General features: G+C 70.8%; 111 protein-coding genes (1 of these 111 cut by a window edge). 30 read left to right on the top strand and 81 right to left on the bottom strand.

Going from position 1 to position 112,801, the window contains the following annotated elements; genetic code table 11:
- The 5 genes from LXN57_RS38115 to rimO form a co-directional block, all read right to left on the bottom strand.
- Nucleotides 1–823, bottom strand: partial view of a PspA/IM30 family protein gene (locus LXN57_RS38115; RefSeq protein ID WP_251803076.1) — the 5' portion only. It extends 38 nt beyond the left edge of the window; only the first 823 of its 861 coding nucleotides appear in the window; the start codon lies at nt 821–823; its stop codon lies off the left edge, out of view.
- A 301-nt stretch (nt 824–1,124) separates the two neighbouring features.
- Nucleotides 1,125–1,520 carry a helix-turn-helix domain-containing protein gene (locus LXN57_RS38110; RefSeq protein ID WP_251803075.1) on the bottom strand — a complete coding sequence of 132 codons (396 nt, stop codon included), beginning with the start codon at nt 1,518–1,520 and terminating at the stop codon, nt 1,125–1,127.
- Between the two features lie 158 nt (nt 1,521–1,678).
- On the bottom strand, nt 1,679–2,170 hold the full coding sequence (locus LXN57_RS38105; RefSeq protein WP_251803074.1) for a CinA family protein: 492 nt from the start codon (nt 2,168–2,170) through the stop codon (nt 1,679–1,681).
- A gap of 10 nt (nt 2,171–2,180) precedes the next feature.
- A complete protein-coding gene (pgsA, locus tag LXN57_RS38100; protein WP_251803073.1) occupies nt 2,181–2,789 on the bottom strand; it encodes a CDP-diacylglycerol--glycerol-3-phosphate 3-phosphatidyltransferase in 609 nt (202 codons plus the stop codon).
- Nucleotides 2,786–4,246, bottom strand: a complete 1,461-nt coding sequence (rimO, locus tag LXN57_RS38095) for a 30S ribosomal protein S12 methylthiotransferase RimO (protein ID WP_251803072.1) — start codon at nt 4,244–4,246, stop codon at nt 2,786–2,788. Before rimO ends, pgsA begins: the two co-directional genes overlap by 4 nt.
- Nucleotides 4,247–4,327: 81 nt before the next feature.
- Between rimO and LXN57_RS38090 the strand changes: the two genes are divergently transcribed.
- On the top strand, nt 4,328–5,548 hold the full coding sequence (locus LXN57_RS38090; protein WP_251803071.1) for a glycosyltransferase 87 family protein: 1,221 nt from the start codon (nt 4,328–4,330) through the stop codon (nt 5,546–5,548).
- Here LXN57_RS38090 and LXN57_RS38085 read toward each other — a convergent pair.
- On the bottom strand, nt 5,496–8,021 hold the full coding sequence (locus LXN57_RS38085; protein ID WP_251803070.1) for a DNA translocase FtsK 4TM domain-containing protein: 2,526 nt from the start codon (nt 8,019–8,021) through the stop codon (nt 5,496–5,498). The genes LXN57_RS38090 and LXN57_RS38085 overlap by 53 nt on opposite strands.
- Nucleotides 8,022–8,083: 62 nt before the next feature.
- Between LXN57_RS38085 and LXN57_RS38080 the strand changes: the two genes are divergently transcribed.
- A complete protein-coding gene (locus LXN57_RS38080; protein ID WP_251803069.1) occupies nt 8,084–8,497 on the top strand; it encodes a YbjN domain-containing protein in 414 nt (137 codons plus the stop codon).
- A 91-nt stretch (nt 8,498–8,588) separates the two neighbouring features.
- Here the strand turns inward: LXN57_RS38080 and LXN57_RS38075 are convergent, their stop codons facing one another.
- From LXN57_RS38075 to LXN57_RS38055, 5 genes are all read right to left on the bottom strand, one after another.
- Nucleotides 8,589–10,121 carry a S1 family peptidase gene (locus LXN57_RS38075; protein ID WP_251803068.1) on the bottom strand — a complete coding sequence of 511 codons (1,533 nt, stop codon included), beginning with the start codon at nt 10,119–10,121 and terminating at the stop codon, nt 8,589–8,591.
- Between the two features lie 100 nt (nt 10,122–10,221).
- Nucleotides 10,222–11,910 (bottom strand): ribonuclease J, encoded by a 1,689-nt coding sequence (locus LXN57_RS38070; RefSeq protein ID WP_221378665.1) that lies wholly within the window; start codon nt 11,908–11,910, stop codon nt 10,222–10,224.
- Between the two features lie 43 nt (nt 11,911–11,953).
- Entirely contained in the window at nt 11,954–12,847 is an 894-nt protein-coding gene (gene dapA, locus LXN57_RS38065; protein WP_251803067.1) for a 4-hydroxy-tetrahydrodipicolinate synthase, read from the bottom strand.
- Between the two features lie 26 nt (nt 12,848–12,873).
- The gene (locus tag LXN57_RS38060; RefSeq protein WP_251803066.1) at nt 12,874–13,440 is read right to left on the bottom strand and encodes a DUF2752 domain-containing protein; all 567 of its coding nucleotides are present in this window, start codon (nt 13,438–13,440) and stop codon (nt 12,874–12,876) included.
- A gap of 200 nt (nt 13,441–13,640) precedes the next feature.
- A complete protein-coding gene (locus LXN57_RS38055) occupies nt 13,641–14,864 on the bottom strand; it encodes a winged helix-turn-helix domain-containing protein (RefSeq protein ID WP_251803065.1) in 1,224 nt (407 codons plus the stop codon).
- 52 nt (nt 14,865–14,916) lie between these two features.
- Here LXN57_RS38055 and LXN57_RS38050 point away from each other — a divergent pair, with 52 nt between their 5' ends.
- Nucleotides 14,917–15,480, top strand: coding sequence for a GNAT family N-acetyltransferase (locus LXN57_RS38050; RefSeq protein WP_251803064.1), 564 nt, complete (start codon nt 14,917–14,919; stop codon nt 15,478–15,480).
- Nucleotides 15,481–15,484: 4 nt separating this feature from the next.
- Nucleotides 15,485–15,892 carry a thiol-disulfide oxidoreductase DCC family protein gene (locus LXN57_RS38045; protein ID WP_251803063.1) on the top strand — a complete coding sequence of 136 codons (408 nt, stop codon included), beginning with the start codon at nt 15,485–15,487 and terminating at the stop codon, nt 15,890–15,892.
- On the opposite strand, the gene LXN57_RS38040 is transcribed toward LXN57_RS38045, so the two are convergent.
- The 19 genes from LXN57_RS38040 to rimP all read right to left on the bottom strand — a co-directional run bounded on the left by LXN57_RS38040 (nt 15,868) and on the right by rimP (nt 35,821).
- Nucleotides 15,868–16,725 carry an HTTM domain-containing protein gene (locus LXN57_RS38040; protein ID WP_251803062.1) on the bottom strand — a complete coding sequence of 286 codons (858 nt, stop codon included), beginning with the start codon at nt 16,723–16,725 and terminating at the stop codon, nt 15,868–15,870. The genes LXN57_RS38045 and LXN57_RS38040 overlap by 25 nt on opposite strands.
- Entirely contained in the window at nt 16,722–17,159 is a 438-nt protein-coding gene (locus tag LXN57_RS38035) for a hypothetical protein (protein ID WP_251803061.1), read from the bottom strand. Before LXN57_RS38035 ends, LXN57_RS38040 begins: the two co-directional genes overlap by 4 nt.
- An 11-nt stretch (nt 17,160–17,170) precedes the next feature.
- Nucleotides 17,171–17,326 carry a hypothetical protein gene (locus tag LXN57_RS38030; RefSeq protein ID WP_251803060.1) on the bottom strand — a complete coding sequence of 52 codons (156 nt, stop codon included), beginning with the start codon at nt 17,324–17,326 and terminating at the stop codon, nt 17,171–17,173.
- 55 nt (nt 17,327–17,381) lie between these two features.
- On the bottom strand, nt 17,382–18,140 hold the full coding sequence (gene dapB / locus LXN57_RS38025; protein ID WP_251803059.1) for a 4-hydroxy-tetrahydrodipicolinate reductase: 759 nt from the start codon (nt 18,138–18,140) through the stop codon (nt 17,382–17,384).
- A 9-nt stretch (nt 18,141–18,149) separates the two neighbouring features.
- The gene (locus tag LXN57_RS38020) at nt 18,150–19,043 is read right to left on the bottom strand and encodes a phosphatase PAP2 family protein (protein WP_251803088.1); all 894 of its coding nucleotides are present in this window, start codon (nt 19,041–19,043) and stop codon (nt 18,150–18,152) included.
- A gap of 86 nt (nt 19,044–19,129) precedes the next feature.
- Entirely contained in the window at nt 19,130–20,422 is a 1,293-nt protein-coding gene (locus LXN57_RS38015) for a M16 family metallopeptidase (RefSeq protein WP_251803087.1), read from the bottom strand.
- Nucleotides 20,423–20,521: 99 nt separating this feature from the next.
- On the bottom strand, nt 20,522–22,849 hold the full coding sequence (locus LXN57_RS38010; protein WP_251803058.1) for a polyribonucleotide nucleotidyltransferase: 2,328 nt from the start codon (nt 22,847–22,849) through the stop codon (nt 20,522–20,524).
- A gap of 191 nt (nt 22,850–23,040) precedes the next feature.
- A complete protein-coding gene (rpsO, locus tag LXN57_RS38005) occupies nt 23,041–23,310 on the bottom strand; it encodes a 30S ribosomal protein S15 (RefSeq protein ID WP_221378653.1) in 270 nt (89 codons plus the stop codon).
- 115 nt (nt 23,311–23,425) lie between these two features.
- Complete coding sequence (locus LXN57_RS38000) at nt 23,426–24,358, bottom strand: bifunctional riboflavin kinase/FAD synthetase (RefSeq protein WP_251803057.1); 933 nt, start codon at nt 24,356–24,358, stop codon at nt 23,426–23,428.
- 225 nt (nt 24,359–24,583) lie between these two features.
- Nucleotides 24,584–25,468: a tRNA pseudouridine(55) synthase TruB gene (truB, locus tag LXN57_RS37995; protein ID WP_285904716.1), complete on the bottom strand. Its 885-nt coding sequence runs from the start codon at nt 25,466–25,468 to the stop codon at nt 24,584–24,586.
- 68 nt (nt 25,469–25,536) lie between these two features.
- On the bottom strand, nt 25,537–26,895 hold the full coding sequence (locus LXN57_RS37990) for an MATE family efflux transporter (RefSeq protein ID WP_251803056.1): 1,359 nt from the start codon (nt 26,893–26,895) through the stop codon (nt 25,537–25,539).
- A gap of 479 nt (nt 26,896–27,374) precedes the next feature.
- Nucleotides 27,375–28,394, bottom strand: coding sequence for a DHH family phosphoesterase (locus LXN57_RS37985; protein ID WP_251803085.1), 1,020 nt, complete (start codon nt 28,392–28,394; stop codon nt 27,375–27,377).
- A gap of 164 nt (nt 28,395–28,558) precedes the next feature.
- On the bottom strand, nt 28,559–29,023 hold the full coding sequence (gene rbfA / locus LXN57_RS37980; RefSeq protein ID WP_251803055.1) for a 30S ribosome-binding factor RbfA: 465 nt from the start codon (nt 29,021–29,023) through the stop codon (nt 28,559–28,561).
- 95 nt (nt 29,024–29,118) lie between these two features.
- Nucleotides 29,119–29,412: a DUF503 domain-containing protein gene (locus tag LXN57_RS37975; protein WP_221378648.1), complete on the bottom strand. Its 294-nt coding sequence runs from the start codon at nt 29,410–29,412 to the stop codon at nt 29,119–29,121.
- A gap of 76 nt (nt 29,413–29,488) precedes the next feature.
- Nucleotides 29,489–30,511, bottom strand: a complete 1,023-nt coding sequence (locus tag LXN57_RS37970) for a TRM11 family SAM-dependent methyltransferase (RefSeq protein WP_251803054.1) — start codon at nt 30,509–30,511, stop codon at nt 29,489–29,491.
- Between the two features lie 124 nt (nt 30,512–30,635).
- Nucleotides 30,636–33,695, bottom strand: coding sequence for a translation initiation factor IF-2 (gene infB / locus LXN57_RS37965; RefSeq protein ID WP_251803053.1), 3,060 nt, complete (start codon nt 33,693–33,695; stop codon nt 30,636–30,638).
- 92 nt (nt 33,696–33,787) lie between these two features.
- Nucleotides 33,788–34,138 carry a YlxR family protein gene (locus tag LXN57_RS37960; protein WP_251803052.1) on the bottom strand — a complete coding sequence of 117 codons (351 nt, stop codon included), beginning with the start codon at nt 34,136–34,138 and terminating at the stop codon, nt 33,788–33,790.
- 40 nt (nt 34,139–34,178) lie between these two features.
- The gene (nusA, locus tag LXN57_RS37955) at nt 34,179–35,207 is read right to left on the bottom strand and encodes a transcription termination factor NusA (RefSeq protein WP_251803051.1); all 1,029 of its coding nucleotides are present in this window, start codon (nt 35,205–35,207) and stop codon (nt 34,179–34,181) included.
- On the bottom strand, nt 35,204–35,821 hold the full coding sequence (rimP, locus tag LXN57_RS37950; RefSeq protein WP_251803050.1) for a ribosome maturation factor RimP: 618 nt from the start codon (nt 35,819–35,821) through the stop codon (nt 35,204–35,206). The genes nusA and rimP overlap by 4 nt, the downstream gene beginning before the upstream one ends.
- A gap of 177 nt (nt 35,822–35,998) precedes the next feature.
- Between rimP and LXN57_RS37945 the strand changes: the two genes are divergently transcribed.
- Genes LXN57_RS37945 through LXN57_RS37935 form a run of 3 tightly spaced genes read left to right on the top strand, consistent with a single transcriptional unit; the run spans nt 35,999 to nt 37,669 of the window.
- Nucleotides 35,999–36,469 (top strand): hypothetical protein, encoded by a 471-nt coding sequence (locus tag LXN57_RS37945; protein ID WP_251803049.1) that lies wholly within the window; start codon nt 35,999–36,001, stop codon nt 36,467–36,469.
- Complete coding sequence (locus LXN57_RS37940; protein ID WP_251803048.1) at nt 36,466–36,891, top strand: ferritin-like domain-containing protein; 426 nt, start codon at nt 36,466–36,468, stop codon at nt 36,889–36,891. The genes LXN57_RS37945 and LXN57_RS37940 overlap by 4 nt, the downstream gene beginning before the upstream one ends.
- Before the next feature lie 52 nt (nt 36,892–36,943).
- Nucleotides 36,944–37,669, top strand: coding sequence for a nucleotidyltransferase domain-containing protein (locus LXN57_RS37935; RefSeq protein WP_251803047.1), 726 nt, complete (start codon nt 36,944–36,946; stop codon nt 37,667–37,669).
- Nucleotides 37,670–37,771: 102 nt separating this feature from the next.
- Here LXN57_RS37935 and map read toward each other — a convergent pair whose 3' ends face one another.
- A complete protein-coding gene (map, locus tag LXN57_RS37930; protein ID WP_251803046.1) occupies nt 37,772–38,629 on the bottom strand; it encodes a type I methionyl aminopeptidase in 858 nt (285 codons plus the stop codon).
- A 132-nt stretch (nt 38,630–38,761) separates the two neighbouring features.
- Here map and LXN57_RS37925 point away from each other — a divergent pair, with 132 nt between their 5' ends.
- Entirely contained in the window at nt 38,762–39,073 is a 312-nt protein-coding gene (locus tag LXN57_RS37925) for an STAS domain-containing protein (RefSeq protein WP_251803045.1), read from the top strand.
- On the opposite strand, the gene LXN57_RS37920 is transcribed toward LXN57_RS37925, so the two are convergent.
- The 7 genes from LXN57_RS37920 to LXN57_RS37890 all read right to left on the bottom strand — a co-directional run bounded on the left by LXN57_RS37920 (nt 39,063) and on the right by LXN57_RS37890 (nt 49,543).
- On the bottom strand, nt 39,063–42,581 hold the full coding sequence (locus tag LXN57_RS37920; RefSeq protein ID WP_251803084.1) for a SpoIIE family protein phosphatase: 3,519 nt from the start codon (nt 42,579–42,581) through the stop codon (nt 39,063–39,065). The two genes, LXN57_RS37925 and LXN57_RS37920, sit on opposite strands and share 11 nt — an antisense overlap.
- Nucleotides 42,582–42,722: 141 nt before the next feature.
- Nucleotides 42,723–43,472 carry a gamma-glutamyl-gamma-aminobutyrate hydrolase family protein gene (locus LXN57_RS37915; RefSeq protein ID WP_251803044.1) on the bottom strand — a complete coding sequence of 250 codons (750 nt, stop codon included), beginning with the start codon at nt 43,470–43,472 and terminating at the stop codon, nt 42,723–42,725.
- A gap of 15 nt (nt 43,473–43,487) precedes the next feature.
- Complete coding sequence (locus LXN57_RS37910; RefSeq protein WP_251803043.1) at nt 43,488–44,180, bottom strand: gamma-glutamyl-gamma-aminobutyrate hydrolase family protein; 693 nt, start codon at nt 44,178–44,180, stop codon at nt 43,488–43,490.
- 295 nt (nt 44,181–44,475) lie between these two features.
- Nucleotides 44,476–45,240 carry a 3-oxoacyl-ACP reductase gene (locus LXN57_RS37905; RefSeq protein WP_251803042.1) on the bottom strand — a complete coding sequence of 255 codons (765 nt, stop codon included), beginning with the start codon at nt 45,238–45,240 and terminating at the stop codon, nt 44,476–44,478.
- A complete protein-coding gene (locus tag LXN57_RS37900) occupies nt 45,241–46,611 on the bottom strand; it encodes an aldehyde dehydrogenase family protein (RefSeq protein ID WP_251803041.1) in 1,371 nt (456 codons plus the stop codon).
- A gap of 2 nt (nt 46,612–46,613) precedes the next feature.
- The gene (locus LXN57_RS37895) at nt 46,614–47,960 is read right to left on the bottom strand and encodes a glutamine synthetase family protein (RefSeq protein ID WP_251803040.1); all 1,347 of its coding nucleotides are present in this window, start codon (nt 47,958–47,960) and stop codon (nt 46,614–46,616) included.
- A 59-nt stretch (nt 47,961–48,019) separates the two neighbouring features.
- Nucleotides 48,020–49,543, bottom strand: a complete 1,524-nt coding sequence (locus LXN57_RS37890) for an amino acid permease (RefSeq protein ID WP_251803039.1) — start codon at nt 49,541–49,543, stop codon at nt 48,020–48,022.
- Nucleotides 49,544–50,195: 652 nt separating this feature from the next.
- On the opposite strand from LXN57_RS37890, the gene LXN57_RS37885 reads away from it, so the two are divergent.
- The 7 genes from LXN57_RS37885 to LXN57_RS37855 all read left to right on the top strand — a co-directional run bounded on the left by LXN57_RS37885 (nt 50,196) and on the right by LXN57_RS37855 (nt 56,699).
- Complete coding sequence (locus LXN57_RS37885; RefSeq protein WP_251803038.1) at nt 50,196–50,597, top strand: MerR family transcriptional regulator; 402 nt, start codon at nt 50,196–50,198, stop codon at nt 50,595–50,597.
- 32 nt (nt 50,598–50,629) lie between these two features.
- Nucleotides 50,630–51,904: a histidine kinase gene (locus LXN57_RS37880; protein ID WP_251803037.1), complete on the top strand. Its 1,275-nt coding sequence runs from the start codon at nt 50,630–50,632 to the stop codon at nt 51,902–51,904.
- Nucleotides 51,901–52,557, top strand: coding sequence for a response regulator (locus tag LXN57_RS37875; RefSeq protein ID WP_251803036.1), 657 nt, complete (start codon nt 51,901–51,903; stop codon nt 52,555–52,557). Before LXN57_RS37880 ends, LXN57_RS37875 begins: the two co-directional genes overlap by 4 nt.
- Nucleotides 52,558–52,633: 76 nt before the next feature.
- On the top strand, nt 52,634–53,518 hold the full coding sequence (locus LXN57_RS37870) for an ABC transporter ATP-binding protein (RefSeq protein ID WP_251803035.1): 885 nt from the start codon (nt 52,634–52,636) through the stop codon (nt 53,516–53,518).
- Entirely contained in the window at nt 53,515–54,582 is a 1,068-nt protein-coding gene (locus LXN57_RS37865; RefSeq protein WP_251803034.1) for an ABC transporter permease, read from the top strand. The genes LXN57_RS37870 and LXN57_RS37865 overlap by 4 nt, the downstream gene beginning before the upstream one ends.
- 150 nt (nt 54,583–54,732) lie before the next feature.
- Nucleotides 54,733–55,695: an LLM class F420-dependent oxidoreductase gene (locus tag LXN57_RS37860; RefSeq protein WP_251803083.1), complete on the top strand. Its 963-nt coding sequence runs from the start codon at nt 54,733–54,735 to the stop codon at nt 55,693–55,695.
- Nucleotides 55,696–56,060: 365 nt separating this feature from the next.
- Entirely contained in the window at nt 56,061–56,699 is a 639-nt protein-coding gene (locus LXN57_RS37855) for a CG0192-related protein (protein ID WP_251803033.1), read from the top strand.
- A 649-nt stretch (nt 56,700–57,348) separates the two neighbouring features.
- On the opposite strand, the gene LXN57_RS37850 is transcribed toward LXN57_RS37855, so the two are convergent.
- Nucleotides 57,349–57,945, bottom strand: a complete 597-nt coding sequence (locus tag LXN57_RS37850) for a PadR family transcriptional regulator (protein WP_251803032.1) — start codon at nt 57,943–57,945, stop codon at nt 57,349–57,351.
- A 124-nt stretch (nt 57,946–58,069) separates the two neighbouring features.
- Between LXN57_RS37850 and LXN57_RS37845 the strand changes: the two genes are divergently transcribed.
- A complete protein-coding gene (locus tag LXN57_RS37845) occupies nt 58,070–58,909 on the top strand; it encodes a GNAT family N-acetyltransferase (protein WP_251803031.1) in 840 nt (279 codons plus the stop codon).
- 45 nt (nt 58,910–58,954) lie between these two features.
- On the opposite strand, the gene ispG is transcribed toward LXN57_RS37845, so the two are convergent.
- From ispG to dxr, 3 genes are read right to left on the bottom strand one after another with little or no spacing between them, the layout of a single operon-like run.
- Entirely contained in the window at nt 58,955–60,127 is a 1,173-nt protein-coding gene (gene ispG, locus LXN57_RS37840; RefSeq protein WP_251803030.1) for a flavodoxin-dependent (E)-4-hydroxy-3-methylbut-2-enyl-diphosphate synthase, read from the bottom strand.
- Nucleotides 60,128–60,134: 7 nt separating this feature from the next.
- Entirely contained in the window at nt 60,135–61,400 is a 1,266-nt protein-coding gene (locus LXN57_RS37835; RefSeq protein ID WP_251803029.1) for a M50 family metallopeptidase, read from the bottom strand.
- Entirely contained in the window at nt 61,400–62,608 is a 1,209-nt protein-coding gene (gene dxr / locus LXN57_RS37830) for a 1-deoxy-D-xylulose-5-phosphate reductoisomerase (RefSeq protein WP_251803028.1), read from the bottom strand. The genes LXN57_RS37835 and dxr overlap by 1 nt, the downstream gene beginning before the upstream one ends.
- Nucleotides 62,609–62,668: 60 nt before the next feature.
- Between dxr and LXN57_RS37825 the strand changes: the two genes are divergently transcribed.
- Together LXN57_RS37825 and LXN57_RS37820 are read left to right on the top strand one after the other, a co-directional pair.
- The gene (locus LXN57_RS37825) at nt 62,669–63,496 is read left to right on the top strand and encodes a YhjD/YihY/BrkB family envelope integrity protein (protein ID WP_251803027.1); all 828 of its coding nucleotides are present in this window, start codon (nt 62,669–62,671) and stop codon (nt 63,494–63,496) included.
- A gap of 65 nt (nt 63,497–63,561) precedes the next feature.
- Complete coding sequence (locus tag LXN57_RS37820; protein WP_251803026.1) at nt 63,562–65,157, top strand: phytoene desaturase family protein; 1,596 nt, start codon at nt 63,562–63,564, stop codon at nt 65,155–65,157.
- 182 nt (nt 65,158–65,339) lie between these two features.
- On the opposite strand, the gene LXN57_RS37815 is transcribed toward LXN57_RS37820, so the two are convergent.
- Complete coding sequence (locus LXN57_RS37815) at nt 65,340–66,896, bottom strand: Rieske 2Fe-2S domain-containing protein (protein WP_251803025.1); 1,557 nt, start codon at nt 66,894–66,896, stop codon at nt 65,340–65,342.
- A gap of 125 nt (nt 66,897–67,021) precedes the next feature.
- Here LXN57_RS37815 and LXN57_RS37810 point away from each other — a divergent pair, with 125 nt between their 5' ends.
- Nucleotides 67,022–67,255 (top strand): DUF2631 domain-containing protein, encoded by a 234-nt coding sequence (locus LXN57_RS37810; RefSeq protein WP_251803024.1) that lies wholly within the window; start codon nt 67,022–67,024, stop codon nt 67,253–67,255.
- A 55-nt stretch (nt 67,256–67,310) separates the two neighbouring features.
- Here the strand turns inward: LXN57_RS37810 and LXN57_RS37805 are convergent, their stop codons facing one another.
- The 8 genes from LXN57_RS37805 to LXN57_RS37770 form a co-directional block, all read right to left on the bottom strand.
- A complete protein-coding gene (locus tag LXN57_RS37805; protein ID WP_251803023.1) occupies nt 67,311–68,423 on the bottom strand; it encodes a DivIVA domain-containing protein in 1,113 nt (370 codons plus the stop codon).
- Between the two features lie 37 nt (nt 68,424–68,460).
- Complete coding sequence (rlmN, locus tag LXN57_RS37800; protein ID WP_221378615.1) at nt 68,461–69,639, bottom strand: dual-specificity RNA methyltransferase RlmN; 1,179 nt, start codon at nt 69,637–69,639, stop codon at nt 68,461–68,463.
- Between the two features lie 40 nt (nt 69,640–69,679).
- Nucleotides 69,680–70,648 carry a phosphatidate cytidylyltransferase gene (locus LXN57_RS37795; RefSeq protein WP_251803022.1) on the bottom strand — a complete coding sequence of 323 codons (969 nt, stop codon included), beginning with the start codon at nt 70,646–70,648 and terminating at the stop codon, nt 69,680–69,682.
- On the bottom strand, nt 70,648–71,205 hold the full coding sequence (gene frr / locus LXN57_RS37790; RefSeq protein ID WP_251803021.1) for a ribosome recycling factor: 558 nt from the start codon (nt 71,203–71,205) through the stop codon (nt 70,648–70,650). Before frr ends, LXN57_RS37795 begins: the two co-directional genes overlap by 1 nt.
- A gap of 84 nt (nt 71,206–71,289) precedes the next feature.
- Nucleotides 71,290–72,051, bottom strand: coding sequence for a UMP kinase (pyrH, locus tag LXN57_RS37785; protein ID WP_251803020.1), 762 nt, complete (start codon nt 72,049–72,051; stop codon nt 71,290–71,292).
- Between the two features lie 100 nt (nt 72,052–72,151).
- The gene (gene tsf, locus LXN57_RS37780; protein WP_251803019.1) at nt 72,152–72,982 is read right to left on the bottom strand and encodes a translation elongation factor Ts; all 831 of its coding nucleotides are present in this window, start codon (nt 72,980–72,982) and stop codon (nt 72,152–72,154) included.
- Between the two features lie 32 nt (nt 72,983–73,014).
- Entirely contained in the window at nt 73,015–73,929 is a 915-nt protein-coding gene (rpsB, locus tag LXN57_RS37775; RefSeq protein WP_251803018.1) for a 30S ribosomal protein S2, read from the bottom strand.
- A gap of 231 nt (nt 73,930–74,160) precedes the next feature.
- The gene (locus tag LXN57_RS37770; RefSeq protein WP_251803017.1) at nt 74,161–74,796 is read right to left on the bottom strand and encodes a hypothetical protein; all 636 of its coding nucleotides are present in this window, start codon (nt 74,794–74,796) and stop codon (nt 74,161–74,163) included.
- A 157-nt stretch (nt 74,797–74,953) separates the two neighbouring features.
- Between LXN57_RS37770 and LXN57_RS37765 the strand changes: the two genes are divergently transcribed.
- From LXN57_RS37765 to LXN57_RS37755, 3 genes are read left to right on the top strand one after another with little or no spacing between them, the layout of a single operon-like run.
- On the top strand, nt 74,954–75,313 hold the full coding sequence (locus LXN57_RS37765; protein ID WP_251803016.1) for a YraN family protein: 360 nt from the start codon (nt 74,954–74,956) through the stop codon (nt 75,311–75,313).
- Nucleotides 75,314–75,324: 11 nt separating this feature from the next.
- The gene (locus LXN57_RS37760; protein ID WP_251803015.1) at nt 75,325–76,851 is read left to right on the top strand and encodes a YifB family Mg chelatase-like AAA ATPase; all 1,527 of its coding nucleotides are present in this window, start codon (nt 75,325–75,327) and stop codon (nt 76,849–76,851) included.
- A complete protein-coding gene (locus LXN57_RS37755; RefSeq protein ID WP_251803014.1) occupies nt 76,841–78,013 on the top strand; it encodes a DNA-processing protein DprA in 1,173 nt (390 codons plus the stop codon). The genes LXN57_RS37760 and LXN57_RS37755 overlap by 11 nt, the downstream gene beginning before the upstream one ends.
- A gap of 74 nt (nt 78,014–78,087) precedes the next feature.
- Here the strand turns inward: LXN57_RS37755 and LXN57_RS37750 are convergent, their stop codons facing one another.
- Nucleotides 78,088–78,273 (bottom strand): DNA-binding protein, encoded by a 186-nt coding sequence (locus LXN57_RS37750; RefSeq protein ID WP_215784742.1) that lies wholly within the window; start codon nt 78,271–78,273, stop codon nt 78,088–78,090.
- A 3,321-nt stretch (nt 78,274–81,594) separates the two neighbouring features.
- Here LXN57_RS37750 and LXN57_RS37745 point away from each other — a divergent pair.
- Together LXN57_RS37745 and LXN57_RS37740 are read left to right on the top strand one after the other, a co-directional pair.
- Nucleotides 81,595–81,882 carry a hypothetical protein gene (locus tag LXN57_RS37745; RefSeq protein WP_251803013.1) on the top strand — a complete coding sequence of 96 codons (288 nt, stop codon included), beginning with the start codon at nt 81,595–81,597 and terminating at the stop codon, nt 81,880–81,882.
- Between the two features lie 273 nt (nt 81,883–82,155).
- Entirely contained in the window at nt 82,156–82,560 is a 405-nt protein-coding gene (locus LXN57_RS37740) for a winged helix-turn-helix domain-containing protein (protein ID WP_251803012.1), read from the top strand.
- Nucleotides 82,561–82,655: 95 nt separating this feature from the next.
- On the opposite strand, the gene LXN57_RS37735 is transcribed toward LXN57_RS37740, so the two are convergent.
- From LXN57_RS37735 to LXN57_RS37725, 3 genes are read right to left on the bottom strand one after another with little or no spacing between them, the layout of a single operon-like run.
- A complete protein-coding gene (locus tag LXN57_RS37735) occupies nt 82,656–83,027 on the bottom strand; it encodes a hypothetical protein (RefSeq protein ID WP_251803011.1) in 372 nt (123 codons plus the stop codon).
- Nucleotides 82,990–83,454, bottom strand: coding sequence for a pyridoxamine 5'-phosphate oxidase family protein (locus LXN57_RS37730; RefSeq protein WP_251803010.1), 465 nt, complete (start codon nt 83,452–83,454; stop codon nt 82,990–82,992). The genes LXN57_RS37735 and LXN57_RS37730 overlap by 38 nt, the downstream gene beginning before the upstream one ends.
- Before the next feature lie 33 nt (nt 83,455–83,487).
- Nucleotides 83,488–83,994 (bottom strand): DUF6636 domain-containing protein, encoded by a 507-nt coding sequence (locus LXN57_RS37725; protein ID WP_251803009.1) that lies wholly within the window; start codon nt 83,992–83,994, stop codon nt 83,488–83,490.
- 82 nt (nt 83,995–84,076) lie between these two features.
- On the opposite strand from LXN57_RS37725, the gene LXN57_RS37720 reads away from it, so the two are divergent.
- Together LXN57_RS37720 and LXN57_RS37715 are read left to right on the top strand one after the other, a co-directional pair.
- Nucleotides 84,077–85,000: a tyrosine recombinase XerC gene (locus tag LXN57_RS37720; RefSeq protein WP_251803008.1), complete on the top strand. Its 924-nt coding sequence runs from the start codon at nt 84,077–84,079 to the stop codon at nt 84,998–85,000.
- Between the two features lie 17 nt (nt 85,001–85,017).
- Entirely contained in the window at nt 85,018–86,205 is a 1,188-nt protein-coding gene (locus LXN57_RS37715; protein ID WP_251803007.1) for an aminotransferase class V-fold PLP-dependent enzyme, read from the top strand.
- On the opposite strand, the gene LXN57_RS37710 is transcribed toward LXN57_RS37715, so the two are convergent.
- From LXN57_RS37710 to proS, 13 genes are all read right to left on the bottom strand, one after another.
- Complete coding sequence (locus tag LXN57_RS37710) at nt 86,193–86,669, bottom strand: murein hydrolase activator EnvC family protein (RefSeq protein WP_438872964.1); 477 nt, start codon at nt 86,667–86,669, stop codon at nt 86,193–86,195. The genes LXN57_RS37715 and LXN57_RS37710 overlap by 13 nt on opposite strands.
- A gap of 48 nt (nt 86,670–86,717) precedes the next feature.
- Entirely contained in the window at nt 86,718–87,041 is a 324-nt protein-coding gene (locus tag LXN57_RS37705; protein WP_221378596.1) for a DUF2469 domain-containing protein, read from the bottom strand.
- The gene (locus LXN57_RS37700) at nt 87,038–87,889 is read right to left on the bottom strand and encodes a ribonuclease HII (protein WP_251803006.1); all 852 of its coding nucleotides are present in this window, start codon (nt 87,887–87,889) and stop codon (nt 87,038–87,040) included. The genes LXN57_RS37705 and LXN57_RS37700 overlap by 4 nt, the downstream gene beginning before the upstream one ends.
- Nucleotides 87,889–88,335, bottom strand: coding sequence for an NUDIX hydrolase (locus LXN57_RS37695; RefSeq protein ID WP_251803005.1), 447 nt, complete (start codon nt 88,333–88,335; stop codon nt 87,889–87,891). Before LXN57_RS37695 ends, LXN57_RS37700 begins: the two co-directional genes overlap by 1 nt.
- Nucleotides 88,336–88,366: 31 nt before the next feature.
- Nucleotides 88,367–89,017 carry a signal peptidase I gene (gene lepB / locus LXN57_RS37690; protein ID WP_251803004.1) on the bottom strand — a complete coding sequence of 217 codons (651 nt, stop codon included), beginning with the start codon at nt 89,015–89,017 and terminating at the stop codon, nt 88,367–88,369.
- Entirely contained in the window at nt 89,014–89,901 is an 888-nt protein-coding gene (gene lepB, locus LXN57_RS37685) for a signal peptidase I (protein WP_251803003.1), read from the bottom strand. Before lepB (LXN57_RS37685) ends, lepB (LXN57_RS37690) begins: the two co-directional genes overlap by 4 nt.
- A 167-nt stretch (nt 89,902–90,068) precedes the next feature.
- Entirely contained in the window at nt 90,069–90,425 is a 357-nt protein-coding gene (gene rplS / locus LXN57_RS37680; RefSeq protein ID WP_221378591.1) for a 50S ribosomal protein L19, read from the bottom strand.
- A 124-nt stretch (nt 90,426–90,549) separates the two neighbouring features.
- Nucleotides 90,550–91,308, bottom strand: a complete 759-nt coding sequence (trmD, locus tag LXN57_RS37675) for a tRNA (guanosine(37)-N1)-methyltransferase TrmD (protein ID WP_251803002.1) — start codon at nt 91,306–91,308, stop codon at nt 90,550–90,552.
- Nucleotides 91,309–91,872 carry a ribosome maturation factor RimM gene (rimM, locus tag LXN57_RS37670; protein ID WP_251803001.1) on the bottom strand — a complete coding sequence of 188 codons (564 nt, stop codon included), beginning with the start codon at nt 91,870–91,872 and terminating at the stop codon, nt 91,309–91,311.
- Between the two features lie 40 nt (nt 91,873–91,912).
- Complete coding sequence (locus LXN57_RS37665) at nt 91,913–92,170, bottom strand: RNA-binding protein (protein ID WP_014447131.1); 258 nt, start codon at nt 92,168–92,170, stop codon at nt 91,913–91,915.
- The gene (rpsP, locus tag LXN57_RS37660; RefSeq protein WP_251803000.1) at nt 92,148–92,678 is read right to left on the bottom strand and encodes a 30S ribosomal protein S16; all 531 of its coding nucleotides are present in this window, start codon (nt 92,676–92,678) and stop codon (nt 92,148–92,150) included. The genes LXN57_RS37665 and rpsP overlap by 23 nt, the downstream gene beginning before the upstream one ends.
- Before the next feature lie 295 nt (nt 92,679–92,973).
- On the bottom strand, nt 92,974–93,630 hold the full coding sequence (locus LXN57_RS37655) for a ribonuclease FAU-1 family protein (protein WP_251802999.1): 657 nt from the start codon (nt 93,628–93,630) through the stop codon (nt 92,974–92,976).
- Complete coding sequence (proS, locus tag LXN57_RS37650; protein WP_251802998.1) at nt 93,630–95,036, bottom strand: proline--tRNA ligase; 1,407 nt, start codon at nt 95,034–95,036, stop codon at nt 93,630–93,632. Before proS ends, LXN57_RS37655 begins: the two co-directional genes overlap by 1 nt.
- 78 nt (nt 95,037–95,114) lie before the next feature.
- On the opposite strand from proS, the gene LXN57_RS37645 reads away from it, so the two are divergent.
- Both LXN57_RS37645 and LXN57_RS37640 read left to right on the top strand, forming a co-directional pair.
- Nucleotides 95,115–95,630, top strand: a complete 516-nt coding sequence (locus tag LXN57_RS37645) for a SigE family RNA polymerase sigma factor (RefSeq protein ID WP_251802997.1) — start codon at nt 95,115–95,117, stop codon at nt 95,628–95,630.
- On the top strand, nt 95,620–97,017 hold the full coding sequence (locus LXN57_RS37640; protein WP_251802996.1) for a PQQ-binding-like beta-propeller repeat protein: 1,398 nt from the start codon (nt 95,620–95,622) through the stop codon (nt 97,015–97,017). The genes LXN57_RS37645 and LXN57_RS37640 overlap by 11 nt, the downstream gene beginning before the upstream one ends.
- 47 nt (nt 97,018–97,064) lie before the next feature.
- Here the strand turns inward: LXN57_RS37640 and LXN57_RS37635 are convergent, their stop codons facing one another.
- From LXN57_RS37635 to LXN57_RS37610, 6 genes are all read right to left on the bottom strand, one after another.
- On the bottom strand, nt 97,065–98,144 hold the full coding sequence (locus LXN57_RS37635; protein WP_251802995.1) for an amidohydrolase family protein: 1,080 nt from the start codon (nt 98,142–98,144) through the stop codon (nt 97,065–97,067).
- Nucleotides 98,145–98,169: 25 nt separating this feature from the next.
- Nucleotides 98,170–98,808, bottom strand: a complete 639-nt coding sequence (locus LXN57_RS37630; RefSeq protein ID WP_251802994.1) for a Uma2 family endonuclease — start codon at nt 98,806–98,808, stop codon at nt 98,170–98,172.
- A gap of 195 nt (nt 98,809–99,003) precedes the next feature.
- Entirely contained in the window at nt 99,004–99,264 is a 261-nt protein-coding gene (locus tag LXN57_RS37625; RefSeq protein WP_251802993.1) for a hypothetical protein, read from the bottom strand.
- Nucleotides 99,261–99,857 carry a Uma2 family endonuclease gene (locus LXN57_RS37620; protein ID WP_251802992.1) on the bottom strand — a complete coding sequence of 199 codons (597 nt, stop codon included), beginning with the start codon at nt 99,855–99,857 and terminating at the stop codon, nt 99,261–99,263. Before LXN57_RS37620 ends, LXN57_RS37625 begins: the two co-directional genes overlap by 4 nt.
- Nucleotides 99,858–99,920: 63 nt before the next feature.
- The gene (ffh, locus tag LXN57_RS37615; protein ID WP_251802991.1) at nt 99,921–101,486 is read right to left on the bottom strand and encodes a signal recognition particle protein; all 1,566 of its coding nucleotides are present in this window, start codon (nt 101,484–101,486) and stop codon (nt 99,921–99,923) included.
- Nucleotides 101,487–101,551: 65 nt separating this feature from the next.
- A complete protein-coding gene (locus LXN57_RS37610) occupies nt 101,552–101,782 on the bottom strand; it encodes a hypothetical protein (RefSeq protein WP_221378581.1) in 231 nt (76 codons plus the stop codon).
- A 208-nt stretch (nt 101,783–101,990) separates the two neighbouring features.
- Here LXN57_RS37610 and LXN57_RS37605 point away from each other — a divergent pair, with 208 nt between their 5' ends.
- Both LXN57_RS37605 and LXN57_RS37600 read left to right on the top strand, forming a co-directional pair.
- On the top strand, nt 101,991–103,706 hold the full coding sequence (locus tag LXN57_RS37605; protein WP_251802990.1) for a stealth family protein: 1,716 nt from the start codon (nt 101,991–101,993) through the stop codon (nt 103,704–103,706).
- Nucleotides 103,703–104,950 (top strand): nucleotide sugar dehydrogenase, encoded by a 1,248-nt coding sequence (locus LXN57_RS37600; protein WP_251802989.1) that lies wholly within the window; start codon nt 103,703–103,705, stop codon nt 104,948–104,950. The genes LXN57_RS37605 and LXN57_RS37600 overlap by 4 nt, the downstream gene beginning before the upstream one ends.
- Before the next feature lie 4 nt (nt 104,951–104,954).
- Here the strand turns inward: LXN57_RS37600 and LXN57_RS37595 are convergent, their stop codons facing one another.
- The 7 genes from LXN57_RS37595 to LXN57_RS37565 all read right to left on the bottom strand — a co-directional run bounded on the left by LXN57_RS37595 (nt 104,955) and on the right by LXN57_RS37565 (nt 112,633).
- Nucleotides 104,955–106,682 carry an FAD-dependent monooxygenase gene (locus tag LXN57_RS37595; protein ID WP_251802988.1) on the bottom strand — a complete coding sequence of 576 codons (1,728 nt, stop codon included), beginning with the start codon at nt 106,680–106,682 and terminating at the stop codon, nt 104,955–104,957.
- The gene (locus LXN57_RS37590) at nt 106,675–108,507 is read right to left on the bottom strand and encodes a maleylacetate reductase and hydroxyquinol 1,2-dioxygenase domain-containing protein (RefSeq protein ID WP_251802987.1); all 1,833 of its coding nucleotides are present in this window, start codon (nt 108,505–108,507) and stop codon (nt 106,675–106,677) included. The genes LXN57_RS37595 and LXN57_RS37590 overlap by 8 nt, the downstream gene beginning before the upstream one ends.
- 55 nt (nt 108,508–108,562) lie before the next feature.
- Entirely contained in the window at nt 108,563–109,441 is an 879-nt protein-coding gene (locus LXN57_RS37585; protein WP_251802986.1) for a helix-turn-helix domain-containing protein, read from the bottom strand.
- A gap of 14 nt (nt 109,442–109,455) precedes the next feature.
- A complete protein-coding gene (locus tag LXN57_RS37580; RefSeq protein WP_251802985.1) occupies nt 109,456–109,791 on the bottom strand; it encodes a GtrA family protein in 336 nt (111 codons plus the stop codon).
- 19 nt (nt 109,792–109,810) lie between these two features.
- A complete protein-coding gene (locus LXN57_RS37575; RefSeq protein ID WP_251802984.1) occupies nt 109,811–110,773 on the bottom strand; it encodes a glycosyltransferase family 2 protein in 963 nt (320 codons plus the stop codon).
- 62 nt (nt 110,774–110,835) lie between these two features.
- Nucleotides 110,836–111,408: a hypothetical protein gene (locus tag LXN57_RS37570; protein WP_251802983.1), complete on the bottom strand. Its 573-nt coding sequence runs from the start codon at nt 111,406–111,408 to the stop codon at nt 110,836–110,838.
- A 1-nt stretch (nt 111,409) separates the two neighbouring features.
- On the bottom strand, nt 111,410–112,633 hold the full coding sequence (locus LXN57_RS37565; RefSeq protein WP_251802982.1) for a hypothetical protein: 1,224 nt from the start codon (nt 112,631–112,633) through the stop codon (nt 111,410–111,412).
- Nucleotides 112,634–112,801: the final 168 nt, after the last annotated feature.

The raw sequence follows: 112,801 nt of genomic DNA, 5'->3' as shown, positions 1-112,801 counted from the left end.
TGCTGGCGCGGATCTCGTCGAGCCGCGCCACGCTGGCCGGGTCGGAGGCCGGAGCCGAGGACTGCTCGACCGCGGGCTGCGTGGGCGCGGCGCCGAGCTTGTCGCCCGCCATGCTGGCGCGGATCTGCTCGAGCCGGGACGAACCGGCGAGATCGAGACTCGACTTCTGCACCTCGAGCATGCGGCCCTCGACCGAGTTGGACGCCAGCTCGGCGCGACCCATCGCGTTCGCGTAGCGCTGTTCGATCTTGTCGCGGACCTCGTCGAGCGACGGCGTGTTGCCGGGCGCGGCGAGCGACGACATCGACTCGAGCGACTTGGCCACGGTCTCCTGCATCTTGGCCTGCTCGAGCTGGCTCAGCAGACGCGACCGCTCGGCGATGCGCTGCTGGAGCACCATGGCGTTGTTCTCGACCGCCTTGCGGGCCTGGCCCGCGGCGGAGAGCGCCTGGTCGTGCAGCGTCTTGAGGTCTTCCATCGACTGCTCGCCGGAGACCAGCTGGGTGGCGAGCGTCGTGGCGGTGCCCTCGTACTTCTGGGCCTCGGCCTCGTCGCCGCCGGCCCGCGCCCGGTCGGCCAGGACGAGCGCCTGCCGGGCCATGCCCTGCAGCTTCTCGACCTCTTCCATCTGGCGGGACAGCTTCATCTCGAGCTGGCGCTGGTTGCCGATGACCGCCGCGGCCTGCTGAACGAGACCTTGGTGCTGACGCTGCGCGTCCTCGATGGCCTGCTGGATCTGAACCTTCGGGTCGGCGTATTCATCGATCTTCGCGCCGAAGAGCGCCATCATGTATCGCCAGCCCTTGACGAACGGGTTCGCCATTTCGCGGTATCCCCTCAATGTCGCTCTATCGGGTCCGCCACCGACGCAGATCGAGGAGCTGTCGCGATGGCGAGTCACCAGGTGTGTTCTGCCATCGTGTCAGCTCGACGCCACCGGCGTCACGTGACCTCGGGGGGATCTCAGGGTGACCCCCACGGTTTGAGGTTACGCGCTCTCCCGGCTCGGGGTCGATCCCGAGGGACCCACCCCGATGAGTCTCAGCAACCCCACAGATATCGAAAACGAAACGGGCCGGACCTGCTCGCGGAGAGCAGGCCCGGCCCGGGCGAAATCATCGCTTTTATGCGGCGTAAACGACATCGCGATGGGGTTTGCGAGTCGCGTGCAGGGTCGCCTTGAGTGGGGACTCACGGCGGACCGAGACGGAAACGTCCCCATCGACCGGCTTGGACTGCGACTTGACCGCATCGGCGTCGACCGGGACTAATACGCCTTCCATGCCCTCGGCGAGCGACAGCGTGCTGCTGACCTCACCCAGGAGTTCGGAAAGGCGGGCGCCGAGAGCGTCACAGATGGCGGCCAGCAATTCGCTGGACGCTTCTTTCTGACCGCGCTCGATCTCCGACAGGTAACCCAGGCTGACATTCGCGGCGGTGGACACCTCGCGCAGCGTGCGGTGCTGCCCCTGCCGGCGCGCCCTCAGTGCGTCGCCGATAACCCGGCGTAGCAGGACCATGGCACCTCCTCCTGCGGCGGGGCCGCCGGCACGCGCCGGAGGCTTCCCGCAACCGTACCCGCTGCCGGCCAGACCGACATACCGCCCCGCCGAATTCCGGGGCAGCCCGACAACGGGGCTCTTCCGTAACGACTCTGGTCACTGGGACATTCCCCAGCTCAGACCGGTGCTGGAGCGCCCTGAAGACAGTCTGCGAGCAGGAATAGCGCCCTCGTCACACTTTCGGTGCGGATGGCCGCACGATTTCCGTCGAGGCGCAGCTCGCGCACCTGGGTGCCGGACGCGCCGGCCACCGCCACGTAGACCAGGCCGACCGGTTTGCCGTCCTGCGGCTCGGGCCCGGCCACGCCGGTCGTCGCCACGCCCCAGTCGGCGCCGCAGCGTTCGCGGGCGCCTTCGGCCAGTGCCCCGGCCACGTCGGGATCGACCGGGCCGCGCTCGTCGAGCAGGGCCTGCGGCACCCCGGCCAGGATGTGCTTGAGCTCGGTGGCATAGACGACCAGCCCGCCCCGGTAGACCGCGCTCACCCCCGGGATCTCGACCACGGTCGCGGCCACCAGGCCCCCGGTCAGCGATTCGGCGGTGGCAAAGGTCTCGTGCCGGTCGATCAGGCGGTGCACGGCCGCGGCGGCGGCGATATCAGGACCCACCCCGAGGAATTTACCCGTCCGTGCGGGCCGCGCGACGGGCGTCCCGCCGTAAACGCAGCGCCTCGATCACATAGTCCACACCGGTCACGACCGTCACGATCGTCGCCGCGCCCATCAGCACCACGCCGACGATGTCGAACGGCTCGGGGACGGGCCACAGGTACCAGGCGATGGCGGCGATCTGGAGCACCGTCTTGAGCTTGCCGCCGCGGCTGGCCGGGATGATGCCGTACCGGATCACCCAGAACCGCAGGGCGGTGATTCCCCACTCGCGTACGAGAATGAGCGCCGTGACCCACCACGGCAACCGGTCGTAGATCGAGAGGAGCACCAGCGCCGTGCCGGTCAGCGCCTTGTCGGCGATCGGGTCGGCCACCTTGCCGAACGAGGTGACCAGCGACCAGCGCCGGGCGATCCAGCCGTCGACGAAGTCGGTCGCCGAGGCCACGCAGAACACCAGGCAGGTCAGGATGCGCGCACCCGTGCCGGTGAGCTGGGACGAGACCACGAGGCCGAGGAACACCGGGACCAGCACGATCCGCACCACGGTCAGGACGTTCGCCGCGTTGTAGGGCGACACCGTCCGGGGCGCGGTCACCGGGACCGGCTCGTCGGTCACCGCGGGGACACCGGCGCCGCTGAGATCATCTCGACCGGCACGGCGACCAGGTCGACACCCTCGGTGGCGGTGACCCGGGCCCGCACGAAGTCGCCGGGGCGCAGGGCGGCGAGGTCGGCGCCCGCCTCGCCCGGCACGAGCATCGTGGAACCGTCGACCTCGGGCGCCTGGTGCTCGGCGCGGCCCTCGACCTCGCCGCCCTCGACCGTGTCGACCAGCACCTCGACGATCGAGCCGAGCCGCTCCTCGGCGCGCTGGGTGCACAGCTCGTCGGCGAGCGTGACGATCCGGTCGTACCGGCGCTTGATGGTGTCTTCCTTGACCTTCTTGTCGAGCCCGGCCGCCTCGGTGCCGTCCTCGTCGCTGTAGTCGAAGACGCCGATCGCGTCGAGCCTGGCCTCGGACAGGAAACGCACCAGCTCGTCGACGTCGTGCCGGGTCTCGCCGGGGAAGCCGACGATGAAGTTGCTGCGGGCGCCGGCCGCGGGGGCCAGCTCGCGGGCCGACGCGAGCAGATCGAGGAACCGGTCGGTGGAGCCGAAACGCCGCATCCGGCGCAGCACCGGCTCGCTCGAGTGCTGGAACGAGAGGTCGAAGTAGGGCGCGACGCCCGGGGTGGTGGCGATCGCCTCGACCAGGCCGGGCCGGGTCTCGGCCGGCTGCAGGTAGCTGGCCCGCACCCGCACGATGCCGTCGACGGCGGCCAGCTGGGGCAGCAGCTTCTCGAGCGCCCTGGGGTCACCCAGATCTTTCCCGTACGAGGTGCTGTTCTCACTCACCAGCACGAGCTCACGGACGCCGGACCGGGCCAGCCATTCCGCCTCGGCCAGCAGTTCCTGCGGGTCGCGCGAGACGAAGGCGCCGCGGAAGGCCGGGATGGCGCAGAACGCGCACTTGCGGTCGCAGCCGCTGGCCAGCTTGAGGCTCGCGACCGGGCCGTTGTCGAGCCGGCGGCGCAGCACCGGGCGCAGGTGGGCCGGGGTGTGCTCGTCGACCGTGGCGTGACCGGGCACGACGACCTTGGCCGACTGGCGCTGCACGGGCGTGATGGGCAGCAGCTCGCGGCGGTCGCGCGGAGTGTGTGCGTCGAAGCGCTCGCCGGCCAGAACGCCGTCGAGCCGGGCCGCGATGTCGGTGTAGTCGTCGAAACCGAGCACGGCCTGGGCCTCGGGCAGGCTCTCGGCGAGCTCGCGGCCGTAGCGCTCGGCCATGCAGCCGGCCGCGACGACCTTGGCCCCGGTGTCGGCCGCGGCGAGCAGCGTCTCGATCGAGTCCTGCTTTGCCTTTTCGACGAAGCCGCACGTGTTCACCAGCACCACGTCGGCCCCGGAGGCGTCGGTGCTCACCTGCCATCCGCCCGCGTCGAGGCGGGCGGCCAGCTCTTCCGAGTCGACCTCGTTGCGGGCGCAGCCGAGGGTGAGAAGGGCGACACGGCGGGGGGAAGGAGTTACCGACACCCGACCAGGTTAGCCGGGTTCCGGACCCCACTGTTCCGCGCACTGATCCGCCGGGCTGTCCGGCCCGTATCCCTGGGCGCCATGCAGACTCTGAAGAAGCCCACGCCGCATGCCGAAGCCCTGCTCATCGCCGCGCTGGTCGTGATCGCGATCCTCGTGCGCTGGGTGGGCTTCCGCGAGAAGACCACCGACATGAGCATCTTCTTCTCGTGGTACCACCAGCTCGGGCGGATCGGCGGTTGGCGCAGCCTCGGCGCCGACGTCGGCAACTACAACGCGCCGTTCCTCTACCTCCTGGCGTTCTCTCACCTGCTGCCCGGGCCGCTCATCCTCAAGATCAAGGCGATCTGGGTCGTCTTCGACGTCGTGCTGGCCTTCTTCGCCTACCGGATCGTCGCGCTGCGGTGGCCGGGCAGCCGCATCGCGACGGCCACGGCGCTGATCGTGGTGCTGTTGCCGACCGTTGTGCTGAACGCCTCGTTCTGGGGCCAGATCGACGCGATGTGGGCCGCGCCGGCCCTGGGCGGGCTCTATTTCCTGCTGCGGGACAAACCCTGGTGGGGTGTCGCGCTGTGCGGCGTCGCGGTCGCCATGAAGCCGCAGGGAATCTTCATCCTGCCGCTTCTGCTGCTCCTCGCCCTGGGCGGCAAGATTCCCTGGCGTACGTTGCTGGCCGCGCCCGCCGCCTATCTGGCGCTCGACATTCCCGCGATCGTGTTCGGCCGCGACCCGATCGAGCTGCTGACGATCTACAGCATGAATCGGCAGGCCGTGAACGTGCCCGAGCTGAGCCTGCGCGCCCCCAACGTGTTCGCCCTGATGCCCGGTGGCCCCCGCGAGGACACACTGCGCACCCTCGGCTACCTGTTCGCGGCGGCGGTCGTGATCGCGGTGATCTACGTGCTGATCGCGCGGGCGGTCGAGCTGACCCGGGAGCGGATCGTGCTGGCGGCCGCGCTGTTCTCGATTCTCATGCCATTCCTGCTGCCCGGCATGCACGAGCGCTACTTCTTCCTGGCCGACGTGCTCACCGTCGTGCTGGTGATGTTCCGCCCGCGCCTCTGGTACGTCCCGCTGCTGGTCCAGGCGGCCTCGCTCCTCAGCTACCAGCCGTACCTGTTCGGCCGCGTCGTCGCCGTGCTACCCACCATCGCCGCCCTGCTGATGCTGGCCGCCCTGATCATCGTCGCCCACCAGTTGCTGCGGGATGCCTTCCGAAAAGACCCGCTGGAGGAAGAGCTGGAGTGGCTCACTCGTCCACTCGGAGAGACGACAGCGCCTCTTCCAGTTCGTCGGGCTTGACCAGCACGTCGCGGGCCTTGCTGCCCTCGGACGGGCCGACGATGCCGCGGGTCTCCATCAGGTCCATCAGGCGGCCCGCCTTGGCGAAGCCCACCCGCAGCTTGCGCTGGAGCATCGACGTCGAGCCGAACTGACTGGTCACGACCAGCTCGATGGCCTGGATCAGCACCTCGAGGTCGTCGCCGACCTCCTCGTCGATCTGCTTCTTCTTGCTCTGCGGGACCTCGGTGACGTCCTCGCGGAACTCCGGCTCGCGCTGGTCCTTGCAGAACTTGACGACCGCCGCGATCTCTTTCTCGTCGACCCAGGCGCCCTGGATGCGCACCGGCTTCGAGGCGCCCATCGGCAGGAACAGCCCGTCACCGCGGCCGAGCAGCTTCTCGGCGCCCGGCTGGTCGAGGATGACCCGGCTGTCGGCCAGCGAGGAGGTCGCGAAGGCGAGCCGGGACGGCACGTTCGCCTTGATCAGGCCGGTCACCACGTCGACCGAGGGGCGCTGGGTGGCCAGCACCAGGTGGATGCCGGCGGCCCGGGCCAGCTGGGTGATGCGGACGACCGAGTCCTCCACGTCGCGCGGCGCCACCATCATCAGGTCGGCCAGCTCGTCGATGATGACCAGCAGGTACGGGTACGGCTTCATGACGCGCTCGCTGCCGGGCGGCGCGGTGATCTCGCCGCTGCGGACCTTGCGGTTGAAGTCGTCGAGGTGGCGCACGCCGTTGGCCGCGAGGTCGTCGTAGCGCATGTCCATCTCGCGGACGACCCACTCGAGCGCGTCGGCGGCCTTCTTCGGATTCGTGATGATCGGCGTGACGAGGTGCGGGATTCCCTCGTACGCGGTCATCTCGACCCGCTTGGGGTCGACCAGCAGCAGGCGGACCTCGTCGGGGGTGGCCCGGGTCAGCAGCGACACCAGCAGCGAGTTCAGGCACGAGCTCTTGCCGGCGCCGGTCGCGCCGGCGATCAGGATGTGCGGCATCTTGGCCAGGTTGGCCACCACGAAGCCGCCCTCGATGTCCTTGCCCAGCGCGACCAGCATCGGGTGGTGGTCGGCGGTGGAGGCCCGCGAGCGCAGCACGTCGCCCAGCGCGACGTTCTCGGGGTCGGTGTTGGGGATCTCGACGCCGACCGCGCTCTTGCCCGGGATCGGGCTCAGGATGCGGACGTCGGGCGACTTCACCGCGTACGCGATGTTGCGCGACAGCTGGGTGATGCGCTCGACCTTGGTGCCGGGACCGATCTCGACCTCGTAGCGGGTGACCGTCGGCCCGCGGGTGAAGCCGGTGACCTCGGCGTCGACGTTGAACTGGTCGAACACCCCGGACAGGGCGGCCATGATCTCGTCGTTGGCCCGGCTGCGCGACTTCGGCGGCGAGCCCTGGCCGAGCAGCGAGGGCGGCGGCAGGCGGTAGTCGCCCGGCACCGAGCTGATCTCGAGCTGCTCGGCCCGGGTGGGCAGCGGCTCCGAGTGGTCGGGCGGGGCCGGCGTCGGCTTCTTGCGGCTGGCCGGCACCTTGGGCACGGCCACCGTGTCGTGCACGAGGAAGTCGTCCTCGTCGGCGGCCGGCTCGTCGGGGGCCAGGCCGATGTCGGCCAGCGAGCCCTGCCGGCGACGCGACGGGCGGCGCTTCTTGACCGGCTCCTCGGCGTCCTCGTCGTCCTCGGGCAGCTCGGGGGTGGGCAGCGGGGCGCGCTCGGTCGACCGGCCGAGCAACACGTCGACCAGCAGCAGCACCCGCTCGGGGATCTTGTTGATCGGCGTGGCCGTGATCACCAGGAAGCCGAAGACGAAGAGGAGCACCAGCAGCGGCACCGCCACCCAGGCTGTCACCGCCCGCTCGAGCAGCGCGCCGAAGGCGTACCCGAGCAGGCCGCCCGCCCTCTCCATCGCGGCGCCGTCGTCGGGGCGCTGCGAGACGTGCAGCAGCGCGGCGGTGGCGATGACGATCGCCGTCCAGCCGACCAGCGTGCGACCGCGGTGCTCCGGGTCGGCCGGCTTGCGCATCAGGCGTACGGCGCCGTAGAGCAGCAGCAGCGGGAGCAGCACGGCGAGGCCGCCGAGGAACAGGTGGGTCGAGTCGGCCAGCCACTTGCCGACCGGCCCGGCGCTGCCGAACCACACCGCCACCCCGACCAGGATGGCCAGGCCGAGCAGCAGCAGACCGGCGCCGTCGCGGCGGTGTTCGGGATCGATCTCTTTGGCTGTGGCGGCCTGCCGGCCGACGCCGCGGGCAGCCCAGCCGACGCTGTGGGCCAGGCCCATCCACAGTGCGCCCAGACCGCGGCCGACGCCGGTAGCCACCGCCGAACCCATGGAAGGCCGCGCACGGGCCGCCGAGCGGGGTCGCGTCGCTTTGCGCGGCGGAGTCTTGCGGGCGGGCTGGCGTGCCGGTTGACGGGCACGGTTGGTAGCGGCGCCGCGCGTCGTGGACGCGGCGCGGCCCCGGCTCGCCGGAGAGGTGCGGCCCGCCATGGTCACACCGTAACGCCGCGATGCTCATGAATCCGGTAGGCGCACCGACCTACTATCGGCGGGTGCAGGCCTTCACCAAGGAAATGATCACCGACGCGCTCGACGCGCGCGACTTCAAGTACTTCGAGGACGCCGAGGGGGACATCGGCGGCAACTTCCAGGGCAACCTCATCTACTTCTTCCGCATCGGGCAGCAGCAGGAAGTGCTCCAGGTGCGCACGATGGTGCAACACATGTTCGGGATGGACGACGTCGCCCGGCTCTACGAGTTCTGCAACTCGTGGAACCACGACCAGCTCTTTCCCAAGGCGTACGTCCACGTCAACGACGACGGGACGGTGCTCGTGGTGGGCGAGGTCATCGCCGACTGGGAGCGGGGCGTCACGCCCGAGCAGCTCGACCAGGTGATGATCGCCGCGATCGCGACCAGCGTCCAGCTGTCCAACGAGGTGCTGGAACTGCGCCAGCTCGGTTGAGACGCAGACGCGACGATGCCGGGGAGCCATGAGCTCCCCGGCATCGTCAGATGCGCTGTCGCCACCGAGGCAGGGATGGTGGCGGGGCGCGTCAGGGGGTGCTGAACCCCAGGTTGTACGCGCCGGCGCCGGAGGTGGCGACGACGACGTACCGGTAGGTGCCGGAGCGGCCGTTGAAGGTCAGCTCCTTGTCGCCGGCGCCGGTGTCGCTGGCGACCGTGCGGAAACCGCGGTCGGTGAGCCGCTGCAGGAAGAGGTCGAAGTCGGCCCCCTCGGCGGCGGTGAGGCACGCGGTCTGGACGCCGGCGTTCGACCGGAACGCGGCGCCGTCGGGCTGGGCCTGGGCGGTGCGGGCGCGGGGCAGGGTGCCGTCACGCTGCACGGCCTGGTCGGCGCAGGCGCCGGCCGACTCGGCCGGGGGCTGTGCGTCCTCGGCCGGCGGCTGGGCCGCGCCGCCACCGCTGGTCACCAGCGTCAGGTCCTCGGCCGCGAGGATCTCGTTGACCGGCTGGAAGAACGTCTCGCCGCCGACCGTGCAGTCGCCCGAGCCGCCCGAGGTGAGGCCCTGGGCCTGGTCGCCGCTGAGCCACGGACCACCCGAGTCGCCACCCTCGGCGCAGACATCGGTGCGGGTCAGACCGGTGACCGGGCCCTCGGGGTAGACCACCGTCTGGTTCTTGGCCAGGATCGTGCCGCAGAAGGTGCCGGTGGTGGAGCCGGAACGGCAGACCGCCGCGCCCACGGGCGCCTCGGTGTTGCCGGCCACCGGAAGCTCGTTGCCCTCGAAGTCGTTGACCACCGGGCGCGGGTCCCATTCGCCGTTGACCTCGACGAAGCCCATGTCGGCGTCGCCCGGGAAGGTCGACGCGCGTACGGTGCCCTGGGCCTGCTGGTTGAAGCCGGTCGTGGTCGCGCCGACGCCGCCGCAGTGCCCGGCCGTGACGAAACCGCCCTCGACCGAGAACCCGATCGAGCAGCGCGCCGTGCCGCCGTCGACCCGGATGAAGTACGGGTCGGCGCCGCGCACGTCGAACAGCGGCTTGGGAGTGGCCGAACTGGTGACGACCGACACGGCGTCACCGGCCACGCCGGCCGTGCGAGCCAGCCTCTTGGCCGTCGACACCTTGCCCGGCTTGGCCACCACGACCAGCTTGTTGGTCTTGACGTCGACGTACCAGCCGCTGACACCGGACGCCTCGGAGCGGACCGCGTCCACCTTCTCCTTGGCCGTCACCAACGCCTGCTCACTGCGCTCGACCAGCACCGGCTCGGCGCCCGCGGCCCGGACCGCCTTCTCGGCGGCGGGGTCGGTCACGGCGATCTTGAGGGTGTTGCCGTCGGTGGCCAGCCAGGCGCCACCGAAGTCGGCGCCGGTCTGTGCGGACAGCCGGGCGCTCACGGCGCTGGCCCACTTCGCCCGCTGCAACCGGGCCGTGGCCTGATCGCCGTCCAGCCCGAGGTCGCGCTTCATTGCCGCCAGGATCTGCGGCGAAACGCCACCGGCCTTGGGCTTGGCAGTCGTGCTCGACGGCGTGGTGCCGGCCATGGAAGGCAGGGTGAACGCCACCGCCGCACCCGCCGCCGCCACGACCGCCGCCGCCACGGCGATCCGTCTGCGCTGCATCTTTCGGTACTCCCCTCGACACGGGTGCCGTGGGGGCGGCACCGTGCCCAGAAGTACGGGGAGAACCAGCGAAAGGTTTAAATGGCCGCTTCTATTTCGCTCAGACCTCGACGACGGTCGGCACAATCATGGGCCGGCGGCGGTACGCGTCGTTGACCCAGCGGCCCACCGTACGCCGCACGACCTGCTGCAACTGGTGGGTGTCGGTGATGCCGTCCTCGGCCGAGCGGTGCAGCGCGGCGGTCAGCAACGGAATCACCGGGTTGAACGCGTCGGGGTCCTCCGAGAAGCCCTTGGCCGAGATGTTCGGCTCGCCGACGACCTTGCCCGTCACCGAGTCGATCACCACGGTGGCCGAGATGAAGCCGCCGTCGCCGAGGATGCGCCGCTCGGTCAGCAGCGACTCGCTGACGTCGCCGACCGCGAGCCCGTCGACGTAGACGTAGCGGTTCTGCACCCGGCCGACGTGGCGGGCGTGCCCCTCGACCAGGTCGACGACGTCGCCGTCCTCGCACAGCACGACCCGGTCGGGCGCGACGCCGGTCTCGACACCGAGCTGGGCGTGAGCGCGCAGGTGGCGCCACTCGCCGTGCACCGGCATGAGGTTGCTGGGACGCACCACGTTGAGCAGGTAGCGCAGCTCGCCGGCCGGGGCGTGACCCGAGACGTGCACCTTGGCCGTCTCTTTGTGCACCACGGTGGCGCCGGCCCGGGACAGCCGGTTGATCACCCGATAGACCGAGGTCTCGTTGCCCGGCACGAGGGAACTGGCGAGCACGACGGTGTCGCCCGGCTCGATCGTGATGTGCCGGTGGTCGCCGTTGGCCATGCGGCCGAGCGCGCTCATCGGCTCACCCTGCGAGCCGGTCGACATGAAGACGATCTCGTCACCCGGCAGCCTGGTCGCCTCGTCCAGGCTGACCAGCAGCCCGTCCGGGATGTTGAGCAGGCCGAGGTCGCGGGCGATGCCCATGTTGCGGACCATCGAGCGGCCGATGAGGGCCACCTTGCGCTCGTACTCCCAGGCCGCGTCCATGACCTGCTGCACTCGGTGCACATGGGAGGCGAAGCTGGCCACGATGATGCGGCCCCGCGCCTTGCCGAAGATCGAGCTCAGCACCGGGCCGATGTCGCGCTCGGGCGTGACGAAACCGGGCACCTCGGCGTTCGTCGAGTCGGAGAGCAGCAGGTCGACGCCCTCGGCGCCGAGCCGCGCGAACCCGGCCAGGTCGGTGATCCGGCCGTCCAGCGGCACCTGGTCCATCTTGAAGTCGCCGGTGTGCAGGATGAGGCCGGCCGGGGTGCGCACGGCGACGGCCAGCGCGTCGGGGATCGAGTGGTTGACCGCGAAGAACTCGCAGCCGAACGGCCCGAGCTGCTCCGTCTGGCCCTCGCGCACGGTCAGCGTGTACGGGTCGAGGCGGCGCTCGGCCAGCTTGGCCTCGACCAGCGCCAGCGTGAACTCCGAGCCCACCAGCGGGATGTCGGCCTTGTGGGCCAGCAGGTAGGGGACGGCGCCGATGTGGTCCTCGTGGCCGTGCGTGAGCACGATCGCCTGGACGTCGTCGAGCCGGTCGAGGATCGGCGTGAAGTCGGGCAGGATCAGATCGACGCCGGGCTGTTCCACGTCGGGGAACAGCACCCCGCAGTCGATGATCAGCAGCTTGCCGTCGAACTCCAGGACCGTCATGTTGCGGCCGATGGCCCCGAGGCCACCCATCGGAATGACGCGCAGGGCGCCCTCGGGCAGCGGGGGCGGCGGTTCGAGGTCCGCGTGAGCTTGACTCATATCAGATTTGTCTGTCTTTCCTCATTTTGTGCGGCGGTGCCCGTCACAGGGCGATGCCGGCTGCGGCGGCGTCCTGGCGCAGTTGGTCGAGCTCGGCCTCGGTCGCGTCGACCAGCGGCGAGCGGACCGGGCCGGCCGGGCGACCCTGAGCGTCGAGGCCCGCCTTGACCAGCATGGTGCCCGGAACCCGGAAGATGCCGGTGAACAGCGGCATAGCCCGCCGGTGCAGGGCGAGAGCGGCGGCGTTGTCGCCGCGCTCGAACGCCTCGATCATGTCTTTGGCCAGGACGCCGGTGAAATGGGTGGAGGTGCCGACCAGGCCCACCCCGCCGATCGACAGCAGCGGCAGGGTCGCCGCGTCGTCGCCCGAGTAGTAGGCCAGGCCCGTGCGGCTGAGCACCCACGAGCTGGCGATCAGGTCGCCCTTGGCGTCCTTGACGGCGACGATGCGGTCGTGTTCGGCGATGCGGCACATGGTCTCGGTGGCTATCGCCGTGCCGGCGCGGTGCGGGATGTCGTAGACCATCACCGGCAGGCCGACCGCGTCCGCCACAGTGAGGAAGTGCCTGGCCACACCGGCCTGCGGTGGCTTGTTGTAATACGGGGTCACGACCAGCAGGCCGTGGGCGCCAGCCTTTTCCGCGGCGTGGGCCAGCTCGATCGTGTGAGCGGTGTTGTTGGTGCCCACACCCGCGACGATCCGGGCCCGGTCGCCCACCGCGTCGATCACGGCGCGGAGCAGGGTCTCTTTCTCGGCGTCGGTGGTGGTCGGCGACTCGCCGGTGGTGCCGCTGACGACGAGCGCGTCGTTGCGCTGCTCGTCGACGAGGTAGGTGGCCAGCTTCGCCGCGCCCTCGACGTCGAGGGAGCCGTCCGGCGCGAACGGGGTGACCATGGCGGTCAGCAACCGTCCGAAGGGTCGCGGGTCGTGCGTCATACCCCCCAACCTATCGGACGGCCCGCTCAGACGTAGAGCGCGGTGAACGGGTCCCAGGGCAGGTTGCGGGCCACGCTCCAGACCGCCCACACAGCGACGAAGGTGATCAGGACGGCCGGGCTCAGGTTCAGCTGGGGCAGGTTCCACTTGAAGAGGCGCTTGCCGGCCCAGGCCACGTACAGATAGAGCAGGAACGGAACGGCGAAGACGAAGATCGCGTGGTGGCGGGCCGCGGCCGGCAGGTCGCCGTGCAGCAGGTACCAGGCCGCGCGGGTGCCGCCGCAGCCCGGGCAGACGAAGCCGGTGGTGTATTTCAGCAGGCAGGTGGGGGCTTCACCGGCGCCGGCCTCGGCCGGGTGGGTCACCATCGTGTAGCCGACGGCGCCGCCCATGCAGACCAGCAGGGCGAGCGGGGCGGCCCAGATCGGCGATTTCGTCCAGACCCGCTGGACGAAGCGGGTGACCCGGTCGGGCTCGTGGGCGGCCTGCTGCTGGGCGTAGTAGGCCAGCCATTCCGGCGGCACCGGCGGACCCTGGACGGGCTGATCGTCCAGCCACGTGCGGGCGGCGTCCGAGGTCGTGGTGGCGCTCATGGGCGCCACGGTACACCCGCGTCGCCGCTGTTCGATCATTCAAGATCACTTCTTGGTGCGGCCGTCGCCCGCGCCTGCTCGCGCCGCGTCCCCGCGCAATCCGCGGGCAGCAGGCAGCGCTTCGCGCGGCACTCGGCCGGAGACCAGTGGCAGCACCGTGGTGACGCCTCACAGGGACAACGCCTCACCGGGACAGCGCCTTACAGGGACAGCGCTTTGAGGGCGGCCGTCAACGGGCCGGCGAAGTCGCCGCGTCCGGGGGTGGCGACGCGGTCGAGGCCGAGCCAACCGGCCAGCCGATGCAGTTCGAGGGCGAGAGCCGCCGCCGTCTCGTCCTGGTCGGCGCCGGGCTCGAGCCAGGCCGCGGGCACGAGCAGCTCGCCGGTCTTGCGGTCGGCCTTGAGGTCGACCCGGGCCACGAGCTGGTCGCCCAGCAGGAAGGGCAGCACGTAGTAGCCGTAGAGGCGCTGGGCGGCGGGCACGTAGATCTCGATGCGGTAGTTCATGCCGAACAGCCGCTCGGTGCGGCCGCGTTCCCAGATCAGCGGGTCGAACGGGCTGACCAGCGTGGCCGCCCGCACCCAGCGCGGCAGCCTCGCCTCGTGGTGCAGGTAGGTCGGCTGCTTCCAGCCGGGGACGGTGACCGGGCGCAGCACCTGATCGTCGACCAGCTCGGCCACGGCCCGCTTGAACCCGTCGACCGGGAGGCGGAAGTAGTCGCGCAGCTCGGGCTCGGCGGCGACACCCAGCGCCCGAGCCGACAGCTCGACCAGGGCGCGGAGGGCGTCGGGCTCGGCCGGGGTGGGCGCGTTGAGCACGGCCGCGGGCAGCACCCGCTCGGGCAGGTCGTAGCGGCGGGCGAACGACGTGGTGCGCTCGGCCGCGGTGATCTCACCGGAGTAGAACAGCCACTCGAGGGCCTGCTTGACCGACGACCAGTTCCAGCCCCAGTGGTCGCTGCGGCGGGGCTCGTCGTGCTCGATCTCGGCCGCGGTGATCGGACCGCGCTCGCGCACGACGGCCAGCACCCGTGCGACCAACTCGGGCTGTTCCTGCACGACCCGGCGCATGTTGCCCCAGGCCAGCTCGCCCGCGCGGGCCATGCGCCAGCGGAACAGCGGCTGGAGGTCGGTGGTGATCAGCGACGCCTCGTGACCCCAGAACTCGAACAGGTCGCGGGGCCGGCGGTAGGCCGCTCGCTCGAGCAGCTCGACCGGATAGGGCCCGAGGCGGCTGTAGAGCGGCATGAAGTGGGCCCGCTGGAGCACGTTGACCGAATCCATCTGGATCAGGTGGACGCGGCGCAGCACCCGCCGCAGGTGGCGCAGGTCGGTCGCGCCGCCGGGCCGGGGGTCGGCGAAGCCCTGCGCGGCCAGCGTGACGCGGCGGGCCTGCGCGACGGAGAGCGAATCAGGGAGTGCCATCGAGAAGGACGGTAGAGCAGGGGTACGACATTCAGCTCTGTAGGCTCCCGGCATGGCAATCGGCTTCGTCCGTCCCGCGCGTCCCGGCGACGCCACCGAGATCGCCCGCATCCAGCTGACCACGTGGCGCTCGGCCTACCGGCGCATGTTCCCGCCGCACGTGCTGGCCAACCTCGACGAGGCCTACCTGGCCCGGGGCTGGTCCGCGGCGATCGAGCAGCCGCCCACCGCGAGGCATCGGGTGCTGATCGCGGTCGAACAGAGCGAATCGGAGACTCAGGTGATCGGCTTCGCGGCGGCGGGCCCGGCCGACGAGCAGGCGCTGGCGCCCGAGGAGCCGGCCCTGCCGGAGACGGTCGCCGCGGTGACCGACCTGCTGGTCGAGCCCCGCTGGGGCCGGCGCGGGCACGGCAGCCGGTTGTTGTCGGCCGCGGTCGCCCACTGGCGTGAGGACGGCTTCACCCACGCGGTGGCCTGGGCCTACGAGCAGGACAAGGTGATGCAGAAGTTCCTGGCCTCGGCGGGCTGGGAGCCGGACGGCGCGGGACGGGCCCTCGATGTGGACGACATGCTCGTCCCCCAGCTGCGGCTGCACGTCGCGCTCGACGCAGAATAGATCCATGCCCACGCCGACCTTCGTCTACGACGGCGACTGCTCGTTCTGCAGTTCGTGCGCCGAGTTCATCGAGAAGCGCATCCCGACCCACGCCCGGGTGATCCCGTGGCAGTTCGCCGACCTCGACGCGCTGGGTCTGACGGTCGATCAGTGCGAGGAGGCGGTGCAGTGGGTCGGCGCCGACGGTTCGACGGCGTCCGGCCCCGACGCGATCGCCCTGCTGCTCCACGACGCCGGCCGCTTCTGGCAGATCGCGGGGGGCGCGCTGCAGTTCGGCCCGGTGCGGCTGGCCGCCTGGCCGGCCTACCGCTGGGTGGCCGAACACCGTCACCTGTTGCCGGGCGGCACCGCGGCCTGCTCGCTCCCCCAGGCCCAGCGCGACCTGCTCTACGGCACCGGATCCGGCGCCTGATCCACTGCCGGGGTGCGGCCGAGCCGGCGCCGCACCCATTCGATCGGGCGCACCCGTTCGATCGCCAGGAAGCTCGCCAGGGCCACCAGGTGCGGGGCGAACGAGATGGTGATCATTGAGAACGTCACCAGGTGGAACGAGTAGAAGAACGCCACGCCGATCCACCGGAAGCGCTGCGGGACCACGAAGATCAGCGGGCTGAGCAGCTCGAACAGGATGATGCCGACCTGGGCCGCGATCAGCAGGCCGGGCACGACGGCGATGTGGTCGGCCAGCCAGGTGCCCCGGCGGATGATCGCCTGGGCCAGCACGGCGCTGGTCAGCCAGTCGATGCCGCCGAACCGCAGCTTGGCCCAGGCGGCCAGGAAGTACGTGCACACGACGGCGATCTGGGTGACCCGGAGCGCCCACCCGGCCGCCTCGGAGAGCGTCCTGTCGCCGAACCGGGCCCGGCCGATCGTGGGCAGGACGGCCAGCGCCACGAGCAGGCCGACCCGGTCGTGGTCGACCTTGCCGTAGCTCATCGCGATGATCATCCACTCGAAGTAGAGCGCGAAGACCACCCAGCCCAGGATGCGCGGCGCGCGGCCGGTGGCGGCGGCCAGGGAGAGCACGATCAGCGCCCAGAACACCGCCCAGACCAGCAGATGGGTCGGCGTGGGCAGGGGCAGGACGCGGCCGACGAGCAGCGGCTCGTAGAGGTCGCCGGGGGTGTCGGCGTGCGAACGCACCCAGGGCGTGAAGACCGTCAGGTCGAGGGCGACGAAGACGTAGACCAGGGTGCGGAAGGCGGCGATCCGCCCGAGCGGCACCGGGGCGAACAGCCACTTCATGGGCGCGTCCATTCGGCGACGACCTCGTCCCACGACTTGCCGGTGGGCCGGGCATGCTCGATGCCGTGCCAGCGCACCACGATGCGGACCGTGCGCAGCGGCGCGGCGCCGGGCGAGTGTTCCTCGTACGCCGTGGCGACGCGGCCCAGGCGGGCCGGGTCATCGACGTACGCCTGCTGCTGGCCCTCGATCTCGGCCCGCCGGATGCCGCTGTTGCCCTCGGTGATCGCCACCGTGCGGCCGTCGGCGTCGACGCCCTCGACGCGGGTGTCGCGGGCGGCCCCGTTCGGGTCGGGCGCCGTCGAATACATGCGGAACGGCCCGAACGGGAAGTCGTCGTCGGTGCCCCACAGGGTGCCGGCGAGCAGCAGCACCCCGGCGATCAGGGTGGCGACCGCCCGGACCCGGCGGCCGCGCACGGATAGCTGGTCCACAGCCGGACAATCTAGCCCTTGTCCGCACCCGCGGCCGCGTCGCGTACGAAATAGCGCTGGAAGATCACGAAGATGATCGCGACCGGGATCGTGGCGAGCAGCGCCGCGCCCAGCTTCAGCGGATACTGCGTGCCCGCCGCCAGCGAGCCGCTGACCAGGTCGGCCAACCCTCGCGGCAGTCGGCCGCTCAGGGGCGAATGCCGCCGAGCGGAGGCGATGCCATCAATCCAGGAAGCTGTCCAGCCCTACGGTCAGGCCGGGGCGGTGGAGGATCTTGCGGACGCCGAGCAGCACGCCGGGCATGAACGACACCCGGTCGAGCGAATCGTGACGGATGGTGAGCGTCTCGCCGAGCGAGCCGAACAGCACCTCCTGATGGGCGACCAGGCCCGCGGCGCGCACCGAGTGGATGCGTACGCCGTCGATGTCGGCGCCGCGCGCGCCGTCGACCTCGTCCTTGGTGGCGTCGGGCATCGGGCCGAGACCTGCCTCGGCCCGGGCCTGGGCGATCAGCCGGGCCGTGTGGGTCGACGTGCCGCTCGGGGCGTCCAGCTTGCGCGGGTGGTGCTGCTCGATGATCTCGACCGAGTCGAAGTAGCGCGCCGCGCGGGCCGCGAACTCCATCATCAGCACCGCGCCGAGGCCGAAGTTGGGCGCGACCAGCACCCCGACCCCGGGCTGGGCGGTCACCCACTCGCGGACCTGGCCGAGCCGTTGCGCGGTGAAGCCGGTCGTACCGACGACCATGCTGATGCCCTGCTCGACCGCCCAGTGCAGGTTGTCCATCACCACGTCGGGCGTCGTGAAGTCGACGAACACCTGGGCGCCGGCGTCGGAGGCCTTGAACAACTCGTCGCCCTGGTCGAGCATCGCGACCAGTTCCATGTCATCGGCGGCGTCGACCGCCTTGCACACCTCGAGGCCCATGCGGCCCCTGGCTCCGAGAACGCCGACGCGGATCGGGTCTGCCTGGTTCGTCACACGGATAATTTAGTCCGCCGGGCGCGCCGACGTCCGCCGGGCCCACCAGCGTTCGGCGAAGCCCACCGCCGCGAACACCGCACCGACGTACAGCCAGCCGACGAACACGTCGATCACGTAGTGCTCGCCCGTGTAGACCAGCGTGAACGTCATGGCGAGCGGATACGCGAGCAGCAGCGGCCACCACCGCCGGCGGACCATCGGCAGGAAGAAGGCGACGGCCATCATCGCGTACGCGGTGTGCAGGGACGGCATGGCGGCCACCGGGTTGGACTGGTGCACCTGCAGCGCGTTCAAGGTGTTGCCGGCGCCGTGCAGGCCGATGACGTCGAGGCCGCGCGACGAGAACCGCGCGACGTGGTCGGGCAGGAAGCCGTACAGGGAGGCCCACCACGGCGGCGCCGCCGGGTAGAGGAAGTACGTGATCAGGCCGGCCATGCTGAGCGTGATCCAGCGGCGGATGAACCGGTAGGACACGCCGCGGTTGCGGACCCAGAGCACTACGGCCACCGTCGGCACGGTGAGGAAGTGCGAGATGTACACCACGGTGGTGACCACCTCCCACCAGGGGACGTGCTGGGGGTCGTACAGGTGCTCCTGCAGCCAGACGGTGGGAATCTGACCGTCGGTGAGCCACCCGAACATGGCCACGTCGGCGTCGATCAGGGGAAAGACGTGCGGCTCGAAGAGCTTGTCGGCGGCCCCGCGCGAGACGTTGTAGAAGACCAGCAACAGCACGACCGGGCCCCAGTCGCGCACGAAGAGCAGGTGTTCCCGCCAGGGCAGATAGTTGCGCCAGGCGATGGTGGCCAGCCACAGCCAGCCGAAGGCGGTGAGTGGGTCGCTGGTCGGCACGCCGACCAGCCACACGAACACCACGAAGGCCGCCGCCCACACCGTCATGCCGATGATCCGGCGCTTGCGCTGCTCCGGCGTCACGGCGGGGGTGGGCGGCGGTGGGGTCTCCCGCGTCGTCACGGGGTCCAAGGTTAGCGGTGCGCTCCGAACGCGTTCTCGTCGAAGGGTCCGACCACGGCGAGCGACATCGGCTGGGTCAGCAGACCGGCCGCCGCCTCGTTCACCTCGTCGGTGGTGACCGCGTCGACCCGGGCCAGCAGGTCGTCGACCCCCATGAGCTCGCCGTAGAGCAGCTCGGACTTGGCCAGGCGGCTCATCCGCGACCCGGTGTCCTCGAGACCCAGGACGTACGAGCCCTTGACCATGCCCTTGCCCCGGGCGACCTCGTCGGCGCTGATGCCGTGGGTCGCCACCCGGTCGAGTTCCACCCGCACGAGGTCGAGCACCTCGTCGGACTTGCCGGGGGCGGAGCCCGCGTAGACGCCGAACAGACCGGCGTCGGCGTACTGGCTCGCGTACGAGTAGACCGAGTAGGCCAGGCCCCGCTTCTCGCGGATCTCCTGGAAGAGCCGGCTCGACATGCCGCCGCCCAGCACGTTGTTGAGCACGCCCATCGCGAAGCGGCGCTCGTCGCGGCGGCCGATGCCGACCCCGCCCAGCACCATGTGGCCCTGCTCGGTGTCCCGGTTGCGCACGACCACGTGCGGCTTCTGGGTGGGCACCCGCTTCGAGCCCGACCGCGGCGGCGCCGGGTCAGCCGGCTCGGAGTCGAGCGCGGTGCCGGCCAGAGCCTTGCGGACCAGCCGGACGACCGTGGCGTGGTCGAGGTTGCCGGCCGCCGCCACCACGATGTTCGGCGCCTTGTAACGCCGGCGGTAGAAGCTGTGGATCTGGTTCCGGGTCATCGGGGTGATCGATTCCTCGGTCCCCGAGATCAGCCGGCCCAGCGGGTGACTGCCGAAGATCGCCTCGGTGAAGACGTCGTGCACCTCGTCGCCGGGCTCATCCTCGTGCATCGCGATCTCTTCGAGGATCACGCCGCGCTCGGTTTCGACGTCGGCCGGCTCCATGATCGAGTCGGCCACCGCGTCGCACAGCACGTCGACCGCGAGCGGCAGGTCGGCGTCGAGCACCCGCGCGTAGTAGCAGGTGTATTCCTTCGTGGTGAAGGCGTTGGTCTCGCCGCCCACCGCCTCGATCTCGGACGAGATCTGCAACGCGGTGCGCTTGTGGGTGCCCTTGAACAGCAGGTGTTCGAGGAAGTGCGAGGCGCCGGACATGCCGGGCGTCTCGTCCCGCGACCCGACGCCGACCCAGACGCCGAGGGCGGCGCTGCGCGTGGTCGGGATCGACTCGGTGACGATGCGCAGTCCGCTGGGCAGGATCGTGCGCTTCGCACCGTCAGGGAGGGACTGGGTCTTCATTCGCTTCGCGGGCGGCGGCGTGGTGGTGGGATGCGGGGTGCCGGTAGTGGCGCGGGCCGGCTTTCCGGCCGGCCCGCGCGAACTCGTTGTCACAGCTCTTTAGTCGCGGCGCTCGCCGCGGCCCTCGCCACCGGAACGACGGCGACGGCGGGGCTCGCCACCACCCTCGCCACGGGGCTCACGCGGCGGACGGCCACCCTCGGACGAGCCCTCGGCAGCCGGCGCGGCGGCCGGAGCCTCCTCGCCCTCGGGGCGGACCTTGTCCAGGTAGATCTTGCCGCGGGCGTCGATGTCCGCGATGGACACCTCGACCTTGTCGCCGACGTTGAGGAAGTCCTCGACCTTCTCGACCCGCTTGCCGTCGCCCACCTTGGAGATGTGCAGCAGGCCGTCGCGGCCGGGCAGCAGCGAGATGAAGGCGCCGAACGCGGCCGTCTTCACCACGGTGCCGAGGAACTTGTCGCCCATCTTGGGCAGCGTCGGGTTGGCGATGGCGTTGATCCGCTCGACCGCGGCCTCGGCCGACGGACCGTTGGTCGCGCCGACGTAGATCGTGCCGTCGTCCTCGATGGAGATGTCGGCGCCGGTCTCGTCCTGGATCGCGTTGATCGTCTGACCCTTGGGGCCGATGACCATACCGATCTTGTCGACCGGGATCTTGACGGACGTGACGCGCGGCGCGTACTCCGACATCTCGGCCGGCGAGCTGATCGCGGCCTCCATCACGCCCAGGATCGTGGCGCGGGCGTCGTGCGCCTGCTGCAGGGCGCCGGCCAGCACGTCGGACGGGATGCCGTCGAGCTTGGTGTCGAGCTGCAGCGCGGTGACGAACTCGCTGGTGCCGGCGACCTTGAAGTCCATGTCGCCGAACGCGTCCTCGGCGCCCAGGATGTCGGTCAGCGCGACGTACTGGGTCTTGCCGTCGACCTCGTCCGAGATCAGGCCCATCGCGATGCCGGCGACCGGCGCCTTCAGCGGCACGCCGGCGCTCAGCAGCGACAGCGTCGAGGCGCAGACCGAGCCCATCGAGGTCGAGCCGTTGGAGCTCAGGGCCTCGGAGACCTGACGGATCGCGTAGGGGAACTCCTCACGCGTCGGCAGCACCGGCACGAGCGCCCGCTCGGCCAGCGCCCCGTGACCGATCTCGCGGCGCTTCGGCGAGCCCACCCGGCCGGTCTCACCGGTCGAGTAGGGCGGGAAGTTGTAGTTGTGCATGTAGCGCTTGGACTTCTCGGGGGCGAGCGTGTCCAGCGTCTGCTCGAGCCGCAGCATGTTCAGCGTGGTGACACCCAGGATCTGGGTCTCGCCCCGCTCGAACAGCGCCGAGCCGTGCACCCGCGGCAGCACGCCGACCTGGGAGGACAGCGGGCGGATGTCGCGCGGGCCGCGGCCGTCGATGCGAACCTGCTCGCGCAGCACACGCTGACGGACCTCGGACTTGGTGACCGAGCGGAAGGCCGCGCTGATCTCCTTCTCGCGACCCTCGAACTGCGCGTCGAGCAGCTCGTGGGCCTTGGCCTTGACCAGGTCGAGGGACTCTTCGCGCTCCTGCTTGCCAGCGATCTTGAGGGCCTCGGCGGTCTCGGCCCGGACGGCCGCGCTGACCGCGGAGAAGACGTCATCCTGGTAGTCCAGGAAGACCGGGTAGTCGGCGACCGGCTTGGCGGCGACGTCGGCCAGCTCGCTCTGCGCGCGGCAGAGTTCGCGGATGGCCGGCTTGGCGGCCTCCAGGCCGCTGGCCACGACCTCCTCGGTCGGCGCGGTGGCGCCGGCCTGGATCAGCTTGATCGCCTGCGGGGTGGCCTCGGCCTCGACCATCATGATCGCGACATCGCCGTCGCCGACGACGCGGCCGGCCACGACCATGTCGAAGGTGGCCCGCTCGAGCTCCTCGAGGGTCGGGAAGGCGACCCACTGGCCGTCGATGTGCGCGACGCGGGTCGAGCCGACCGGGCCGCTGAACGGCAGACCGGACAGCTTGGTCGACATCGAGGCGCCGTTCATGGCGACCACGTCGTAGGGGTGCTGCGGGTCGAGCGCGAGGACGGTCTCGACGACCTGGACCTCGTTGCGCAGGCCCTTGGTGAACGACGGGCGCAGCGGCCGGTCGATCAGGCGACAGGTGAGGATCGCGTCCTCGCTGGGACGACCCTCACGGCGGAAGAACGAGCCGGGGATGCGACCCGCGGCGTACATCCGCTCCTCGACGTCGACGGTCAGCGGGAAGAAGTCGAAGTGCTCCTTCGGCTGCTTGCTGGCCGTGGTCGCGGAGAGAACGACGGTCTCGCCCAGCTGGACGATGACCGAGCCGGCGGCCTGCTTGGCCAGGCGGCCGGTGGAGAAGGTGATCTCGCGGGTGCCGAACGACCCGTTGTCGATCACGGCGGTGCGGGATTCGGTGCCGAGAGCGGTGTTCTGCTCTGTCATGTGGTGCGGTACTCCTTCGTCGAGGACCCGGCGGTCTACACAGCGCGGTTTCCGCAGCTGCCGGTCTTCGATCGAAGTGCCCAGGAGGTTGGCCTGGGAACCACTACCGAGGACCGGTGGCTTACTGCGTACCGCGCGGGTCCGGTGGTAAAACTCGGGGGAGCGGCCCGGTCGGCCACTCCCCCGTCAAATCAGCGGCGCAGGCCGAGACGCTCGATCAGCGTCCGGTAGCGCGCGATGTCCTTCTTCTGCACGTAGTTGAGCAGGCGGCGGCGACGGCCGACCAGCAGCAGCAGACCACGACGGCTGTGGTGGTCGTGCTTGTGCACCTTCAGGTGCTCGGTGAGGTCGGCGATCCGCTTGGTCAGCATCGCGACCTGCACCTCGGGCGACCCGGTGTCGCCGTCCTGCGCCTTGTACTCGTCGATGATCTTGGTCTTGGTCTCTTGATCGAGCGCCATGTTCTCCGTACTTCTGTGTTGCCGAGGAATCGGTTTCCCCGCGGCCCGCGGCGTCGGGCAGGCAGGCGGGACCGGTCGTTGGATAAGCCAACGTCGTGTCAACCCTACCAGGGGGTCAATGAAGCAACGCGCGGGTCTGGTCGACGTCGTCGCGGATCTGCGCCACCAACGGCTCGATCGCGTCATAGGTGCGCTGTTCGCGCAGGTGGGCCACGAAGTCGAGGCTGACGCGCTCGCCGTACAGGTCGCCGCTGAAGTCGAGCACGTAGGCCTCCACCCGCCGCTCGCGCCCGGAGAATGTCGGATTCGTGCCGATCGAGACGCTGGCCGGCAGCCGGGCGGCATGCTCGCCGCCGCGAATCAGCCAGGCCGCGTAGACGCCGTCGGCGGGCACCGCCGCGTAGCGGTGCACCATCAGGTTCGCGGTGGGGAAGCCGATCTCACGCCCCCGCTGATCCCCCCTGACGACCACGCCACCCAGCCGGTGCGGCCGTCCCAGCGCCGCGGCGGCCGCCCGCACGTCCCCCGCGTCGACACAACTGCGGATGTACGTCGACGAGAAGACCAGCCCGTCCGCCGACACCAGGGGCGCGTCCTCGACCGTGAACCCGAACGACACTCCCAGCCGCCCCAGCAGCCCCACGTCCCCCGCCGCACGGTGCCCGAACCGGAAGTTGTCCCCCACCACGCCGACGGCCGCGTGCAACGCCTCGACCAGCACGTCGTGCACGAAGGCCTCGGGGCTGAGCTGCGAGAACGCCGGGGTGAAGGGGACCACGCAGAGCGCGTCGACGCCGAGCTGCTCGATCAGCTCGGCCTTGCGCACCGGCTCGGTCAGCACCGCCGGGTGCGACCCCGGCCGCACCACCTCGGCCGGGTGCGGGTCGAACGTGACCACCACCGACTGCAGCCCCAGGTCACGGGCCCGCTTCACGGCGTGCCCGATGATCGCCTGATGCCCCCGGTGCACCCCGTCGAACACCCCGATCGTGACGACCGACCGTCCCCATCCCCCCGGAACAGCCTCAAATCCCCGCCACCGCTGCATGTCAAAGCCCTCCCGGCCCGAAGCCAACGGACCCAGCGTATCGACGCCCCCACCGCGCCCAGCCTCGTGCTAGGGGTTAGCCGGTTCCATCCCGAGCCCCCACCCTCCCTGGGGAAAGAGGAGGGGACGGTATCGCTGTCAAGCGGGCGGCGGGCGATTGTCCACAGAGCGGGCGAGGCGCACATCCGCTTTCCACAGACGGGCGACGCCACGTTGACACCGAGGTCAGGCGGGTGCCAGGACGATCTCGGCCCGCGCCTTGCCCTCGCGTTCGGAGACGATGGCCAGAACCTCGCCGGTCGGGGCGAACACCGCGTACGGCCCGCTGATGCCGACCGGCTCGAGGGGGCCGCCGTGGCTGAGCACCCGGGCCTCGTCGGCGGTCGCCTCGCGCCGGGGAAACGCCTGGCGGGCGGCCTCGGCCATCGGCAGAGACACCACGTCGGGGGCCGACTCCTCGAGTTGTTCGAGCGTGCGGGCCTCGGAGAGAGCCATGTCGCCGACGGCGGTGCGGCGCAGGGCGGTCAGGTGGCCGCCGACTTCGAGCAGGGTTCCCAAGTCGCGGGCGATGGCTCGGATGTACGTGCCGGAGGAGCACGTGACGTCGATGTCGATGTCCACGGAGGCGTCGTCGGGACGGCGGATGTCCAGCACCTCGAGGCGGGAGATGGTCACCCGGCGGGACGGGATCTGGACGTCCTCGCCCTCGCGGACCCGCTTGTAGGCACGCTGACCGTTGATCTTGATGGCGCTGACGGCGCTCGGCACCTGATCGATCTCGCCGCGCTGGTGCGCCAGGCCGTCGCGGATCGCCTTGTCGGTCACGTGGCCGGCAGGGGTGGTGGCGGTGATCTCACCCGCGGCGTCGTCGGTGATGGTCGACTGGCCCAGGCGGATGGTCGCGGTGTAGCTCTTGGCCGAGCCGATGACGTACGTGAGAAGGCGGGTGGCCCGGTTGACGCCGATGATCAGGACGCCGGTGGCCATCGGGTCGAGGGTGCCGCCGTGGCCGACGCGCCGGGTCTTGGCCAGGCGCCGGATGCGGGCCACCACGTCGTGCGAGGTCATTCCCGCGGGCTTGTCCACCACGATAAGTCCGTCCGTGTTCACCGGACCACCCTAGAAGCCCACCGCGTGACGGCGACGACCCGGCACCCCGGCGCCCGGACCGGTGAGGCTCAGCGGGTGACGCCGACTACGGCCCAGCGGCCGGAGCGCCAGCGCCACACGGTCGTGACGAAGCGGATCAGGATCAGCAGGGCGAGGCCGGCCCAGACGCCGCCGAGGCCCAGGTCGAAGAAGTACGCGATCCAGATGGCCGGCAGGAAGCCGAGCAGGGCCGCCGCGAGCGTGATGTTGCGCAGGAAGCGCACATCCCCGGCGCCGATCAGCACGCCGTCGAGCGCGTAGACCACGCCGGCGAACGGCATCAGCCCGATGAACCAGGGCCAGATGACCGCGGCCTGGTCGTGCACGCCGGCGTCGGGGGTGAACCAACCCGGGATGTGACTGCTGCCCGCCGCGGCCAGCAGCGCGAACGCGACGCCGGCCACGCCGCCCGCGATCGTCACCTTGCGGGCCACCGCCCGCGCCTGGTCGTCGCGGCCGCCGCCGAGCGCCGCACCGACCAGTGACTGGGCTGCGATCGCCACCGCGTCGAGGGCGAGCGCGCTGAAGAACCACAGTTGGAGGGCGATCTGGTGGGCGCCGACGGATTCGACCCCGAACCGGCTGGCGACGGCGGTGGCCGACAGGAAGCAGGCCTGGAACGCCGCCCCGCGGATCAGCAGGTCCCGGCCGAGGCTGAGCTGCTGGGCCATGACCTGGGGATCGGGGCGCAGCTGCCTCGTCTCGCGGATCAGCGCGTGCAGGAAGAAGCCGCCGGAGACGGTCTGCGCGACCACGTTGGCGACGGCCGAACCGGTCAGCCCCCAACCGACCGGATAGACGAGCACGGGGCACAGGACGGCCGAGAGCACGTTGGCGCCGAGCACGAAGATCAGCGGCCGCCGGGTGTCCTGCACGCCGCGCATCCAGCCGTTGCCGGCCGCGGCGAGCAGCAGGCCCGGCGCGCCGAGGGCGGCGACCCGGAGCCAGGTGGCTGCGGCCCCGGCGGTGGCGGGGTCGCCGGACAGGGCCTGTGCGAGCGGGCCGGCGAAGGGCTGGGCGAGCAGAGCCAGCAGCACACCCACCCCGAGGGCGAGCCAGGAGGCCTGGACTCCCTCGGCGACCGCGGCGGCCCTGTCCCCCGCACCGAAGCGGCGGGCGGCACGGCCGGTGGTGCCGTACGCCATGAGTGTGCCGAGCCAGGCGGCGACCGACATGATCGTGCCACCGACGGCGACGGCCGCGAGCGGCACGGAACCGAGGTGCCCGACCACGGCGGTGTCGACGAGCACGTAGAGCGGCTCGGCGGCCAGCACGACGAGCGCCGGCAGGGCCAGTTGGGCGATCCGCCGCGTGGAGACGGAAGGCGTACGGCCCAAGAGGGTCGGGTCAGGCTCGCTGGAAGCGGCCGGCTGGGCAGGCGGGCTCATGGTTGCTCATGATGCCCGCCCAGCCGTAAGGACTGCAATTCAGGTGAGTGCTTACCCGAACCTACTGACGCGTGTCCATCGAGGTCTGCAGGGCGCGGCGCGCCTGCTCGCGGGCTTCGTCGGTGGTCGGGGGCTTCGGCTTCGCGGCCATGATCGTGGTCCTTCCACGGTGGGGGACGCGGTACGACGACACGCGTCCTGAAGATCGGTCGAGCGGGCGTCACGTGGGCCGGCCCGGGATCGCCGGGCGCCTGGCACGGGTGACTCAGCCCGAGTCGGTGGACCCGGGTGGCTCGAGGTTCCGCGGCGGGCGGTGGTCACGGCCGCGCAAAACCAAATCACCGTTCAGGAACCAAAACTATCGTTCAGTTCCGCCTTCTGGAGTGCGCTTCCCACCAAGCGGGACGGGAGCCGATACCCGACAACGCGAACGCCCGCCCCGGCCGATGGGCCGGGACGGGCGTGAGCGGAACAGGAAGTCAGGCCTCCAGCAGCGGGCGAATCCGGGCGATCACGTCCTCGGGAGTGCCGTGACCGGTGAAGCCCGCGGCCAGCCGGTGGCCGCCGCCGCCCAGGGCCGCGGCGACCGCGCTGACGTCCGCGCCGCCCTTGGAGCGCAGCGAGACCGCCCACTCGCCGGGCGTGAGCTCTTTGATCACCACCGCGACGTCGGCCTCGGCCACCCCGCGCACCGGGTCGATCAGCGCGTCGAGCACGTACGGACGCTGGCCGTGACGTTCCAGGTCGGCTGTCGTCGCGTACGTCCAGACCAGGCCCCGGCCGCCGGCCGCGGACGGTTCGAGCACCGCGCGGCCCAGCACCTCGCCGGCCAGCTTCATCGCGCCGAACGGGCGGGTGTCGAACGTGCGGCGGGCGATCTCGGCCGGGCTGATGCCGGTGGCGATCAGGCGGGCCGCCAGCGAGTGGACCGAGGGCGAGCGCACGAACTTGAACGAGCCGGTGTCGGTGGTCAGCGCCACGTAGAGGCATTCCGCGATCTCGGCGTCGAGCGGGACGCCGAGGCGGGTCAGCAACTCGTCGGCCACCACCGACGTGGCGGCCGCGGCCGGGTCGACCAGGCTGACGTCGCCGAAGCCGGTGAACGACGCGTGATGGTCGAGCACGACCACCGGGGCATCGCCGTCGAGCCGGTCGGCCAGCCCGCCCAGGCGGGACTCGGCGGCCACGTCGAAGATCAGGATCAGGGCCGGCGCCGCGTAGGCCCCCGGCTCGGGCACCAGAAGCTCGGAGCCGGGCAGGGCCCGGTAGGGCTCGGGCACGTCGAACTCGCCGGGGAAGGTGGCCCGCAACCGGGTGAAGCCGAGACGCCGCAGGCCCAGCGCGAAGCCGAGCATGCTGCCGAGCGCGTCCCCGTCGGGGTTGACGTGGCAGATCAACTGCACCTCGGCGTCGAGCGCGACCGACCGGATCGCCGCGACGGCGGCATCCCAGTCAGCCTCGGCGACCGGCGACGAGCCGGCGGAGGCAACCGGCGACACGTCCGCAGGGGCCGGCGACAGGCCCGCGGAGGCGGCCGGAGCCCCGGACACCGAGCCGGGGAACCCGGCCGGAGCACTGGAGGTGGCGCCTGCGGGCTCGCGGGGTTCGGGGGCGGAGGGAATGCGGCCCGGCTCGACGCCGGGCCGCGTCACGGAAGAGGACGTCACCCCTGGTCCTCGCGGGCCCCGACCCGCTCGGCGGAGTCGTCCTCGTCGTCCTCGCTCTTGTAGGGGTCGGCGTCGCCCGCATACTGCTTGCCGGCCGCCAGGCGCTGGACCTCCTGGTCGCGCTGGCGGGCCTCGGCCAGCAGATCTTCCATTTCCTTGGCGTGGTCCAGCACGTTGTCCTGCGAGAAGGCCAGACTCGGCGAGTGCCGCAGGCCCAGCGCGTGACCGACCCGCGTGCGCAGCATGCCCTTGGCGCTCTCGAGCGCCGCCTTGGTGGCCGCCTGCTCGGTCGCGTCGCCGAGCACCGTGTAGAAGACCGTCGCCTCGCGCAGATCGCCGGTGATCCGCGCGTCGGTGATGGTCACCATGCCGAGCCGGGGATCCTTGATCTCCCGTACCAGCGATGCCACCAGTTCCCGTACGCGTTCCGCATGCCGACGCGTCTTGGCCGGGTCCGACATATCGCCCACCTCCGACTGTGTGCCCGCGGGTCCGTAATACCCCCGCCCAACTGGTGAAGCGTACCCACGTGACCGCGGGGCCGAACGCGTGCGTGTCAGTCGTCCTCGCCGTGGAGGCGGCGCCGGACCGACAGCAGCTCGATCTCGGGCCGGCCGGCCACCTGGTTCTCGCAGGTGTCGATGACGGCGCGGGCCTGGGCCGGGTCGGCGGCCACCGCCGCCACCCCGATCTGGGCCCGCCCGTGCAGGTCGTGAAAGCCCACCTCGGCCACGCTGACCTCGAACTTCTTCAGCATCGCGACGATCGGGCGGACGTAGGAGCGCTTCTGCTTCAGCGAGCGGGAGTCGCCCGGCAGAAGTAGGTCGAACACTGCGGTTTCCGTATACATCGCAGCGAAGATTACAGCGGGGCTACGACATTTCTCACCGGATTTCCGCGGCCGTGCGGCCGGGAGAACCCGCGGTTCAGGCCGCCCGGGCGATCAGCACGTCACGCTCGATGCCCTGATCGACACGGTGCGCGAGGGGCAGCTGGGGCACCAGCTCGAGCCCGTTGGCGAGCAGGATGTCCTCGGCCAGCTCGCGCCGCGCGACCTTGGTGTTCCACGACAACCCGAGCGCCCCGCCCGTGCGCAGCAACGGCAGCCACTGCGGCACCGCACGCTCCAGCAGGTCGAGCGGCCGCCGCGAGATGCCGCCGGTGTCGTCGTACGACCCGTGGGCCACCCCGTAGGGCAGGTCGGCCACCAGCACGTCGGCCACCCCGCCGCGCAGCAACCCGTCGAGCTGGGTGGTGTCGGCCTGCAACACCACCAGCTTCTGCACCGCCCCGGCCTTGTGGTCGTCCTTGCTGGCCGCCATCGTCACCTCGAGCCGCCGGGCGGCCCGCTTGCCCTGCCGCCGCACTGGCACGAGTTCCGCCGTGTGCTTGAGGCGCTTCCGCTTGAGCCAGGTCTGCAGGAAGAGCTTGTACGCCTCCACGTCCTTGCCGTCGATCTCGACACCGACGGCGTCGTAGCCGTACATCAGTGCCTGGTTCAGGGTCGTTCCCCGGCCGGCCAGCGGGTCGAGCACGGTGAGACCGCCGTCGAGCATCCGACCGGCCGACGCCGAGGCCAGGATCGTGAGGTTGAGCACGAGCTTGGTGAACTGCTCGTTGGTCTTGCCCGCGTACTTCGGGATGGTGATCAGGTCGCTGTCGTAGCGGGCCAGGGGCGTCATCATGACCGGCCGCAGGTGATCGTCATCGGGGCGTTCGAAGAGGGCGTAGGCGGCGGACAGGTTGGACAGGTAGGCGACGTCGCCGACGGTCAGGTCGCCGGTGAACGCCAGACACTCGACGCCGCCCAGCGTGGTGACGTCGATGTCGTCGAGGCCCGAGGAGAGCGCGGAGCCGAAGGCGGCCAGCTCGGCGGTCGCGAGCCGGGCTGCCTGGTCGGCGTAGACGCGGTTGGCGGAGGGCGCGAGCAGTAAGGCGTACCGGGGCATGGAGGCCATTTTGCCGAGCCCGCACCGGCCGCCCGCCAGCGGGGCGGCGCAGACCGGGAGACGCGGGGAAAGGGAACGGCCCCGGCGCGGTAAAGCGCCGGGGCCGTTCGTGATGCTCTTCTCGTTACGCGCGCGGCTTCTCGCGCATCTCGAAGGTCTCGATCACGTCGCCGACCTGCGGGCTGCCGAAGCCGCTCAGGGTCAGACCACACTCGAAGCCCTCGCGGACCTCGGTCGCGTCGTCCTTGAAGCGGCGCAGCGAGCTGATCGTGACGTTCTCGGCCACCACGGTGCCGTCCCGCAGGATGCGGGCCTTGGCGTTGCGGCGGATGAGACCGGTACGGACCAGACAGCCGGCGATGAGACCGATCTTGGACGAGCGGAAGACCTCGCGGATCTCCGCCGTGCCCAGCTCGACCTCTTCGTACTCCGGCTTGAGCAGACCCTTGAGCGCGGCCTCGATCTCCTCGATGGCCTGGTAGATCACGCTGTAGTAGCGGATCTCCACGTTCGCCCGGTCGGCCATGTCCTTGACCTTGTTCGAGGCCCGGACGTTGAAGCCGATGATCGTGGCGGTGGCGTCCGAGGACGCCGACGCCAGGTTCACGTCGCTCTCGGTGATCGCACCGACGCCGCGGTGGATGACCTTGAGCTGGATCTCGTCCGGAATCTCGATCTTGAACAGCGCGTCCTCGAGGGCCTCGACCGAACCGGACGAGTCGCCCTTGATGACCAGGGTGAGCGAGGTCTTCTCGCCCTCCTTGAGCTGCTCCATGAGGTTCTCGAGCGTGGCCCGGGTGCGCGAGTTGGCGAAGCTCGCCGCGCGGCGGCGGGCCTGCCGCTGCTCGGCGATCTGCCGCACCGTGCGGTCCTCCTCGGCGGCCAGGAACGTGTCACCCGCGCCCGGCACCGAGGTGAGACCGAGGACCAGCACCGGACGAGCCGGCAGAGCCTCGGCCACGGTGTTGCCGTTCTCGTCGAGCATGGCGCGGACGCGGCCGTGCGCGCCGCCCGCCACGATCGAGTCGCCGGCCCGCAGCGTGCCCTTCTGGACGAGCACGGTGGAGACCGCGCCGCGGCCCTTGTCGAGGTGCGACTCGACCACGGCGCCCTGCGCCGGCCCGTCGATCGGAGCGGTCAGCTCCAGCGACGCGTCGGCGGTCAGCAGGACCGCCTCGAGCAGCTCGTCGATGCCGATGCCGGGCTTGGCCGCGACGTTGACGAACATCGTGTCGCCGCCGTACTCCTCAGCGAGCAGGCCGTAGTCGGTCAGCTGCTGACGCACCTTGTCCGGGTTGGCGTCCGGCTTGTCGACCTTGTTGACCGCGACCACGATCGGCACCTCGGCCGCCTTGGCGTGGTTCAACGCCTCGACCGTCTGCGGCATCACGCCGTCGTCGGCCGCCACGACCAGGATGACGATGTCGGTCACCTGGGCGCCACGGGCACGCATGGCGGTGAACGCCTCGTGACCCGGGGTGTCGAGGAAGGTGATCGCCCGGTCCTCGCCGTTGTGCTCGTAGTGCACCTGGTAGGCGCCGATGTGCTGGGTGATGCCACCCGCCTCGCCGGCGACCACGTTGGTCTTGCGGATCGCGTCGAGCAGCTTGGTCTTACCGTGGTCGACGTGACCCATGACGGTCACGACCGGCGGCCGGGTGACCAGCCGGCTCTCGTCCACCGCGGCGTCGAGGTCGATGTTGAACTGCGCGAGCAGCTCGCGGTCCTCGTCCTCGGGGCTGACGATGCTCACCGTGAAGCCCAGGTGCTCGCCGAGCAGCAGCAGCGTGTCGTCGGAGCACGACTGCGTCGCCGTCACCATCTCGCCCAGGTTGAACATCTCCTGGACCAGCGAGCCGGGGTTCGCGTTGATCTTGTCGGCGAAGTCGGAGAGCGACGCGCCGCGGGAGAGCCGGATCTCCTGGCCCTGACCACGCGGAGCGCCCGAGCTCATCTGCGGAGCCGACAGGTTGTCGAACTCCTGACGCCGCTGCTTCTTCGACTTGCGACCGCGGGTCGGCCGGCCACCGGGACGCCCGAAGGCACCCGCGGCACCGCCGCCACGACCGCGACCGCCACCACCGGGGCGACCGGGAGCGCCGGCACCAGCCGGAGCACCGCCGCCGCCACCGGGACGGAAGCCGCCACCGCCACCGCCGCCACCACCGGGGCCGCCACGGTAGCCACCGCCACCGCCGCCGCCACCGGGGCCGCCACGGTAGCCACCACCGCCGGCGCCGCCACCAGCGCCGCCGGGACGGAAGCCGCCACCGCCGCCACCGGGACCGCCACGACCGCCGCCGGGACCGCCGGGACGACCGGCGCCACCGCCGGGACCGCCGCGGCCGGGACCGGCCGGGCGCTGCGCGGGCATGGACGCGGGGCTGGGCCGCGGCGGCATGGACGCCGGGCTCGGCCGCGGCGGCATGCCGGGCTGGTTGGGCCGGGGCGCGCCGGGCGTGGGACGAGCCCCACCGCCGGACACCCCGAACGGGTTGTTACCGGGACCACGCTGCGGCGGACGCGGGGCGCCACCGGCGGGGCCGGGACGCGGACCGCCCGGAGCACCGGGAGCCGCGGGACGGCCGGCGGCCGGGGAACCCGGACGCGGCGGTACCGAACCGGGGCCGGGGCCGGTGCGCGGACGCGAGCCACCGTCGGCCGGCGGCTGCTGGGCGCGACGCTCGGCGTCGCGGGTGCGGGCGGCCTGTGCGGCCTTGACCGCGGCCTCCTGCTCGGCCTTGAGGGCCGAGGCACGGGCCTCGGCCGCCGCGACCTCGATGTCGTGGGCGCTCGCCGGCTTGGCGACCGGACCGGGCCTGGGACCCGGCCGGACGGCCGACGGCTTAGGACTGGCGAAGGGACCGGGTGACGGGGCCGGAGACGTGGGGGCGCTGGGCGCTCCCGCGGCCGGAGCCGTAGGCCGGCGCGGCGGCTGAGGCCGGGCGCTCGGCGGAGCCGGACGGGCGGAGGCGGGCGCGGGTGCGCTGGGCGCCGACGGGGCGGAACCCGCCGGAGCGGAACCTGCCTCGAGGGCACCACGCAGCCGCCGGGCCACCGGGGCCTCGACCGTGCTGGATGCGGACTTGACGAACTCGCCCATCTCTTTGAGCTTGGCGAGAACGGTCTTGCTGTCGACCCCGAGCTCCTTCGCGAGCTCGTGTACGCGGGCCTTTCCTGGCACTGCACTCCTCACTTCGAGGTCGTGCGAGCGCACCCGCAACGACCTCACTCGTGCACTAGAAGCCTGTTCATTTCAGGGACTTCATCGTGTGCTCATCTTGGTCGTCCTACCTTGCTGGGTCGTGACGTGGCCACCATGGTCACGTCATCGGTCGTTCCGTGCGGTATGACCGCACGGATGTGCTCGGCCAGCAAACCGGTGTCAGCAACACCGGTGAGTCGCAGCGCCCGCCCGAAGGCGCGGCGCCGCTCCGCCAGCGCGAAGCAAGCCGGATCGGGATGCAGATGCGCTCCCCGGCCCGGCAGTCGGCGGCCCGGATCGGGCTGGAGCCGGAGGTCAACCCCGGAACCGGCCGCGACGAACCGAATCAACTCGGAGGCCGGCGCCCGCTTGCGACAACCGACACACGTCCGCCAAAAAACAGCGCGCGTCGAGCCGACCATTCGAAAGTCTACTCCTCGTGCGTCCGGAACGCGTATCCGGTCAGCTTCCCGCCTCGGCCGCATCACGGTCGGCCGAGGTGGAGGGGGCGGCCGGCTCGTTGTCCGGGCGGATGTCGATGCGCCAGCCGGTGAGCCGGGCGGCGAGCCGGGCGTTCTGCCCTTCGCGGCCGATCGCCAGCGAGAGCTGGAAGTCGGGCACGGTCACCCGGGCCGTACGGCTGGCCGCGTCGACCACCTCGACCCGCAGCGCCTTGGCCGGCGAGAGCGCGTTGCCGACGAACTGGGCCGGATCCTCCGACCAGTCGATGATGTCGATCTTTTCGCCCTGCAGCTCGCTCATGACAGCCCGGACACGCTGACCCATCGGGCCGATGCAGGCGCCCTTGGCGTTGACCCCGGGCACCTTCGAGTGCACCGCGATCTTGGTGCGGTGACCTGCCTCACGGGCGATCGCGGCGATCTCGACCGTGCCGTCGGCGATCTCGGGCACCTCGAGCGCGAACAGCTTCTTGACCAGGGCCGGGTGCGACCGCGAGAGGGTGACCTGGGGGCCGCGGAAGCCCTTGACAACGTGCACCACGATTGCCCGCAGCCGGGAGCCGTGCTGGTAGGGCGCCTCGCCCGGCACCTGCTCGGACAGCGGCAGCACGGCCTCGATCTTGCCGAGGTCGACCAGCACGATGCCCTTCTCGGCGCGGGCCGCGTCGGCCTGCACGATTCCGGTGACCAGGTCGCCGTCGCGGCCCGCGTACTCCCCGAAGTGCTGCTCGTCGGTGGCCTCGCGCAGCCGCTGGAGGATGACCTGCTTGGCTGTCATCGCGGCGATGCGGCCGAAGTCGTGCGGGGTGTCGTCCCACTCGCGCACGACCGTGCCGTCGGCGTCCAGTTCCTGGGCCAGCACCGAGGAGACGCCGGTCTTGCGGTCGATCTCGACGCGGGCGTGGCCCTGCGCCCCCTCCGTGTGCCGGTAGGCGGTGAGCAGCGCCGTCTCGATGGCCGCCAGAATTGTCTCGAACGGGATCTCCCGCTCGCGCTCCAGGGCGCGCAGCGCCGCGAGGTCGATGTTCATTCCCCGCCCTCCCCTTCGTCGTCGTCTTCGTCGTCGTCGCCGAAATCGGCCTCGTCCAGCCGCTTGAACTCGATCTGCACCTTGCCCGCGCCCAGCTCGTCGAAGCGCAGCTCGCGGGGCTTGCCGTCGACGTCGAGCACGATGCCCTCGTCGCCGGCCTCGACGATCCGGCCGGTCAGCCCGTTGACCGCGACCAGCCGGCCGCGGTTGCGCCGCCAGTGGCGGGGCAGGGTGAGCGGCCGGTCGATGCCCGGCGAACCGACCTCGAGCTGGTATTCGCCGGCGAGCACCTCGCCCCCCGACTCCTCGGCCGCGTCGAGCGCGGCCGAGATCTCGCGGGAGACGACGGCCACGTCGTCGAGGCTGATGCCGCCGTCGGTGTCGACCAGCACGCGCACCACGTGGCGGCGGCCGGCCCGGGCGACGGCGACGTCTTCCAGGTCGTAACCGGCCGCGGCGACGACGGGTTCGATCACCGCGCGCACCCGCGCCCGGGCGGCCGTCAGGTCGACGCGCGGGGCGGCGGGGACGCGGGGCTCCTCGTCCTCGCGGCGGCGCCGTGCCCCGGGCTTCTGTCCAGGCCGGGCGCCGGCGCGACCACCACGCTGCGTCATCGGTGCTCGACCCTCTTTCAAGAATTGGACAAACGACTGTATGCCGCCGGGCCGGACAGCCCCGCGGCTGAGACAGAGCGTAACGCGCTGCGCCGCGCGCCGGTTCAGCGCCGCACCGTTTCCGCGCCATCCGCAGGTCATGGCGCGTGGCCCATGGTGTTGACTGGCGCGGTGCGGATGAGTGTGACGCGACACAGCCGGCGACGGCTGCTCGGCGCCGCGGCCGGCCTCGCCACCGCCGGCCTGAGCGGCTGCGGACTCCTCGACGACGACCCCGCGCCACCCGAGGCGCCCGACCCGCTGCAACCGCTGCTCGACGAGGCGCTGGCGCTGGCCGCGTCCTACGATCGGGCGATCCTGAGCCAGCCCGGCTTGGCCTCGCGGCTCACTCCCCTGGCCGACGACCACCGGGCCCACGCCGCCGAACTGGCCGGCGTGATCGGCCGGGCGCTGCCCTCGACCGGGACGAGCTCGGTCGCGAGCGGGCCTGCCGGCGCCGCTGCCACCACGATCGCCGCGCTGCGCACGGCCGAGCAGGCGGGACAGAAGTCCGCGACAGCCGCGTGCAAGGCCGCCCCACCCGAACGGGCCGCGCTCGTCGGGTCGATCGCCGCGTGCCGGGCCACCCACGCCGAGGCGCTGCGGTGAACCCGCAACTGGGAGCCGCGCTCGCCGCCGAAGAGGCCGCGATCTACGCGTACGGAGTGATCGGCGTCCGACTGAACAGCCGGGGCGACGAGACCGAGGCGCGCGCGGCCGAGCAGGCCCATCGTGGCCGCCGCGACTACCTGGTGGCCCGCCTGTCGCAGCTCAAGGCCAGTTCCGCCCCCTCGCCGGCCGGCTACGAACTGCCGTTCCCGGTGACCGACCGGGCGAGCGCGCTCAAGCTGGCGATCCAGGTCGAGGACGGCGTGACCCAGTCGTGGCGGCCGGTCCTGGCCGTGACAACCGGCAACGACCGCGGCACAGCTCTGGCCGCGATGACCGAGGCCGCCGTGCGAGCCACCCGCTGGCGACGCCTGGCCGAGGTCACTCCCGCGACGCTGGCGTTCCCCGGCCGCCCCGAATGACGGCTTTGGTCCTTTCCTAGCTACGCGCCGTAGACCTACCGGATACGCATGGATGCCCGAGAATGACGGGGTGCAGGACGAGATCGACTTCACCTCCCCGCGGGGCCGCCTGGCCACCCGGCTGCGCGACGTGATCGAGCACCGCTGGCGGGCCGAGGTGCAGGCGATCGGCGTGCACGGCTCGCTGGCCCACGGCGACGACCGGGACGGCAGCGACGTCAACCTGACCGTCGTCACCTACCGGCCGGGCGCCGGCCCCCGGTCCGTGCTGCGCAAGGTGGACGGCGTCCTGGTCGACCTGCGCGTGGTGACCGGTGAGGAGGGTCTGCGCCAGGCCCGGCAGCTGACCCCGCGCTGGCCGCTGGAGGCGGAGCGGTTCGTCACCACCCGCGGGCTGCTCGACCCGGACGGCTGGTTCGCCCGCCAGCGCGACGCCCACCTGGGCCGGCTCGCCGAGACCCGTCCGCCCGAGTTCAGCGGCCTGGCCCGGCACGACTGGCAGATCGCCGCGGCCGCGCACAGCCGGGCCGTACGCCTGGCCGAGTGGTACGAGACCGACACCGCGCTCGTGATGATCGCCGAGTCCCGGCTGCATGCCGCCCTGGTCGCGGGCCTGCTCACCCGCACGTACTTCCGCAATGCGGCCGATGCGGTCAGGCGCACCGGCCTGGCCGGCGCCGACGTGCAGGAGCTGGGCGGGGTGCTCAAGGAACAGGCCGGCGAGCTGACCGCCCGGGGCAAGCCGGTCGACGGCAACCTGGCCCTGTTGTTCGAATGATTCAACCTTGAGCAGCGGGATGAGCGCGCCCACGGCGAAGCACACGAACGACGAGCCGGCCGCCGGAGACGTCGGCGTGGTGGTGGTGCTCCCGCACCGGGGTCACGGCAGGGTCAGGATCTCGGCGCCGTCGTCGGTGACCACCAGGGTGTGCTCGAACTGCGCCGTCCACCGGCGGTCCTTGGTGACCACCGTCCAGCCGTCCTTCCAGACGTCGTACTCGTAGGCGCCGAGGGTGATCATCGGCTCGATGGTGAAGGTCATGCCCGGTTCCATCACCGTGTCGAGACGCGGATTGTCGTAGTGCGGGATGTAGAGCCCGGAGTGGAACGTCTCGCCGATGCCGTGGCCGGTGAAGTCACGCACCACGCCGTAGCCGAAGCGACGGGCGTACGACTCGATGACCCGGCCGATGACGTTGATCGGGCGGCCCGGCGCGACGGCCTTGATGCCGCGCATCATCGCCTCATGGGTGCGCTCGACCAGCAGCCGGGCCTCTTCGCTGGGCTCGCCGACCAGGAAGGTGGCGTCGGTGTCGCCGTGCACCCCGTCGAGGTAGGCCGTGACGTCGACGTTGATGATGTCGCCGTCCTCGAGCACCGTCGAGTCGGGGATGCCGTGGCAGATGACCTCGTTGAGCGAGGTGCAGCACGACTTGGGGAAGCCCTTGTAGCCCAGGGTGGACGGATAGGCCCCGTGGTCGCAGAGGAACTCGTGCACCACGGCGTCGATCTCGTCGGTGGTGACACCGGGCTTGCAGTGCTCACCGGCGAGCTGGGTGGCCTGCGCCGCCAGCCGCCCCGCGACCCGCATCTTCTCGATGGTCTCGGGGGTCTGCACGTGCGATCCGCGCCACTCTTTAGGGCGCTTCTTGCCGACGTATTCGGGGCGGACGATCTGCGCCGGGACCGCCCGCCAGGGCGACTGCTGTCCCGGCGCCAGTGGGGCGCGAACGGTCATACCCTCAGCCTATAGCGGGCGCCACGGCCGGTCCGTCGACGCCGGTTGTGGCGACCGCCGCACCATAACGGCTCTGTTGAGGCCGATCGACCGGTTCTTGCCGCTCCCGGGCCCCTGTGTAATCGTGTCAGCGTGGATCAAGAACGGGCGGACCAGAACTTCACGGCCACGTCGGCAGTGGAGGCCGACCGGGTCGTCGTGACGGTCACCGGCGAGGTGGACATGTCCACGGCCGACGCCATGTTCGAGACCGGCACGCGCGACGGCCGGCCCGCGGCGACGATCGACCTGCGGGCGGTCAGCTTCTTCGACTCGGCCGCGATCCACGCGCTGCTCCGGCTGGCCGAGCACTACGGCGACCGGCTGACCGTGCTCCCGTCGCCGCAGGTGCACCGCGTGCTCGAGATCTCCGGGCTGTCGACCCAGCCCTGGCTCAGCGACTGAGCCGCCGCCGCAACGTCACCGCGGTGCCGGCTCCCGACCGCACCACCGACAGTTCGGTCAGCGCGCCGATCAGCGCCAGTCCCCGTCCGCGGAAGCCGCCCGACGCGCTGGGCCGCCAGCGGCCCGTGTCCCGCACGGTGACGACCACCGAGTCGTCGGTCACCGCGGCCTCGACCGTGATGCTCGCCTCGGCCGGGTCGACCGGGTGCTCGATCGCGTTGGCCGCTGCCTCCGACACCGCCACGGTGAGGTCGAAGACATCCGCCTCGGGCACGTCGTTGCCGAGCAGGAAGTCGTCGAGGCGGCGGCGCAGGACGCTGAGCCGGGTCGGCTCGGCCGGCAGCCGCAGCACGAACTCGCGCGGCTCGGTCGCCTCGAGCGCGAGCAGCGCGATGTCGTCCCGCCGGGGTCGCCGGGCCGCCTTGGCCAGCAGCGCGTCCAGCAGGTCCTCGACGTGCTCGGCGGGCTTGGCGGCGTCGCTGATCAGTTCGGCCAGCCCGGCGTCGATGCCGGTCTGCCTGTCCTCGACCAGGCCGTCGGTGTAGAGCAGCAGCCGGGAGTTGCCGGGCACGTCGGCCCTGAGCGTCGGATACTCCACGTCGGTGAGCGCACCGATCGGCGGCCCGAGGGCCGAGGTGTAGAGGAACGAGCCGGCCTCGCCCGGCGGCACCAGCACCGGCGGCGGGTGGCCGGCCGACGAGTAGTGCAGCCGGCGCTGCCGCGGGTCGAAGCGCACGCAGACCACGGTCGCGAACTGCCGCCGGCCCAGGTTGTCGACCAGCCGGTTGAGCCTGGTCAGGGCATCGCCGCAGTCGAAGCCCTCGAGGATGTAGGCCCGGAGCGCGTTGCGCAGCTGGCCCATGCCGGCCGCCGCCTGCACGCCCTTGCCGACCACGTCCCCGATGATCAGGAACACCTGCTCGCCGGGGGCGGCGATCACGTCGTACCAGTCGCCGCCGACCTCGGCCTCGGAGCTGCCCGGCAGGTAGCGGCTGGCCACGACGGCGCCGGGCACCCGGGGCAGGGTCTGCGGCAACAGGCTGTGCTGCAGGGTGCTGGCGATCCGGTGCTCGGCCTCGTAGAGCCGGGCATTCTCGAGCCGCAGCCCGATGATGCGGGCCAGCTGGGTGAGCACCGCTGGTTCCGGGGTGCCCTGCGGAGAGGCCCACACCCGCAGCTCGCCGACGGTCGCGCCGGACGTGTCGGGCAGCGGCAGCACGACGTCGGGCCGGGTCGCGGGGTCGGCGCCGGCGTCCACTTCGGCCCGGGCGCCGGGCACGGTGACCACCACGCGGCCGGCCGTGGTCATGTCGCGCACGTGCCGGGCGGCGATGTCGAGCACCTCGGCCGTGGTGCGCACGGTGCTCACCGCGACGGCCGTGTCGACCAGCCCGCGCAGCCGGCTGATGATCTCGCGACGGGCCTGGCCGAGGTCGAGGTTGGCCCGCACCCGGGCGGTCAGGTCGCGCGCCGAGAACGGCTTGACCAGGTAGTCGTCGGCGCCGGCGGCGAGCCCTTCGCTGGACGCCTCCTCACCCGCCCGCGCGGAGAGCACCACGATGGGCATCTGCCGGGTGCGTTCATCGGCGCGCAGGGCGGCGATCAGGCCGAAGCCGTCCAGGCGGGGCATCATGACGTCGGTCAGCACCAGGTCGTACTCGTTGCGCTCGGCCAGTTCGAGGGCGGCCCGGCCGTCCACCGCGGTGGTGACGTCCCACAACGGGCGCAGCAACCGGGCGAGGTGGTCGCGCAGGTCGGCGTTGTCGTCGACCAGCAGGATGCGGCCGCGGCGGCGACCGGTCACATCGGACGGCGGGCCGGGCAACGGCGCCGGCTCGTCGCCGGTCCACCAGTGCTCGGCCTCCTCGACGTACGGGCGGCTGTCGAACTCGGCCACCACGCGCTCGCCGCCGCCGGAGAGGCGGTCGGCCGGCAGATGGGCTGTGCCGAACGGGACGGTGACCGTGAAGACGCTGCCCTCGCCGGGCTCGCTCTCGGCCCAGGCCGAGCCGCCGTGCAGCTCGGCCAGCTCGCGCACCAGGGCGAGGCCGATGCCGGTGCCCTCGTGGCTGCGCGACCAGGCCCCGGTGACCCGGTGGAAACGGTCGAAGAGCAGCGGCAGCTGGTCGGCCGGGATGCCCACGCCGGTGTCGTGCACGGTGAGCTCGGCCCCGCGGTCGGTGGCCCGGACGCGGACCTCGATGCGACCCTGGCGGGTGAATTTCACCGCGTTGGAGAGCAGGTTGAGGACGATCTTCTCCCACATCTCCCGGTCGACGTGGACCGGCGCGGGCAGCGGCGGCGCGTCGACCGTGAGCACCAGGCCGGCCCGTTCCGCAGCCGAACGGAACGTGCTGGCCAGCCGGGCTGTGTAGTCGGCGAGGTCGGTCGGCTGGTAGGCGGCGCGCAGCCGGCCCGACTCGAGCCGGGAGAAGTCGAGCACGGTGTTGACCAGCTTGAGCAGCCGCAAGCCGTTGCGCTGCATGGGCAGGAGCCGTTCGCGCTGCCCGGCGGGCAGCGCGGGGTCGTCGAGCAGGTCCTCCAGCGGGCCCAGGATCAGGGTCAGCGGCGTACGGAACTCGTGGCTCACGTTCGAGAAGAAGTTGGTCTTCGCCCGGTCCAGGGCGGCGAGCTCGACAGCCCGGGCCCTTTCCTGCTCGTACGCCCGCAGGTTGCCCACGGCCCGCGAGATCTGCGCCGCCGCCAGCTCCAGGAAGTCGCGGTAGCCGCCGCTCAGCGCCAGATAGCGGCTGACCCCGACGACCAGCGCGCCGGCCCGCTGCGTGCCCACGCTGACCGGCAGCACGAGCGCCCGGTCGGCGGCCGAGGGCGGCGCATCGGCGATCTCGCGAAGGGTCGCCGTCGCCTGCTCCCCCGTGTCGATCACCCGGCGCACGACCGGGTGCAGCGGCCCGGGCTCGTTCCCGTCGTCCACGAGGACGAGCTCGGCGTACGGGACGTCGGCCGCGTTCTCGGCGAACACCGCCGACACCTCGGCCGCCAGGGCCGCCTGGTCGGGCGAGTCGGCCAGGCGAGAGCCGAGCGCGCTCAGCGTGCGCACCCGCCGCTCGCCGAGCACCCGCCCGGTGGTGTCGGAGACGATGCAGAAGATGCCGTCGACCTGGTCGTCCGCGGTGCGGACGGGGTCGTACGAGATGTCGAAGTACGTCTCTTCGAGGAAGCCGTGCCGATCGAGCATGAACGGATGATCGGCCGCCCAGAACGCCTCGTCCTCAGCCCGTACCCCGTCGAACAGGAGCTTGAGCACCGACCACGCCTCGGCCCACATCTCGCTGCCGGGGCGCCCCAGGAAAGTGGGGTGCTTGTCGCCCACAGCCGGGATGTAGGCGTCGTTGTAGAGGGCGCAGTACTCCGGGCCCCAGAAGATCACGATCTGAGCCCGCGAGGCGAGCATCGTGGCCACCGCGCTCTGCAACTCCGGCGGCCACCCGGCGGGGTGCCCGATCGGGCTGGCCGACCAGTCGAGCTCGAGCATGCGGCGGCCCATCTCGCCGCCCCGCTCGAAGGCCGCGCGGAGCCGGCCCGGAAGGACGTCGTCCGAGCTCACGCCCCTGACCCTCCCGCTCGTTGGACCAATCGGTTCGGTTCAGCACCGTAACATCGCGGCGCGACCCCGGCGCGCCGGCGGTCAGGCGGCGAAGGCTTGCGGCTTCAATCCGGAACGCCGGGCCGCCGCTTCCACGAGACCGGCGAAGACACGGAGGTCGCTCGTGCGCTCGGGGTGCCACTGCACGCCCACCGCGTACGCGTGGTCCGGATCTTCCAGGGCCTCGATGACCCGGTCGTCGGGGCACCAGCCCGTCGGCGTGAACGAGCCCGGGTCGTCGACAGCCTGGTGGTGGAACGAGTTGACGATCGTGTGCCCGCCCAGCAGCCCGCGCACGATGGAGCCGGGCTCGGTGATCAGGTCGTGCCGCCCGTAGGCGGAGGCGTCCGCGGCCAACGGGTCGGTGCCCGCCGCGGCGCGGTGCCGGTCGTGGCCGATCACGTCGGGCAGGTGCTGGTGCAGCGAGCCGCCGCCGACCACCGCCATCACCTGCATGCCCCGGCAGACGCCGAGCAGCGGCAGGTCGGCCTCGAGCGCGGCCCGCATGAGCAGGATCTCGGCGTCGTCCCGCTCCTTGTCGATCTCGGTCGCCGGATGCCGTTCGGCTCCCCAGTAGGCCGGGTCGATGTCGCCGCCGCCGCTGAAGACGATGCCGTCGAGCGAGTCGAGGACGTCCGCGCCGGGATCGTCCGGGGTGATCAGCACCGCACGGCCACCTACGGCGTGCACGGCTCGCACATACGTCATGGGCAGCATGCCTGCCATGAGGTCGTTACCGCCGTACTGGACCTGCTGGGCGTACGCGGTCATGCCGATGAGGGGCCTGCGCATGTGGTGCTTTCCTCCTTAGCTGTGGTGCCGGCGCGCCGCGGCGACGAGCGCGCCGAAGAGCCGTTCGTCACGAACGACTTCGGGGTGCCACTGCACCCCCAGAACAAACCTTCGGTCCGGATCCTCGACTGCTTCGGCGAGGCCGTCCTCGGCGCGCCCGGTGACTGTGAGCTTTCCGGCATCGGCCACGCCCTGGTGGTGGAAGCAGTGAATGGCGAGGTCGTCACCCATCAGGCCGGCGATGCGGCTGCCGGGCTGGAACGACGCGTCGTGCTCGCCGTAGACGCCGGGCGCCGGGCGGTGCTTCTCATGACCGACAACGTCGGGCAGATGCTGGTGCAGGGTGCCACCGGCGGCCACCGTGAGCAGTTGCATGCCACGGCAGATGCCAAGAACGGGTACGTCCGTGTCCAACGCCCGCCGGACGAGGAGCATTTCCGCCCGGTCCCGATCGGGTGATGTGACCGTCAGCGGCCCGGGCTCGGCGCCGTAGAACTCGGGGCTCAGATCGGGGCCGCCGGCCAGCACGAGACCGTCGAGCATCTCCAGCACATCGGTGTCCTCGTGCTCCGGCAGAAGCACGGGACGGCCGCCCGACTGGATGACCGCGGCCACGTAGTCGTGCGAGATCAGCGTGGTGGGCAAATCACGCCAAATGCCCCAGGTGGCCGTTTCCACATAGGTCGTGATGCCGATGATCGGACGCATCTCGTCACCGTAGCCAGATCAAGTTTCGGATCAACCGCGGAACGGCTGAGAAAAGGGGGCGCGGGGGGGGGGGGGGGGGGGCGGGGGGGGGGGCGCCCCCGGGGGGGGGGGCCCCCCCCCCCCCCCCCGGCCCCCCGGGCGGGGGGCCGGGCGCCCCCCCCCCCCCCCCCCCCCGCGCCCGGGTCCTTCTGTCCCACCCGCACCGGGATCGACCAGCGCGAGCAGGGATTCGACCCCTGCACCCGACGATTCGGGTGTAAGGGACGGGTGCCCGTGTAAACGGAGTCTTAAACAATCACAGCGGAGTTACATAGGCGCCGGTGATTCCGCCGTCGACCACGAACTGCGACGCGGTCATGAAGGACGCGTCGTCGCTGGCCAGGAACGCGACCGCCGCCGCGATCTCGTCGGGCTCGGCGAACCGGCCCATCGGCACGTGGACCAGACGGCGGGCAGCCCGCTCGGGGTCCTTGGCGAACAGGTCCATCAGCAGCGGGGTGGCGACCGGGCCCGGGCACAACGCGTTGATGCGGATCCCCTCCCGGGCGAACTGCACACCCAGTTCCCGGGTCATCGCCAGCACCCCGCCCTTGCTCGCGGTATAGGCGATCTGCGAGGTCGCGGCGCCGAGCAGGGCCACGAACGACGCCGTGTTGATGATCGAGCCCCTGCCCTGCCGCTGCATGTGCGGGATCGCGTACTTGCAGCAGAAGAAGACCGACGTCGTGTTGACCTTCAGCACCCGCTCCCAGGCGTCGAGGCCGGTGACCAGAATGGAGTCGTCGTCGGGTGGCGAGATGCCGGCGTTGTTGAACGCGATGTCGACCCGGCCGTGGCGCTCGGCGACGCCGTCGAAGAGCGCCTTGACCTGCTCCTCGTCGGACACGTCGCACGCGACGAACTCGCCCTTGGTCTCGGCGGCGATCGCCTGGCCGGCCTCCTCCGAGATGTCGACGGCGACGACCTTGGCCCCCTCGGCCGCGAACCGCCGCGCGGTGGCGAGTCCGATTCCGCTGCCGGCGCCCGTGATGACGGCGACGCGATCCTGCAAACGCTCCACTTAATCTCCCATGGCCAGGAATACGTTCTTGACGTCGGTGAAGGACAAGAGGGCATCGGGGCCCAGTTCACGACCCAGTCCGGATTGCTTCATGCCGCCGAACGGGGTCCAGTAGCGCACCGAGGAATGGCTGTTGACGCTGAGCGCTCCGGTTTCGACGGACCGCGAGACGCGCAGCGCCCGGCCGAGGTCCCGGGTCCAGAGGGAGCCCGAGAGCCCGTACTCGGTGTCGTTGGCCAACCGGACGGCGTCGGCCTCGTCCCTGAACGGCAGCACCGAGAGCACCGGACCGAAGACCTCCTCGCGCCAGTGCCGGTCGGCGGTCGAGTGGGCGAGCAGCACGGTCGGCGGGAACCACCAGCCTTCGCCCTGGGGCGCCGCACCGGCAAAGGCAAGATCAGACCCTTCGACGTACGACGCCACGGCCGCCCGGTGACCGGCCGAGATCAGCGGGCCCATCTCGGCGGTGGCGTTCGACGGCTCCTCGACCCGGAACGACTTGACCGCCGGTTCGAGCAGCGACAGGAACTTGTCGTACACCGACTCCTGCACGAGCAGGCGCGAGCGGGCGCAGCAGTCCTGCCCGGCGTTGTCGAAGACGGACGACGGCGCGCTCGCGGCCGCCTTCTCGAGGTCGGCGTCGGCGAAGACGATGTTGGCGCTCTTGCCGCCCAGCTCCAGGGTCACCCGCTTCACCTGGTCGGCCGCGCCCGCCATGATGCCCTTGCCGACCTCGGTCGAGCCGGTGAAACAGATCTTGCGTACGGCCGGATGGGTCACGAACCGCCGGCCGACGACCGAGCCCTTGCCGGGGACGATCTGGAACACGTCCTCGGGCAGGCCGGCCTCGAGCGCCAGCTCGCCGAGGCGGATCGCCGTCAGCGGGGTGAGCTCGGCCGGCTTGAGCACGACCGTGTTGCCGGCCGCCAGCGCCGGGGCGAAACCCCAGCCGGCGATCGGCATCGGGAAGTTCCAGGGCACGATGACGCCGACCACGCCGAGCGGCTCGTGGAACGTCACGTCCAGACCGCCGGCGACCGGGATCTGGCGGCCGCTGAGCCGCTCGGGCGCTCCGGCGTAGTAGTCGAGGACGTCGCGCACGTTGCCCGCCTCCCAGCGGGCGTTGCCGATGGTGTGGCCGGCGTTGCGCACCTCCAGTTCCGCCAGCTCGTCGATGTGCGCGTCGACAACGGCCGCGAACCGGCGCAGCAGTCGGGCCCGGTCGCCGGGCGCCACGGCTCGCCAGGCCGGGAACGCCCGCTGGGCCCGCTCGATCGCGGCGTCGGTCGCGGCCAGATCCAGCGACGGAACGGTGGTGAAGACCGCGCCCGTCGCCGGGTTGATCACGTCAGTAGTCGTCACAGATCCCATGGTCACATGCGTTCGAATCCGCGGCGCAGCTCCCAGTCGGTGACGGCGCGGTCGAAGTCGGCCAGCTCCACCTGGGCCATGTTCGCGTAGTGGCCGACCACGTCGGGGCCGAACGCCGATTGCGCCACCTCGCTGCCCAGCCACAACTGCTGGGCCTCGCGCAGGGTGGTCGGCACGCGGTCGGCCGTCGCGTCCTCGTACGCGTTGCCCGGCGTCTCCGGCTCCAGCTCGAGCTCGTTCTCCAGCCCGTGCAGCGCCCCCGCGACCAGCGCCGCGATGGCCAGGTAGGGATTGACGTCCCCGCCCGGCACCCGGTTCTCGACGCGCATGCCCTGCCCGTGGCCGGCGATCCGGAGCGCACAGGTGCGGTTGTCGACGCCCCAGCGCAGCGCGGTCGGGGCGAACGACCCCGGCTGGTACCGCTTGTACGAGTTGATGTTGGGCGCGAAGAGCAGGCTGAACTCGCGCATCGTGGCCAGCAGCCCGGCCAGCACCCGCTGCCCGGTCACGCTGAGATGCGCCGGCCCGTCGCCGAGCATGGCTGACTTGCCGTCGGCGCCGCGCAGCGAGAAGTGGATGTGGCACGAGTTGCCCTCGCGCGCGTTCGGCTTGGCCATGAAGGTCAGCGCCATGCCCTCCTGGGCGGCGATCTCCTTGGCCCCGTTCTTGTAGATCACGTGGTTGTCGGCGCAGGTCAGCGCGTCCGCGTAGCGGAAGGCGATCTCGTGCTGGCCCAGGTTGCACTCGCCCTTGGCGCTCTCGGGCAGCAGTCCGGCGCCGTACATGTCGTTGCGGATGCGGCGCAGCAACGGCTCGACCCGGGCCGTCCCGAGCATCGAGTAGTCCACGTTGTACTGGTTGGCGGGGGTCAGGTCGCGGTATCCCTTGTCGAACGCCTGCTCGTACGTGTCCCGGTAAAGAACGAATTCAAGTTCGGTTCCCGCGTACGCGGTGAGGCCGTGCCCGGCGAGCCGGTCGAGCTGCCGCTGGAGGATCTGGCGGGGCGACGCGTAGACGGGCTCGCCGCCGGTCGTCTCGAGGTCGGCCAGCACCAGCGCCGTCCCCTCCTGCCAGGGCACCCGGCGCAGGGTCGTGAAGTCCGGCTTCATCACGAAGTCGCCGTAGCCACTGGCCCACGAGGACATCTCGTACCCGTCCACGGTGTTCATGTCGACGTCCACCGCGAGCAGGTAGTTGCACCCCTCGCTGCCCCCGCTGACCACCTCGTCCATGAAGTAGCGGCCGTGCAGCCGCTTGCCCTGCAGCCGCCCCTGCATGTCGGTCAGCGCCAGCAGCACCGTGTCGATGCTCCCGTTGTCGACGGAGACGTCCAGTTCCTCGAGGTCCATCAGGTTGTCCCCTTGTGAGAGGAGGCCGGACGGGGGTGATCCCGCCCGGCCCCAGGCGATCATTCGGTCGGCATCGTCGTTTCGCCGTGCGCGGCCTTCTCGATCAGATTCTGCTTCGGCCCGGTGAACCACTTGCGGGCGCTCACGAACCACCAGATCGTGGCGAAGGCGATCACGATCAGCACCGCGAAGATCGTGTAGTTGAAGTTGCTCGCGGTGATCGGGCCGGCCGTCGGCAGCACGAAGAGGACACAGATGACGACCACCCAGACGATCGCGAGCCACCCGATCGGCGCGCTCCACTTGCCGAGGCTCCACGGTCCGGGCTGGAAGTCGGGGCTCATCCGGCGCAGGAACACCGGTCCGACGTACGCGATGTAGAGGCCGATCACGGCGATCGAGGTCGCTGCCAGGTAGGCCGTCGTGTTCCACAGCGACGGCAGCACCAGCAGGGTCGACAGCGTGACGCACAGCCAGATGGAGTTGGTCGGCGTTCCCGTACGCGGGTTGACCTTCTTCCACAGCCGCGAGCCGGGCAGAGCGCCGTCCCGGGCGAAGGCGTACGACATCCGCGAGTTCGCGGTGACCGAGGCCATGCCGCAGAACCACTGCGCGACCATGCAGATGAAGAGCAGGAAGGTGCCCGTGTTGTGCCCGGCGGCGTCGATGAAGATCTGCGCGGGCGGCAGTCCGAGCTCGGTGGTGCGCTCGGCCTCGTAGTCCTGGATCGACCAGGTGATCGCGGTGAGCAGCACGAAGCCGGCGATCACCGAGACCACCACGGACAGCACGATGCCGCGCGGTGCGGCCCGGGCGGCGTCGTGCGTCTCCTCGGCCACGTGCGCTGACGCGTCGTACCCGGTGTAGGTGTACTGCGCCATCAGCAGACCGATGAGCACCGCGTAGACCCCGGCGCCGGCGAAGGTGAAGCCGGTGGCGTTGTGCACCTCGGTGAAGACCTCGGACAGCGGCTTGTGGTTGTCCGGCACGATCGCGAGGACGCCCACGATCACCGCGACGCCGACCAGGTGCCACCAGGCGCTGACGTCCGAGAGGACCCGGACGAGGTTGACGCCGAACGTGTTGAGCAGGCCGTGCACGATGATGATGACCAGGAAGATCAGGAACGTGCGGCCGGTGGTGACCTCCATGTCGAAGGTCAGGCTCAGGAAGGCCGACGTGGTGATCGCCGCGCCGAAGTCGATGGCGGCGGTGACGGCGACCTCGCCGAGGAAGTTGAACCAGCCGATGAACCAGGCCCAGGCGGGCTTGTTGCGTTTGGCCAGTGCCGCCGCCCACCAGTAGAGCGCGCCGGCGGTCGGATAGGCCGAGCAGACCTCGGCCATGGCCAGGGCCACGAAGGTCACCATGACGCCGACGAACAGCCAGCCCAGGGTGATGGCCATCGGGCCGCCCGCGGTCATCGCGATGCCGTAGGAGGTGATGGCGCCGGCCAGAATGGAGATGATCGAGAAGGAGACCGCGAAGTTCGAGAAGCCGGACAGTCGGCGATGCAGTTCCTGCTGATAGCCGAGTTGGGCAAGGCGTTCTTCGTCGGTGGTGGGTGCGGGGTTGACGCTCATGTGCGGCTCCCTTACCGAGGGGTTGCTGTGACCGAGGCCACGGCGTGCCGTGATGATCTCCCCGCTGTGTTACGCACGTCAATGCGGAGCGTTAATTGCGTTGCCCGCGAACGGCAGCCCGCCGCACACTCATAGCCAGACGCGGGCCCTCGGCAGGCTTCGCGAGTTCCCCGGAGCAGCCATCGGCGCCCCGGGCCCGCGGCGGCGCGGGGCGCGGTCACCTCTCTCTCACGCGGCATCGCCGCGCCCTGCGCCCGTCCCGCGCCGCCGCGCTCACACCCCAACCGTCACCTGCGATAACACGAATACCTTTTGCGATTTGTCCAAAAAATCTACAGCGTCGGCCCTAGAAATCCGGGAGTGATCGGAATAGAGTCTGTGTCGTCGGCCACGCACAGCCGACAAGCACATGGCACAGACCCTGAGTTGGCTAAGGAGGACGAGATACCGCAGCAACGCGCAAGCGCAACGTCCCCGACCCGACAAGAGGTGATCGCAGCCGATGCCCTTCACTCAGGTGGTTCGCTAGCGGCACGCAGGCGGACGACCGCATGCGCCGGCGACGGCCGGCACCAGAATTGAAAAGCCAAGGCCCCGGTTACCCGCCGGGGCCTTGGATTGTGCACCCCCTGGTCACCCCCGGAAGGGCACGATGAGCACGACCTTCGACGACGCCGACTTCCCGGCGTACACGATGGGCCGCGCCGCCGACATGATCGGCGTTACCCCGGCCTTCCTCCGCAGCCTGGGCGCCGCGGGCCTGATCGAGCCCGAGCGCTCCCTCGGCGGCCACCGCCGCTACTCCCGTCACCAGCTTCACCTCGCCCTGCGCGCCCGCCAACTGCTCGACGAGGGCATCCAGCTCGGCGCCGCCTGCCGCATCGTCACTTTGGAAGACCGGCTGGCCGCCGCCCACCGCCGCATCAGCGAACTGGGCGGTGTCCTGACCCCCGAGGACGACGCCGACATCCCCACGCAGACCCACCCGGACATCGCGAAGCCCCGCTATTTCCGCGCCGGCCGAACAGAGATGCCCGAGGGCCGCGCGACCTGAGCTCGCGCCCGGACGTGTGGGAGCCTGTGGGCATGCGCAGCCTCGACGACTGGCAACGCCCCGGGCCGACCCCGCGCCAGCGCCGCATCGACCTGGTCATCGGCCTCGTCGTGGTGGCCGCGGCGCTGTTCCACGTCATGCTCAGCCGCAGCGTCGGGCTGTTCGTGTGGGGCGTCGAGCGCAGCGCGGCCGAGCACCTCGCGTTCGCGTTCGCCGTCACCGTCCCGCTGATCTGGCGCCGCAGCCACCCCGAGATCGTCCTCGTGGTCATCGCCGTGGTGTTCGTCGCGGGCCAGGTCCGCGAGGCGCAGGAGATTCAGTTCGCCTCGGGCGCGATCTTCGCGGCGATCTACGCCGCCGGCGCCTGGGGCCGCGACCGGGGCCGTTCGCGCTGGCTGCGGATCACGGTCATCGCCGTGATGTTCGGCTGGCTCGCGATCGCCTGGCTCATAGCGGCCGAGTCGATCGACGCGAGCGACTTCGCCGACGGCACCGGCGAGCTGCCCCCGCTGCTGTCCGCGCTCGTCGCCCAGGTGCTGATGAATCTGGTGGTCTTCGGCTTCTCCTACTTCTTCGGCGAGACCGCCTGGCTGTCCGCCCGCCGCGAGGCCGCGCTGGTCGAGCAGGCCGAGCAACTGCGCGAGGCCCGGGCGGCGGCCGAGGAGCGCGCGGTCGTCACTGAGCGCATGCGGATCGCCCGCGAGCTGCACGACGTCGTCGCGCACCACGTGTCGGTCATGGGCATCCAGGCCGCGGCGGCGCGCCGGGCCATGGACCGCAACGCCGACACCGCCCGCGACGCGCTCACCTCGGTCGAGGAGGGCGCGCGGACGGCGGTCGACGAGCTCCACCGGATGCTGGGCGCCCTGCGCACGGCCGACGAGCCGGTCTCCGCGCCCAGCGCCGGCGTCGACCGCGTGGCGGAGCTGCTCGACCGGGTGCGCGAGGCCGGGCTCACGGCCGAGTACGCGGTCTACGGTGACCCGGTGCCGCTGCCCGACTCGACATCACAGGCCGCCTACCGGATCGTGCAGGAGGCCGTGACGAACGCGCTCAAGCACGCGGGAGCGACCACGATCGACGTCCGGCTGCGCTATCTGGCCCGCCAGCTGGAGGTCGACGTGGCCGATGACGGGCGGGGCGCCGCGGCGGCGGCCGGCGACCGCGGGATGGGGCTGATCGGCATGCGGGAACGGGTGGCCTTGCTCGGCGGCGCGGTCGAGACCGGCAACCGGACGGCCGGCGGCTACCGCGTACGCGCCCGGCTGCCGCTGGTCCCCGCGCAACGGGTCGGGGCGTCGTCGTGATCCGGGTCCTCCTCGCGGACGACCACCGGCTGGTCCGCACCGGCTTCCGGGTGATCCTCGGGCTCGAGGACGACATCGAGGTCATCGGCGAGGCCGAGAACGGCGCCCAGGCCGTCGAGGCGACCGCCCGGCACTCCCCCGACGTCGTGCTCATGGACGTCGAGATGCCCGGCATGGACGGCCTGGAGGCAACCCGCCGGATCGTCGCCGCCGGCGGTGGCCCGTCCGTGCTGATCCTCACCACGTTCGACCGCGACGACTACCTGTTCGCGGCGCTCGAGGCGGGCGCGAGCGGCTTCCTGCTCAAGAACAGCTCGCCGGAATCGCTGGTCGAGGCGGTCCGTGTCGTGGCCCGCGGGGACGCCCTGCTGGCGCCCGAGATCACGCGCCGGGTGATCTCGGCCTTCGCCCGGCCCGGAACGCCGCGGGCCGAACCCGCTGCCCGCCTCGGCGAGCTGACCCCGCGCGAGCACGAGGTGCTGGTCGAGCTGGCCGGGGGCGCCACCAACGCCGAGATCGCCGCCGCCCTGCACCTCGGCGAGACCACCGTCAAGACCCATGTGAGCCGCGTGCTGACCAAGCTCGGGGCCCGCGACCGCACGCAGGCGGTGGTGCTGGCGTACGAGTTGGGGGTCGTCCGCCCGGGCGGGTAGTCCTCCCCGCGAAGGACCCCGTGGATCATGCTCGAGCCGGACGCGTTCGCCGACCGTATCGCCTAGCGTCGAAGGCATGCTGAACGTCGATTCCGTCAGCCGCAGCTTCGGTGACCGGGCCGTCCTGAGGAACGTCTCGTTCCCCGTCGGGAGCGGCAAACTGACCGGCTTCGTCGGCGCGAACGGCGCCGGCAAGACCACTACCATGCGGATCATCCTCGGCGTGCTGGCCGCCGACAGCGGCGAGGTGACGCTGGACGGCAAGCCGCTGACCCGCGAGATCCGCCAGCGGTTCGGCTACATGCCCGAGGAGCGTGGGCTGTACCCGAAGATGACCGTGCAGGACCAGGTCGTCTATCTCGGGCGGCTGCACGGCCTGAGCCGTGCGGCGGCCGAGGAGCGTACGGCCAGACTGCTCGAGCGGCTCGGGCTGGGCGAGCGGGCCGGCGAGAAGCTGGAGAAGCTGTCGCTCGGCAACCAGCAGCGGGCGCAGGTGGCGGCCGCGCTGGTCCACGAGCCCGAGGTGCTGGTGCTCGACGAGCCGTTCTCCGGCCTCGACCCGATCGCCGTCGAGACGATGGTCGACGTGCTGCGCGACCGGGCCTCCGCGGGCGTGCCGGTGCTCTTCTCGAGCCACCAGCTGGAACTGGTCGAGCGCCTGTGCGACGACCTCGTGATCATCGCGGACGGCGAGATCCGGGCCGCCGGCGACCGGGGCGCGCTGCGCGCCCAGCACGCCCTGCCGCGCTACCAGCTCGTGGTCGACACCGACGCCGGCTGGCTGCGGGACCAGCCCGGAGTCACGCTGCTCGACCTCGATGGCCCTCGGGCGGTCTTCGACCTCGACCCCGGCTTCGACGACCAGAAGGTGCTGCACGCCGCGCTCGAACGGGGCCCGGTGCGGTCGTTCGGCCCGGTCGTCCCGTCCCTGACCGAGATCTTCCGAGAGGTCGTCCGATGACCACCTACGACGCCGCCAAGGTCGTCGCCGCCCGCGAGATCCGGGTGCGGCTGCGCGACAAGACGTTCATCTTCAGCACGGTGTTCTTCCTGCTGTTCGCGATCGCCGTCACGGTGCTTCCGGTCCTTTTCTCCGACAGCTCCGACAAGGTCGCGGTCGCCGACCAGGCCATCGCCGCCCGCCTGCAGCAGCAGCCGGACCTCGAGGTGCGGGTGGTCGCCGATGACGCGGCCGCCGAGCAACTCGTCCGCGACGGCGAGGTGGAAGCGGCCGTGGTGGCCGGCCCCGAGGTCATCGCCATGCAGGACAGGCCGGGCGAGGTGGTGAACGCGCTCAGCACACAGCCGCCGGTGCGGCTGCTCGACCCGGACGCTGTCGACCCGTTCCTGGCCTACATCGTGCCGTTCGCCCTCGCGTTCGTCTTCTTCTTCACGTCGTTCCTGTTCGGCCTGCAGATCGCGCAGAGCGTGACCGAGGAGAAGCAGACCCGCATCGTCGAGATCCTGGTCGCCAGCGTGCCGACCCGGGCCCTGCTCGCGGGCAAGGTCGCGGCGCTCACCCTGCTGGCGTTCGGGCAGGTGGCGCTGATAGCGATCGTGACGCTGATCGGCGCCCGGCTGGCCGGGCTCGACAGCGGGGTGCTGACCCTGCTGCAGCCGACGATCGGCTGGTTCGTCGCGTTCTTCCTGGTCGGCTTCGTGATGCTGGCCGCCCTGTGGGCCGGGGTGGGCGCTCTGGCGTCGCGCCCCGAGGACCTCAACGGCGTCTCGCAGCCGGTGCAGATGGCGGTCATGCTGCCGTTCTTCGCGGTCATCTTCCTGGGCGAGAACGAGTCCGCGATGCGGATCCTCTCGTACATCCCGTTCTCGGCGCCGATCGCGATGCCGACCCGCATCTTCAACGGCGACGCCGCGGGCTGGGAGCCGTTCCTCACCCTGGTGATCATGGCCGTCACCGGGGCCGGCCTGCTCGCGGCGGGCGCCCGCGTCTACGAGGGGTCGCTGCTGCGCACCAACGGCAAGACCTCCTGGGCCACTGCCTGGCGCTCGCGCACCACAGGCTGACCCCTCTTCGGCGGCACCATCGCTTTACGCGGCGGTGCCGCCGACCCGGCGCACGGGCCAGTCCACGGCCACCGATCGACGCACACACCTTGATGGTGGACCTCACTGCCCGGGCCAGGCAGGATCATCGGCATGTCGATGCGATGGGGCATGACCGTTCCGTTGAGCGGGATCCCGCTGTCCGAGCACGCCGCGGTCTACCGGACGCTGGCCGACGCCGGCTTCACCGACCTCTGGACCTCGGAGGTAGCCGGCTCGGACGCTTTCACCCCGCTCACCCTGGCCGCCGCGTGGGCACCCGGCCTGCGGCTCGGAACGGCGGTCGCGCCCGTCTTCACCCGGGGCCCCGGCCTGCTGGCGATGACCGCGGCTGCCCTGGCCGAGACGGCGCCCGGCCGGTTCCAGCTCGGCATCGGCGCCTCGTCGCCCGTGGTGGTCGGCGACTGGAACGCCGCCGAGTTCACCGAGCCCTTCCAGCGCTGCCGCGACATGCTGCGCTTCCTGCGGCCGGCGCTCGCGGGCGAGCTCGTCGACGGTCAGTTCGAGACCTTCTTCGTACGCCGGTTCCGCCTCGAACGCCCACCGGCCACGCCTCCGCAGATCATGCTGGCCGCGCTGCGCCCCGGCATGCTCCGGCTGGCCGCGGCCGAGGCCGACGGCGTGATCCTGAACTGGCTCTCCGCGCGGGACGTCCACACCGCGCTGGCCGAGGTCAAAACCGACAAGCCCGACTTCGACGTGGCCGCCCGCATCTTCGTCTGCCCTACCGACGACGCCGGCCACGCCCGCCGCCTGGGCCGCCGCATGATCGCCGCGTACCTCACGGTGCCGGCCTACGCCGCCTTCCACCGCTGGCTGGGCCGCGAAGAGGTGCTGACCCCGATGTGGCAGGCGTGGTCGTCGGGCGACCGCAAGGGCGCCCTGGCCGCGATCCCCGACGAAGTGGTCGACGACCTTATCGTGCACGGCTCGCCCGAGGAGTGCCGGGCCAAGGTCGAGGCGTACGTCCGGGCCGGCATCACGGTGCCGGCCATGGCCCTGCTGCCGACCCCCACATTGGACTCGGGTGACACGTCCGCCATCCTCGACCTGCTCACCGCCCTCGGCCGCTGACCAGAGGGCGGGTCACCGTCGTCAAGGCGACCTGCTCGACCCTGGGCGACCGACTCCAGCGGCCGTTGGCGTGGCCCCGGTTCGGCCACCACCAGGGACCTCGCATTGCCGTCCCCAAGCCGGTCAGGCACCCCGGCCCGACCAACTCCGACCTTGCCGGGGTGCCGCCGCCTTCACGCTGCCGGCGACCGTTTTATCCGCCTCGACCCGGAATGATCACCCTGACGACGGCCGGCGCCAGACCGCGACCACGTGGCTGAACGCGGGAGGGTGCCGCCGGTCCGGCTGCCAGGCATGGGAGCGCTACCAGTTTTGCCCGGAAAGCGACTGCCCGAGGCGGGCGCGGGGAAACTACGATGCCGCTCATGGCATTGATCCACAAGGCGACTCTGAGTCCCACCAAGGTTGAACTGCTGGCGGCGTGGCTCCCGGGCCGCTCGTGGTTCGCGGGCAAGGCCGGCGCCCCGGTCGAGCGGGTGGCATCCTACCGCTTCGACGACCCGGAGGGCGAGGTCGGCATCGAAACGCTGCTGGTCACGGCCGGTAGCGGCATGACCTACCAGGTGCCGCTGACCTATCACGGCGCCCCGGTCGAGGGCGCCGAGCAGTGGCTGGTCGGCACGACGGAGCACTCGACGCTGGGCATGCGCTGGGTGTACGACGCCACCGGCGACCCCGTCTACGCCGAGGCGCTGGCGCAGGCCCTGCTCACCGGCAGCGGCCAGGCCCAGGAATTCATGGAGGTCGACGGGCACCTCGAGCCCCGCCAGCCCAGCATGAACATCACGACCAGCAACATCTCCACCGACATCGCCGAGGCCCGCGCCGTGACCGCGATCCTCAGCACCGACCCGTCCGACCCCACGGTCATCGAGACCGACAAACTCACCCTGACGGTCCCCCGCCTGCTCAACCACGCCGTCTCCCCGCCCGGCGCCGTCCTGTTCGGAACGTGGCCCGGCCAGCCGGCTTCCATCGCCCTGGCCTTCGCCAATCCCCGCTGACGATTACCCCCTCCCCCGAGCCTCCCGCCATGAGGCCCACGAGTGGCGGGACCAATTTCATCCCCGCGCCTCCAGGCCGCACCCAGCCACCTCCGCGCGCCACCGCTCCACCGCTGCGCGCCGCATACCACCGCCGCTCCACCGCCGCGCGCCGCATACCACCGCCGCGGCTCAGGTCCGCACCCAGCTACAGCGGCGCGCTGCACCCCAGCGCCGGCCGCAAGCCGGCCACCACGGCGCGTCGCATCCCCACCACGGCGCCACAAGCCGAAACCCGGAACGCCCAGGTGGCCGCTAGTCAGCCGGAATGGCCGCGTCAACTCCTTGCCTGGAACGGCCACGCGTTCCGTTCACGCCGCTGGTCGGAAGTCGGGTACGGCTATGCGTTGCAGTCAGGCCGTCCGCAGCGGCGGGTTGCCCCGTGGCGGCCAGGCGTACGGCGCCGGCGTCGCGGGTGAGCCGTGCGTCGGGTGCCGTTGGGCGCTGCCCACGCCGCGTACCTCCGAAAAGGCGTGACAGGCGCGCTGGAGCTGGACCACCGCCCGGTCCTCCAGGTCTAGTGACAGCACGGCGCTGACCGGGAAACGCGGAAAGGCGCACCCCCGTGGAATGCGCCTTTCGTCGAGCCCGCCTGATCACCGGGCCACCCTTACTCGCTGTCGGCGAGGATGGCGTACAGCTTGCGCTTGGTTTCGTTCAGGATTTCCAGGGCCCGCTGCCGCTGCTCGGGCGTGCCGTTGAAGCCGACCTGCTTGAGCGCGCCCATGATGCCGACCGCGGCGTCGCGGAAGTCCTGCACCTGGGACATCGTGTCGTCGCCGATGCTCGCCCACGGCGGGTTCTCGCCGGCGGTCTCGGCCTCGGCGCGGCCGGCGTCGGTCAGGTGGTAGCTCTTGCGGCCGCCGGCTGCCTCGGCCTCGATGAGGCCCTCGTCCTCGAGCAGTTGCAGCGTGGGGTAGATCGAGCCGGGGCTGGGCCGCCAGATGCCGTTCGTGCGGGAGTCGAGCTCCTGGATCATCTCGTAGCCGTGCATGGGGCGCTCGAGAAGCAGCGCCAGGACGGCGGTGCGGACGTTGGGACGTGAGCCGCGGCCGCCGCGCCGGGGGCCGCGACCGCCGGGACCGAACGGGCCGCCGGGACCGAAGCCACCGCCGCCGAAGTCGCCGGGGCCGCCGAAGGGGAACCCGGGCGGGAAGGTGAAGCCGCGGGCGCGGAAGCCGTGGTGGCCGTGGTGGATGTTCCTCATGACTATCTCCGATCTGTTGCCGATACGTAGACGATATATCGGCAACAGATCGGCGACAAGGGTTTCTTCGCGGGAAGGGGTTGCGACGGGCGTGGAGGGTCGCAGATCTGGCAATGTGATAGCTGTGCTGACGGTGCCGATTCGCCAGCTCGGTGAGTCCGAGCGCGCGCAGGTCGAGAGAGTCCTCGACCGTGATCCCTACGCCGGCGCCCAGATCGCCGAGCGGGTGGCGGCGCACGGGCTGAGCTGGTGGCGCTCCGACGGTCGGATCTTCGGGTACGGCCAGGGCCGTCGCGTCGAGTCGATCATCTGGTCGGGCGCTCATCTGGTGCCGGTCTGCTCGACGCCGACAGCCACGGCGGCCTTCGCCGAGGTGCTCGGGTCCGAGCCGCGGATCTGCTCGTCGATCATCGGGCGGTCCGAGGCGGTGCTCGACCTGTGGGACAGGCTGGGCGGGCAGTGGGGCCGGGCCCGCGACGTGCGCCCGCATCAGCCGCTGATGGTCGCCGACCGCGACCCGTCGATCGCGCCCGACCCCGAGGTGCGGCTGGTGCGGCCCAGCGAGGTCGACGCCCTGTTCCCGGCCGCCGTGGCGATGTACACCGAAGAGGTCGGCGTCTCGCCGCTGCTCGACGACGGCGGACGCGGCTACCGGCGGCGCATCGCCGAACTGGTCAAGGGCAAGCGGGCGTACGCGCGATTCGTCGGCGACCGGGTCGTGTTCAAGGCCGAGCTGGCGATCGTCACCAACCGGACGACGCAGGTGCAGGGCGTCTGGGTCGACCCGGAGTTCCGCGGCCGGGGCCTGGCCGCGCCGGCGATGGCCGCTGTGGTGCGCGACGCACTGCGACGTGTGTCACCCACGGTCAGCCTCTACGTGAACGACTACAACGCGGCAGCACGGCGGGTCTACGCCAGGTGCGGCTTCGTGTCGGCCGGCTCGTTTGCGACGGTCCTGTTCTAGACGTATGAAGCCCCGCCGAAGCGGGGCTCCATCACGCCATGCGCGTCAGTGGACCGTGACCGTCGGGCCGGGGAGCAGGTCGCGCAGCTCCTCGGGGAGCTCGGCGCCCATCTCGTCGGCCAGGCGCAGGGCCTCCTCGACCAGGGTCTCGACGATGATCGACTCGGGGACGGTCTTGATGACCTGGCCCTTCACGAAGATCTGACCCTTGCCGTTGCCGGACGCGACACCCAGGTCGGCCTCGCGCGCCTCGCCCGGGCCGTTGACGACGCAGCCCATGACGGCCACGCGCAGCGGCACCGGGAAGCCGTCGAGCGCCGCCGTGACCTGCTCGGCGAGTGTGTAGACGTCGACCTGGGCCCGGCCGCAGCTGGGGCAGGAGACGATCTCGAGGCCGCGTTCGCGCAGGCCCAGCGACTCGAGGATCTGGTTGCCGACCTTGATCTCTTCGACCGGCGGGGCCGACAGCGACACCCGGATCGTGTCGCCGATGCCCTCGGCGAGCAGCGCGCCGAACGCCACCGAGCTCTTGATCGTGCCCTGGAACGCCGGGCCGGCCTCGGTCACGCCGAGGTGCAGCGGGTAGTCGCACTGCTCGGCGAGCTGCCGATAGGCCCGGATCATCACGACCGGGTCGTTGTGCTTGACCGAGATCTTGATGTCGCGGAAGCCGTGCTCCTCGAACAGGGAGCATTCCCACAGCGCCGACTCGACCAGCGCCTCGGCTGTGGCCTTGCCGTGCTTCTGCAGCAGGCGCTTGTCGAGCGAGCCGGCGTTGACGCCGATGCGGATCGGGATGCCCGCGTCGCCGGCCGCCTTCGCGATCTCTTTGACCTTGTCGTCGAACTGGCGGATGTTGCCCGGGTTGACCCGGACCGCCGCGCAGCCGGCGTCGATCGCCGCGAACACGTACTTCGGCTGGAAGTGGATGTCGGCGATCACCGGGATCTGCGACTTCTTGGCGATCGCGGGCAGCGCCTCGACGTCGTCCTGCGAGGGCACCGCGACCCGGACGATCTGACAGCCGGACGCGGTGAGCTCGGCGATCTGCTGGAGCGTGGCGTTGATGTCGGCGGTGAGTGTGGTCGTCATCGACTGCACGCTGACCGGCGCGCCGCCACCGACCGGCACGTTGCCCACCATGATCTGCCGGCTGTGCCGACGTGGGGCCAGCGGCGGCGGGGGCACGGCCGGCATTCCGAGACTGACAGCGGTCACTTTCGCATCACCTGTTGAAGATCGTGATCGGGTTGATGATGTCAGCGGTGGCGGTCAGCAGGGTGAACACACCGCCAATGAGGATGACTGCGTAGGTGACAGGCATCAGCTTGTAGTAGTCGACGCGGCCCGGGTCGGGTTTACGCATCCGGGAGTAGAGCCACGAGCGCACCCGTTCGTACCAGGCGATCGCGATGTGACCGCCGTCGAGCGGCAGCAACGGCAGCAGGTTGAAGATGCCGATGAAGACGTTCAACGAGATGAAGACGTTGAGGAAGAGCTCGGGCACGCCGTGCTCGAAGGCCTCGCCGCCGAGCCGGCTGGCGCCGATCACGCTGATCGGGGTCTCGGGGTCGCGCTCGCTGCCGGTGATCGAGTGCCACAGCGCGGGGATCTTGTCAGGGATCCGCTTCATGGCCTCGAACGTGTTCTTGAACAGGAACCAGCCGTAGTCGGCGGTCGCGGGGAACGCCTCGGCCGCGTTGTACGTGATCTGGGTCGGCAGGCTCTTGTAGTCCCAGCCGAGGCCGGCCACCGAGACCGTGCTCATGGGGCCGTCGTCGTCGGTGATCGGCTTGCGCTGGGCCGCGATCAGGTCGACCTCGGCCGTAGCGGGGGCGCCGTTCCGCTCGTACTGGAAGGGGACCTTGCCCGCGGGCAGGGTGCGGATGGCCTCGGTGAGATCGCCGTACGTGGTGATCCGGCGGTCGCCGACCTGGGTGATCAGGTCGCCGTCGCGCAGGCCGGCCGCGTACGCCGGGCCGGCGACCCCGCCGTTCTGGCCGGGCACGCAATCCTGCTGGGTGGTCGGGATCTCGATCCAGGTGCACTCGCTGATCGTGATGACCGGCTTTTCCTTGGCCTGGTCGGCGTTCGTCTGCGGGTAGGCCGTGTTGGGCAGGCCGATCGAGATGGCCACGAACCAGGCGGCCACGGCGGCCAGCAGGAAGTGCGTGATCGAGCCGGCCGACATGACGACCGTCCGCTTCCACACCGGGAACCGCCACATCGCACGGGGCTGGTCCTCCGGGGCGACGTCGTCGTCCTGCGGCGTCATGCCGACGATCTTGCAGAAGCCACCCAGCGGGATCAGCTTGAGGCCGTACTCCGTCTCGCCCCGGTGGAACGAGAAGATCGTCGGGCCGAAACCGACGAAGTACTTGGTGACCTTCATGCCGAAGCGCTTGGCCGTGATCATGTGGCCCAGCTCATGCAGACTCACCGAGATCAGGATGGCCAGCGCGAACGCGGCGAATCCCAGCCAGTAGTACATCAAGCTCCCTCTGCCGCCGTAGCGATCATCTGCTGCGCCTGGGCACGCGCCCACGATTCGGCGGCGAGCACCTCTTCGACGGTACTCGGCTCGGCAAATCCGGGAGCCGCCTCGAGGACCCGTTCCAACGTGTCGACGATGCCCAGAAAAGGTAGCCGACCGGCGACGAAAGCGGCCACACACTCCTCGTTGGCGGCGTTGTAGACGGCGGGCAGGCAGTGCCCCGCCCGGCCGGCCTGCTTGGCCAGGCGTACGGCCGGGAACGCCTCGTCGTCGAGGGGCCGGAGCTCCCAGTTGTGGGCCTCACGCCAGTCGACACCGGCGGCGGCCCCGGGCACCCGCTCGGGCCAGGCCAGCGCGAGCGCGATCGGCAGGCGCATGTCGGGCGGACTGGCCTGGGCGAGCGTGGAGCCGTCGGTGAACTCGACCATCGAGTGCAGCACCGACTGCGGGTGCACCATCACCTCGATGTCGTCGTAGGAGACGCCGAACAACTCGTGCGCCTCGATCACCTCGAGCCCCTTGTTCACCATCGTGGCGGTGTTGATCGTGACGACCGGGCCCATGTCCCACGTGGGGTGCTTGAGCGCGTCCTCCGGTGTGACGTTCGTCAGCTCGGAACGCCGGCGGCCGCGGAACGCTCCCCCGCTGGCGGTCAGCACGAGCCGGCGCACCTCGCCCGCGGAGCCGCCGCGCAGGCACTGGGCCAGGGCCGAGTGCTCGGAGTCGACCGGGACGATCTGCCCCTGCTTGGCAAGGCGGCGCACGAGCGGGCCCCCGGCGACCAGGGATTCCTTGTTGGCCAGGGCGAGGACGCGGCCCTCTTCGAGCGCGGCCAGTGTGGGCGCGAGCCCGAGGCTGCCGACCACGCCGTTGAGCACGACGTCACAGGGCTGCCGGGCCAGCTCGGTCATCGCGTCGGGCCCGGCCACGATCCGGGGCAGCTTGAAATCGCCGGTCGCCCAGCCGCGGCGCTGCGCCTCGGCGTAGAAGGCGAGCTGCAGATCCTGGACGACGGTGGAGCGGGCCACGCCGACCACGTCGACCGCCAGCTCGAGCGCCTGGGCAGCGAGCAGTTCGACGTTGCCCCCACCCGCGCCCAGCGCGACAACCCGGAACTGATCGGGGTTGCGGCGCACGATGTCGATGGCCTGGGTGCCGATGGACCCGGTCGAGCCGAGCAGTACGAGGTCGCGCATGCCGCCCATCTTCCCGGATCGTCGCCATCGGCCCGCGTCGGCCTGTGGACAACGGGGTAAGAGGTGGCCATGCCGGGGTGGGTGGCGCGGGCGCGCCGAGTCGCGAGTACGCCGTTCCGGCCGCTCAAGGGGCGGGATCTGGCGTTGCACGCGGCGGCCGTCACGTTCTATGCGGGGATCGCGGTGGTGCCGATCGCGCTGCTGGCCATCTGGATCACCGGGTGGATCGCGGGGGCCGATCGTGTGCGGCGGCTCACCGGGCACACCATCGCGGCGCTGCCGGATGCGATCGGGGCGCCTCGGGCGCTGTCGGCGCTGATCGAGGCGGGGCTGCACCTGACGCCGCTGTTCGCGCTGGCCAGCCTCTTGCCGGCCACCCTCTACGGGGAGGGGCTCCGCCGAGCTTTTGTGTCCTTGCGTACGCCCGGGAGCGAGCCCATGGTCGGCTGGCGCGGCCGCCTGCTGTGGCTGCCACTGCTCGCCGCTGCTCCGGCCCTGCTGCTGGCCATGTTTCTGGCGCTGCCGTCGACCAGTGCGCTCTGGGTCCGGGGTGGCTGGTACTCCTTCCTGGGCGTCGTGCTGTCGTTCCTGGCCGCCTGGCTGGTGCTCACGCCGGTGCTGATCTGGGTCTTCCGCTATGTGGCGCCGGGCCGGCCGCGCTGGCTGTCGACGATCCTGGTCGGGTCGTTCACCGCGGCCAACCTGTCCGGGTTCCTGCACGGCTTCGTGCTCTTCTGCTCGCTGCCCCTCAACCTGGGGGCGCCGTTCGGCGGGTTCGACGAGATCGGCGGGACGGTGGCGGTGGGCCTCTGGCTCTACCTGTTCCACGTGATCGTGCTGGCCGGCTACACGGCCACCCGCAGTGCCAGCGCCTTTCAGACTCGACGTGAATCTTGACTTGATTTTTTCACGTACGAACAGTTGAGGAAACTTCACGTACACCCGCGCTACTCTCGGTCGTCATGACCACCCTCCCCGCCCGGACCGACGTAGTGATCATCGGAGCGGGCCACAACGGCCTCGTCTCCGCCGTCCTGCTCGCCCGAGCCGGCCTGAGCGTCGTCGTCGCCGAGGCCTCCGAGGTGATCGGCGGCGCCGCGCGCACCGAGCACCCGTTCGCCCAGGCGCCCGGTCTCGGCCACTCCACCGGCTCCTACCTGCTGGGGCTGATGCCGCCCGAGCTGCTGCGCACGCTCGACGTGACCATTCCCGTGCTGCGCCGCGACCCGCACTACTTCCTGCCCACGCCCGGCCCGGCCGGCTCGCCCTACCTGCTGTTCGGGCGCGACCACGCCGCCACCCGCGACCAGCTCGCCCGCTTCTTCTCGCCGCGTGACGTCGCCGCCGACGAGCAGCTCGCGGTCGAGATCGGCGCGCTCCGGGCCGACCTGGCCCCGGCCTGGCTCGAGGAACCCGGCAGCGTCGAGGAGACCGCCGACCGCTTCATCCGCCCCCAGCTGCAGAGCACGTTCATCGACCTGGTGCGCGGCTCCGTCGCCGACTACCTGGCCCGGTTCGGCTTCAAGAGCGAACTGCTGATGAGCATGTACGCCGTGACCGACGGCCTGTCCGGGCTGAACGCCGGCCCCGACGACCCCGGCACGGGCCACAACTTCCTAGCCCACAACATGTGCCGCCTGCCCGGCTCCGACGGCACGTGGATGATCGCCGAGGGCGGCATGGGCACGGTCACTCGCATCTTCGCCGATGCGGCGCGGGCAGCCGGGGCCCAGATCATCGCCGGTACGCCGGTGTCGGCGGTCACCGTCGACGGCGGGGCCGCCAGTGGGGTGGTCCTGGCCGACGGCCGCTCGATCGGCGCGCGGGTCGTGCTCGGCTCCTGCGATCCGTACCGGCTCATGTCGCTCGTTCCGGACGGGGCCCTGCCGGCCGAGCTGACGTCGCGGATGGCGGCCGTCAAGCGCACGGGCACGACGTTGAAGCTCAACCTGGCCCTGAGCGGCCTGCCGGCGTTCAGCTGCCTGCCTCCCGGCACGGCGTCGCCGTTCGGCTCGACGATCCACCTGCTGCCCGGTTCGGCCGGTCTGGCCGGGGCGGGCGGCACCGACTCGCCGATGGCCGCGCTGCGCGCCATGTGGGCCGATGTGCAGGCGGGCCGGCTGCCGTCCGAGCCGACCATCGAGTGGTACCTGCACACGACCGTCGATCCGTCGCTGCAGGACGCCGCGGGCAATCACTCGTCGGCGCTGTTCGTGCAATCAGTGCCGTACGCGCCGGCGGGTTCGTCCTGGGAAGCCGAGTTGCCCGGTTACGTCGACAAGCTGCTCGACATCTGCGAGCGCTACGCCCCCGGCACCCGCGACCTGGTCGTCGACATGATGCCGCTCACGCCGCCGGGCATCGAGGAGCACTTCGGCATCACCGGCGGCCACATCCACCATGTCGACAACACGGTCGCCTTCAACGAGCGCATGCCCTACGCCACGGGCCTGGACGGCCTCTACGCCGGCTCCGCGGGCGCCCACCCCGCCGGCAGCGTGATCGGCGCCGCCGGCCACAACGCCGCCCAGCGCATCCTCGAAGACCTCGCCATCTGAGCCCCGCGTACGGGCCTCAGCCACCGGCGCTGTTCGGTTTTCGAGCGTGACCACTCACGCAGGTCGCCCGGGTGGGTCGAGCGTTCTGGCGCGCCAGCGCCTGCTCGGCCCGGCCGGGCCCTCGGCGGGAGCGACGGTCTGTAACCCGCCGCCCCGCCACGACATCCAGCTCTTGACCCTGGTTATTCAGCCGTCTTCTCGGCGCGAATCTTGTGGCCGACGCTGGTCAGGCAGCGCCCGCTCGGCAGGTCGAACTTCCAGCCGTGCAACTGGCAGGTCAGCACGTTGCCGTCCACGATGCCGAAGCGGCTCAGATCGGCCTTGAGATGGGGGCAACGGCGCTGGACGGTCCATTCACCCAGAACCGTGTCCTCGGCCTCCACGGCCTTCTCGTGCTCGTCGTACCAGCCCTCGGCGTACTGCAGGCGCTCCTCGCTCAGGCACTTGAAGAACGCGTAGACGTATTCGTTGTACTGGCCGATGCGGGCGGCGGAGAAGCGGCAGCTCAGGAACAGCGAGTTGACCCAGTCGCCCTCGTCGATGTGGATCAGGTGCTCGATCAGGGCGCGGCCGGTCTTGAAGCGGTAGCGCACCTTTTCGTCGGCGTAGGGGCGGACCTGCTTGCCCGGAAAGTCGACGACGATCGACTCGACGATCTCGCCGTCGGGGCCGAACGAGTCGGTCAGGTCGAAGCGGACCGGGCCGCCGACGCCCTGTGCCATGTAGAGCGACTCCTCGAGCAGCGGCTCGATGCGCTTCTTCATCGCGCCCAGCACGTCGATCTCGGGGTGGCGCCAGGAGGCCTTCTCGGCCGCGATGACCGGGGCCTTGCGCTCGCGCATCTCTTCGAGGTGCTGCTGCTTGTTGGCGAAGAACTCGTCGACCGGCACGGGGTGGGTCGTCTCGGCCGACTTGTCGGACAGCGTGGTCACGCTGCCCGGAAGCAGGACGATGCCGTTCGTGCCGCCGACCTTCGCGTACTCCGCCAGGAAGACCGACTGGTCGGGGAAGATGTTGCCCTCGTCACCGAAGATGTCGTTGAACTGCCAGAGGGTGTCGTCGAGGAAGCAGGGCGGGCCGGCGATCGGGAAGACGTGGTCGGCCTTCAGGTCGTCGATGTAGCGCCACGTGCGGTCGAACTGGCGGTCGCGCTTCTGCTTGCCGAAGGCCGTCCTGGCCGCCTCGGGCAGCTCGTAGACCATCGGGTACCAGATCGCGCCGCTGAACTGCAGCATGTGAGCGTGCACGTGGCCCAGCTCGTTGAACCGGGTGAGGTCGGTCGGGCGGGCGTCGTTCTGATTGAGCACCCGGACGCCGTCGTGCTCGACCCACAGCGACGAGTCGCCGATCGGGCCGTCGGTCGGGCTGATCAGCGCCTGGATCATCACCTTGAGGCCGCCGTCGAGCTCGTGCACCTCGTCCGACTTCGTCTTCAGGAAGCTCTTGAAGCCGAGCTCGCGCAGCTCGTCCTCGAGCTGGCTGGTCGGGTACTCCGGCAGGAGCACCGTCGCCTTCTTGCTGACGAAGCGCTTCAGGTGCTCGGCGTCGAAGTGGTCGCGATGCAGGTGCGACACGTAGAGGTAGTCGACGTCGCCCAGCGTCTCCCAGTCCAGCAGCGAGTTGTCGGGGAATGGGAACCATGAGGCGAAATATGCGGGATTGACCCACGGATCGCACAGAATGCTGCCGGCGGCGGTGTCGATCCGCATGCTCGCGTGTCCAGTGCCTGTGATCCGCACCTTTACTCCCTCGATCCAAGAACCCGGCCGCATCGAAGGTACCGGGTCCGGGTTGGTGGGCCGCGCGCGGAGGCGTCGTGCGAAACTGGACGCGATAGATCGCCCTGGAGAGGAAGGACCTAGGCGTGGCTGCCGATCAAGAACCGGTGTATGCCCCTGACCAGCTCAAGCCGGGCAACCGCAAGCGTGGGCGCAAGGGCGCCATCGTCTGCGCCGTGATTCTGCTGATGTTCTTCTGGGGCAACCACGAGGGCAACACCGAGAACATCTGGATCGTCCTCTTCGTCGTCGGCCTGATCGGCGCGCTGGTCGTCGACGCCGTGCTGCGGCGCAACGGGCTGCGTCCCGACGACCACTGACCGCACCGGCACACGAAAAAGGCCCGCAGCACGCGGGCCTTTTCCATGTCTGGGGTCAGCGACGACGCGTCAGGATGTCCTTCACCTCACGCAGAGCCGCGTCCACCTCGGCCTCGAAGTAGCCGCCCGACACCAGGCCGAACTGCAACATGTCGAGATCGTTCTCGGGCACCGGCATCGGGCCGCGGCCCGTCATCGCCTGCAGGATGCCCTCGAAGAGCCGGTCGACCTGGGCGGGGTCGTAGCCACTGCCGAAGCGCCGCGGCTGGAACGTGCGCCGCAACTGGTCGACCCGGTAGAGCTCGCCACCGGGCTCGCCCATCGGCGGGGGTAGCTGAGGCTGCTGACCGCCGTAGGCGCCGGGCGGGCCGCTCATCGGGGCGTTGCCCATCGGCGGGCCGCCCATGGGCGGACCACTCATCGGCGGGCCGCCGTAGCCACCACGCGGGTCCTGCTGCTCGCGCTGCGGCATGCGGATCTCGGCGGTCATGTCGGTCTTGCCGTGCCGGCCCGCCTCGAAGCCGTCGAAGCCCGTCGGCGTCTCGAAGCCACCCGTGTTGTCGTAGCCCTGGTCGTAGCCGCGCGGGTCACGGTCGTAGGCGGGCGGCTGCTGAGTCGGCCGCTGCGGCAGCTGAGGCTGCTGCGGCTGGCCGTAGCCGGTCGGCTCGTCGTAGCGGCCGGCGCCGTACGGGTCGGGCTGCATCTGGCCGCCACGGGGCGGGGGCTGCTGCTGGAAACGGTCGTCGCGGATCGGCGGAGCGGGGAGCCGCTCGGTGGGCGGCGCCATGCGCCCGCCACCCCCGCCACCGCTCATCGCGGCGCCCATGCTGCCCTGCATGGGACCGCCACCGCCGAAGCTGCCGGTGGACAGGCCGCCGCGCAGCGAGTCGCGCATCGGGTCGGGCGCGGGCGCGCCGCGGCCGCCACGGTCCTCGAGCTCGGCCAACTGCCGCTCGACACGGTCGAGGTGCAGGTCGACCTGCCACTCGTCGTAGCCGCCGAAGCGCACGCGGAAGACGACGTCGTGGACCTCCTGGGCGCCGACGGGCGGGCCCGCCTGCTCACCGGCCAGGGTCGCCTCGACACGGTCGAGGAAGGAGTCGACCTCGTCAACCTTGTAGCCGCGGCGCAACGCACGCCGCCGGAAACGTTGCCCCTGACTCGTCACAACGTCTCCCACTCCGCTCGCTGGGACCTGTGCCCAGTCACTGTGCCACCTCCGCGTCGGGTGCGGCGCCCCCAGCGCTCGCCTCCGTGAGCTCGCCCGCGGCCAGCTGGCCGCACGCGCCGTCGATCTCCCGGCCCCGGGTATCGCGGACCGTCGTCGACACCCCGGCTTCACGCAGCCGGCGGACGAACTCGCGCTCGACCGGTTTCGGGCTCGCATCCCACTTGCTGCCCGGGGTCGGGTTGAGCGGGATCAGATTCACATGCGCCAGCTTGCCGCGCAGAAGCTTGCCGAGGAGGTCGGCGCGCCAGGGCTGATCGTTGACGTCCCTGATCAGGGCGTACTCGATCGAGATCCGGCGTCCGGTCCGGGCCGCGTACTCGAACGCGGCATCGAGCACCTCGGCCACCTTCCAGCGCTGATTGACGGGCACTAGCTCATCGCGCAGATCATCATCGGGGGCATGCAGGGACAGCGCAAGAGTCACGTTCAGGTCTTCCGCCGTCAACCGGCGCATCGCGGGCACCAGACCCACGGTGGAGACGGTGATGTGCCGTTGCGAAAGTCCCAGCCCCTCGGGCGCCGGAGTGGTGAGCCGGCGTACGGCCTCGATCACGCGGGGATAGTTGGCCAGCGGCTCACCCATGCCCATGAAGACCACGCGCGACAGCCGCGGCGGTGAGCCGGTGACCGCGCCGCTCGCCGCCACCCCGGCCAGATAGACCACCTGGTCGACGATCTCGGCGACGGACAGGTTGCGGGTCAGGCCCTGCTGGCCGGTGGCGCAGAACGGGCAGGCCATGCCGCAGCCGGCCTGGCTCGACACACAGGCCGTCACCCGGTCGGGGTAGCCCATCAAGACACTTTCCACCAGCGCGCCGTCGTGCAGACGCCACAGCGTCTTCCGCGTCGCGCCGTCGTCGCAGGCCATTTCCCGTACGGGGGTGAGCAGCGTGGGCAGCAGGTCGCCGGTGAGCCGGGCCCGGGTCGCGGCCGGCAGGTCGGTCATCTCGTCGATGTCGCGCACGAGCCGGCCGAAGTAGTGGGTCGAGAGCTGCTTGGCCCGGAACGCGGGCTCGCCGAGCGTGGTCACGGCCGCCTTGCGGGCCGCGAGGTCGAGGTCGGCGAGGTGGCGTGGGGGCATCGACGGGCGGCGACGGATGGCGACCGCGTCGGGCTGGTCGGGGCTGGTCGGGATGACCGGAAGAATCGTCATGGCACAACCAGTCTCGCACGCTGGCCGCAGTACGCGCCGTTCACGTGTTCGCCCCGATCAGGGCGAAGAGGAGGTACGCGGTGGGAACGGCGAAAAGGATCGAGTCGAGCCGGTCCATGAGGCCGCCGTGACCGGGCAGCAGGTTGCTCATGTCCTTGAGGCCGAGGTCGCGCTTGAGCATGGACTCGGCCAGGTCACCGGCCACCGCGACCATGGACAGGACCGCCCCGAAGACCAGGCCCCAGTAGAAGGGGATCTCGAGCAGGTAGTGGAGCAGCAGGGAGCTGCCGATGGCGGCCGACAGGACCGAGCCGGCGAAGCCCTCCCAGGTCTTGCCGGGGCTGATCGAGGGCGCCATCTTGTGCTTGCCGAAGAAGACGCCGACCGCGTAGCCACCGGTATCGGACAGCACAACGGCGAGCAGGGTGCACAACACACGCCAGCGGCCGTCCTCGCCCGCATCCGGCAGCTGGAGCAGCACGCCGAAGCTGAGCAGGAACGGCACGTAGATCGAGATCATGACGCTGGCGACCAGATCGCGGCGGAACGCGGCGGCGCCGTCGGCTATGCGCCAGATCACCGATGCGGCGATCGTCACCAGGAGGCCGAGCAGCAGCGCGTCGGGGCCGTCGTACCAGGCGAGGCCGACCATCAGCAGAGAGCCGGCGACCAGCGGGATCAGCGGGGCGTCGGCGCCCGAGGCGCGCAGCGCGCGGACCATCTCGTAGACACCGACGGCGGAGGCCACGGCGATGACGCCGAGGAAGGCGTCCGGCCAGATGACCAGGGAAGCGAGAACCACCAGAATCAGGCCCACCCCGACCCCGATGGCGGCCGGGAGGTTACGGCCGGCCCGTCCGCCGGCGCGTCGTTTGCCCGGCTTCTGCTCAGTGGTGGGGGTCGGGACCAGGGGGAGCTGGCTGGTCTGGGCGTCCTCGCCCGCGTGCCAGGCCGGCACGGTCGTCTCGTCGCCGGCGCTCTGCCCGGCACGCGGATCGAGGTAGGACATCAGACTTCGAGCAGCTCGGCTTCCTTGTTCTTGAGGAGTTCGTCGACGACGGCCACGTACTTGTGGGTCGTGTCGTCGAGCTCCTTCTCGGCGCGGCGGCCGTCGTCCTCGCCCGCCTCGCCGTCCTTGACCAGCTTGTCCAGCTGTTCCTTGGCCTTGCGGCGGACGTTGCGGATGGCCACCCGGCCCTCCTCCGCCTTGCCGCGGGCGACCTTGATCATCTCGCGGCGGCGTTCCTCGGTCATCTGCGGCAGGTGGATGCGCAGCTGAGTGCCCTCGTTGTTGGGATTGACCCCGAGGTCCGAGTCGCGGATCGCCCGCTCGATGGGGCCGAGCTGGGACGCGTCGTAGGGCTTCACGATGACCATGCGCGGCTCCGGGACGCCGACGGAGGCCATCTGCGTCACCGGCGTGGGCGCGCCGTAGTAGTCCACCACGATCTTGGAGAACATGGCGGGAGTGGCCCGGCCGGTGCGGATCGCGGCGAACTCCTCCTTGGCGTGCTCGACCGCGCTCTCCATCTTTTCTTCGGCCTCGAAGAGGGTCTCGTCGATCACCGGCTCTTCTCGCCTCCTTGCTTTCTTCGGTGGGATAAGCCTTTAGTCCGTTTTAGGGCGGCGGGGCGGTCGGACGGGGGTTTGTCAGGCGGTGATCAGGGTGCCGATTCGTTCGCCGCTGACCGCGCGGATGATGGTGTCGTCGCCCTGGGCGCCGAAGACCAGCATGGGCAGGTTGTTCTCCTCACACAGGCTGAAAGCGGCCTGATCAGCCACTCGAAGCCCCCGTTGGATCACGTCCTGGAAGGTGAGGCGGTCGAGCTTCTCGGCATCAGGGTCGATGCGCGGGTCGGCGGTGTAGACGCCGTCGACGCCGTTCTTGCTCATCAGCACGACGTCCGCGTGGATCTCGAGGGCGCGCTGGGCGGTCACGGTGTCGGTGGAGAAGTACGGCATGCCGGCGCCGGCGCCGAAGATGACGGCGCGCCCCTTCTCGAGGTGGCGGATGGCACGCAGCGGGATGTAGGGCTCCGCGACCTGGGCCATCGTGATGGCGGTCTGCACCCGGGTCTCGATGCCCTCCTTCTCCAGGAAGTCCTGGAGGGCCAGGCCGTTCATGACCGTGCCGAGCATGCCCATGTAGTCGGCGCGGTTGCGGTCCATGCCACGCTTCTGCAGCTCGGCGCCGCGGAAGAAGTTGCCGCCGCCGACCACGACGGCGACCTGGATGCCGCGCCGGATGACGGTGGCGATCTGCCGGGCGATGCCCTGCACGATGTCGGGGTCGACGCCCACGGCGCCGCCGCCGAACACCTCGCCGGAGAGTTTCAGCACGACCCGGCGCGGCCGTGTGGGCGGTGGGGTCGGATCGTCAACCGTAACTGCCTGCTCGGTCACCAACGTCATGAGACCCGCCTTCCCTTCATGTTCAGCAGAGACCTTATGGGAGAAGGAGGCCGGACGCAGAATCGCGTACCCGGCCTCCCTTGCTCCAACGGCGGCCCGCTTACTCCTGGCCGACCTCGAACCGGACGAACCGGGTGATGTTGACGCCGGCCGCGTCCGCGATCTGCTTCACGGTCTTCTTGTTGTCGAGGACCGAGGACTGCTCGAGCAGGACGAAGTCCTTGAAGAAGGAGTTCACCCGGCCCTCCACGATCTTGGGCAGAGCCTTCTCGGGCTTGCCCTCCTCCTTGGCGGTCTCCTCCGCGATGCGGCGCTCGGAGTCGACGACCTCGGCCGGCACCTCCTCGCGGGTGAGGTAACGCGGGCGCATCGCGGCGATCTGCATGCCGATCGCGCGGGCGTCGTCCTCGCCGGTCTCGTCGCTCTTGCCCTCGAACTGCACGAGGACGCCGACCTGGGGCGGCAGGTCCTGCGCCTTGCGGTGCAGGTAGACCGCGACGGTGCCGTCGAGGATCACGAACCGGTTCAGGACGATCTTCTCGCCGATCTTGGCCGAGTACTCCTGGATCGTGTCGGCGACCGTCTTGCCGTCGGCCAGGGTGGCCTCCAGCAGAGCGGCGGCGTCGGCGACCTTGTTCTGCTCGCCGAGCTCGACCAGCTGCTGACCCAGCGCGACGAAGTCGGGGGTCTTGGCGACGAAGTCGGTCTCGCAGTTGAGCTCGAGCAGCGCGTTGCCGGAGTGGGCGACGATGCCGTTGGCCGCGGTGCGGCCGGCACGCTTGCCGACGTCCTTGGCGCCCTTGATGCGCAGGAACTCGACGGCCTTCTCGAACTCGCCGTCCGCCTCGTCCAGCGCCTTCTTGCAGTCCATCATGCCGGCACCGGTCAGGTCGCGGAGCTTCTTGACGTCCGCGGCGGTGTAGTTAGCCATGACTCTCTCTCGATGTCAGCTTCGTCGGAGAATTACTCGGCGGGAGCCGCGGCGGCCGGCACGGGCTCGGCCTTGGGGGCCTCCGCCGCGGGGGCCTCAGCAGCCTCAGCCGGAGCCTCAGCAGCCTCAGCGGCAGGCGCCTCGGCGGCCTTCTTCTCGGCGCCCTCGTACAGGTCGCGCTCCCACTCGGGCAGCGGCTCGCCGGCGGCGACGGCGCCCGGCTCCGGCTTCTCTTCGGCGCCGCCACGGCCCCGGCCGGAACGGGCGATCAGGCCGTCGGCCACGGCGGTCGCGATGACCCGGGTCAGCAGCTCGGCCGAGCGGATCGCGTCGTCGTTGCCCGGGATCGGGAAGTCGACCTCGTCCGGGTCACAGTTGGTGTCCAGCACCGCGATGACCGGGATGCCCAGCTTGCGAGCCTCGTCGACCGCGATGTGCTCCTTCTTGGTGTCCACGACCCAGATCGCCGACGGCGTCTTGGTCATGTCCCGGAGGCCACCGAGGGTCTTGGTGAGCTTGGTCTTCTCGCGGTAGAGCTGGAGGGTCTCCTTCTTGGTGTACCCGGCGGCGGTGCCGGTCAGGTCACCCAGAGCCTCGAGCTCCTTCATGCGCTGGAGCCGCTTGTAAACGGTCTGGAAGTTGGTGAGCATGCCGCCCAGCCAACGGTGGTTCACGTAAGGCTGGCCGACCCGCGTCGCCTGCTCGGCGATGGCCTCCTGCGCCTGCTTCTTGGTGCCGACGAAGAGGATGTGGCCACCCTCGGCGACGGTGTCCCGCACGTACGCGTACGCCTTCTCGATGTAATCGAGCGTCTGGCGCAGGTCGATGATGTAGATGCCGTTACGCTCGGTGAAGATGAAGCGCTTCATCTTCGGGTTCCAGCGCCGGGTCTGGTGCCCGAAGTGGACACCGCTCTCCAGCAGCTGGCGCATGGTCACGACGGCCATGGTGGGTTACTCCCTGTGGTCCCTGGTTGTCACGCTCACCGGCGGCGAGCGTCCTGGTGCCCGGTCGGCGGCCACGGTCGGACCCGAGATGATCGAGACCAGGGAGGGCCGTCGCTGTCGGCCCCGTTCCCGTTTCCGGGACGGACCTGACAGAGGGCACGCGAGGTCGACCGCACGAGGCGGTCGCCGTCAACCAGCATACGCCAAGCTTCGCCGGACCCCTGTCCGCGGTCAGGCCACCGCCAGTCCGGCCGCGACCAGCAAGATCAAACCCGCCGGCAGGTACGCCACCGGAGGGCGCAGCCAGGCCTCGCGCGCGACCGGGCCGCTGCGGGCCACGGAGTACAGCCCGATGCCGGTCAGCGTGAAGCCGAGCGTGAGCAGGACGGCGGGGACGATGCCCCGGGCGTCCGGGTCACCGGCGAAGGTGGCGTCGAACAGCAACCGGACAACCGGGATCATCAGGACGACCATGACGACGGCCACGATGATCGACGTAACCGGGCGCCGGGTCTGGTAGACCTTCTCCTTGCGCTCCGGGGTCACCGGCGGCACCAGCGCGGTCGGCTCGGCCATGGGCTCGGGGGCCGCGGGCACCATGTCGCCGGTCGGCCGGATCGTCGGGTACTCGGTTCCGCGTACGGGAACACGTGCCTCCGGCTCGGGCGGGCGCGCATGGCTGCCGGTCGTCGCGGCCGCACGCTGGTCCGGGAGCCGGAAAGCGCCGCTGGGCCGCTCGTGGATGCCGGAGTCGTACGGGTTGGCGGGGATCGAGCCCGAAATCTCGGGCTCAGGCGTGCGGGGGTACTGGCCGGGCCCGGAATACCAGCTCGGCTCGGCGTCATCGGCGTAGCGGCGTCCTTCCACGATCTCGCAACTTAAGTGACTGCGGACACGGACGCCACCGCTGGGCGCATAACACACCTGGACGGTGACACAGAGGTTTTCCACAATTGCGCTCTGTCCACAGATCCGGGGGGTCGGCGGGGTGCGCTGCCCGGGCGGGCGGGCCAAGTTGTGCGCCATGACGACGCAAAGGCAGGCGGTAGGGGCGTACGGCGAAGAGGTCGCGGCCCAGCACCTCCAGGAGCAGGGCCTCGTGGTCCTCGACCGGAACTGGCGCTGCGCCGACGGCGAGGTCGACCTGGTGCTGCGCGATGGCCACGACATCGTCTTCTGCGAGGTGAAGACCCGGCGCGACGGCCGGTTCGGCCCGCCGGCCGCCGCGGTCACTCATCGCAAGATGCGCAAGCTGCGCCAACTCGCGCTCCGCTGGCTCGCCGAGGCGGCGGAGCACCCCCGCGAGGTCCGCTTCGACGTGATCGAGGTGCTCGTCCCGGCCGAAGGCGCCGACCAGGTCACCCACATCCGCGCGGCGTTCTGACCGGGCCGGCGATGAGCTATGCGCGCGTCCTCAGCGTCGGCCTGCTCGGCGTGACCGGGCACGTCGTCGAGGTCGAGGCCGACCTCTCCCCCGGCCTGCCCGCCGTGGTGCTGACCGGGCTGCCCGACACGTCGCTGCACGAGGCCCGCGACCGTGTGCGGGCAGCGGTGGTCAATTCCGGCCAGACCTGGCCCAACCGCCGGATCACGGTGAATCTGCTCCCCGCCGCGCTACCCAAGCACGGCAGCGCATTCGATCTGGCGATGGCGGTGGCGATGCTGGTCAGCGCCGGTGAACTGCCCTCGGCGGCGCTCGAGGGCGTGGTGCTGCTGGGCGAACTCGGGCTCGACGGCGCGGTGCGCCCGGTGCGCGGGGTGCTGCCGATGGTGGCCGCGGCCGCCGGCGCCGGGCTGCGCCGGGTGATCGTGCCGCTGGCCAACGCGCGCGAGGCCACCGTCGTGCCGGGCATGGCTGTGGCGGCCGTCGACAGTCTGCGCCGGCTCGTCGACTTCATGCGTGACGGCGCCCCGCTGCTCGAACCGCCGCCGTCCGACGAGGCGCCACCACCACCCGGCCCCGACCTGGCCGACGTGGCCGGGCAAGAGATGGGACGGTACGGACTCGAGGTCGCCGCCGCGGGCGGACATCACCTGGCGCTCTTCGGAGCGCCCGGCGCCGGGAAGACGATGCTCGCCGAGCGCCTGCCCACGATCCTGCCCGAACTCGACGACGCCGCAGCGCTCGAAGTAACAGCCCTGCAGTCGATCGCCGGGGTGCTGCCGCTAGATGGCCGGCTGATCCGGCGGCCACCGTTCCAAGCGCCGCACCACACTGCTTCCTCCGCGGCTCTCGTCGGCGGCGGCAGCGGACTGGCCCGGCCCGGCGCCCTCTCGCTCGCCCACCGGGGCGTCCTCTTCCTCGACGAGGCGGCCGAGATCCCATCGGCGACACTGCAGGCGCTGCGGCAGCCGCTCGAGACGGGCCGGGTGGTGCTCGCCCGGGCCCGCGGCACGACCGAGTTCCCGGCCCGGGTGCAACTCGTGCTGGCCGCCAACCCTTGTCCCTGCGCCAGTCCCGCCGGCGACCAGCACTGCACGTGCGCGCCGGCGGTCAGGCGGCGCTACCTGGCCAAGCTGTCCGGGCCGCTGCTCGACCGGATCGACATCCGGCTCACGCTCGCGCCCCTGAGCGCCGCCCAGCTGACCACGGCCACCGAGCCCGCCACCTCGTCGGCCGAGATCGCCGCGCGCGTGGTCCAGGCCCGTGCGGCGGCGGCGAAACGCTGGTCGGACGGCGGGTGGCGGCTCAACGCCGAGGTGCCCGGGCCGGTCCTGCGCCGGGCGCCCTGGCGGTTGCCCCCGGCCGACACCGCCGACCTGCGCGAGTCCCTCGACAAGGGACTGCTGTCGGCCCGCGGCTTCGATCGAGTTCTGCGGCTCGCATGGACGATTTCCGATCTGGACGGCCTCGACCGGCCGGGCCGGTCCGAGGTCAGCGAGGCCATCCAGCTGCGAATGGGAGAAAGCAATGCCCGCTGACGACGACGATCGCGCGGCTCGGGTCGCGCTCACCTGGCTGGCCGAGCCGGGCAATCGGGCGGTGTGGGCCCTCGTGGAAGAGGGCGGTGCGGCGGCGACGCTGCACCGCCTGCTGCGGGGCGACGTCGAGAACGGCCCGTTGCGGGAATCCGCGCTCGCCAAGGCCGCGAACATCGATCCGCGGCGCCTGGCCGAACTCACGTTGAGCCGGGCGGAGCGACTGGGGGCGCGCATCGTCGTGCCGTCCGACGCGGAATGGCCGCAACGGGTGGGGTCACTGGCCACCCTGGCTCTCGACGACAGCTCGACGCGTATCAACACCGATGTACGGCCGCCGTTGTGCTTCTGGGTCCGTGGGTCGTGGCCGCTGGGCGAGGCGCTGGCCCGGTCGGTCGGGGTGGTGGGGGCCCGGGCGGCGTCGAGCTACGGACTTCACGTGACAACCGAGATCGCTTACGGGCTGGCGTCGCACGACTGGACGGTGGTGTCGGGCGGTGCGTTCGGGATCGACGCGGCGGCCCACCGCGCGGCGGTCGCGGCCGGCGGGCGGACGGTGGCGGTGCTGGCCTGCGGGGTCGACCGGCCCTATCCGATGGGCAACTCGGCGATGTTCGAGCAGATCGCCGAGTCGGGGCTGCTCATCAGCGAGTGGCCACCGGGGACGGCGCCGCTGCGGCATCGCTTCCTGATCCGGAACCGGGTGATCGCGGCCGCGACGGCGGGAACGGTCCTGGTCGAGGCGGCGGCGCGCAGCGGGGCGATCCAGACGATGGGCCGGGTGCTGGCGCTGGGCCGGCCCGCGATGGTGGTGCCCGGGCCGGTCACGTCCGCCATGTCGGTCGGGTGCCACTCGCTGCTGCGCGAGCGGCCGGACGCGACCCTGGTCACCGAGCTGTCCCACGTGCTGGAGGCGGTGGGGCGCATCGGGGAATACCAGAGCGACCCGGCTCGCGGGCCGGAGCACCGGCGCGACGGGCTCGACGAGGAATCAGCCTTGCTGCTGGAGGCGGTTCCACGGCGAGGGACGGCCACGCCGGAAGAGCTGGCGGTCCGGGCCGGGCTGGCTCTGCGGACGGTGTTGCGACGACTGTCCCTGCTGGAACTGAGCGGTCTGATCGAGCGCCGGGACGCCGGGATCGCTCTTCGCCGGAAGGCCCGGTGACCGTTCATGGGCAGCACGAAGGCGGGCGCCTCGCGGTCGCCCGTGGTGCCGGGCGCTACCGCGCCCGGCCGGGGTCAATCCTCGGAGTCGTCCAGATCCCGGCGGTGCACCTTCATCCACGCCTCGACGTCGTCGGTCGCCCATACCTTGCCCTGTGCGAGGTCGGCGACCGGCTTGGGGAAGTCGGCGCGGCTGGTGATCTGGTACGCACGCTGCCGGCTCACCCCACCCAGACGGATGCGGATCTCGTGCGCCCCCATGAGCCGGATCGGTTTCGCTGCCACATGATCGACCGTAGGCGTGAGACTATTAGTCAATCATCAAGTTGATAGGAGACAGCTAGTCGTATGTCATCTACACTGTCCTCATGACTAGGCGTCGCCAGACTACCTCGCCCGTCCCCGTCGGACCGGTTCATCGACGCGTGTGGCGGTCGCTCTGGCGCCGCTGCCGTTGTGGCCTCGTCGCCCCCTGCGTCGACGCACTCGTCCCGGCGCCGCCCCTCCCCTTTCCTCCTCGGGGCGCGGCCTCCGTCACTGACCTTTCCCCGCCCTCACCCTCGCTCACCGCTGAAAGGAGGTACAACAACGACAGACCCCCCATGAGACCGGGCAACACAGGGAGCGATCCCACCTTCCTGTCACGCTGTCTGCCCGGCGGCTCCCACTCTCCAGCGCGGAGACCCCAGAGGCCGCCGGGCAGCAGTCCCCGCCCCTCCACCCACCGTCCCGACAGCACCAACGGGGGCGGCCGCCGCCACCCGACCGGACCAGGCGGCGGCCGAGCCACTCCGCCGCCACACCCCGAGCACGACGACATCTCGGTGCGCGCCGGTCCGTCGCCCTGAGCGGAGCCGATCATGCATCCCTCCTGTGCCGGCCCCTCCACGACGCCCGGTCCGGCAAACCGGCCGCCGGCAACGGAGGCATCCCCGGCAAGACTCGGCCACCCGGCCGATTCAACCTCGACAGCGAACACCGACCGGACGGCGTCTCGCAGCACCGCAAGCCTTGGCCCCGGCCGCCCAGCAATGGCGTACCGCCACGTCAACCTGCACCACTGGTGACCCGCACAACCGGCATCAAAGGCCGGACCCGCGCTCCGCTTCGCAGCAACACCGACACCGACACCGCCTCCGGCGTCGGCGTCGGCACCGGCGCCGGCGCCGGCGCGAAGTTCCGGTCTCGACCAACCGTTGCCAGATCGCCCATGTCGGCCGCGTGCATGAGGCAGCGCACGCGGCCGACAGATCCAGTGGCTCAGCATGTCCGCTTGAGGGCGCAGTGCGTGCCGCCGACCGCATTTGAATGGACTGCAGCCCACCGCGCCGGCAGTCAGCGCGGATCACCGGGCGTGCAGGCCGATTGCCAGCGCGGCTTTCAACCGCGTGCACGGCGGAACACTCCACTCGCAACGGCACGTGCGTCGCGAAGCTGCGGAGAGACAGCGACGCGAACAGCGGACGTGGATCGCAAAGCCTGCGGGAAGACAGCGACGCGGATCGGCGGGCATCTGACCGATAGCAACGTCGCCGGCAACCGCATGCACAGCGGAACACCGCCCTGGCAGCGGACCTGGATCGCCGGGCAGGCGGCCAACAGCAAGCCCGACCGAGAACCACCTGCACAGCCGGGCACCACACCGGCAGCTAACCCGGGTCGCGGAACATGCGACCGACAGCAAGCCCGACCGGCAACCACCCACACCGCCGGGCCACACCGGCAGCGGACGTAAGTCGCGGAACAGGCGGCCCACAGCGAGCTCGAATGGCAACCCACATGCCATGCGAAACAGCTCGCTGGCCGCGGACCTGGATCGCCCGACAGCAAGCCCGACCGACAACGACCTGCACAGCCGGGCACCACACCGGCAGCTAACCCGGGTCGCGGAACATGCGACCGACAGCAAGCCCGACTGGCAACCGGATGCCATGAGAGACACCACGCTGGCAGCGAAAATGGGTCGCAGCAAACGAGCCTGGCCGGCAACCGCAGGCGCTGCGAACCACCACGCGGGTGGCGGACGTGGACGCCGGGCAGGCGAGCCGGTAGCGAATGACTGGCAATCGGGGGCGTTGCAGGTGCACCACGTCGGCAGCGAAGGTACGTCGTCGGGCAGGTAGCCGGTAGCCGGTAGCCGGTAGCGAGCGTGGCTGGCAACCGCATGCGCTGCAGGCCATCACGCTGGCCGCGGGCGTGGGTCGGCGGGAAAGCAAGCCGGCAACGAGCCCAACCGGCAACCACGTGGCGCTACAAGCCATCGCACTCGCAGCGAGCGTGGGCCGGCGGGAAAGCAAGCCGGCAACGAGCCCAACCGGCAACCACGTGGCGCTACAAGCCATCGCAGCGGGCATGGACTGGCCGGCAAGCAAGCCGGTAGTAAGCCCAACCGGCAGACCACGTGCGCTGCAGGCTATTGCGCTCGCAGCGGGGGTGGGGTGTCGCAGGGTATGCAGACCTCACGGGGAATGTGCAGCGGTCGGCTATGGATCTCGCCGAGGCCGAGGCCGAGGCCGCGGTGGTGGTGGTGCACGTCTCCGGGGCGTCGGGTGGAAGGACATCGCCGGGGAGTCCGCGGGCCAGTGGGCGTTCGGTTGGCAGCGGCTCTCCGGATCACGCCGGGTGCCGGTGGTCGCTTGACTCTGCGACGGCCAGATCCGGATCACGCGTTGGTGGCGGTCGCCTACGGCGAGCAATCGCTGGAGCTGAACTTCCGGTGGGGCTCATACCGCGTCGCCAGGTCGTGGGAGATGCCACGACGTGTGCATCCGTTGAAGGCGCTTGGTGCGGGCCACGCGAGTGCGTCAGGAGGCCGGTTTCCGCGAGGCTGCCGGACTGGTGCGACTGGAGGTCGGAAAGGTCGGAAGTGCAGGTGGCTCCTGCGTCCGAGCTTGCTCGTCCGGGTCACCGGCATGTCGAGGTTTCACCACGCCACGTCTTCGAAGCGTTCGAAATCGGCGCTGGATCGCCGCGTCGGCCCCTTGGTCGGCAGGGAGCAGCGCCACCCGCCCGTCCCGACGGGCACTCCTGGGGGAACCACGAATGACCTATATCGAACCACCAACCGACGGCGCGACGCCGTTCGGCGCAGCCCGGCCCCGTCCGGCCGAAGGGCGGAAAACTACCGGAGCGGACACGCAACCGAGCCGACCGCAGCCCGTGCGCGCCTCAACGGAATCCGCCGGGTCCCGGGGACCGCAACCTCGGGCAACGGTCAATCCGCCATTGGCGGCCAGCTCGGCTCAGCCAGTCAGCCCGTTAATGCCGGCCGGACCTACAGCGCCGACCGCGTCGGCAAACGCGGACGGTTCAGCAAAACGGGCCATACCAACGATGCCAACCAACGCGGGCCGGGCGCCGAAACCGGCCGGGCCGACAGTGCCAGCCGAATCAGCGAAGACAAGCGACTCACCAAGCACCACCACGCCGACAGCACCAACCAGGTCGGCGAAGGCGGGTGGCTCGTCGGCGCCGGCCGGGCCTGCAGTGCCGGACGGATTGGTTGAGGCCGCGGGGGCGGCGGGGCAGCTCGACGCGGCTGGGCTGGCCGGTGGGGACCGGGGGCTTGCGGCGGTGAACCTCATGGATCACTTGAATGATCGACCCGGGTGGAAGTGCCTTGCGTGTGGGGAGCTCTGGCCGTGCGCCACGGCGCAGGAGCGGCTGATCGAGGAGTTCTGGGCCTTTCCGTCGATACTCACGATCTATTTGACCGCCCAGATGTACGACGCCCTCGGGGATCTTGTGGCTGATGGGCAGATGGCGCCGGCCGACCTGTTCGAGCGGTTCGTTGCCTGGGCTCGGAAGGCTGTTGTTGCCCCGGAGGGTGATGACGAGGGCGGTCCGCCGGCTGATGACCCGCAACAGTGACCGGTGACTAGCTAGGGCGCCCACCGCGCCTGGGTTGCCGTTGGCCGCTCGACGGTGGTGGCGGCTGGGCTCAGTGGGCGCGGGGAGCGGAAGAACGGGCGACGGTGAGGCCGTGCGCGGGGTGCTTTTGGGCGCCTCGCGGTGCGGCTTTTACCGCCGCCCGTCCTGCCGCCCGATCAAGTCTCAGCCTTCTCAGTGCGGCAGGGTTATCATACCTACATGGCTCCGTACGTACAATCCGATGGAACATCGTGGTCACGTAGACTGGCTGACATGATCGATCCGTCTGCGGACCGTGCGGTCTTTCGCCAGCTGGCTGATCTGTTGCGCAACCAGATCGAGTCCGGGGAACTGGGGCCCGGTGAGCCGCTGCCCAGCGAGCTGCGCCTCGCGCAGGAATACGGGATCAGCCGCACCACCGTCCGCCAGGCGATCGGCCAGCTGCGCACCGAGGGGCTGGTGACGGTCGACCGGCCTCGCGGCACCTTCGTCCGCGTGCCCGAACCGATCGAGGTCATCGCGCTGGCCCGCGGCGACCGCGCTGGCGCCCGCATGCCCACCGACGCCGAGCGCCGCAAATATCGCCTCGGCGAGGGTGTGCCCGTCCTGGTCGTGACCACCAGCGACGGCACCGAGACCGTCCACCCCGCCGATCGCGTGCAACTCACGCGCCCGTAGCAACGGCCGAACGCGGCACCGGCGCACATCGATGTGGGACGTCTCCGTACGGTCCGCCCCCGCCGGACCCCTGGCCGGCCTCGTCAACACGTTCCTCACCAGCCGTCTGCCCTCGCGGGGGTGTCACAGGCTTGCGGTCGCCGCCTGGCCAAACCGGCTAACCGAATCAAGCCGGCTAACCGAACCAGGCCGTGCTGCCGCTCGCCCTCAGCTCCCGCCTCCTGCTGCGCCTGTTCGAGGGCGAACTCGGCACGGCAGCCGGACTCGCCGACGAGGTCAAGACCATCAAGCCAGGCCAGCAGACCAGACCAGGCCTGCAGACGGGGCCAGGCCGCCGGCTCGGGCATGGCGGCTCGCAGCAGCATCATCGGCATCGCGGCTACCCGCACGTCGTGGATCGCCGCCTGCACCACGAGATCGACGCCGGCGTTACTTGCGGGTGCGGCGGGTGTGGCCGCGGCCCACATGCCACGACTCGATGACCAGGTGGTCGGCGGGATCGCCCACATAGGTCAGCACCACCTCGTGGATGTCGATGCGGAACAGGCCCGCGTCGTCGCCGTGTGGCCAGTCGGGTGGGCGCGGCAGCTCGGTGACGACGCCGGCCAGTTTGGCGTCGCCGGGGCCGGCCTCGGGGTTGTCGTGCGGCGGTTCGAGCGTGGGGGCGTGCATCGCGATGCGCGGATCGCGGCGGATGTCGCGCAGCTTCACCGAATCGGCCATCATGCCGAAGGTGAGCTCGCCGTCTTGAAAGGCGGCCTCGCTCGCGCTGATGCGAGGGGAACCGTCGCGCCGGAGCGTGGCGATCGTCTTGTTGGTGCCCGCGTCGAACAGGGCCCGCACCCGCTGGGCGAAGGCCGGCGCTTCCTTCTCGATCTCATGCCAACTAGCCATGTCGAGACCCTAGAGCGGGGGTACGACAGAAAGTCAGAAGAGCGTGTAGCGGGACACGGCGAGCGTGAAACCGTGGCCCGTCTCGTCGTCCTTGCAGGTCAGGCCCAGATTTTCGCTGTCGCACCGGACGGAGCCGGAACGCAGCGCCTGGCCGTACTCGAGGGTCGTCTCCGACGTGCCCACCAGGGTGTCACCCACGCAGGTGAAGGTCGCGCGGCCGCCGATCACGGCCAGGCCGTTTCCCCAGTCGAGTTCGCAGTCGGCCGGCTTGGCGGGCGGCTTCCAGGCCTTGCGGACGATGTCGCAGCGCACCTCGGAATCGGTGAGCGCGCACGCGATGTTCTGCGACGGCGTACGGAACATCGCCTCATCGACCACAGCCGCCTCGACCGGCGCGGGGCCGCCGAAACCGACGTTCGCCGACGAAAACGCGGACGGATCGGGATCCGGGCCGTCCCCGGCCGAGGAGCCGGACGGGGAACAGCCGGAGAGCGCGCCCAGCAGGGCCAGTGCGACGATGCCGCGGATCTTCGGTGCCATGGTGAGGGCAGTCTAGGAAGGTTGGGCAAGACCCGCGCGTGGCCCCTTGACGTGCACGCCCGGAGCGAAGACCGTCGACACGATGGGTACGCGGGACTTGCACGAACGACTGCCGCACGCGCTGCGCGAGGCGGTGGACGAGTTCGGCCATCACCTGGTCCGGGTCGACAACCGCTCCGAGCAGACCGTCCGGGCCTACATCAGCGACGTCGTCTCGCTGCTCGACCACGCCGCCGGCTCCGGCGTCACCACCGTCGCCGAGCTGGACCTCGCGCTGCTACGCGGCTGGCTGGCCGCGCGCATGCGGCAGGGGGCGGCCCGTGCCTCGCAGGCCCGCCGGGCCGCCGCCGCCCGCGCCTTCACCGCGTGGGCCTTCCGCTGCGGCCGCGTCTCCGCCGACCCGGGCGCGCACCTGGCCAGCCCGAAGCCGCACCGCAGCCTGCCCACCGTGCTGCGCGCCGACCAGGCCGCCACGCTGGTCGAGACGGCCGGGCCGGACGAGACCGAGGGCGTACGCGACCGGGCCGTCCTGGAACTGCTCTATGCCACCGGTGTGCGGGTCAGCGAGCTCTGCGGTCTCGATCGCACCGACGTGGACGAGGCCCGCCGCGTCGTCCGCGTCTTCGGCAAGGGCGCCAAGGAACGCGCCGTCCCCTACGGCCTGCCGGCCCAGCGCGCGCTCGACGACTGGTTGCGCCACGGGCGGCCGAAACTGGCCACCACAGCGAGCGGCGACGCTCTCTTTCTGGGGGTGAAGGGCGGCCGCTTGCAGCAGACGGTGGTGCGCCGCATCGTCGACGGCGCCGCCCGGGCCGCCGGTCTGCCGCACACCAAGCCGCACGACCTGCGCCACTCAGCCGCCACCCACCTGCTCGACGGCGGGGCCGACCTGCGCGCCGTGCAAGACCTGCTGGGGCACTCGTCGTTGTCGAGCACGCAGATCTACACGCACGTCTCCACCGAGCGCCTGCGGGCGGCCTTCAAACAAGCGCACCCCCGCGCCTGACCCCGTACGATCGGAATGTGAGCGCCCCTGAACCGCCCGTGACCATCCCCGGCGCCCGCCTCCTGTTCTCGATCGATCCCGGGGTGTCCTATCTCAACCACGGGTCGTTCGGCGCCGTGCCGATCGGGGTGCAGCGCGCACAGCAGCGCCTGCGCGACGAGATCGAGTCGAATCCGCTGCGCTTCTTCGCCCAGGGGCTGAGCGACCGCGTCATCCACACGCGACGCCACCTCGCCTCCTTCCTGGGCGCCGACCCCGACCTCAGCGCCCTGGTGCCCAACGCGACGACCGCCGTCTCGCTCGTGCTCAACTCGATCAAGCTCGAGTCGGCCGACGAGGTGTTGCTGAGCGACCACAGCTACGGCGCGGTGGCGATGGCCGCCCGCCGCCGCTGCCGCCGCTCGGGCGCGACCGTGCGGACCGTCGCGCTGCCGATGCCCGCCACCGACGCCGAACTGGTCAGCCGGGTGCGCGCCGCCTTGCGCCCGGGACGCACCAAACTGCTGATCATCGACCAACTGTCGTCGGCGACGGCGATGGCCTTCCCCGTCCACGAGATCGTCGCGGCCGCGCACGAGCACGACATTCCGGTACTGGTGGACGCGGCGCACGTCCCCGGCATGCTGCCGGTCGAGGTGGCCTCGATCCGGGCCGACTTCTGGGTCGGCAACCTGCACAAGTGGGCCTTCGCCCCGCGGGGCACGGCGCTGCTCTCGGTCGCCCCGGAATGGCGCCGCCGGATCGAGCCGCTGGTCGTCTCGTGGGATCAGGACCAGGGCTATCCGCACGCCGTCGAGTCTCAGGGCACCATCGATTACACCCCCTGGCTCGCCGCACCGACCGGCCTGTTCACGCTGCGCTCGCTCGGCTGGGACGAGGTGCGGACCCACAACGCCGCCCTCGCCGCCTACGGTGAGCGGGTGGTGGCCGAGGCGCTCGAGGTGCCGGCGGACGAGTTGCCCCGGCCGAGCGTACCCGGCGTCTCGATGCGGATCGTGCCGCTGCCGGCGGGCCTGGCCACCACGGTGCCCGAGGCCCACGCGCTGCGCGAGCACATCGCGGGCAAGCTGGCCGTCGAGACCGCCGTGAACGCCTGGGGCGGCCGCGGTCTGCTGCGCCTGAGCGCGCAGGTCTACAACCGGGCCGAAGAGTACGACCGGTTCGCCGAGCGCCTGCCCGCGCTGCTGCACGACTACCGCGCCTGATCGAGCGGCAGCAGCCGCACCCGGCCCAACCCGAGCAAGGCGAGCGGGTCGAGATACAGCGGGCCCCGCCGCAGCCCCCAGTGCAGGCAGGCCGCCTGCGTACAGCCGTGGTGGCCGGCCTCGAGGCGCCCGATCGGGTCGCCGCGGACCACAACCGTGCCCAGGTCGACAGTGGCCGTCACCGGCTCGTAGGTCGTGCGCAGCCCACCGGCGTGGCCCACGCTGACGACACCGCGGCCCGCGATCGTGCCGGCGAACAGCACCGTGCCCGCCCCGGCCGCCCGCACCACCACCGAAGGCGGCGCGGCGATGTCGATACCGCGGTGCCCGGGCAGCCAGGGCCGCGCGGGCGGGTCGAAGGGCCGGACGACGGCGGGCGGCGCGACCGGCCACCCGAAGGACGTGACGACTAACAGGATCAGCAGACGAAGCATGCCGACAATCTGCCGCACCGGACCCACCAAGAACGGCCCTGTGGATAACCGCCCCGGAAACGGACTAAAGGCTGTGGATCAGTTGCCGAAGCCGGGTTCGTCGGGCAGCGAGATGTCGGGCTTCTCGAGCTCTTCGACGTTGACGTCCTTGAACGTCATCACCCGCACGTTCTTGACGAACCGGGCCGGACGGTACATGTCCCAGACCCAGGCGTCGTGCATCTCGACCTCGAAATACACCTCGCCGTCGGAGTTGCGCACGTGCAGGTCGACCTGATTGGCCAGGTAGAACCGGCGCTCCGTCTCCACCACGTAGGAGAACTGGCGGACGATGTCGCGGTACTCCCGGTAGAGCTGCAGCTCCATCTCGGTCTCGTACTTCTCGAGATCCTCTGCGCTCATCGCTTCTCGCCCTCCATGGCCTCATCTTCCCCCACCGACGGCGACGGCTGAGGCTGCTCGCCCGACGCCACGCCGACGGTACTCCCAGGGGTCTCCGGAAGCACCAGGGACGCGGTGGCGGATGCATCAAACAGTACTGGTTGAACCGACTCGGGCGACACGCGCTGCACCGGCCGGCGCGCCCGCGGCGGACGGTTGCCGCGGCCCGAGACGGCGGCGACGTTCACGTACGAGAACCTGTGCTCGGCACAGGGGCCGTGCTGCTTCAACGCGGCGCTGTGCTCCTCGGTGATGTAGCCCTTGTGCACCGCGAACCCGTAGTCGGGGAACTGGTCGTGCATCTCGACCATGATGCGGTCCCGGGTGACCTTGGCCAGCACGCTCGCCGCCGCCACACAGGCGGCCACCCGGTCGCCCTTCCAGACCGCCAGCCCGGGCACGCCCAAGCCGTCGACCGGGAACCCGTCGGTCAGCACGTATTCCGGCGGGGTGCTCAGCAACGCCAGTGCCCGGCGCATCGCGGACAGGTTGCAGACGTGCAGCCCGCGCGTGTCGACCTCGGTCGCCGGGACGATGACCACCGACCAGGCCAGCGCCCGCTCGACGACCTGCTCGTAGACCCGCTCGCGAGCGGCCGGGGTCAGCAGCTTGGAGTCGGCCAGTTGCTCGATCTCGCCGCGCTTGCCCTCGGGCAGCACGGCCGCGGCGGCCACGAGCGGCCCGGCGCAGGCGCCCCGGCCGGCCTCGTCGGCCCCGGCCACCTGACGGAAGCCGCGGCGCTGCAGCGCGCGTTCGAGCGCGTACAGGCCGCCCTCGCGGCGGACCACGGTGCGGGGTGGGGCCAGCATCAGGGCAGCCGCCGCAACAGGCCGGCGAGCTCGACCGGGAAGATCGACTCGGCGCTGGCCTCGATCTCGTCGGCCGACCACCAGCGGTGCGCGGTGATGGTCGCCTTCTCCTCCTCGTCCATGCCGGCGAAGTCGGCCTGCCAGCCGGGGACGCGGAGGACGAAGAATTCCTGTTCCTGGCTGTATTGCCGGCCGCCGTAGCTGAACTCGGTCAGCTGGCGCCAGAAGGGCTCGCCCAGGGCGCCCGCCTCGACCTCGAGGCCGACCTCTTCGAAGAGCTCGCGGGCGGCGCCCTGCGCGGGCGTCTCGCCGCTTTCCAGCCCGCCGCCGGGGGTGAACCACCAACTGGTACCGGGACGGGCCGGGTCGCCGCCGTGGAGGAGCAGGGCCCGCCCGGCCGGGTCGACCAGCAGCACGCGGGCGGCGCGGCGTTCGACAACGGTCACGCGACCCAGCCTATTGCGCGAACAGTGGATCTTACGACTGCGGGTCGGGAATGGCGTTGAAGCCGTCCGGCACCGACAGCCACGTGGCCCGGTTCACCGGCCAGAACACGGTGAAGGCGCGGCCGACGATCGAGTCCTCGGGGATCGTCGCCTCTTGCACGTTCTCGTCGCTGTCCTGCCAGTGCTCGAGCGAGTCGCCGGACGCGGAGCGATGGTCGCCCATCACCCAGAGCCGGTTCGGCGGCACGGTGACCTCGAACTTGGTGTCGGCCGGGTCGTCCTGGGCGCCTGCCTCGTCGGTGAAGATGTACGGCTCGTCGAGCTTGACGCCGTTGATCGTCAGCTTCTTGTCGGCGGCGCCGGGATCGTACGAGATGCGGTCGCCCGGAACGCCGATGATGCGCTTGATGAAGTCTTCGCCCTCGGCGCCCGACTGCCACGCGGCCGGCGCCTCGAAGACGATGATCTCGCCGCGGCGAGGCTCGCGGAAGTCGTAGACGAGCTTGTTGACGAGCACCCGGTCGAGCACGTTGAGCGTGTGCTCCATGGACGGGGACGGAATGTAGAACGTCTGGAGCACGAAGGCCCGGACCAACACGGCCACCAGGACCGCCACGCCCAGAAGAATCGGAAGCTCGCGCCAGAACGAACTGCGCTTCTTTTCCGTCTGCTCGTCAATCACGAGGGGAGCCTACGTCGCCGTGTCACGAACGGCAGTCCGGAACGCGCGGATATCGCAGCACTTAACAGAAAGGGAAGGGCGAAGACCTCGGTCGCGGGATCCGGCTCGCGCACCGGGACTGTGCCCGGCGCCGCCGCGGTCGGATGGTCGGCCGCGTACACCTTCCATTCGTCCGGCACAGAGAGGCTGGTGAAGCGGTTGCTCGGCCAGACGATCACGAATGCCCGCCCGATGATGTTGCTGATCGGCACCGGGCCCTGACACCGCGCGTCCTGCGAGACCGCCCGATGGTCGCCCATGACGAACATCTCACCCGCTGGGACGACCACCTCGGTGAAACGCCGGCTGGTGCACTGGTTGGGATTCGGCGGCTGGTTCAGGTCGGAGTTGAATCCCTCGGCGATGTAGGACTCGTCGATCCCCACGCCGTTGACCATGATCCGGCCCTTGCCGTCGCAGCAGGCGATCTTGTCGCCGGGCAGGCCGATCACCCGTTTGATGAAGTCGCGCTCCCCCGGGCGGCTGACACCGACGAGGTCACCGATCGTGCGGCCGAGCTTGGCCGCGAACGAGTTGCTGACCGGCTCGGTCACCTCGGGCGTCCAGTTCTCGTCGCCCCGGAAGACCACGATCTCGCCCCGGATCGGGTCGCGCATGTCGTAGATGACCTTGTTGACCAGCACCCTGTCCTTGACGAGCAGGGTGTTCTCCATCGATCCGCTGGGGATGTAGAACGCCTGCACCAGGAACGTGCGGATCAGCACGGCCAGACAGAACGCCACCACCAGCAGCAGCGGCAGCTCCTGCCAGAGAGGCATCTCTTTGCGCCGGACCAATCCCTGCCGCCGCCGAGAAGCCGGGCCGTAGCCCTCGTTCGGTTCCACGCTTCGCCATCTCCCGCCGCCGACCGGCCGAACCAACCCCGGATACAGCACTACCGCCCGAGTGGCTCCCCTAACGGGGACTTACGGGCGGTAGTGCTGGAAGGGTTCACACTGATCCCATCCGGCACACGGCAAGAGTAATGCGCGCATGCCCGGATCGATGAGGATCAGACGGTCTGCTTCTCCCGAAGCTCCTTGATCTTGGCCTTCTTGCCGCGGAGCTCGCGCAGGTAGTAAAGCTTGGCCCGGCGGACGTCACCGCGGCTCACGACCTCGATCTTGTCGATCGCCGGGCTGTTGAGCGGGTAGGTCCGCTCGACGCCGACACCGAAGCTGATCTTGCGGACCTTGAAGGTCTCGCGGAGGCCGGCGCCCTGGCGGCCGATCACGACGCCCTGGAAGATCTGGACGCGGGAACGGTTACCTTCGACGACCCGGGCGAACACCTTGACGGTGTCGCCGGCCCGGAAACCGGGGAGGTCGGTGCGCTGCGACTGGGCGTCGAGAGCGTCCAGCGTGTTCATCGCTGCATCCTCGTTATTCGTGGCGCATCGGGAGTTCGATGCGCGGCTGGGTACTTCTGATCCCCGACCGCTGAAGGGGATCCTCGGCCTCACCCCGCGGCGCGGGATGAGGTCGGCAACCTCCCTACTTTGCCACAGAGGGAGGCGTGATCAGAAATCCACCCTCGTCGAGGGCGTTCCTGTCCTTTTTGTCCAGCTCCTCGTACGGGTAGACCGCCATCATGTCCGGCCGCCGGGACGCCGTACGCAGCAAGCTCTGCTCCCGCCGCCAGCGTGCGATCCGGCCGTGATCGCCGGAGCGCAGCACCTCGGGCACGTCCATCGAGCGCCACGACGCCGGCTTGGTGTAGACGGGCGCCTCGAGCAGCCCGGCCGCGTGCGACTCCTCGGTCAGCGAGTCCGCGTTCCCCAGCACCCCGGGCAGCAGCCGGACGATCGCCTCCATGATCACGATGACTGCGACCTCGCCCCCGAAGAGCACGTAGTCGCCGAGCGAAACCTCTCGCACCGGCATCCGGGTGGCCGCGTCGTCGATCACCCGTTGGTCGATCCCCTCGTACCGCCCGCAGGCGAAGATCAACTTCTCCGAGGCGGCCAGTTCGTGGGCGTCGGCCTGGGTGAACGGCTTGCCCACGGGCGACGGCACGACCAGCGTGCCCGGCCCGACCGCGTCGAGCGCCTGCCCCCACGGTTCCGGCCGCATCACCATGCCCGGCCCACCCCCGTACGGGGTGTCGTCCACCGTGCGATGCACGTCCGAGGTCCAGGTGCGCAGATCGTGCACGGCCACGTCGAGCAGCCCGGTCTGCCGCGCCTTGCCGATCAGCGACAGGTCGAGCGGGCCGAAGTAGTCCGGGAAGATGGAGATGATGTCGACGCGCATCTAAAGATCCAATAGACCCTCGGGCAGGTCGACGACGATCCTGCCGCCGGCCACGTCGACGGTCGGGACCATGGCGCTCACGAAGGGGATCAACGCCGTACCGCCGCCGGTCTTCTTCAGCACGATGAGGTCGGAGGACGGCGCGTGCTCGATCCGCTCCACCGAACCGTGCACCGTGCCGTCGGCCGACTCGACCCGGAGCCCGACCAACTGGTGGTCGTGGAACTCGTCAGGGTCGTCCGGGGGCGTCAGCTCGTCGCTGTCGACCTGCAGGAAGACGCCACGCAGCTCCTCGGCGACGTTGCGGTCGTGGATGTTCTCGAAGACCGCGATGCCGCGCCCCTGATGCCAGCGGATCGACTCGAGCACGAGCTGCTTCGGGACCTCGAACGTGACACCGGAAACGGCCGCCGGGCCGGTGCTCACGCGGCGGTCCCGGGGGACCTCCGTCACGAACACCGACCCGGGGACAAAACGATCTTCCGGTTCGTCGGTCCGCACGACCACCGAGACCTCGCCCCGGATGCCGTGCGGCTTACCGATCTGACCGACTACAAGGAGCACTCGAACTTCCTTTTCAGCGAAGCCGTCCGGAAAGCTCGGGTCAGTACGCGTCGACGATGTCGACGCGGATGCCGCGCCCACCGATCGACCCGATGACCTGCCGCAGGGCCTTGGCCGTGCGTCCGCCGCGCCCGATGACCGTTCCCAGGTCCTCCGGGTGCACACGAACCTCGAGCCGCTTGCCGCGACGCGAGTCGACCAGTCGCACCCGGACGTCGTCCGGATTGTCGACGATACCCTTGACGAGGTGCTCCAGCGCCGGCCGGAGCGCCCCGTCAGCTCGCGTCGGCGCCGGCACCGGCCGGGTCCTCTGCGGTCTCGGCGACGGCCTCGCGGTTGGGCTCGGCGCGGTCGGCAACCTTCGTCTGGTCCGGCTTGGCCTCGGCGGCCTCCGGAGCAGCGGCGGCCTTCTCCGCGGTCTTGGCCGGAGCCTTCTTGGGGGTCTTCGCCGGGGTGTCGGCGACACCGGCGGCGGACTTGGCCTCGGCCTCGTACACCTCGGTGCGGGACTGCTTCGGCTCCGCCACGAGCAGCGGCGGCGGGGCGGGAAGGCCCTTGAACTGCTGCCAGTCGCCGGTCTTCTCGAGGATGCGCTGCACGGCCTCGCTCGGCTGCGCGCCGACGGAGAGCCAGTACTGCACGCGCTCGGACTTGACCTGGATGACCGAGGGGTGTTCCTTCGGCTGGTAGATGCCGACGTACTCGATGGCGCGGCCGTCGCGCTTGGTGCGCGAGTCGGCGACGACGATGCGGTACTGCGGGTTGCGGATCTTGCCCATCCGCAGGAGCCGGATCTTAACGGCCACGGTTCTCTTCGCTCCTGAATGACTACGAGGTGAGGCGGCGGCTCTTACGTGGGGACATGAGAGACCGAAGCTTCATGGACTGGCGTCGCAGAGGGGTTAGAGGGCGCCTCACGCGAGCCGGATACCAGGGGACCATTCTGCCAGACGAGAGGGGGTGACTCCCAATCGGCCCGGATTTTCGAGGAAGCAAGATCAAAATCTGGATGTCGTGGCGGGGTGGTGGGTACAGACCGTCGCTCCCGCCGAGGGTCGCTTCGCTCCACGTGCGTGAGCGGTTGCGCTCTCAGGATCAAGATCAAATGCGGGCGACCACCGGGCGGTCCCAGCCGGGCGGCAGTTCGGTCGGCACCGGCCAGGACGGGTCGGGACGGAAGTCGAGCCAGGTGCCGTCGAACGGGAACTCGCCGGCCTCGATCAACTTGATCACCCGACGGCCCTCCGCCCACACAGCGGCCTCGTCGGGCACCCAGTAGAGGTCGGGGCGGGCCAGACGCTCGGCGAACTCGTCCTCGTCCTTCCACTCCCAGGTCAGATCCGGGTGGGCGACGATGTCCAGGTCCTGGTCGACCACGTCGATGCCGGCCGTGGCGCCGTCGTCCCAGCGGACGGCGGCCTCCTCGAGGTTGACGTAGTAGTTCTTGAACTCGCCGGTCTCGGTGCGGAACAGCCAGACCGAGTGATCGGCGCCGGCCGGGAAGAAACGCAGGACGCCGGGACCGCGCCACGTGGTGAGCGTCATCTTCTTGGGCGCGGCCTCCCACGCCACGAACGACGGCATGTCGCGGGGGCCGCGGGCGTCTGTGGTCGTCTCGATCGCGGCCGCCGCGCCGCGGGCTATCCAGAGGAGCAGCCCGCGGTCGTCGTCGGAAACAACCCGGGCGACGTGCACGAAGCCGAAGCGGCCCCGGTGCGTGTCGCGGTGGAGGACGAGCCGGCCGGGCTCGAAGCCCATCAGTACGAGCGGGCCAGGATGGCGACCAGGCCGGGTTCCTCGTCGGAGTCGGGCATGGTTCCGTCGGGACGGGTCAGGCAGCGGACCGTGACGGCCTTGCCGTTGGCCTCCTTCTCGCCCGCCTCACCCACGGCCGACCACGGCACCCGCGCCCAGCCGGTCTGCGCGGCCTCGATCGCCTCGCCCAGCGTCTTGACCTCGACCGTGTTCGCCTCGCGGAACGCCACCGCCTCGTCGTACAGGCGCTGCTGGTCGGCCTTGAGAGCGCTGGTCACCGCGCCCAGCACGTCGCCGAGCGGGGTCGGGGTCTTGGACCCGTCGATCCGCCGCGCGATCGTGACGCTGCCGTTGGCCAGGTCGCGCGGGCCGACCTCGATGCGGATGGGCACGCCCTGCAGCTCGGCGTCGACGGCGCGGCGGCCGAACGGGATGTCGGCCCGGTCGTCGAGTTTCACCCGTACGCCGGAAGCCTTCAGCTCGTCGCGCAGCCGGCTCGCCGCCTCGACGACGCCTTCGCCCGCCTTGACCACCATGACCTGCACCTGGATGGGCGCCAGGCGCGGCGGCAGCCGCAGGCCGTTGTCGTCGCCGTGCACCATGATCAGGCCGCCCATCATGCGGGTCGACGTGCCCCACGAGGTCGTCCAGGCGTGCTCGACCTTGCCGTCCTTCGACGAGTACGTGATGTCGAAGGCCTTGGCGAAGTTCTGGCCCAGCTCGTGCGAGGTGCCCATCTGCAGCGCCTTGGTGTCGCCCATCATGGCCTCGACGGTCATGGTGTTGGTGGCGCCGGCGAAACGCTCGCCCTTGGTCTTGCGGCCGGGCACGACCGGCACGGCCAGCAGTTCCTCCATGAACGCCTGATAGACGTTCTTGTGGATGTTGCGGGCGTGCTCGCGCGCGTCGGCCTCGGTGGCGTGCGCGTCGTGCCCCTCCTGCCAGAGGAACTCGGTGGTGCGCAGGAACGTGCGCGGCCGCAGCTCCCACCGCACGACGTTGGCCCACTGGTTGAGCAGCAGCGGCAGGTCACGGTACGAGTCGACCCACTTGGCCATGAACTCGCCGATCACGGTCTCGCTGGTCGGGCGGACCACCAGCGGCTCGGCCAGCTGCTTGCCGCCGGCGTGGGTGACCACGGCCAGCTCGGGCGAGAAGCCCTCGACGTGGTCGGCCTCGCGGCGCAGGTAGCTCTCGGGGATGAACAGCGGGAAGTAGGCGTTCTGCACGCCCTCTTCCTTGATGCGCACGTCCATGTCGGCCTGCATGCGCTCCCAGATGGCCCAGCCGACGGGCCGGATGACCATGGTGCCGCGCACCGGGCCGTTGTCGGCCAGCTGTGCCTTGGCGATCAGGTCCTGGTACCAGCGGGGGAAGTCCTCCGCGCGGGGAGTGAGCACACGAGCCATGAGGCGACATCCTAGTCGTGCCGGCTGCGCAACCTGCCGGGCGGGCAAGGCGTGTCCTAGGTGGAAGGGCGGTGCGCGGTGAAAGACACAGACGAGTTCGACAACTTCTACCGGGATACGTCCCGCCGCCTGGCCCGCTACGCGTACGGGCTGACGGGCGACCCCGGCGACGCGCAAGACCTCGTGCAGGAGGCCTATGCCCGGGCCTGGCAGCGCTGGAAGCGCCTGGCCGACTACGAGGACCGCGAGGCCTGGCTGCGGCTGGTGGTCAACCGGCTCTCGGCCGACCGCTGGCGGCGGCTGGGCGTGCGCCGGGCCCGCGCCGCCGCCGAACCGCCCCCACCCCACGCTCCCCCGCCCTCGGAAGACGCCGTGCTGCTGATCCGCGCCATGCGCACGCTCCCGATGGCCCACCGCCGCGCTCTCGCCCTGCATTACCTGCTCGACCGCTCGGTCGCCGAGATCGCCCACGAGACCGGTTCGTCCCTCGGCACGGTCAAGTCGTGGCTGTCCCGCGGCCGGGCCGGGCTGGCCGCCGCGCTCGGCGGCGACCACCCCGCCTTCGTCACGAACGGAGCCGACGATGCCCACTGACCTCGACGACATCTTCGGCTCGCTGGGCCGCCAGGCCGACGTCATCCCGCTCGGCACCGCCGAGCAGGCGCGCCGGCGGGGCCGGCAGCGCAGCCGGCACAGCGGGCTGATCGCGGCGGGCGCCGCCGTCTGCCTGGTGCTGGCAGGCGTCGGCGTGCTGGTCCGCCCCGACCGCCAGGCCGACCACCCGGTCACCCCGGCACCCTCGGCCGGCCCGCTGCCCGTCGTGGGATCGCCGATCGAGTTCGGCCGAACGGTGCAGGAGCCGACGCCCACCGTCGCCGACGGCAAGGTCTACACCGCCTGGAAGGCCGGCGACGGCAAGGTCACCGTGGTCGGGGCCGACCTGCACACCGGCAAGGTCGAGTGGAAGACGACCGGCATGGGCCTCGACGACGAGGTCACGACCTACGGGGTGACCGCGGTCGAGCAGGGAATCATGGTCGCCGTCGACTCCGAGGTCTACGTGTACGACCCGGCCCACGAGAACAAGAACGACTGGGTGTTCACGGTCAGCGACCTCGACGAGGTCGTGCCGTTCGAGAAGGCGCTCGTGCGCCGGTGGTCCGCCAACGGGCGGATCGACGCGCACGACTGGCGCACCGGCCGCAAGCTCTGGACGCTCCAGCCCGAGGCCGACCCGGCGGTCCGGGTGCTCGGGGTGCGGACGCCGAGCGACGACCTCACCGGCGGCAGCCACACCGACGACCGCGTCGTGGTGGTCACCAAGTCAGGCAAGGTCCAGGTACGCGACGTCGCCGGCGGCGAACTCCTGCGCACCATCACTCCCGTCTCCCCCGCGCAGGAGGGCAACGTGTTCGTGACCTACGACGGGTGGCTCTACGAGGGTGGGCCGCCGTGCTGCGACGGCTCGGCCTACCGCATCGTCGCCATCAACCTCGAGACCGGCCAGTCGTCGGTGATCCTCACCGAGGGGGTCGGGCACTCGTTCGGCGGACTGGACGTGTGCGGATCCGGCCGGGTGTGTGTGGTCGACCAGCAGGACAACGCGCTGACCTCGGTCTCGGCGGTCGACGTGCAGCAGCGCAAGAAGGTCTGGACGGTGGTCGGCCCGTCCGGGGCGGGCTCGATCTCGTCGGCCAACGGCACGATGCTGGTCGGCGGGGGCACAACGACGGTCCTGCTCGACGCGAAGGGCGAGAAGCTGTTCAGCAGCCCCGCCACCCACGTCGACTGGCTCGACCGCGACCGGCTGATGGTCCTGCCCCTCACCGGCGCCGGCACCGTCTCGGTGTACGACATCGCCACCCGCAAGCTGACCGAGCTGGGCACCGTCCCTCAGCGCACCGACATGTGCGCCCACACCGCCGACCGCCTGGCCTGTTCCACCCCCACCGACCTCCGCATCTACAGCCTCACCGGATAGCCGACCCGAGCCCGGCGCGGCGCGACGCCCGGCCCGGCATAGCGGGGTCAGCGGATGACGCAGCCCTTGAGGACGATGCGGCTCGGCGCGCGGACCACTCGCAGGTCCGCGCGCGGGTCGGCCTCGTACACGATCAGGTCGGCCAGGCCGCCCTCGACCAGGCCAGGGAAGCCGAGCCACTCGCGGGCTCGCCACGAGGCGGCGGCCAGGATGTCCTCGGCGGGCAGGCCGGCTTCCGCGAGGATCAGCATCTCCTCAGCGACCAGGCCGTGCCGGATGCCGCCCCCGGCGTCGGTGCCGACGTAGATGGGCACCCCGGCCTCATGCGCGGCCCGCACGACGGCCGGGAAGCCTTCCATCAGGCGGATCATGTGGTCGGCGTACGTGTCGAACTTGTCCCGGGCCCGCTCGGCGATGCCGGCGAACGTCCGGATGTTGATCATCGTGGGCACCAGCGCAGTGCCGCGCCGGGCCATCTCGTCGATCAGGTCGAGCGACAGCCCGGTGCCGTGCTCCACCGAGTCGACGCCGGCCCGCACCATGATGTCGACGCCCTCCTCGGAGAACGTGTGCACCGCCGCCCGCACCCCGGCCGCATGCGCCGCGTCGACCGCGGCCGCCATGGTCTCCGCATCCCAGGACGGGGCGAGGTCTCCCTTGTCGCGGTGGATCCAGTCGCCGACGAGCTTCACCCACCCGTTGCCGGCGCGGGCCTGCTCGGTGACGGCTGCCCGTACGTCGGCGACCCCGTCGACCTCGATGCCGACGTCCCGCAGATACCGCTTCGGCGGCGCCACGTGCCGCCCGGCCCGGGCCAGCCGCGGCATCCCGGGCTCGTCCTCCAGCTCCGGGTACGGGAAGGGCGACCCCGCATCCCGCAGCGCCAGCACCCCCGCGTCGCGATCAGTGACCGCAAGCTCCCGCGCCTGCTCCAGGCTGGTGATCGGCTTGGCCCCGAACGCGATCCCCAGGTGGCAGTGCGCGTCGACCAGCCCCGGCACCACGAACCCACCGTCACTGATCGTCTCAGCGTCCCTGACCGGCTCGAACGTGACCCGATCCCCCACCAGCCAAAGATCTTTCACGTCACCGTCGGGCAGCACAGTCCCACGCACATGCAGAGCCATAGGACAGTCCTACCCGATGGTGACCTCACCTGTCCGGGCGGCCGACCTCATCGAGGTAGTCGCGCTTGCGTGTCCACGCAGGCAGGTCCAACGTGATCTCCCACGGTTCGTGGATGGTGACCAGCTCGTCGGTCTGAAGCTGATGGTGGTAATTGCCGTCCACGCCTAACCGGTATTGCGTTAAGGTCACCTGGACATCCAGCGGATCAATGATCCAGTAGTGAGGGATACCGGCGAGGGCGTAGTCCTTCATCTTGTTGTTGCGGTCGTAGTGTTTCGAGGATCTGGAAATGATCTCGACGACGAGCGGCACATCAGCCGGCAGTACCGGCGATCGGTTCGCACCCTCCGCGCGGATGAGGACGACGTCGGGCTTAAGCTCGCTCCGCAGACCCATGCGAACTGCCTGTTCACCGTTGACGACGTACTCGAACTCCGGACACTGCGCTTCGACCGCGTTAACTGTTCGGTTGACGATGATCTGATGGATAGGAAGCGCGTGGGGGGTCAAGACGAGCCTTCCGTCGATCAACTCATAGCGAAGATCCTCGGGAAGGTCAGCCAGGTCATCGACGGTCAAGTCGTGCCGCTCGAGCAGATGAGGGTCGACCAGGGAGAGAACAGCGGTCATCGAATCCTCCTCGATGGGATCGCGCTCCATCATCCTAGTCACCCGACCAGTTGCTCTATGCCAATATTGATCAGGCCGGCGAGTACGTCGGCCTGATCGCAGCCTACCCAGCGTCGGGCGACGGACCTCTTCGTCCGGCGCAGCCGTCCTCGCGGGCGGCCGCACAAATCTAGTCTCGTTCTCGCGTCATCGCGGGCGGGTCGAGCGTGACCGGCCACGGGCTGTCGATCAGGACGTGCTCGGTAGAATGCCGGTGCTGCTGGCATTCACCTTGAGGCCCCAGGCGAACTCTGTCACGGCGATCTCATCGGCAAGAGAATCCACGAGCCAGTAAGCCGGGATGCCGGCGCGGGCGTAAGGCAAGATGTGATCCTGGTGGACCATCGTCGAATGCGGACGCCGAACGAATCGGCCGTCCAGCAGCTCGAAACGCATCTCATGCGGATAACTCGCGACGTCCTCGACGGCGAGGCGGCTGCCCTCGGTCACTGGTCGTCCTGAGCCTGCCGGAATTCATTGCGAAGCTCCGTCAATGCCGGAACGTCGATAGTGATCGCATACGGGACATCGGTTTTGAAGAGTCTGTTTGTGCTGACAATCGTGTCGTAGTGTCCGTCGGCAGCTAGGCGGTACTCGGTCAGCATGACGCCACCCTCGAACGTGGGGTCGACGACTAGGTACGTGCCGACACCGCTGGCGGCGTAGACCTTCAGCTTCGCGAACATGTCGCGGAAATGAGAGGTTGGCGAGATGACCTCGACGACGAGCAGCGCGCTCTTCACGGGGACAGGCGTGCGGAAGCCGTGCGCCTTCCGTACCACCAAGACGTCCGGTCGTGGCTCGTTCCGCCGGTCGACCTCGAGCGACACGTCAAAGGTCGGCCCGTAGCCGGGCGGGCAGTTGATACGGAGCATGTCGCGCAGCTCCGCACAGATTTCCTGATGAAAGTAGGTGGGGGACGGCAAGATCAACCTTCCGTCGATCAACTCATAGCGAAGATCCTCGGGAAGGCTCGCCAGGTCGTCGACGGTCCAGTCCTGCTTCTCGTCCAGCAGGCTCGGCGGCTGTAGGGCCGCAGTCATAGGGACCTCCTCAGGGGATGTCACGAGACTACTGTACCCATGCCTAGATCACCAATCTTGTGTTTACTTCTTGTCGTCGTCCTTTTTTTGCTGCTTCATGAGCTTATTGAAGTCAAGGTTGGGGAGGTTGAAGCCGCCCGCTCCACCCGCGCCACCCAGCGCGTTGGGGTCGAGGCCCGGGGGCAACTGGGGCATGCCGCCCGGGAAGCCGGCCGGCAGACCGCCGCCACCGCCCGTACGGGGACGGTTGTTGCCGCCCTTGGTGCCCTTGCGCTTGTTCTTCGGGCTCTTGGTGGCCTTGCGCCGGTTGCCGCCGGGCAGGCCCATCATGCCGCCCATCTGCTTCATCATCTTCTGCGCGTCGGCGAAGCGGTTGAGCAGCTGGTTGACGTCCATGACCGTGACGCCCGAGCCGTTGGCGATGCGGGCGCGGCGGGAGCCGTTGAGGATCTTGGGGTTGGTGCGCTCGCCGGGGGTCATCGAGCGGATGATGGCGGCGACCTTGTCGAAGTGCTTGTCGTCGAGCTCGGCCAGCTGGTCCTTCATCTGGCCCATGCCGGGCATCATGCCGAGGATGTTGGCGATCGGGCCCATCCGCCGCACGGCGATCAGCTGGTCGAGGAAGTCTTCCAGCGTGAAGCTCTCACCGGCGAGGAGCTTGCCGGTCATCTTCTCTTTCTGGTCCTCGTCGAAGGCCTGCTCGGCCTGCTCGATGAGGGTGAGCACATCGCCCATGCCGAGGATGCGGCTGGCCATGCGGTCGGGGTGGAAGAGGTCGAAGTCCTCGAGCTTCTCACCGGTCGACGCGAAGAGGATCGGCTCGCCGGTGACCTGCCGGACCGACAGCGCGGCGCCACCGCGGGCGTCGCCGTCGAGCTTGGAGAGCACCACGCCGGTGATGCCGACGCCGTCGCGGAAGGCCTCGGCGGTCTGCACCGCGTCCTGGCCGACCATGGCGTCGATGACGAACAGGACCTCGTCGGGGTCGACGGCGTCGCGGATGTCGCGGGCCTGCTGCATCATGTCTTCGTCGATGCCGAGGCGACCGGCGGTGTCGACGATGACGATGTCCTTGGCGGTGCGCTTGGCGACGTCGATCGAGTCGCGGGCCACCTGGACCGGGTCGCCGATGCCGCTGCCGGGCTCGGGCGCGTAGATGTCGACGCCGGCCCGGCCGGCGATCACCTGGAGCTGGTTGACCGCGTTGGGGCGCTGCAGGTCGGCCGCCACGAGCAGCGGCTGGTGGCCCTGGCCCTTGAGCCAGCGGGACAGCTTGCCGGCCAGCGTCGTCTTACCGGCGCCCTGGAGGCCGGCCAGCATGATCACCGTGGGCGACTGCTTGGCGAACTGGAGCCGCCGGCCCTCGCCGCCGAGGACGGTGACGAGCTCCTCGTGGACGATCTTGATGATCTGCTGGGCCGGGTTGAGCGCCTGCGAGACCTCGGCCCCGCGGGCGCGCTCCTTGAGGTTGAAGATGAAGGCCTTGACCACGGGCAGCGCGACATCGGCCTCGAGCAGCGCGAGACGAATCTCGCGGGCGGTGGCGTCGATGTCGGCGTCGGTGAGCTTGCCCTTGCCCCGGAGCTTGGTGAAAATCCCGGAGAGGCGGTCACTCAAAGTGTCAAACACGGTGAGACTTCCCGTTGGTCAGAAGAGAGCGGCGATGAGGCAAGCCTAGCCGCCCGCGGGAAGCCTTACCGGTTCCGCATCCGGTACGTCTTCTGAGCCGCCTCGATACGCCGCTGCGTGCGGGTGCCGGGGGCGAGCCCCTTCTTGGCCTTCGAGTAGAGGTAGTACCCGCCACCGACCGCGAGGGCGCCCACGATCAGGTAGAACAGCACCGGGCCGATCAGCGAGCTGACCACCCACCCGACAGCGATCACTCCGGCGATCATTGCCACCAGAAATGCGACGGCCTTACCCATCTCGGCCTCCTGCGAGTCGAAGAGCGTCGACGCGGGCCAACCAGCGTCGGCCTCCACCATGACTCAGCGAGGCAAGCCCGCGCATCGGCCGTGACCCGGAGCGATTCCCCCTAGGGGTCGATCACGATTGAGTACCCCAAAACGCCCATATCGCACCTAAGCCGTCTATGCCGCGCAACTCGCCGGAGAGGTCGCCGTTGGGCGGTCCGTGAGCCCCCGGATTCTCCAGTTGACGCCCTGGCCCGTACGCCGGCGCCTGCTCGGCCAGGCGCAGCGCCGCCTGCTTCCGCTCGTGCCGGAATCCCGCCGCCTGCGGGTGGCGCGGCAGATCGTCCCGCTCGGCCCGCGGCCCCGGCTCAAGCCGATCACCGAGGCGCCGGCCCTGCGGGTCCGCACGGCCTCGGGGCGGCTCACCGCCCGGCGCCGCCTCGACGCCCACCCCTCGGGCGTACGCCGGGAGAACCTCGACCGCGTGCTCGACGCCCTCACCAGCGCCGGCATCGGGTGGTTCCGCATCCCGGTGGCCGACCTCACCCGTACCGGCGTGGCCGTGGCCGAGGCCGACCGCAACCGCGCCCTGGGCGTACTGCGGGAACTCGACGCCCACCTGGAGGCCGTCGCCCCCCGCGTATGGCGGCTGAGCTGGCCGGTCACCGACCCGCAGGGCCGCCTGACGCTCGGCCCGGAGTACGGCTGCGAGGTCGAGTTCTGGAAGGCCGAGGGCGGCAACCTGACCGGCCCGCGCAGCAACCCGGTGGCCGACGTGGTGCCGGCCGACGAGCCCGAGATCGTCGTGGCCGAGCCGGTCTTCGGGCCGTTCGGGGCGCCCGGCGGGGCCCGCCGTTACCGCACCCGAGAGGTGTTCACGATGGTCAGCCCGGATCGGGTCGCGTTCCCGATCGACGCCGTGTACACCTGGGTCGACGGCGACGACCCGGCCTGGCGGGCCCGTAAGGCACGGGCGTTGCGCGAGAACGGCTGGGTGGCCGGCTCGAACGAGCAGACGGCCAACGACTCGCGCTTCGTCTCGCGGGACGAGCTCCGGTACTCGTTACGCTCGTTGCACGCGTACGCGCCCTGGATCCGGCATGTCTTCGTGGTCACCGACGACCAGGTGCCGGCCTGGCTGGACACCACGCGCAGCGACCTGACCGTGGTCAGCCACCGCGAGATCTTCGGCGACACGGGACGGCTGCCCACCTTCAACTCGCAGGCGATCGAGTCGCGGCTGCACCGCGTCCCGGGCCTCAGCGAGCACTTCCTCTATCTGAACGACGACGTCTTCCTGGGCCGGCCGGTGGCGCCCGAGATGTTCTTCACGCCGGGCGGGCTGACCCGGTTCTTCCCCTCGGGGGCGCTGGTCGGATCGGCGCCGCGCACCCCGGGCGACACCCCCGCCGACTCGGCCGGCAAGAACAACCGTGACCTCATCCAGCGCGCGTTCGGCCGGGTGCTGACCCGGAAGATGAAGCACACCCCCCATCCGTCGCGGCGCAGCGTGCTGGGGGAGATCGAGCTGCGCTTCGCCGACCGGGTGGCGGCAACGGCCGGGCACCAGTTCCGGCACCCCGAGGACATCGCGTTGCTCTCGTCGCTGCAGCAGTACTACGCGTACCTGACCGGGCGAGCCGCGCCCGGTCAGATCCGTTACCTCTACACCGATCTGGCCGACCCGCAGACCCCGTTCCGCCTGGCCCGCCTGCTGCACGACCGGCACCTCGACGCGTTCTGCCTCAACGACACGCACAGCAGCCCCGAGGCGGTGGCGGAGCAGGCCGCCCTGCTGGCCGAGTTCCTGCCGGCGTACCTGCCCTTTCCCTCCCGCTGGGAGCTGGCGATCCCGCGGGCGGGCACCGTTTCCCCGCGTACGCCGGTGGTGGCGCGACAGATCAGCCGGGCCCCGCTCTCGGAGGCGACGCGATGAGCTTCGACGTGGTCGTGCTGGGGCTCGGGTACGTCGGGTTGCCGCTGGCGCAGCAGGCCGTGCGCGCGGGTCTGTCCGTCGCCGGGTTCGACGTCCGGCCCGACGTGGTGGCCGGCCTGCGGGCGGGACGCTCCCATGTGGACGATCTGAGCGACCACGACGTCGCCGGGATGCTGGCCGGAGGCTTCACCCCGACCACCGACGAATCGCTGATCGCCACGGCCGCCCACGCCGTCATCTGCGTGCCCACCCCGCTGTCCGAGGGCGACGGCCCCGACCTGCGGGCGGTCACCGGCGCCACGGCGGCGATCGGCCGGAATCTGCGTACGGGAATGCTCGTGGTCCTGGAATCGACGACGTATCCCGGCACGACCGACGAGGTGGTGCGCCCGCTGCTCGAGGAACTGTCGGGTCTGGTGGCGGGCTTCGACTTCCACCTGGCGTTCTCGCCCGAGCGCATCGACCCCGGCAACGAGCAGTTCGGCCCGCGCAACACTCCCAAGGTGGTGGGCGGCTACACCCCGGACTGCACCGAGCGGGCGGCTGCCTTCTACGGCCGCTTCGTCGACACGGTGGTGCGCACGCGCGGCACCCGGGAGGCGGAAACGGCCAAGCTGCTGGAGAACACCTATCGGCACGTGAACATCGCGCTGGTCAACGAGATGGCCCGGTTCTGCCACGAGCTCGGCATCGACCTGTGGGACGTGATCCACGCGGCGTCGACCAAGCCGTTCGGCTTCCAGGCCTTCTATCCGGGCCCCGGCGTGGGCGGTCACTGCATCCCGATCGACCCCAATTACCTCTCGCACAACGTGCGCAGCCGGCTCGGCTACCCGTTCCGCTTCGTCGAGCTGGCCCAGGAGATCAACGCGACGATGCCCTCGTACGTGGCCCGCCGCGCCCAGAACCTGCTGAACACCGACGGCCAGGCCGTCCACGGCGCCACGATCCTGCTGCTGGGCGTCACCTACAAGCCCGACATCGCCGACCAGCGCGAGTCACCGGCCGAACCCCTGGCCCGTCATCTGCAGTCCCTGGGCGCCGACGTCGTCTTCCACGACCCGTTCGTGACCGACTGGATCGTGCCCCGGGCCGGCGACCTGCGGGGCACGGTGACCTCGGCCGACCTGGTCATCCTGGTGCAGAACCACCGCGCTTACGACGCCGACGAGCTGGCCGGGCTGGCCGGGCGCTTCTTCGACACGCGAGGCGCCACAACGGTTCCGCAGGCCCACCGGCTCTGAGCGGCTACCTTCCCAGCACCCGGTCGAGCGCGTCGGTCAGCGTGCGGGCGGGGTCGTCGGGCAGGCCGGGGCTGCGGAAGCAGACGTAGTTGTCCGGGCGGACCAGCACGCAACCGGAGTCGCCCATCTCGCGCACGCGGGCCCAGTCGCCGTACATGTCCTCGTAGTCGGCGCCCGGTCCGATGATGACCGCGACGACCGGCAGGCCCGCGGCCGCCTCGATCCAGGCCTCCCCACCGAGCCCGGTGATCAGGGTGAAGCGGCCGCGGCCGCCGATGTCCAGCGTGGACAGACGCTGCCGCCCCAGGCCGACCCAGGCGTGCGGCAGCTTGGCGCCGGGCCAGGTGGTGGCGTGGTGGTAGAGCTCGTCGTCGCGCGGGTTGGCCGGGACGGAAGTGCCGTCGGTGATGACGGCGGCCGAGGCGTAGCGCTGGTTGAGTTCGACGCCGTGGGTGTTGAACTCGTAGTTCTTGAACTCGATGGCCTCGCGCAGGGCGTCGCGCTGCTTCTCGGCGGCGGGCGTGGGCAGCTTGCGGGCGTCCATGTTCGCCTGCAACTGCTCGGGGTCGTCGGCTGAGAGCAGGCCGAGCGCCTCGAAGATGCGGGTGGTATCGCCGATGCTGCGGTTCGCGCGGTCGACGATCTGCTTGCCGATCGGCGCGCGTTCGGCGGTGTACGAGTCGAGCAGCGCCGGGCCGGCGGTCCCGTCCAGCACCATCTTGAGTTTCCAGGCCAGGTTGTACGCGTCCTGGATCGACGTGTTGGAGCCGAGCCCGTTCGACGGCGGGTGCCGGTGCACGGCGTCGCCCATGCAGAACACCCGGCCGCTCTGGTAGTTCTCGGCGTACAGGTGGTTCACCGTCCACGCCGAGGACGACTTGATCGTGACGGGCACCGTGTCGTCGCCGATCAGGTGGTGGGCGATGCGCCGCGCGTACTCCTCGGTGAGGTCCGGCGGCTCGCCGTTAATGTCGTAGCCCCACACGATCAGCCACTCGTGCCACGGGCGCACGCACCGCACCAGGCCCATGCCGATGCCGCCGACGTCGGATCCGGTCTGCAGCACCCAGTACAGCGTGCTCGGCCGGTACGCCGTGTACTGCGTCAGGTCGGCCTCGAACACGATGTTGATGCTGCCGGCCACCCCCATCTGGCCGACCATCGGCAGCCCGATGTCCTCGGCCACCTTGCTGCGGCCGCCGTCGGCGCCGATCAGATACTTCGCGCGGATGGTGTACTCGTCGCCGCGCAGCCGGTCGCGGACCCTGACGCGAACGGATGAGGAGTCCTGGGTGAGCGACAGATACTCGGTCTCGTACCGAAAAGCCGTGCCGCGGGCGATCGCGGCCGACGCCAGCACCGGTTCCATCAGGTGCTGCGGCATGTCGCAGATGCTCGACGGCGAGGCCAGCGCGTGGTCGGCCAGCCGCGACGGGTGGGTGTACCAGGTGTGCAGCCGGCCCAGCTCCTCGCCGGCGAGGCTGGAGCAGAACGTCGTGTCGCCCATCAGGTGCTGGGGCGTGGCCAGGGCGACCACCTGGTCCTCGATGCCCGCGTCGCGCAGCACCTCCATCGTGCGCTGGTTGGTGATGTGCGCGCGGGGCGTGTCGGAGAGGCGGCCGTACTTGGTGACGACCATGTTCCGTACGCCGTAGGTGCTCAGCAGCAGGGCCGCGGCGCCACCCGCGGGCCCGCTGCCGACGATGAGCACATCGGTCTCGACATCAGCCATTCCCGGCTCCCAGTCTGAAGGTGAACTCGACGGTGCGGCTGCCGTCGGGGCCCGGTGGGAACTCGACGATCAGCTCGTCCTTGACCCCGAAGACCGCGTCGGAGTCGAGGTAGCGCCCGCCGGCTACGAAGAGTTGAGTGATCAACTTCCGGTAACCGGGCGCGCTGATCATGAAGTGCAGATGCGGCGCCCGGTACGGATGCCGCCCGGTGGCCCGCAGCATCTGACCGACCGGCCCGTCGTCCGGGATCGGATACTCCGACGGCAGGATCGACCGGAACCACAGCGTCCCGTCGGCCCCCGAGCGCAGCCGGGCCCGCAGCACCGGGCCCTCGAGCTCGGGCAGCTGCACATCGTAGAAGCCGTCCTGATTGGACTGCCAGACGTCGACGACCGCGTCCGGGATCGGCCGGCCGTCGAGGTCGGTGATCCGCACGTCGGCCCGCAGCGGGACGCCCGGCAGACCCTCGGCCAGGTTCGCGCCCGAGGGCACGGCCGGCGGCCCCTCGACGTAGAACGGGCCGAGCACGGCCGACGGCGTCGTGTCGGGCGACCGCGAGTTGGTCAGCAGGTCGACCGCGCTGGAGATGCCCAGGGTGTCGCTGAGCAGCACGAACTCCTGCCGGGTGGGCGAGCACAGCTGCCCGGTGCGAGTGAGGAAGTCGATCGCGCCCAGCCACTCGGCCTCGGTCAGGTCGTTGTCGAGGACGAAGCCGTGCAGCCGCCGCACGAGGTCGCCCAGCAGCTCGGCGATCCGCGGGTTCGAGGCCCCGGCGAAGCTGGCCACCACCTGCTCGGTCAGCGCGGTCAGATCGGGCCGGTCGTCGAGGGCCGCCGGGCGGTCGCCCCGCCAGGCCTCCTCGAGAAGGGCGAGGACGCCCGCATCGTCGCCGGCGATCGTGGCCAGGTCGGCCTCGCCCAGCCCCAGTTCGACCAGCGAGCCGGGGGCGCCGAGCCGGGTGGCCAGGTCGAAGACCGCGGTGGGGGCGTCGGGCGCGCCCAGTGCGGCCGCTATCCGCCGCATCACCGCCGGCGGGGAGGACGCCATCACGTGCGGCAGCAGCACCGCGTGCGTCTCCGAGTGCGGCAGACCGTACGACCCGCCCAGCAGATGGCAGAGCTTGTGATGCAACCCCATCCGTACCGTGCCCAAGCAGATCCCGGCCAGCCAAGCGCCGAGGAGAGCGTCGGTGCGCGCGTCCGGATCGTCCGGCCGCTGAGCCAGCAGGGGCAGCGCGCGGGCCAGCCGGGTGATCGACTCGAGCGCGAAGTTGTCCGTCGCCGGGTTGGCGTCCGGCGAGTAGAGCGCCTCGACCGCGTGCGCCATCGCGTTGAGCCCGCTGGTCACCGAGAGCCCGACCGGCAGCCCGAGGGTGAGCTCGACGTCGTAGATCACGGTCTTCGGCACCAGGACCGGGTCGCTGCGGGTGGTCTTCTTCCCGTCCGCCGTCTCGCCCACGATCGGGGTCATCTCCGAGCCGGCGTACGTGGTGGGGACCGCGATCAGGGGCAGGCCGGTCCGCCCGGTCAGCGCCTTGCCCAGCCCGGTGGCCGACCCGCCGCCGACCGACACGAGGCAATCCACGCCGGCAGCGGAAACCAGCTCCAGAGCGCGCTCGGTGACCTCGACCGGGGTGTGCATGGCAACGCCTTCGAAACGGGCTGCCACCAGGGGTCCCAGCAGCGCGGCGGCCCGTTCGGACCGTCCGCCCACCAGCAGCACCCGGGTCGCGCCGAGTCGTTCCACCTCGTCGCGCAGCCGGCTCAGCGTGCCCGCGCCGAAGATCACCCGCGCGGCGTGCCCGGTGTAGACGAAGGTTTCCACGCGCTCAGTCTCGGCTCGCGGGCGTGGTAGATCCTGCACATCCGGGCTGCACAATTCAGGCGCGGCGAAGGGCCCCGGGCGTGATGCCGAGGTGGGCCCGCAGCACCCGGGTCAGGTGTTCCTGGTGCGAGAAGCCGCAGCGCTGCGCGACCTCGGCGATCGGCAGGCGGGTGCAGCGCAGCAGCAGGCTCGCGGCGTCGACCCGGCGCTGGATCAGGAACTGGTGCGGCGACAGCCCGGTGCGCGCCTTGAACTGCCGCGCGAACTGGCTCACGCTCAACCCGGCCGCCCCGGCCAGCTCCCGCAGCGGCAGCGCCTCGGCCAGGTGTTCCTCGACCATTTCCCGTACGGCGTGGAACTGCCGATCGGTGAGCCCGGCCCGCACCCCACCGGGGCGCGGGGACGCGACCCGGGCCCGCACACTGTGCCGCCGGACGAGTTGCGCGGCGAGCGCCTGCCCGAGGAGGTCCACATAGGTGCGAGCCGACGGTTCCCAGCGGCGCACCGCCTCGTCGAGGTTGAGCAGCAGCTGTTCCACGAGCGGGTCGACACTGCCCAGCTCCTCGGCCAGTTCCACCGGCTCACCGTCGTGCGCCGCCCGCAGCAGCTCATCGCTGAGGTAGGCGTGCACCGTGTCGAGGTCGCCGGCGAGCTCGACGGTGAGGTCCTTGCCGGCCGGGTGAACGAAGAGCCCGCCCGGCGGGACCGTGCGTGTGCTGGTCAGGCCGAGGTGGCCGCGGCGCACCGTGACCGGGCCGTTGAGGTGCAGGATCACCAGGTGGCTGGGAGCGCCGCCGAAGCTGGCCTGGTACGGCTGCTCGCTCTGGGTCGAGACATAGAGCTGCTCCCAGCCGAGGCCACGGCTGGTGCGGTCGGGCCGGACCCAGGGCTGCCGGAGGATGCCGTTGGTGTCCTGGACCGTGAGCTCTGTCACCCGACCATGACACCTCAGGTGACGCGGAAGGTCCAGCGCGAGTTGAGCGCGAAGTTGACGACCGGGACGGCCACCAGCGCGATCCCCTGGACGATCAGGTACGGCCCGGCCACCAGTCCGAGGATCGCGGCGTTGAGGGTGAAGGCGACGGCGGTGACGGCCAGGAAGCGTCCGCCCGCGGTCAGGTGGCCGGTCGGGGACCGGAAGACCCAGGCGCGTTGCAAGCCGTACGAGACCAGGACGCTGGCCACGAAACCGGTCGACGACGCCACGATCGGCCGCACGGCGAGCCCCTGAGCCAGCAGGAGGCCGACGCCGACGTGGGTCACGGCACTGGCGGCGCCACTCACGGCGTACCGCAGAAGTCTTTCACCGCTCGGCACGCTCGGCCCGCACCCACTGCTCCGGGAGCGACGCGATCTGATCCGACCGCTCCTGCACGAGGTACCGCGGGCGGCCGCGGACCTCCTCGTGGATGCGCGCCAGGTACTCACCGATCACCCCGAGCCCGAGCAGCAGGAACGTGCCCATCACCAGCAGCAGCAGGATCACCGTGGGGAAGCCGGCCACCGATCCGCCGCCGAGCCAGCGGATCAGCGTCTGCGCGCCCAGCAGGACGGCGAACGCGGCGAACGCCAGCCCGACCATGGTGACCAGGTGCAGCGGCGCCGAGGTGAACGAGGTGAGCCCGTTGACCGCGAGCCGGAACAGCGAGCCGAACGTCCAGCGGGAGCGGCCGCCCGCGCGCTGGTCGATGTCGACCTCGATGGTGCTGCGCCGGAAGCCGATCCAGCTGCTGGTGCCGCGGAAGAACGAGGAGTGCTCGGGCAGGCGCAGCAGGGCCTCGAGGGCCGGGCGGCCGAGCAGCCGGAAGTCGGTCGCGTCGATCAGGTCGACCCGGGTCAGTCCGGTGAACGCCTTGTTGAACGCGCGCCCGCCGAGCCGGCCGACCAGGCCCTGACCGGTGCGGTTGCGTTTGACCGCCTCGACCACGTGGGCGCCCTCCCGCCAGCGCCGCACCATCTCGGGAATGGCGTCCGGCGGGTGCTGCAGGTCGGAGTCGATGACCACCACGGCGTCGCCCCCGGCGTGCTCGAGCCCGGCCAGCACAGCCGACTCCTTGCCGAAGTTGCGCGACAGCTTGAGACCGCGCACGTGCTCGTCGAGCAGCGCCCGCGCGGCCACCCGGTCCCACGAGTCGTCGGTCGAGCCGTCGTCGACCAGCACGAGCTCGTAGGTCAGCCCGGCGGCGGTCAGCACCTCGGCGAGCCGGTCCACGAAGCGGTCCACGCCGGCGCCCTCGTTGAAGATGGGCGCCACTACGGAGATCATCGGGCTCGATACCGTCACGCTCGCCCAACGACCGCGACCGGACAAAAGTTACAGACCCGGCTCTAGCGCAGCAGCTCCGACAACGTCGGCGGATGAGCCCGGTTCACAAAGACGGTGCGGACTGTTCCGTGGTCGCGGTAGAGCCGGGACAACCGCTCCGAGAGCACGTCCTCCCACGACCGGTCGGGACGGTGCCGCTCCCAGGTCTCCCGGTCGGGCAGGTATTCCAGCAGCACACCGAAGTCGCGCAGCAGGGCGAAGGACGAACAGTCGGTCAGCACCACCGGACGGTGGCCGGGCTCGATCCGCACGCGCTGCCGCAGCGTCTGCACGAACTCGCGCAGCGGCTCGAACTCGAGCCCGATCACCACATAGAGGCAGGCGGGCGCGCCTTCCACGGCGGGAGCGGGCGATTTCGTACGGGACCAGGCCGGGAACCACCGCTGCAGCAGCGACCGGCCGTCCCGCAGCCGGTCCCGCTCGCGCCGCAGCTTCTCGCTGCGGCGGCGTTCGTCGACGAGCGTGGCCTCCATCGTCCTCAGCCGCCCGGCCATGGCGCGCAACTCCCAGCGCGCCCTCTGCATCGCGTCGATCGGCTCCCGCGCCGACGGCACTTGCACCGCGGTCTCGTGCACCTCAGCCTCCGATCCGTTCCCGGCGGGCGGCCAGCCCGCTCAGCCAGGTCGCCGCCCCGGTCGCGCCGTTGGCGAACGTCAACTCCTCGCAGCGCCGGCGCAGGGCGTCCCGCACCTCGGGCCGCATCGCCGCGTCGAGCTCACCCACGGACAACCCCACCCCGGCCGCCTCCGCGTACCGGGCCCGGGCGGCTCCGGGGTCCCGCGGGTCGGGCACGAAGACGCTGGGGATGCCGAAGCGCAGCTGTTCGTGGAAGCCGTGGTAGTCGGCCGGACCGACCACCAGGTCGAACGCCCGCAGGTGACGGCCGGCCCGGTCGCGCCGGACAACCTGGAAGCCGCGCTCGGCGACCGGCCCCACCAACGCGTCCAGCCGCACCAGTGCCGCCGGGCGGTCGTCCAGCCCCAGCTCCGCGCGGGCGGCCGCGGTGTCCAGCAGATCACCCGCGTCCAGCAGTGTTATCGGTTCGGCCCCGTCGGCCAGCTCGCCCGGCACCAGCACGTGGTCGAACCCCTCCGTCCCCTCGCGCCCCACCTTGACCCAGATGACGCCCGGAACCACGGGCCGGTCGCGCCACCAGCCGTCGACCACCACAACCTCGGGCCGGTGCAGGTCGATCAGATGGGCCAGACGGTCGCGACGGACCGCGCGGGACGGGATGTGCTCGGTGAGGAACCCGTCCACGGCGCCGGACGACTGGGTCACGATCACCGGGGCCACCGCGGGCGGCAGCCGCCGCGCGATCGCGGTCAGCCGGATGAGCGCGTCCTCGTCCTCGCCGACCAGCAGCATGCGCCGGGTCGGGACGGTCGCCACCGGCCCGGCGCCCCGTGGCCGGGCGGGTGCGCTGATCCGCGGCCGGATCCCGTAACCGGCCAGCCAGCGCAGGTGCGACCGACCGGCCCTCGGCCCGGGATCGTCGACGGCGACGGTGCGCTGGGCCCGTACGTCGGGAAGGTCCTCCACGATCGGCCGGCGCCCCCGGATCACCAGCAGGCGCGCCTCCACCGGCTGATCGTCGCGGGCCAGGTCGGCCAGGCCGTCGCGGATGAGGTCGCGCACCGGCGACCCGAACGGCAGCGGCCGGTCGTCGCCCGGCAGGGGCACGTGCACCAGCACGGTGCTCAGCGCCGCGTCGGCCTGGGCCCGCACCTCGGCCGCCACGTCAGGCCCGGCGAAGCGGAAGTCGGCCAGGATCGCCACGTCGTGAACGGTCGTCGGCACGGCGGATCCCCCTTCTGCGCTCTCTGGAGGGCCTAACGATCACCAACACGGACCGTCACGGCGGCGTAACCGAAACGGCATGGGCGTGGCCAACCGACTGGCACCCGAAGGGCATCGGCGTGGCTACCAACTCTTCGGCGCCGGCGCCGAACAGAAACGGTGAGAGCC

This window comes from Paractinoplanes hotanensis (assembly GCF_023717965.1).
Lineage (GTDB): Bacteria > Actinomycetota > Actinomycetes > Mycobacteriales > Micromonosporaceae > Actinoplanes > Actinoplanes polyasparticus.
This window is presented reverse-complemented; position numbering and strand designations above follow the sequence as displayed.

Excerpts from the sequence above, each read along its gene's own strand:
- LXN57_RS37755 (WP_251803014.1), top strand. The coding sequence starts at position 76,841 with ATGCCCGCTGACGACGACGATCGCGCGGCTCGGGTCGCGCTCACCTGG.
- LXN57_RS37860 (WP_251803083.1), top strand. The coding sequence starts at position 54,733 with ATGACCGTTCCGTTGAGCGGGATCCCGCTGTCCGAGCACGCCGCGGTC.
- LXN57_RS37765 (WP_251803016.1), top strand. The coding sequence starts at position 74,954 with ATGACGACGCAAAGGCAGGCGGTAGGGGCGTACGGCGAAGAGGTCGCG.
- LXN57_RS37620 (WP_251802992.1), bottom strand. The coding sequence starts at position 99,857 with ATGACTGCGGCCCTACAGCCGCCGAGCCTGCTGGACGAGAAGCAGGAC.
- LXN57_RS37975 (WP_221378648.1), bottom strand. The coding sequence starts at position 29,412 with ATGTATACGGAAACCGCAGTGTTCGACCTACTTCTGCCGGGCGACTCC.
- LXN57_RS37795 (WP_251803022.1), bottom strand. The coding sequence starts at position 70,648 with ATGTCCTACCTCGATCCGCGTGCCGGGCAGAGCGCCGGCGACGAGACG.
- LXN57_RS37595 (WP_251802988.1), bottom strand. The coding sequence starts at position 106,682 with ATGGCTGATGTCGAGACCGATGTGCTCATCGTCGGCAGCGGGCCCGCG.
- LXN57_RS37655 (WP_251802999.1), bottom strand. The coding sequence starts at position 93,630 with ATGGGCTTCGAGCCCGGCCGGCTCGTCCTCCACCGCGACACGCACCGG.
- LXN57_RS37745 (WP_251803013.1), top strand. The coding sequence starts at position 81,595 with ATGGATCACTTGAATGATCGACCCGGGTGGAAGTGCCTTGCGTGTGGG.
- LXN57_RS37935 (WP_251803047.1), top strand. The coding sequence starts at position 36,944 with ATGCCCGAGAATGACGGGGTGCAGGACGAGATCGACTTCACCTCCCCG.
- LXN57_RS38110 (WP_251803075.1), bottom strand. The coding sequence starts at position 1,520 with ATGGTCCTGCTACGCCGGGTTATCGGCGACGCACTGAGGGCGCGCCGG.
- LXN57_RS37610 (WP_221378581.1), bottom strand. The coding sequence starts at position 101,782 with ATGGGTAAGGCCGTCGCATTTCTGGTGGCAATGATCGCCGGAGTGATC.
- LXN57_RS37960 (WP_251803052.1), bottom strand. The coding sequence starts at position 34,138 with ATGGTCGGCTCGACGCGCGCTGTTTTTTGGCGGACGTGTGTCGGTTGT.
- map (WP_251803046.1), bottom strand. The coding sequence starts at position 38,629 with ATGACCGTTCGCGCCCCACTGGCGCCGGGACAGCAGTCGCCCTGGCGG.
- LXN57_RS37835 (WP_251803029.1), bottom strand. The coding sequence starts at position 61,400 with ATGTACTACTGGCTGGGATTCGCCGCGTTCGCGCTGGCCATCCTGATC.
- LXN57_RS37700 (WP_251803006.1), bottom strand. The coding sequence starts at position 87,889 with ATGCTGGCCCCACCCCGCACCGTGGTCCGCCGCGAGGGCGGCCTGTAC.
- LXN57_RS37725 (WP_251803009.1), bottom strand. The coding sequence starts at position 83,994 with ATGGCACCGAAGATCCGCGGCATCGTCGCACTGGCCCTGCTGGGCGCG.
- LXN57_RS37735 (WP_251803011.1), bottom strand. The coding sequence starts at position 83,027 with ATGTGGGCCGCGGCCACACCCGCCGCACCCGCAAGTAACGCCGGCGTC.
- dxr (WP_251803028.1), bottom strand. The coding sequence starts at position 62,608 with ATGGGCGGCATGCGCGACCTCGTACTGCTCGGCTCGACCGGGTCCATC.
- LXN57_RS38010 (WP_251803058.1), bottom strand. The coding sequence starts at position 22,849 with ATGACAGAGCAGAACACCGCTCTCGGCACCGAATCCCGCACCGCCGTG.
- LXN57_RS38050 (WP_251803064.1), top strand. The coding sequence starts at position 14,917 with ATGGCAATCGGCTTCGTCCGTCCCGCGCGTCCCGGCGACGCCACCGAG.
- LXN57_RS37825 (WP_251803027.1), top strand. The coding sequence starts at position 62,669 with ATGCCGGGGTGGGTGGCGCGGGCGCGCCGAGTCGCGAGTACGCCGTTC.
- LXN57_RS37885 (WP_251803038.1), top strand. The coding sequence starts at position 50,196 with ATGAGCACGACCTTCGACGACGCCGACTTCCCGGCGTACACGATGGGC.
- dapA (WP_251803067.1), bottom strand. The coding sequence starts at position 12,847 with ATGACGCACGACCCGCGACCCTTCGGACGGTTGCTGACCGCCATGGTC.
- LXN57_RS37890 (WP_251803039.1), bottom strand. The coding sequence starts at position 49,543 with ATGAGCGTCAACCCCGCACCCACCACCGACGAAGAACGCCTTGCCCAA.
- LXN57_RS37600 (WP_251802989.1), top strand. The coding sequence starts at position 103,703 with ATGAGCTTCGACGTGGTCGTGCTGGGGCTCGGGTACGTCGGGTTGCCG.
- LXN57_RS37750 (WP_215784742.1), bottom strand. The coding sequence starts at position 78,273 with ATGGGGGCGCACGAGATCCGCATCCGTCTGGGTGGGGTGAGCCGGCAG.
- LXN57_RS37630 (WP_251802994.1), bottom strand. The coding sequence starts at position 98,808 with ATGATGGAGCGCGATCCCATCGAGGAGGATTCGATGACCGCTGTTCTC.
- LXN57_RS37870 (WP_251803035.1), top strand. The coding sequence starts at position 52,634 with ATGCTGAACGTCGATTCCGTCAGCCGCAGCTTCGGTGACCGGGCCGTC.
- LXN57_RS38055 (WP_251803065.1), bottom strand. The coding sequence starts at position 14,864 with ATGGCACTCCCTGATTCGCTCTCCGTCGCGCAGGCCCGCCGCGTCACG.
- LXN57_RS37640 (WP_251802996.1), top strand. The coding sequence starts at position 95,620 with ATGCCCACTGACCTCGACGACATCTTCGGCTCGCTGGGCCGCCAGGCC.
- rplS (WP_221378591.1), bottom strand. The coding sequence starts at position 90,425 with ATGAACACGCTGGACGCTCTCGACGCCCAGTCGCAGCGCACCGACCTC.
- LXN57_RS37865 (WP_251803034.1), top strand. The coding sequence starts at position 53,515 with ATGACCACCTACGACGCCGCCAAGGTCGTCGCCGCCCGCGAGATCCGG.
- LXN57_RS37945 (WP_251803049.1), top strand. The coding sequence starts at position 35,999 with ATGAGTGTGACGCGACACAGCCGGCGACGGCTGCTCGGCGCCGCGGCC.
- LXN57_RS37850 (WP_251803032.1), bottom strand. The coding sequence starts at position 57,945 with ATGAGGAACATCCACCACGGCCACCACGGCTTCCGCGCCCGCGGCTTC.
- rimP (WP_251803050.1), bottom strand. The coding sequence starts at position 35,821 with ATGACGCAGCGTGGTGGTCGCGCCGGCGCCCGGCCTGGACAGAAGCCC.
- rpsO (WP_221378653.1), bottom strand. The coding sequence starts at position 23,310 with ATGGCGCTCGATCAAGAGACCAAGACCAAGATCATCGACGAGTACAAG.
- LXN57_RS38075 (WP_251803068.1), bottom strand. The coding sequence starts at position 10,121 with ATGCAGCGCAGACGGATCGCCGTGGCGGCGGCGGTCGTGGCGGCGGCG.
- rlmN (WP_221378615.1), bottom strand. The coding sequence starts at position 69,639 with ATGACGATTCTTCCGGTCATCCCGACCAGCCCCGACCAGCCCGACGCG.
- proS (WP_251802998.1), bottom strand. The coding sequence starts at position 95,036 with ATGGCTCGTGTGCTCACTCCCCGCGCGGAGGACTTCCCCCGCTGGTAC.
- LXN57_RS37730 (WP_251803010.1), bottom strand. The coding sequence starts at position 83,454 with ATGGCTAGTTGGCATGAGATCGAGAAGGAAGCGCCGGCCTTCGCCCAG.
- LXN57_RS37575 (WP_251802984.1), bottom strand. The coding sequence starts at position 110,773 with ATGATCTCCGTAGTGGCGCCCATCTTCAACGAGGGCGCCGGCGTGGAC.
- pyrH (WP_251803020.1), bottom strand. The coding sequence starts at position 72,051 with ATGACGTTGGTGACCGAGCAGGCAGTTACGGTTGACGATCCGACCCCA.
- LXN57_RS37820 (WP_251803026.1), top strand. The coding sequence starts at position 63,562 with ATGACCACCCTCCCCGCCCGGACCGACGTAGTGATCATCGGAGCGGGC.
- nusA (WP_251803051.1), bottom strand. The coding sequence starts at position 35,207 with ATGAACATCGACCTCGCGGCGCTGCGCGCCCTGGAGCGCGAGCGGGAG.
- LXN57_RS38070 (WP_221378665.1), bottom strand. The coding sequence starts at position 11,910 with ATGAGTCAAGCTCACGCGGACCTCGAACCGCCGCCCCCGCTGCCCGAG.
- LXN57_RS37970 (WP_251803054.1), bottom strand. The coding sequence starts at position 30,511 with ATGCCCCGGTACGCCTTACTGCTCGCGCCCTCCGCCAACCGCGTCTAC.
- rpsB (WP_251803018.1), bottom strand. The coding sequence starts at position 73,929 with ATGGCCGTCGTGACCATGCGCCAGCTGCTGGAGAGCGGTGTCCACTTC.
- LXN57_RS37920 (WP_251803084.1), bottom strand. The coding sequence starts at position 42,581 with ATGGGCCGCCGCATGCTCGAGCTCGACTGGTCGGCCAGCCCGATCGGG.
- LXN57_RS38020 (WP_251803088.1), bottom strand. The coding sequence starts at position 19,043 with ATGACGGTGTGGGCGGCGGCCTTCGTGGTGTTCGTGTGGCTGGTCGGC.
- LXN57_RS37895 (WP_251803040.1), bottom strand. The coding sequence starts at position 47,960 with ATGGACCTCGAGGAACTGGACGTCTCCGTCGACAACGGGAGCATCGAC.
- LXN57_RS37720 (WP_251803008.1), top strand. The coding sequence starts at position 84,077 with ATGGGTACGCGGGACTTGCACGAACGACTGCCGCACGCGCTGCGCGAG.
- LXN57_RS38060 (WP_251803066.1), bottom strand. The coding sequence starts at position 13,440 with ATGAGCGCCACCACGACCTCGGACGCCGCCCGCACGTGGCTGGACGAT.
- LXN57_RS38015 (WP_251803087.1), bottom strand. The coding sequence starts at position 20,422 with ATGAAGACCCAGTCCCTCCCTGACGGTGCGAAGCGCACGATCCTGCCC.
- LXN57_RS38000 (WP_251803057.1), bottom strand. The coding sequence starts at position 24,358 with ATGCAGCGGTGGCGGGGATTTGAGGCTGTTCCGGGGGGATGGGGACGG.
- LXN57_RS37705 (WP_221378596.1), bottom strand. The coding sequence starts at position 87,041 with ATGAGCGCAGAGGATCTCGAGAAGTACGAGACCGAGATGGAGCTGCAG.
- LXN57_RS37855 (WP_251803033.1), top strand. The coding sequence starts at position 56,061 with ATGGCATTGATCCACAAGGCGACTCTGAGTCCCACCAAGGTTGAACTG.
- LXN57_RS38085 (WP_251803070.1), bottom strand. The coding sequence starts at position 8,021 with ATGGCGGGCCGCACCTCTCCGGCGAGCCGGGGCCGCGCCGCGTCCACG.
- LXN57_RS37760 (WP_251803015.1), top strand. The coding sequence starts at position 75,325 with ATGAGCTATGCGCGCGTCCTCAGCGTCGGCCTGCTCGGCGTGACCGGG.
- LXN57_RS37740 (WP_251803012.1), top strand. The coding sequence starts at position 82,156 with ATGATCGATCCGTCTGCGGACCGTGCGGTCTTTCGCCAGCTGGCTGAT.
- LXN57_RS37915 (WP_251803044.1), bottom strand. The coding sequence starts at position 43,472 with ATGCGCAGGCCCCTCATCGGCATGACCGCGTACGCCCAGCAGGTCCAG.
- LXN57_RS38045 (WP_251803063.1), top strand. The coding sequence starts at position 15,485 with ATGCCCACGCCGACCTTCGTCTACGACGGCGACTGCTCGTTCTGCAGT.
- LXN57_RS38040 (WP_251803062.1), bottom strand. The coding sequence starts at position 16,725 with ATGAAGTGGCTGTTCGCCCCGGTGCCGCTCGGGCGGATCGCCGCCTTC.
- LXN57_RS37910 (WP_251803043.1), bottom strand. The coding sequence starts at position 44,180 with ATGCGTCCGATCATCGGCATCACGACCTATGTGGAAACGGCCACCTGG.
- LXN57_RS37635 (WP_251802995.1), bottom strand. The coding sequence starts at position 98,144 with ATGGCTCTGCATGTGCGTGGGACTGTGCTGCCCGACGGTGACGTGAAA.
- trmD (WP_251803002.1), bottom strand. The coding sequence starts at position 91,308 with ATGCGCGTCGACATCATCTCCATCTTCCCGGACTACTTCGGCCCGCTC.
- LXN57_RS38090 (WP_251803071.1), top strand. The coding sequence starts at position 4,328 with ATGCAGACTCTGAAGAAGCCCACGCCGCATGCCGAAGCCCTGCTCATC.
- LXN57_RS37990 (WP_251803056.1), bottom strand. The coding sequence starts at position 26,895 with ATGAGCCCGCCTGCCCAGCCGGCCGCTTCCAGCGAGCCTGACCCGACC.
- LXN57_RS37900 (WP_251803041.1), bottom strand. The coding sequence starts at position 46,611 with ATGGGATCTGTGACGACTACTGACGTGATCAACCCGGCGACGGGCGCG.
- LXN57_RS37880 (WP_251803037.1), top strand. The coding sequence starts at position 50,630 with ATGCGCAGCCTCGACGACTGGCAACGCCCCGGGCCGACCCCGCGCCAG.
- tsf (WP_251803019.1), bottom strand. The coding sequence starts at position 72,982 with ATGGCTAACTACACCGCCGCGGACGTCAAGAAGCTCCGCGACCTGACC.
- rbfA (WP_251803055.1), bottom strand. The coding sequence starts at position 29,023 with ATGTCGGACCCGGCCAAGACGCGTCGGCATGCGGAACGCGTACGGGAA.